This is a genomic window from Microbacterium sp. NPDC087665, assembly GCF_044743285.1.
Taxonomy (GTDB): Bacteria; Actinomycetota; Actinomycetes; order Actinomycetales; family Microbacteriaceae; genus Microbacterium.
The window spans coordinates 55950-169435 of the sequence record NZ_JBIUWD010000002.1 but is presented as its reverse complement, the minus strand read 5'-3'; the positions used below and the strand labels follow the sequence as shown (position 1 = coordinate 169435).

Annotated in this window: 107 protein-coding genes and 1 tRNA gene (2 of these 108 cut by a window edge); 78 read left to right on the top strand and 30 right to left on the bottom strand. The window is 68.1% G+C overall.

Annotated features, from left to right (window positions below; genetic code table 11):
- Window positions 1–233 carry the 3' portion of a phosphotransferase gene (locus ACIOSY_RS04335; RefSeq protein ID WP_400849577.1) on the top strand. The gene continues 1225 nt to the left of window position 1, outside the view, so 233 of the gene's 1458 nt are visible here — the last part of the coding sequence; the start codon falls outside the window, past its left edge; the stop codon is at window positions 231–233.
- A gap of 38 nt (window positions 234–271) precedes the next feature.
- Window positions 272–1540: a hypothetical protein gene (locus tag ACIOSY_RS04330; RefSeq protein WP_400849574.1), complete on the top strand. Its 1269-nt coding sequence runs from the start codon at window positions 272–274 to the stop codon at window positions 1538–1540.
- On the opposite strand, the gene ACIOSY_RS04325 is transcribed toward ACIOSY_RS04330, so the two are convergent.
- The 4 genes from ACIOSY_RS04325 to ACIOSY_RS04310 are packed head-to-tail and all read right to left on the bottom strand — an operon-like array spanning window position 1424 to window position 3561.
- Window positions 1424–1912 carry a hypothetical protein gene (locus tag ACIOSY_RS04325; RefSeq protein WP_400849571.1) on the bottom strand — a complete coding sequence of 163 codons (489 nt, stop codon included), beginning with the start codon at window positions 1910–1912 and terminating at the stop codon, window positions 1424–1426. The genes ACIOSY_RS04330 and ACIOSY_RS04325 overlap by 117 nt on opposite strands.
- On the bottom strand, window positions 1909–2466 hold the full coding sequence (locus ACIOSY_RS04320; protein ID WP_400849568.1) for a hypothetical protein: 558 nt from the start codon (window positions 2464–2466) through the stop codon (window positions 1909–1911). Before ACIOSY_RS04320 ends, ACIOSY_RS04325 begins: the two co-directional genes overlap by 4 nt.
- On the bottom strand, window positions 2463–3131 hold the full coding sequence (locus ACIOSY_RS04315) for a hypothetical protein (protein WP_400849565.1): 669 nt from the start codon (window positions 3129–3131) through the stop codon (window positions 2463–2465). Before ACIOSY_RS04315 ends, ACIOSY_RS04320 begins: the two co-directional genes overlap by 4 nt.
- 37 nt (window positions 3132–3168) lie before the next feature.
- Complete coding sequence (locus tag ACIOSY_RS04310; RefSeq protein WP_400849562.1) at window positions 3169–3561, bottom strand: VOC family protein; 393 nt, start codon at window positions 3559–3561, stop codon at window positions 3169–3171.
- A 93-nt stretch (window positions 3562–3654) separates the two neighbouring features.
- On the opposite strand from ACIOSY_RS04310, the gene ACIOSY_RS04305 reads away from it, so the two are divergent.
- Window positions 3655–6096, top strand: coding sequence for an HAD-IC family P-type ATPase (locus ACIOSY_RS04305; RefSeq protein ID WP_400849559.1), 2442 nt, complete (start codon window positions 3655–3657; stop codon window positions 6094–6096).
- On the opposite strand, the gene ACIOSY_RS04300 is transcribed toward ACIOSY_RS04305, so the two are convergent.
- Entirely contained in the window at window positions 6073–6477 is a 405-nt protein-coding gene (locus ACIOSY_RS04300; RefSeq protein ID WP_400849556.1) for a hypothetical protein, read from the bottom strand. The two genes, ACIOSY_RS04305 and ACIOSY_RS04300, sit on opposite strands and share 24 nt — an antisense overlap.
- A gap of 80 nt (window positions 6478–6557) precedes the next feature.
- Here ACIOSY_RS04300 and ACIOSY_RS04295 point away from each other — a divergent pair, with 80 nt between their 5' ends.
- The gene (locus ACIOSY_RS04295) at window positions 6558–8183 is read left to right on the top strand and encodes a DHA2 family efflux MFS transporter permease subunit (RefSeq protein ID WP_400849553.1); all 1626 of its coding nucleotides are present in this window, start codon (window positions 6558–6560) and stop codon (window positions 8181–8183) included.
- 55 nt (window positions 8184–8238) lie between these two features.
- Window positions 8239–10791 carry an ABC transporter gene (locus tag ACIOSY_RS04290; protein ID WP_400849550.1) on the top strand — a complete coding sequence of 851 codons (2553 nt, stop codon included), beginning with the start codon at window positions 8239–8241 and terminating at the stop codon, window positions 10789–10791.
- Window positions 10792–10852: 61 nt separating this feature from the next.
- Here ACIOSY_RS04290 and ACIOSY_RS04285 read toward each other — a convergent pair.
- Window positions 10853–10925: transfer RNA gene (locus ACIOSY_RS04285), tRNA-Arg, on the bottom strand.
- A 16-nt stretch (window positions 10926–10941) separates the two neighbouring features.
- Complete coding sequence (locus ACIOSY_RS04280; RefSeq protein ID WP_400849547.1) at window positions 10942–11748, bottom strand: SGNH/GDSL hydrolase family protein; 807 nt, start codon at window positions 11746–11748, stop codon at window positions 10942–10944.
- A gap of 70 nt (window positions 11749–11818) precedes the next feature.
- On the opposite strand from ACIOSY_RS04280, the gene argS reads away from it, so the two are divergent.
- The gene (gene argS, locus ACIOSY_RS04275; protein WP_400849544.1) at window positions 11819–13483 is read left to right on the top strand and encodes an arginine--tRNA ligase; all 1665 of its coding nucleotides are present in this window, start codon (window positions 11819–11821) and stop codon (window positions 13481–13483) included.
- Between the two features lie 41 nt (window positions 13484–13524).
- Window positions 13525–14379, top strand: coding sequence for a DUF2993 domain-containing protein (locus ACIOSY_RS04270; RefSeq protein ID WP_400849541.1), 855 nt, complete (start codon window positions 13525–13527; stop codon window positions 14377–14379).
- A 2-nt stretch (window positions 14380–14381) separates the two neighbouring features.
- On the opposite strand, the gene ACIOSY_RS04265 is transcribed toward ACIOSY_RS04270, so the two are convergent.
- On the bottom strand, window positions 14382–15425 hold the full coding sequence (locus ACIOSY_RS04265) for a YihY/virulence factor BrkB family protein (protein WP_400849538.1): 1044 nt from the start codon (window positions 15423–15425) through the stop codon (window positions 14382–14384).
- A 151-nt stretch (window positions 15426–15576) separates the two neighbouring features.
- Here ACIOSY_RS04265 and lysA point away from each other — a divergent pair, with 151 nt between their 5' ends.
- From lysA to ACIOSY_RS04235, 6 genes are all read left to right on the top strand, one after another.
- Window positions 15577–16995 (top strand): diaminopimelate decarboxylase, encoded by a 1419-nt coding sequence (gene lysA, locus ACIOSY_RS04260; protein ID WP_400849535.1) that lies wholly within the window; start codon window positions 15577–15579, stop codon window positions 16993–16995.
- Between the two features lie 21 nt (window positions 16996–17016).
- On the top strand, window positions 17017–18321 hold the full coding sequence (locus ACIOSY_RS04255; protein ID WP_400849532.1) for a homoserine dehydrogenase: 1305 nt from the start codon (window positions 17017–17019) through the stop codon (window positions 18319–18321).
- Window positions 18318–19253: a homoserine kinase gene (gene thrB, locus ACIOSY_RS04250; protein WP_400849529.1), complete on the top strand. Its 936-nt coding sequence runs from the start codon at window positions 18318–18320 to the stop codon at window positions 19251–19253. Before ACIOSY_RS04255 ends, thrB begins: the two co-directional genes overlap by 4 nt.
- A 170-nt stretch (window positions 19254–19423) precedes the next feature.
- Window positions 19424–21334, top strand: coding sequence for a transcription termination factor Rho (gene rho, locus ACIOSY_RS04245; RefSeq protein ID WP_400849526.1), 1911 nt, complete (start codon window positions 19424–19426; stop codon window positions 21332–21334).
- 11 nt (window positions 21335–21345) lie between these two features.
- Window positions 21346–22425 carry a peptide chain release factor 1 gene (gene prfA, locus ACIOSY_RS04240; protein WP_400849523.1) on the top strand — a complete coding sequence of 360 codons (1080 nt, stop codon included), beginning with the start codon at window positions 21346–21348 and terminating at the stop codon, window positions 22423–22425.
- Window positions 22426–22457: 32 nt separating this feature from the next.
- Complete coding sequence (locus ACIOSY_RS04235) at window positions 22458–22865, top strand: hypothetical protein (protein WP_400849520.1); 408 nt, start codon at window positions 22458–22460, stop codon at window positions 22863–22865.
- Between the two features lie 10 nt (window positions 22866–22875).
- Here ACIOSY_RS04235 and epsC read toward each other — a convergent pair whose 3' ends face one another.
- Both epsC and cysK read right to left on the bottom strand, forming a co-directional pair.
- On the bottom strand, window positions 22876–23439 hold the full coding sequence (gene epsC, locus ACIOSY_RS04230; RefSeq protein ID WP_400849517.1) for a serine O-acetyltransferase EpsC: 564 nt from the start codon (window positions 23437–23439) through the stop codon (window positions 22876–22878).
- Between the two features lie 10 nt (window positions 23440–23449).
- Window positions 23450–24388: a cysteine synthase A gene (gene cysK / locus ACIOSY_RS04225; RefSeq protein WP_400849514.1), complete on the bottom strand. Its 939-nt coding sequence runs from the start codon at window positions 24386–24388 to the stop codon at window positions 23450–23452.
- Between the two features lie 98 nt (window positions 24389–24486).
- Between cysK and prmC the strand changes: the two genes are divergently transcribed.
- The 17 genes from prmC to ACIOSY_RS04140 all read left to right on the top strand — a co-directional run bounded on the left by prmC (window position 24487) and on the right by ACIOSY_RS04140 (window position 41457).
- The gene (prmC, locus tag ACIOSY_RS04220; RefSeq protein WP_400849511.1) at window positions 24487–25347 is read left to right on the top strand and encodes a peptide chain release factor N(5)-glutamine methyltransferase; all 861 of its coding nucleotides are present in this window, start codon (window positions 24487–24489) and stop codon (window positions 25345–25347) included.
- A gap of 69 nt (window positions 25348–25416) precedes the next feature.
- Window positions 25417–26130: an L-threonylcarbamoyladenylate synthase gene (locus ACIOSY_RS04215; RefSeq protein WP_400849509.1), complete on the top strand. Its 714-nt coding sequence runs from the start codon at window positions 25417–25419 to the stop codon at window positions 26128–26130.
- Window positions 26127–27296, top strand: a complete 1170-nt coding sequence (locus tag ACIOSY_RS04210) for an MraY family glycosyltransferase (protein ID WP_400849506.1) — start codon at window positions 26127–26129, stop codon at window positions 27294–27296. The genes ACIOSY_RS04215 and ACIOSY_RS04210 overlap by 4 nt, the downstream gene beginning before the upstream one ends.
- Window positions 27296–27826, top strand: coding sequence for a hypothetical protein (locus tag ACIOSY_RS04205; RefSeq protein WP_400849503.1), 531 nt, complete (start codon window positions 27296–27298; stop codon window positions 27824–27826). The genes ACIOSY_RS04210 and ACIOSY_RS04205 overlap by 1 nt, the downstream gene beginning before the upstream one ends.
- A gap of 135 nt (window positions 27827–27961) precedes the next feature.
- A complete protein-coding gene (gene atpB / locus ACIOSY_RS04200) occupies window positions 27962–28744 on the top strand; it encodes a F0F1 ATP synthase subunit A (RefSeq protein WP_400849500.1) in 783 nt (260 codons plus the stop codon).
- A gap of 43 nt (window positions 28745–28787) precedes the next feature.
- Window positions 28788–29024: an ATP synthase F0 subunit C gene (gene atpE / locus ACIOSY_RS04195; RefSeq protein WP_042541851.1), complete on the top strand. Its 237-nt coding sequence runs from the start codon at window positions 28788–28790 to the stop codon at window positions 29022–29024.
- A 27-nt stretch (window positions 29025–29051) separates the two neighbouring features.
- A complete protein-coding gene (locus ACIOSY_RS04190) occupies window positions 29052–29609 on the top strand; it encodes a F0F1 ATP synthase subunit B (RefSeq protein ID WP_400849497.1) in 558 nt (185 codons plus the stop codon).
- Window positions 29609–30397, top strand: coding sequence for a F0F1 ATP synthase subunit delta (locus tag ACIOSY_RS04185; protein ID WP_400849494.1), 789 nt, complete (start codon window positions 29609–29611; stop codon window positions 30395–30397). Before ACIOSY_RS04190 ends, ACIOSY_RS04185 begins: the two co-directional genes overlap by 1 nt.
- Before the next feature lie 47 nt (window positions 30398–30444).
- A complete protein-coding gene (gene atpA, locus ACIOSY_RS04180; protein ID WP_400849491.1) occupies window positions 30445–32085 on the top strand; it encodes a F0F1 ATP synthase subunit alpha in 1641 nt (546 codons plus the stop codon).
- A gap of 20 nt (window positions 32086–32105) precedes the next feature.
- Window positions 32106–33002, top strand: coding sequence for a F0F1 ATP synthase subunit gamma (locus ACIOSY_RS04175; protein WP_400849488.1), 897 nt, complete (start codon window positions 32106–32108; stop codon window positions 33000–33002).
- A gap of 23 nt (window positions 33003–33025) precedes the next feature.
- Window positions 33026–34480: a F0F1 ATP synthase subunit beta gene (gene atpD, locus ACIOSY_RS04170; RefSeq protein WP_400849485.1), complete on the top strand. Its 1455-nt coding sequence runs from the start codon at window positions 33026–33028 to the stop codon at window positions 34478–34480.
- A gap of 2 nt (window positions 34481–34482) precedes the next feature.
- Window positions 34483–34743 carry a F0F1 ATP synthase subunit epsilon gene (locus tag ACIOSY_RS04165; protein WP_400849482.1) on the top strand — a complete coding sequence of 87 codons (261 nt, stop codon included), beginning with the start codon at window positions 34483–34485 and terminating at the stop codon, window positions 34741–34743.
- Between the two features lie 77 nt (window positions 34744–34820).
- Entirely contained in the window at window positions 34821–35576 is a 756-nt protein-coding gene (locus ACIOSY_RS04160; RefSeq protein ID WP_400849479.1) for a YaaA family protein, read from the top strand.
- Between the two features lie 136 nt (window positions 35577–35712).
- Window positions 35713–36537, top strand: a complete 825-nt coding sequence (locus ACIOSY_RS04155) for a large exoprotein (RefSeq protein ID WP_400850909.1) — start codon at window positions 35713–35715, stop codon at window positions 36535–36537.
- 98 nt (window positions 36538–36635) lie between these two features.
- A complete protein-coding gene (locus ACIOSY_RS04150) occupies window positions 36636–37619 on the top strand; it encodes an aldo/keto reductase (RefSeq protein ID WP_400849476.1) in 984 nt (327 codons plus the stop codon).
- A 78-nt stretch (window positions 37620–37697) separates the two neighbouring features.
- Window positions 37698–38501: a PP2C family protein-serine/threonine phosphatase gene (locus ACIOSY_RS04145; protein WP_400849473.1), complete on the top strand. Its 804-nt coding sequence runs from the start codon at window positions 37698–37700 to the stop codon at window positions 38499–38501.
- 136 nt (window positions 38502–38637) lie between these two features.
- Window positions 38638–41457, top strand: a complete 2820-nt coding sequence (locus ACIOSY_RS04140; protein ID WP_400849470.1) for an FtsK/SpoIIIE domain-containing protein — start codon at window positions 38638–38640, stop codon at window positions 41455–41457.
- A gap of 55 nt (window positions 41458–41512) precedes the next feature.
- On the opposite strand, the gene ACIOSY_RS04135 is transcribed toward ACIOSY_RS04140, so the two are convergent.
- A complete protein-coding gene (locus ACIOSY_RS04135) occupies window positions 41513–42508 on the bottom strand; it encodes an asparaginase (RefSeq protein WP_400849467.1) in 996 nt (331 codons plus the stop codon).
- Window positions 42509–42593: 85 nt separating this feature from the next.
- On the opposite strand from ACIOSY_RS04135, the gene ACIOSY_RS04130 reads away from it, so the two are divergent.
- Window positions 42594–43097 carry an OsmC family protein gene (locus ACIOSY_RS04130; protein WP_400849464.1) on the top strand — a complete coding sequence of 168 codons (504 nt, stop codon included), beginning with the start codon at window positions 42594–42596 and terminating at the stop codon, window positions 43095–43097.
- Between the two features lie 12 nt (window positions 43098–43109).
- Here the strand turns inward: ACIOSY_RS04130 and ACIOSY_RS04125 are convergent, their stop codons facing one another.
- Complete coding sequence (locus tag ACIOSY_RS04125) at window positions 43110–43889, bottom strand: lysophospholipid acyltransferase family protein (protein WP_400849461.1); 780 nt, start codon at window positions 43887–43889, stop codon at window positions 43110–43112.
- A 124-nt stretch (window positions 43890–44013) separates the two neighbouring features.
- Between ACIOSY_RS04125 and ACIOSY_RS04120 the strand changes: the two genes are divergently transcribed.
- Together ACIOSY_RS04120 and dxr are read left to right on the top strand one after the other, a co-directional pair.
- Window positions 44014–44997 carry an FKBP-type peptidyl-prolyl cis-trans isomerase gene (locus ACIOSY_RS04120; RefSeq protein WP_400849458.1) on the top strand — a complete coding sequence of 328 codons (984 nt, stop codon included), beginning with the start codon at window positions 44014–44016 and terminating at the stop codon, window positions 44995–44997.
- A 34-nt stretch (window positions 44998–45031) separates the two neighbouring features.
- Window positions 45032–46117: a 1-deoxy-D-xylulose-5-phosphate reductoisomerase gene (gene dxr / locus ACIOSY_RS04115; RefSeq protein WP_400849455.1), complete on the top strand. Its 1086-nt coding sequence runs from the start codon at window positions 45032–45034 to the stop codon at window positions 46115–46117.
- 22 nt (window positions 46118–46139) lie between these two features.
- Here the strand turns inward: dxr and ACIOSY_RS04110 are convergent, their stop codons facing one another.
- Window positions 46140–47762: a Mur ligase family protein gene (locus ACIOSY_RS04110; RefSeq protein ID WP_400849452.1), complete on the bottom strand. Its 1623-nt coding sequence runs from the start codon at window positions 47760–47762 to the stop codon at window positions 46140–46142.
- Between the two features lie 61 nt (window positions 47763–47823).
- Here ACIOSY_RS04110 and ACIOSY_RS04105 point away from each other — a divergent pair, with 61 nt between their 5' ends.
- A complete protein-coding gene (locus ACIOSY_RS04105) occupies window positions 47824–49137 on the top strand; it encodes a M50 family metallopeptidase (protein WP_400849449.1) in 1314 nt (437 codons plus the stop codon).
- Between the two features lie 9 nt (window positions 49138–49146).
- Here the strand turns inward: ACIOSY_RS04105 and ACIOSY_RS04100 are convergent, their stop codons facing one another.
- On the bottom strand, window positions 49147–51030 hold the full coding sequence (locus tag ACIOSY_RS04100) for a chorismate-binding protein (protein ID WP_400849446.1): 1884 nt from the start codon (window positions 51028–51030) through the stop codon (window positions 49147–49149).
- A gap of 229 nt (window positions 51031–51259) precedes the next feature.
- Here ACIOSY_RS04100 and ispG point away from each other — a divergent pair, with 229 nt between their 5' ends.
- Window positions 51260–52411: a flavodoxin-dependent (E)-4-hydroxy-3-methylbut-2-enyl-diphosphate synthase gene (gene ispG, locus ACIOSY_RS04095; protein ID WP_400849443.1), complete on the top strand. Its 1152-nt coding sequence runs from the start codon at window positions 51260–51262 to the stop codon at window positions 52409–52411.
- Between the two features lie 34 nt (window positions 52412–52445).
- On the top strand, window positions 52446–53312 hold the full coding sequence (locus ACIOSY_RS04090) for a hypothetical protein (protein ID WP_400849440.1): 867 nt from the start codon (window positions 52446–52448) through the stop codon (window positions 53310–53312).
- 19 nt (window positions 53313–53331) lie between these two features.
- Here the strand turns inward: ACIOSY_RS04090 and ACIOSY_RS04085 are convergent, their stop codons facing one another.
- Window positions 53332–54747 (bottom strand): RNB domain-containing ribonuclease, encoded by a 1416-nt coding sequence (locus ACIOSY_RS04085; protein WP_400849437.1) that lies wholly within the window; start codon window positions 54745–54747, stop codon window positions 53332–53334.
- A 62-nt stretch (window positions 54748–54809) separates the two neighbouring features.
- Here ACIOSY_RS04085 and ACIOSY_RS04080 point away from each other — a divergent pair, with 62 nt between their 5' ends.
- From ACIOSY_RS04080 to rbfA, 7 genes are all read left to right on the top strand, one after another.
- The gene (locus ACIOSY_RS04080; protein ID WP_400849434.1) at window positions 54810–55580 is read left to right on the top strand and encodes an isocitrate lyase/phosphoenolpyruvate mutase family protein; all 771 of its coding nucleotides are present in this window, start codon (window positions 54810–54812) and stop codon (window positions 55578–55580) included.
- A 59-nt stretch (window positions 55581–55639) separates the two neighbouring features.
- Window positions 55640–57397 carry a proline--tRNA ligase gene (locus ACIOSY_RS04075; protein ID WP_400849431.1) on the top strand — a complete coding sequence of 586 codons (1758 nt, stop codon included), beginning with the start codon at window positions 55640–55642 and terminating at the stop codon, window positions 57395–57397.
- Between the two features lie 102 nt (window positions 57398–57499).
- A complete protein-coding gene (locus ACIOSY_RS04070; RefSeq protein ID WP_400849428.1) occupies window positions 57500–58540 on the top strand; it encodes a TIGR00730 family Rossman fold protein in 1041 nt (346 codons plus the stop codon).
- A 135-nt stretch (window positions 58541–58675) separates the two neighbouring features.
- Window positions 58676–59659, top strand: a complete 984-nt coding sequence (nusA, locus tag ACIOSY_RS04065; protein WP_400849425.1) for a transcription termination factor NusA — start codon at window positions 58676–58678, stop codon at window positions 59657–59659.
- Window positions 59660–59722: 63 nt separating this feature from the next.
- Entirely contained in the window at window positions 59723–59995 is a 273-nt protein-coding gene (locus tag ACIOSY_RS04060; RefSeq protein WP_400849422.1) for a YlxR family protein, read from the top strand.
- A 16-nt stretch (window positions 59996–60011) separates the two neighbouring features.
- On the top strand, window positions 60012–62816 hold the full coding sequence (gene infB / locus ACIOSY_RS04055; RefSeq protein ID WP_400849419.1) for a translation initiation factor IF-2: 2805 nt from the start codon (window positions 60012–60014) through the stop codon (window positions 62814–62816).
- Window positions 62817–62912: 96 nt separating this feature from the next.
- On the top strand, window positions 62913–63347 hold the full coding sequence (rbfA, locus tag ACIOSY_RS04050) for a 30S ribosome-binding factor RbfA (protein WP_400849416.1): 435 nt from the start codon (window positions 62913–62915) through the stop codon (window positions 63345–63347).
- Between the two features lie 91 nt (window positions 63348–63438).
- Here rbfA and ACIOSY_RS04045 read toward each other — a convergent pair whose 3' ends face one another.
- Window positions 63439–63591, bottom strand: a complete 153-nt coding sequence (locus ACIOSY_RS04045) for a hypothetical protein (protein ID WP_400849413.1) — start codon at window positions 63589–63591, stop codon at window positions 63439–63441.
- 18 nt (window positions 63592–63609) lie between these two features.
- Between ACIOSY_RS04045 and ACIOSY_RS04040 the strand changes: the two genes are divergently transcribed.
- On the top strand, window positions 63610–65619 hold the full coding sequence (locus ACIOSY_RS04040; RefSeq protein ID WP_400849410.1) for a LuxR C-terminal-related transcriptional regulator: 2010 nt from the start codon (window positions 63610–63612) through the stop codon (window positions 65617–65619).
- Window positions 65620–65622: 3 nt separating this feature from the next.
- Here ACIOSY_RS04040 and ACIOSY_RS04035 read toward each other — a convergent pair whose 3' ends face one another.
- Window positions 65623–66525 (bottom strand): A/G-specific adenine glycosylase, encoded by a 903-nt coding sequence (locus tag ACIOSY_RS04035; protein WP_400849407.1) that lies wholly within the window; start codon window positions 66523–66525, stop codon window positions 65623–65625.
- Between the two features lie 57 nt (window positions 66526–66582).
- Between ACIOSY_RS04035 and truB the strand changes: the two genes are divergently transcribed.
- From truB to ACIOSY_RS04000, 7 genes are all read left to right on the top strand, one after another.
- Entirely contained in the window at window positions 66583–67476 is an 894-nt protein-coding gene (gene truB / locus ACIOSY_RS04030; protein ID WP_400849404.1) for a tRNA pseudouridine(55) synthase TruB, read from the top strand.
- Window positions 67473–67841: a hypothetical protein gene (locus ACIOSY_RS04025; RefSeq protein WP_400849401.1), complete on the top strand. Its 369-nt coding sequence runs from the start codon at window positions 67473–67475 to the stop codon at window positions 67839–67841. The genes truB and ACIOSY_RS04025 overlap by 4 nt, the downstream gene beginning before the upstream one ends.
- A gap of 56 nt (window positions 67842–67897) precedes the next feature.
- Window positions 67898–68335 (top strand): hypothetical protein, encoded by a 438-nt coding sequence (locus ACIOSY_RS04020; protein ID WP_400849398.1) that lies wholly within the window; start codon window positions 67898–67900, stop codon window positions 68333–68335.
- Window positions 68332–69285, top strand: coding sequence for a bifunctional riboflavin kinase/FAD synthetase (locus ACIOSY_RS04015; protein ID WP_400849395.1), 954 nt, complete (start codon window positions 68332–68334; stop codon window positions 69283–69285). Before ACIOSY_RS04020 ends, ACIOSY_RS04015 begins: the two co-directional genes overlap by 4 nt.
- Before the next feature lie 203 nt (window positions 69286–69488).
- Window positions 69489–71633 carry a DEAD/DEAH box helicase gene (locus ACIOSY_RS04010; RefSeq protein ID WP_400849393.1) on the top strand — a complete coding sequence of 715 codons (2145 nt, stop codon included), beginning with the start codon at window positions 69489–69491 and terminating at the stop codon, window positions 71631–71633.
- A gap of 205 nt (window positions 71634–71838) precedes the next feature.
- Window positions 71839–72867 carry an ATP-dependent 6-phosphofructokinase gene (locus ACIOSY_RS04005; RefSeq protein ID WP_400849390.1) on the top strand — a complete coding sequence of 343 codons (1029 nt, stop codon included), beginning with the start codon at window positions 71839–71841 and terminating at the stop codon, window positions 72865–72867.
- A 97-nt stretch (window positions 72868–72964) separates the two neighbouring features.
- Entirely contained in the window at window positions 72965–73366 is a 402-nt protein-coding gene (locus ACIOSY_RS04000; protein WP_400849387.1) for a DUF3592 domain-containing protein, read from the top strand.
- A gap of 27 nt (window positions 73367–73393) precedes the next feature.
- On the opposite strand, the gene ACIOSY_RS03995 is transcribed toward ACIOSY_RS04000, so the two are convergent.
- Window positions 73394–75490, bottom strand: coding sequence for a S9 family peptidase (locus ACIOSY_RS03995; RefSeq protein ID WP_400849384.1), 2097 nt, complete (start codon window positions 75488–75490; stop codon window positions 73394–73396).
- A 155-nt stretch (window positions 75491–75645) separates the two neighbouring features.
- On the opposite strand from ACIOSY_RS03995, the gene ACIOSY_RS03990 reads away from it, so the two are divergent.
- The 4 genes from ACIOSY_RS03990 to ACIOSY_RS03975 all read left to right on the top strand — a co-directional run bounded on the left by ACIOSY_RS03990 (window position 75646) and on the right by ACIOSY_RS03975 (window position 79798).
- Window positions 75646–76965, top strand: coding sequence for an anion permease (locus ACIOSY_RS03990; protein ID WP_400849381.1), 1320 nt, complete (start codon window positions 75646–75648; stop codon window positions 76963–76965).
- Complete coding sequence (locus ACIOSY_RS03985) at window positions 76962–77297, top strand: peptidase (RefSeq protein ID WP_400849378.1); 336 nt, start codon at window positions 76962–76964, stop codon at window positions 77295–77297. The genes ACIOSY_RS03990 and ACIOSY_RS03985 overlap by 4 nt, the downstream gene beginning before the upstream one ends.
- A gap of 45 nt (window positions 77298–77342) precedes the next feature.
- Entirely contained in the window at window positions 77343–78251 is a 909-nt protein-coding gene (locus ACIOSY_RS03980; protein ID WP_400849375.1) for a phosphodiesterase, read from the top strand.
- A gap of 86 nt (window positions 78252–78337) precedes the next feature.
- Window positions 78338–79798 carry an aspartate ammonia-lyase gene (locus ACIOSY_RS03975; protein ID WP_400849372.1) on the top strand — a complete coding sequence of 487 codons (1461 nt, stop codon included), beginning with the start codon at window positions 78338–78340 and terminating at the stop codon, window positions 79796–79798.
- A 63-nt stretch (window positions 79799–79861) separates the two neighbouring features.
- Here ACIOSY_RS03975 and ACIOSY_RS03970 read toward each other — a convergent pair whose 3' ends face one another.
- Window positions 79862–80731, bottom strand: a complete 870-nt coding sequence (locus tag ACIOSY_RS03970; protein ID WP_400849369.1) for a fumarylacetoacetate hydrolase family protein — start codon at window positions 80729–80731, stop codon at window positions 79862–79864.
- An 88-nt stretch (window positions 80732–80819) separates the two neighbouring features.
- Between ACIOSY_RS03970 and ACIOSY_RS03965 the strand changes: the two genes are divergently transcribed.
- The 3 genes from ACIOSY_RS03965 to ACIOSY_RS03955 all read left to right on the top strand — a co-directional run bounded on the left by ACIOSY_RS03965 (window position 80820) and on the right by ACIOSY_RS03955 (window position 83504).
- Entirely contained in the window at window positions 80820–82205 is a 1386-nt protein-coding gene (locus ACIOSY_RS03965; RefSeq protein WP_400849366.1) for a PrsW family intramembrane metalloprotease, read from the top strand.
- Window positions 82206–82424: 219 nt separating this feature from the next.
- The gene (locus tag ACIOSY_RS03960; protein WP_400849363.1) at window positions 82425–82793 is read left to right on the top strand and encodes an FKBP-type peptidyl-prolyl cis-trans isomerase; all 369 of its coding nucleotides are present in this window, start codon (window positions 82425–82427) and stop codon (window positions 82791–82793) included.
- A 156-nt stretch (window positions 82794–82949) separates the two neighbouring features.
- Window positions 82950–83504, top strand: coding sequence for a YceI family protein (locus tag ACIOSY_RS03955; protein WP_400849360.1), 555 nt, complete (start codon window positions 82950–82952; stop codon window positions 83502–83504).
- A 28-nt stretch (window positions 83505–83532) separates the two neighbouring features.
- Here ACIOSY_RS03955 and ACIOSY_RS03950 read toward each other — a convergent pair whose 3' ends face one another.
- On the bottom strand, window positions 83533–84825 hold the full coding sequence (locus tag ACIOSY_RS03950; protein WP_400849356.1) for an MFS transporter: 1293 nt from the start codon (window positions 84823–84825) through the stop codon (window positions 83533–83535).
- Between the two features lie 190 nt (window positions 84826–85015).
- Between ACIOSY_RS03950 and rpsO the strand changes: the two genes are divergently transcribed.
- From rpsO to ACIOSY_RS03935, 3 genes are all read left to right on the top strand, one after another.
- Window positions 85016–85285, top strand: a complete 270-nt coding sequence (gene rpsO / locus ACIOSY_RS03945; protein WP_045280509.1) for a 30S ribosomal protein S15 — start codon at window positions 85016–85018, stop codon at window positions 85283–85285.
- Between the two features lie 145 nt (window positions 85286–85430).
- The gene (locus tag ACIOSY_RS03940) at window positions 85431–86303 is read left to right on the top strand and encodes a hypothetical protein (protein ID WP_400849352.1); all 873 of its coding nucleotides are present in this window, start codon (window positions 85431–85433) and stop codon (window positions 86301–86303) included.
- The gene (locus ACIOSY_RS03935) at window positions 86296–86625 is read left to right on the top strand and encodes a transcriptional regulator (protein ID WP_400849349.1); all 330 of its coding nucleotides are present in this window, start codon (window positions 86296–86298) and stop codon (window positions 86623–86625) included. The genes ACIOSY_RS03940 and ACIOSY_RS03935 overlap by 8 nt, the downstream gene beginning before the upstream one ends.
- Before the next feature lie 9 nt (window positions 86626–86634).
- Here the strand turns inward: ACIOSY_RS03935 and ACIOSY_RS03930 are convergent, their stop codons facing one another.
- A complete protein-coding gene (locus ACIOSY_RS03930; RefSeq protein ID WP_400849346.1) occupies window positions 86635–87639 on the bottom strand; it encodes an isopenicillin N synthase family dioxygenase in 1005 nt (334 codons plus the stop codon).
- 140 nt (window positions 87640–87779) lie between these two features.
- Between ACIOSY_RS03930 and efeU the strand changes: the two genes are divergently transcribed.
- The 3 genes from efeU to efeB are packed head-to-tail and all read left to right on the top strand — an operon-like array spanning window position 87780 to window position 91305.
- Window positions 87780–88724: an iron uptake transporter permease EfeU gene (gene efeU, locus ACIOSY_RS03925; protein ID WP_400849343.1), complete on the top strand. Its 945-nt coding sequence runs from the start codon at window positions 87780–87782 to the stop codon at window positions 88722–88724.
- Window positions 88721–89953 (top strand): iron uptake system protein EfeO, encoded by a 1233-nt coding sequence (efeO, locus tag ACIOSY_RS03920; protein WP_400849340.1) that lies wholly within the window; start codon window positions 88721–88723, stop codon window positions 89951–89953. The genes efeU and efeO overlap by 4 nt, the downstream gene beginning before the upstream one ends.
- 35 nt (window positions 89954–89988) lie before the next feature.
- A complete protein-coding gene (efeB, locus tag ACIOSY_RS03915; RefSeq protein ID WP_400849337.1) occupies window positions 89989–91305 on the top strand; it encodes an iron uptake transporter deferrochelatase/peroxidase subunit in 1317 nt (438 codons plus the stop codon).
- 27 nt (window positions 91306–91332) lie between these two features.
- Here the strand turns inward: efeB and ACIOSY_RS03910 are convergent, their stop codons facing one another.
- Together ACIOSY_RS03910 and ACIOSY_RS03905 are read right to left on the bottom strand one after the other, a co-directional pair.
- On the bottom strand, window positions 91333–92196 hold the full coding sequence (locus ACIOSY_RS03910; protein ID WP_400849334.1) for a serine hydrolase domain-containing protein: 864 nt from the start codon (window positions 92194–92196) through the stop codon (window positions 91333–91335).
- The gene (locus tag ACIOSY_RS03905) at window positions 92193–93338 is read right to left on the bottom strand and encodes an acyltransferase family protein (RefSeq protein WP_400849331.1); all 1146 of its coding nucleotides are present in this window, start codon (window positions 93336–93338) and stop codon (window positions 92193–92195) included. The genes ACIOSY_RS03910 and ACIOSY_RS03905 overlap by 4 nt, the downstream gene beginning before the upstream one ends.
- 112 nt (window positions 93339–93450) lie before the next feature.
- Between ACIOSY_RS03905 and ACIOSY_RS03900 the strand changes: the two genes are divergently transcribed.
- Genes ACIOSY_RS03900 through ACIOSY_RS03890 form a run of 3 tightly spaced genes read left to right on the top strand, consistent with a single transcriptional unit; the run spans window position 93451 to window position 96730 of the window.
- A complete protein-coding gene (locus tag ACIOSY_RS03900; RefSeq protein ID WP_400849328.1) occupies window positions 93451–94677 on the top strand; it encodes an LLM class flavin-dependent oxidoreductase in 1227 nt (408 codons plus the stop codon).
- A gap of 1 nt (window position 94678) precedes the next feature.
- Window positions 94679–95323, top strand: a complete 645-nt coding sequence (locus tag ACIOSY_RS03895) for an FMN reductase (protein ID WP_400849325.1) — start codon at window positions 94679–94681, stop codon at window positions 95321–95323.
- Between the two features lie 54 nt (window positions 95324–95377).
- Window positions 95378–96730, top strand: a complete 1353-nt coding sequence (locus tag ACIOSY_RS03890; protein WP_400849322.1) for an FAD-binding oxidoreductase — start codon at window positions 95378–95380, stop codon at window positions 96728–96730.
- A 62-nt stretch (window positions 96731–96792) separates the two neighbouring features.
- Here the strand turns inward: ACIOSY_RS03890 and ACIOSY_RS03885 are convergent, their stop codons facing one another.
- Window positions 96793–96969: a DUF5302 domain-containing protein gene (locus ACIOSY_RS03885; RefSeq protein ID WP_400849319.1), complete on the bottom strand. Its 177-nt coding sequence runs from the start codon at window positions 96967–96969 to the stop codon at window positions 96793–96795.
- Window positions 96970–96979: 10 nt separating this feature from the next.
- Window positions 96980–97591 (bottom strand): DedA family protein, encoded by a 612-nt coding sequence (locus ACIOSY_RS03880; protein ID WP_400849316.1) that lies wholly within the window; start codon window positions 97589–97591, stop codon window positions 96980–96982.
- Window positions 97592–97746: 155 nt separating this feature from the next.
- Here ACIOSY_RS03880 and ACIOSY_RS03875 point away from each other — a divergent pair, with 155 nt between their 5' ends.
- The gene (locus tag ACIOSY_RS03875) at window positions 97747–99672 is read left to right on the top strand and encodes a GDSL-type esterase/lipase family protein (RefSeq protein ID WP_400849313.1); all 1926 of its coding nucleotides are present in this window, start codon (window positions 97747–97749) and stop codon (window positions 99670–99672) included.
- 16 nt (window positions 99673–99688) lie between these two features.
- Here ACIOSY_RS03875 and ACIOSY_RS03870 read toward each other — a convergent pair whose 3' ends face one another.
- A complete protein-coding gene (locus tag ACIOSY_RS03870) occupies window positions 99689–100999 on the bottom strand; it encodes a UDP-glucose dehydrogenase family protein (RefSeq protein WP_400849311.1) in 1311 nt (436 codons plus the stop codon).
- A gap of 365 nt (window positions 101000–101364) precedes the next feature.
- On the opposite strand from ACIOSY_RS03870, the gene ACIOSY_RS03865 reads away from it, so the two are divergent.
- The 5 genes from ACIOSY_RS03865 to ACIOSY_RS03845 all read left to right on the top strand — a co-directional run bounded on the left by ACIOSY_RS03865 (window position 101365) and on the right by ACIOSY_RS03845 (window position 106809).
- Window positions 101365–103641, top strand: a complete 2277-nt coding sequence (locus ACIOSY_RS03865) for a polyribonucleotide nucleotidyltransferase (RefSeq protein ID WP_400849308.1) — start codon at window positions 101365–101367, stop codon at window positions 103639–103641.
- A 218-nt stretch (window positions 103642–103859) separates the two neighbouring features.
- Window positions 103860–104885 (top strand): aldo/keto reductase, encoded by a 1026-nt coding sequence (locus ACIOSY_RS03860; RefSeq protein ID WP_400849305.1) that lies wholly within the window; start codon window positions 103860–103862, stop codon window positions 104883–104885.
- 79 nt (window positions 104886–104964) lie between these two features.
- Window positions 104965–105567 (top strand): histidine phosphatase family protein, encoded by a 603-nt coding sequence (locus tag ACIOSY_RS03855; RefSeq protein ID WP_400849302.1) that lies wholly within the window; start codon window positions 104965–104967, stop codon window positions 105565–105567.
- Window positions 105568–105634: 67 nt separating this feature from the next.
- A complete protein-coding gene (dapB, locus tag ACIOSY_RS03850; RefSeq protein WP_400849299.1) occupies window positions 105635–106375 on the top strand; it encodes a 4-hydroxy-tetrahydrodipicolinate reductase in 741 nt (246 codons plus the stop codon).
- Window positions 106372–106809, top strand: a complete 438-nt coding sequence (locus ACIOSY_RS03845; protein ID WP_400849296.1) for a hypothetical protein — start codon at window positions 106372–106374, stop codon at window positions 106807–106809. The genes dapB and ACIOSY_RS03845 overlap by 4 nt, the downstream gene beginning before the upstream one ends.
- 9 nt (window positions 106810–106818) lie before the next feature.
- On the opposite strand, the gene ACIOSY_RS03840 is transcribed toward ACIOSY_RS03845, so the two are convergent.
- The 3 genes from ACIOSY_RS03840 to ACIOSY_RS03830 form a co-directional block, all read right to left on the bottom strand.
- Window positions 106819–107244, bottom strand: a complete 426-nt coding sequence (locus ACIOSY_RS03840) for an OsmC family peroxiredoxin (RefSeq protein ID WP_400849293.1) — start codon at window positions 107242–107244, stop codon at window positions 106819–106821.
- Between the two features lie 83 nt (window positions 107245–107327).
- Entirely contained in the window at window positions 107328–107906 is a 579-nt protein-coding gene (locus ACIOSY_RS03835) for a DUF4395 domain-containing protein (protein WP_400849290.1), read from the bottom strand.
- Window positions 107907–107925: 19 nt separating this feature from the next.
- Entirely contained in the window at window positions 107926–108339 is a 414-nt protein-coding gene (locus tag ACIOSY_RS03830; RefSeq protein WP_400849287.1) for a thioredoxin family protein, read from the bottom strand.
- Between the two features lie 119 nt (window positions 108340–108458).
- Between ACIOSY_RS03830 and ACIOSY_RS03825 the strand changes: the two genes are divergently transcribed.
- From ACIOSY_RS03825 to ACIOSY_RS03815, 3 genes are read left to right on the top strand one after another with little or no spacing between them, the layout of a single operon-like run.
- Entirely contained in the window at window positions 108459–109268 is an 810-nt protein-coding gene (locus ACIOSY_RS03825; RefSeq protein WP_400849284.1) for a thymidylate synthase, read from the top strand.
- Window positions 109265–109741 carry a dihydrofolate reductase gene (locus ACIOSY_RS03820; protein ID WP_400849281.1) on the top strand — a complete coding sequence of 159 codons (477 nt, stop codon included), beginning with the start codon at window positions 109265–109267 and terminating at the stop codon, window positions 109739–109741. Before ACIOSY_RS03825 ends, ACIOSY_RS03820 begins: the two co-directional genes overlap by 4 nt.
- Window positions 109741–110502, top strand: a complete 762-nt coding sequence (locus ACIOSY_RS03815) for an SDR family NAD(P)-dependent oxidoreductase (protein ID WP_400849278.1) — start codon at window positions 109741–109743, stop codon at window positions 110500–110502. The genes ACIOSY_RS03820 and ACIOSY_RS03815 overlap by 1 nt, the downstream gene beginning before the upstream one ends.
- 10 nt (window positions 110503–110512) lie before the next feature.
- On the opposite strand, the gene ACIOSY_RS03810 is transcribed toward ACIOSY_RS03815, so the two are convergent.
- Window positions 110513–111058, bottom strand: coding sequence for an NUDIX domain-containing protein (locus ACIOSY_RS03810; protein ID WP_400849275.1), 546 nt, complete (start codon window positions 111056–111058; stop codon window positions 110513–110515).
- Between the two features lie 136 nt (window positions 111059–111194).
- On the opposite strand from ACIOSY_RS03810, the gene dapA reads away from it, so the two are divergent.
- Entirely contained in the window at window positions 111195–112172 is a 978-nt protein-coding gene (gene dapA / locus ACIOSY_RS03805; RefSeq protein WP_400849272.1) for a 4-hydroxy-tetrahydrodipicolinate synthase, read from the top strand.
- Window positions 112173–112225: 53 nt separating this feature from the next.
- Window positions 112226–113486, top strand: the 5' portion of a protein-coding gene (locus ACIOSY_RS03800; RefSeq protein ID WP_400849268.1) for a ribonuclease J. 416 nt of this gene lie beyond the right edge of the window; 1261 of the gene's 1677 nt are visible here — the first part of the coding sequence; its start codon is at window positions 112226–112228; its stop codon lies off the right edge, out of view.

Genomic DNA, 113486 nt, shown 5'->3' with positions numbered 1-113486 from the left:
GGTCGCAGCGGGCGCGCGGACACTTCCTCGACGCGTACGTCGCGGCTCTCTGCCGCACGGATTCGGCGGGAGCGGATGCCGCGTCACCGGGCGACGAGGAGAGCATCCTCGCCGACAACCGCACCCTGCTCAACGCCTACGCCGCCGACAAGGCGGTGTACGAAGCCGTGTATGAGAAGCGCAACCGGCCGACCTGGGTGGCGATCCCTCTCACGGCCCTCGGAGAGGTCTAGCGCCGCAGGGTCGCGCCCCGAGTCGATACGGTGGGGGTATGGCTCAGGCCCTTCGAACCTTCGGGCGCATCCTCGCCGCCCATTGGCCTGCGCTCGGAGCCTGGTACCTCGGCGGCGAGGCGGTGCACCAGCTGCTCGTGCTGCTCGCAGGATTCGTCGGTGGGCACACCACCCTTGGGGGCCTCCTGCTGCTGCCGCTCGCCGTCGCCGCCCGGCTCGTCTCCTACGTGGCGATGTACCTCAGCGTGCAGCCGTCTCTGCCGCACAGCGCCAGAGACGACGACGGAGGCTACCGGGTGTTCGCCGGCGCGATCCTGGCCGCGATCCTTCCCTTCTTCGCTTTCTATGCCGCCTGGGGAATGCTCGATGCCGACCAGTCGGAGTTCTTCCGGATAGCGAGTGGAATCGCCCTCCGCGATGCGGGCTACGACTACGACCAGCTCGGCGACCGCGGCGGACTCATCTCGGTCGGGGTGCTGCCGGTGGCGGTCCTGGTGATCGCCCTCGTCGTGCGAATCGTGCTGGCGCGACGAGGACAACGGCGATCGGCGGGGACGCTCGCGCTCGCCGCCTACGCCGAGGTCCTCTGGACGTTCATGCTGTTCACCCTCATCGGGCAGTGGTGGGGTGACGCCCGCGTGTGGGTCGCAGACCGGGCGGGCACGGTGTGGCTCGGAGGGATCGCAGACTGGTTCGCGCAATACGTCGTGCCCGTGGCGTTCATCTGGGAGGCGGTGCTGTGGCTGGTGGGGCTGGTCGCCGCCGTGCTGCTGGTCCCCGCCGCGTGGCTCACCGTCGCCGGTGTCATCTACGGCACCGAGTTCGACACCTCGCCGGCTCCCTTCCGGAACGGACGCGCGGCTCTGCGGGGCGCCCTGGGCACCCTGGCCCGCACCCTTCTGCAGCGTCTCGAGAGTCTCTGGGCCGCCGTCGCCCTCGTCTGGCGCGGTGGACCGCTGCTGTTCGGCGTGTTCGCGCTCGCCTACGCCCTGTGGGCCCTGGCGGAGTACTGGGCATCCCGCGGGCTCCTGCTGGCGGTGGGCGGTCACGACTCCCTGTTCTGGGCCGCCTTCCTGCCCCTTCTGCTGCTCGCCGTCGCCGCGATCGCCGAACCCCTGCGCGTCGCGCTCATCGCGACCGCGTTCGACACGGTCATCGGTATTCCGGAGGCGGGACTCGACGCCGCCGACTCAGGGGACGACGACGAATCGGGCGATCACACCATCGGTGTCGGGGACGTCGAAGAGGAAGGGCGCCTCGGCGTCATCGGGGAGCAGGAAGACCGTGAGAATCTCATAGGGCCCTGAGTCCTCGAGGCACGAGCGCTCGCCGGCGTCGTACGGCACGTCGAGATCGGCGCGGGCGTTCTCCCACAGCCGACCTGTCGCCTGTTCCGTGAGCGTGAATACCCCGCACGATGCGGCATCCGTCGCACCCTCGGCCTCGACGCGAACGCTGAGGGTTCGGGATCCCGACGGCGCGTCGAACTCGTCCCAGCGCACAGCGCCGAGCGTGAGCGTCTGCCCGGCGATCGAGGCGCTGCTCTCGACGGTCGTGATGTCCTTCGAGGTGCGATTCGCCATCGGCAGCGCGTCCAGCCACAGGTGCACTCCGACCGCGGCGATCGCGGCGAGGACCAGCGCGAGAAGCGCGACGCGCTGTCGACGCCACCAGGTCATGGCGTCGCCCATTCGGGAGCGATGAGATCGACCTGCGACGTCGCGGGCAGGTCGTCGAGGGGCAGGGTGATCACGATGACGTCATCGAGTAAGGGAGTCGGAGTCGTCGGGCTTAGCCGCAGCTCGGCGGTGCCGTGACGAAGATCGGCGGGCAGCTCGAAGGCCAGGGAGCCGACGAGTGCGGTGCCGACGTGGAGCGGAGTGTGCAGGAGCGAGTCCGATGGTCGCTCGCTCGCCTGGAACACCCGCCCGTCGACGGTGAGGGTCGCCAGGTTGATGGCGGCGCCGGTCTCGGTGTGCGGGGCCGACGCTTCGACGGTGATGACGAGCCAGTTGCCCTCGGCGCTCCAGTCGGAGGCCGGCACCGCGACTTCGTCGGCGAAGGTGGAGTCCTGAACGGCGATGCGGAGGGTGCGGGATGCGAGTTCGTCGTCGGTCGAGCCCCGGATGAGGATGGGATCCGTCAGAGAGTCGTCGGACGGAATCGCGAGCGTGACCACGCCGGCGACCGCGACGAGCGCGATGCCGGAGATCCAGGGGAGCGACCGCCTCATACCGCAGCCGCCAGGTCGACTGTGATCTGCGCGGTCTGCTGCTTTCGCTGCCAGGAGATCGTCGACGACGAGAGGATGACCTGGCCGCCCTGCTCCACGGCATCGAAGACGTCCAGACGGGCTGTGCCGTCGGGGAAGGCATCATCGGGCACCGACCAGGCGATGCGGATCTCGCTGGGAACTCCGGGCTGGAGAACGACCTGCCCCGAGGAGCCGTCGGGCCGCCACGCGCGCGTCGAGAATGCCGACGTCGCTTGCGCCACCTGCAGCATCGGCGCGCGCGCCCTGATCAGCCGAGCCTCGACCCGATCGGCGGCGGAGTCGACGCCGATCGGGTGATCGGTCAGGTTCTCGATCACCACGGTCAGCACCAGGAGAGTCTCGCCCGGCTCGGCCTCGAGGTACTGCTCCTCGACGGCATCCGTCAGCTCGCCGTCGAGTACGGTCACCGCATAGAGCGACGTGCGCGCTTCGGAGCCGACCGCGACCGGCGCGGGCTCGCTCGTCGCGGTGGCCAGCCCGCCGAAACTGACGAACACGGCGACGAGGGCGACGACGGCGGCTGCGACGACCCAGAACGGAACGGCGGCCCGCGACGTCGCGGTGCGCGCCGCATGGGCGGTCGCGCTGCGAGCTCTGTCGCCGGCCCCCCGCATCCCGCTCATGACGTCAGCCTATCGACGGCGGCGGGACCTGCCGGATTCAGCCTGCGGCGAGCACCGAGAGGACGTTGCCGGCGGGATCACGGAACCAGGCGATATCCGGTCCGCGTCCGGGGCCGCCGTGCGCAATGCCCTTGGCATCGGTGCCGAGCTCGTCGTCGTAGATCTTCGTCACGACGCCGCGGGCGTTGAGCTCATCGACCGCTGCGTCGACGTCGTCGACGGGGAAGTTGAGGATCGTGAAACTCGCAGGGGAATGATCGGGTTTCGCGTACACGAGGATCGAACCGCCCTGCGGCAGGCGGATATCGAGGAACCCCATGGCATTGGTCGAGACATCCATGCCGAGCGTGTCGGCATAGAACGTGCGGGCGGCATCGATCGAGTCGACGCTGAATCCGCTGAACGCGTGCGTTGTCTGGAAGGCGGTCATGTTGTCAGCATGCGCTCATGCGGGCGTGCTGTCCAGAGAAGCATGATCCATCCGTCCTGGTGCCGCGAGTCGACGCATCGCTACAGTGAGGCCATGGAGGGCACAGCCGCGGTGCAGAGTGAGAGCGACACGGACACCGACCGGCAGAGCGGGCTCACGGCAGCGCGGGTCGCAGCGCTGACGGCCGCAGGCAAGACGAACGCCTTCGCGGGTGATTCCAGTCGCAGCGCATGGAACATCGTACGAGCGAACGTCTTCACGCTCTTCAACGGCATCGTCGGCGCGTGCTTCCTGGTGCTGCTCCTGCTCGGGCGCTGGCAGGACGCACTCTTCGGTCTCGCGGCCTTCGGGAACGCGATCATCGGATGCTGGCAGGAGTTCCGGGCCAAGGCGTCACTCGATCGACTCGCGCTGCTGAACGCTCCCCGTGCGCGCGTGCGCCGGGACTCGCACGAGATCGAGATCGCGCCCGCCGAGGTCGTGCAGGGAGACATCCTGATCCTCCGCGCGGGAGACCAGGTCACCGCCGACGCGGTCGTGCTCGAACATCGGGCTCTGCAGATCGACGAGTCGATGCTGACCGGGGAGTCGGATGCCGTCGACAAGACCGACGGCGATGAGGCGCTGTCGGGGTCGATCGTGGTGGCAGGGGAGGGCATCGCGCGTGCGACCCGTGTCGGGGCGGACTCCTACGCGAACAAATTCGCCGCCGAGGCCAAGCGGTTCTCGCTCGTCACGTCCGAGCTGCGCACCTCGATCGATCGCGTCCTGAAATGGGTCGGGTGGGGGATCGGACCCATCGGACTGCTGGTGCTCAACGCGCAGATGATGGTGGCCGGCGGGTGGGTGTCGGCCTGGGAGAGCGGCACCTGGACCCAGGCGATCGTCAACACGATCTCGGCGTTGACCGCGATGATCCCGCTGGGGCTCGTGCTGATGACATCGATCGCGTTCGCCGTCGGTGCGGCACGGCTCGCGGCTCGGCAGGTGCTCGTCAACGAACTCCCCGCCGTCGAAGGGCTCGCGCGCGTCGACATCATCTGCCTCGACAAGACGGGAACGCTCACCGAGGGCGAGCTCGCCTATCGCGATCTCGAGCAGCTCGATGCGAACATCGAGGGCTGGCAAAATGCGCTGTCCTGGTTCGGGAACGCGCCGGATGCCAATGCCACGGCGCGCTGCCTGCGGGCTCCCTTCCCCGGCTTAGGGGAGCGCGAAGCATCCGTGTACGTGTCGTTCTCGTCGGCACGCAAGTGGAGCGCGCTGTCGTTCGCCGATCGCGTCGACGAGACGTGGGTGCTGGGCGCCCCCGAGATGGTGCTCGGCGATGTCGCGACGGATGCCGGCACCGAGGTCGGGGAGGCCGTGACGCGTCTCGCAGCCGAGGGGCTGCGCACACTCGTGCTCGCATTCACGGCAGAACCGTATTCGGCGGCCGCCCAGGAGACGGAGTCCCTGCCGACGGGCCTCGTGCCGGTCGCCGTGATCACGTTCAGCGAGAAGGTGCGCGCCGATGCGGCGCAGACGCTGTCGTACTTCCGTGCGCAGGGCGTGGGGGTGCGGGTCATCTCGGGAGACAACCCGCGCACGGTCGCGGCGATCGCCCGGCAGGTGGGGCTCGACGTCGACGAGGGCTACGACGCCCGCCAGCTCCCTGAGGGCGAGGGCGAACTCGGTGACGTGCTCGAATCGCAGACGGTCTTCGGCCGTGTGACCCCCGAGCAGAAGAAGCGGATGGTCGTGGCCCTGCAGGCGCGCGGCCACACCGTCGCTATGACGGGCGACGGCGTGAACGACGCACTCGCGATCAAGACCGCCGACATCGGCATCGCGATGAACTCCGGATCTCCCGCGACGAAGGCAGTGGCGCGCCTCGTACTTCTCGACGGGCAGTTCTCGCACCTGCCGGACGTCGTCGCGGAGGGGCGTCAGGTGATCGCGAACATCGAACGCGTGTCGATGCTCTTCCTCACCAAGACGGTCTACGCGACGACGCTCGCGGTGCTCTTCGGAGTCATGGTGCTGGAGTTCCCCTTCCTTCCCCGGCAGCTGTCGATCACCGACGGGCTCACGATCGGCATCCCCGCGTTCTTCCTCGCCCTGATGCCCAACGTGCAGCGGTACGTCCCGGGGTTCCTACGTCGTTCGCTGACGTTCGCGATCCCGGCCGGCCTGCTGATCGCCATCGCCCTGACGGTCTACACACGCATCGCGATGGAGCTCGAGGTCACCGAGCCGCAGCTGCGCACGGGGTCGACGATCATCCTGGCGATCGTCGGCATCTGGGTGCTCGCCGTGCTCGCACGCCCGCTCAACCGCTTCAAGGTGCTGGTCGTCGGAGCGATGTTCGTCGCCCTCGCGACGCTGTTCACGCTGCCGCTGAGCACCGCGTTCTTCCAGCTCGTCGATCCCGGTGAGGATGCCGCCTACGTGATCGCGGTCATCACGGTGCTCACGATCCTCGCGATCGAGGTCGTGCGGGTCGTGCACCGGCGTGTGCTGGCGCGATGGTCAGCGATCGACGAAGTGGCGTGAGCCGGGCGGCGCCCACAGCGCCACCAGGATCAGGATCTCGAGCACGGCCTGCGTGAACACCGCCCAATCCCAGTCGGTGGTGATCGCCGTGACGGCGTGCAACACGAGCTGCACGCCGAGGTAGATCGTTACCAGCAGGCGGGCGAGCCGACTGCCGCGGCGGATCGCAGCCGCGACCGCGAGGGTGAGCAGTCCGAACAGGATGACGGCCGACCCGATGAGTGACACGACGAGCATGTCTTCGGCATCCACGCGGTAACGGCTGAGCAGCACGACGAGACCGAGGAAGGCGTTCGACAGGCCGCTGAGGACGACCAGGATGCCGACGACGGTGATGACGACGGGGCGCTTGTGCGGCTGGTGCTCGGTCACGGGATCCACGCGCTCACTGTACAAGGGGCGAAACGACCCGGATCGAGAAAAACGAGAAGCCAGGCTAATACCTAGCTAAGCTAGACATCATGGATCGATACCTCCGCTTGCGGTGGGTGGGGCTGGTCTTCATCAGCATCGCCGTCTCCCTGATCATCGTCGACTCGACGATCGTCAACGTCGCGATTCCGGCGATCGTCGACGATCTGGGGATCACCTCGACCGAGGTGCAGTGGGTGCAGGAGGCCTACACGCTGGTCTTCGCCGCCCTTCTGCTGGTTTTCGGGAGCCTCGCGGACCGCTTCGGTCGTCGTCGGCTGATGCTCATCGGAGTCGGTGTGTTCGCGGCGTCGTCGGTTCTCGCCTCGTTCGCGCCAGATGGCGGGATGCTGATCCTCGCGCGCCTCGCGCAGGGCGTGGGCGGCTCGATGATCCTGCCGACCACGCTGTCGATCATCAACGCCACGTTCCGCGGTCGCGAGCGGGGGATCGCCTTCGCCGTGTGGGGATCGACCATCGGAGGAATGGCCGCGGTCGGGCCCCTGCTGGGAGGGTGGCTGACCACGGCGTTCTCGTGGCGGTGGGCGTTCGGCATCAACATCCCGCTCGGCATCATCATCGTCATCGGAGTGCTCCTGACGGTGCGCGAGTCGCGCAGCGAACGCACCGAGGCCATCGACGTCGTCGGGGCCGTGCTCTCGGTGGTCACCATGGGAAGCCTGGTGTTCGGGCTCATCGAGGGGCGCACCTACGGCTGGTGGCTGGTCGACGAGCGTCCGCAGATCGGCGGATGGACGTGGCCGTACGATCTCTCACCGATCCCGTTCGCCTTCGCGCTGGCTCTCGTCTCCCTTGTCGGTTTCATCGTGTGGGGCGTGCACCGCGAACGCGCCGGGCGCTCCACCCTCCTCGCGCTGCGGCTCTTCTCGATCGCGTCGTTCCGCAACGGGAACATCGCAGCCGCCGTGGTCTCGCTGGGGGAGTTCGGCATCATCCTGGCCCTTCCGCTCTGGCTCCAGTTCGTGCTGGGCTTCGACGCGCTGCAGACGGGCCTGCTACTGCTCGCCCTCGCCGGCGGATCGTTCGTCGCCAGTGGCGCGGCGGGCGCCTCGAGCGGCAAGATCGCGCCCGTCTGGATCGTGCGGGTCGGGATCGCGGCGGAGATCGTCGGCGTCGCCGGCATCGGCTTCCTCATCGGACCCGAAGCCTCGTGGGGGCCGCTCATCCCGTTCCTCTTCGTCTACGGGCTGGGTGTGGGACTGGCGACGGCGCAGCTCACCGGCGTCGTGCTCGCCGAGGTGCCCGTCGCCGACAGTGGCGCGGCATCGGGAACCCAGTCCACGTCGAGGCAGCTCGGCGCCGCACTCGGGGTCGCCGTGCTCGGCACCGTGCTTTTCACGAGCACTGCCGGCATCCTGGCCTCCACCCTCGACGACCGCGGTGTCTCCGCCGACCAGCGCGACAAGATCGTGTCGGCGGTGGTCGACAGCGCGGGCGCCGCCATCAGCGGACTCGAGGCGAACCCCGAGACCGCCGACGCGGCCGCCGACGCCAAGGCCGCATTCTCCGACGGCACGCGATACGCCGCATGGACGGCCGCGGGGTTCCTGGCCCTCGGGCTGCTCTCGACGATCTCGCTCGGCGCGTCCGCGCGAGTGCGTACAGACGACGAGACGGCGGGCCCGGAGCCCGACCGCACGTCCGATCGTTCGTGACGCGCCCGCTCGGACGCCCGGCGAAGCCCCAGCAGGCGGAGGATACGCTCGAATGATGCCCGTCACCCCGCACCATGCGACCGACCCCTTCGTCCGCGTTCGCGGCGCGAACGAGAACAATCTCCGGAATGTCGATGTCGACATCCCGAGAGACAGCATCGTCGCGTTCACGGGTGTCTCGGGCTCGGGCAAGTCATCGCTGGCGTTCGGCACCATCTTCACCGAGGCGCAGCGCCGGTACCTCGAGTCGGTCGCGCCGTACGCGCGACGCCTGATCCAGCAGGGGCACGACCCGCACGTCGAGTCGATCTCCGGCCTTCCGCCGGCCGTCGCGCTGCAGCAGCGCCGCGGCGCGCCCAGCGCCCGGTCGAGCGTCGGCACCGTGACCACGCTGTCGAACTCGCTGCGCATGCTCTTCTCCCGGGCGGGGACCTTCCCGGAAGGGTTCACGACACGGCTCGACTCCGATGCGTTCTCGCCCAACACCGTGGCGGGTGCGTGCCCCGAGTGCCACGGAATCGGCGTCTCGCACACCGTCACCGAGGACTCGCTCGTCCCCGACCCCTCGTTGAGCATCCGCGACGGCGCGATCGCCGCCTGGCCGGGAGCGTGGCAGGCCAAGAACCTGCGCGACATCACGATCGCGCTCGGCTACGACGTCGATCGTCCGTGGCGCGATCTCGATCGCGACGACCGGGACTGGCTCCTCTTCACCGACGAACAGCCGGTCGTGCAGATCACCCCGCAACGCGACAGGGTGGCGAAGCCCTACAACGGCATGTTCTGGAGCGCCAAGAAGTACGTCTTCCACACGCTCGCGGACTCGAAGAGCCCGATGATGCGCGCGAAGGTGCTGCAGTTCGTCCGCTCCGGTCGCTGCCCTCTCTGTCATGGCACCGGTCTTCGCCGGGAGGCGCTGGCGGTGACCTTCGCCGGTCGCACGATCGCCGAGCTCAACGCCCTTCCGATGACCGAGCTCGCCGACGTCCTGCGCCCCACGACGCTGCTCACCGACGCCGCACCGGCGCTCCCGACGACCCTCTCGGGTGAGCGCACCGACGTCGCCGTCGCACTCACCACCGACCTGCTGGCGCGCATCACGGTGCTCACCGATCTCGGCCTCGGCTACCTCGGGCTCGGCCGTGTCACGACCACGCTCTCGCCCGGCGAGATGCAGCGCCTGCGACTCGCGACCCAACTGCGATCGGGGCTCTTCGGCGTCGTGTACGTTCTCGACGAACCGTCCGCCGGTCTGCATCCTGCAGACGCGGAGCCGCTGCTGGAGGTCTTGGAGCAGCTCAAGAGTTCGGGCAACTCGGTCTTCGTGGTCGAGCACAACATGGATGTCGTGCGGCACGCCGACTGGATCGTCGATGTCGGACCCGCGGCCGGTGAAGGCGGCGGGCACGTGCTCTACAGCGGCGAGGTGGAGGGGCTCGCATCGGTCGAGGCATCCCTCACGCGTCCGTTCCTGTTCCCCGACCAGCACGCGGCCTCCACGGCCCGCGCGGGGGTGCGCAGCCCGACCGCGTGGCTCGCGGTCGACGGCATCACGGTGCACAACCTCATCGACGTCGATGCCTCCGTTCCGCTGGGCACCTTCGTCGCCGTGACCGGTGTGTCAGGGTCGGGCAAGTCGACGCTCGTGAGCCGGGTGCTGCGCGATGTCGTGCGCGATCACCTGCGCGCGGACGACGGCGACGGCCCCGACGAGGGCGACGAGGATGCCCCGACATCCGGTGACGCGGGGATCGCCGAGGCGACCGTGCCCGGGGCGCACGACGACACCCTCACCGTGGGCCGGGTCACGGGCCTGGAGCACATCGACCGGCTGGTGCGCGTCGACCAGAAGCCGATCGGCCGCACGCCGCGCTCCAACCTCGCGACCTACACCGGCATGTTCGACGCGGTGCGCGCCGCCTTCGCCCGCACCGATCTCGCCCGTGAGCGGGGTTACACCGCCGGGCGCTTCTCGTTCAACGTCGCCGGCGGACGCTGCGAGACCTGCCTGGGTGAGGGGTTCGTGTCGGTCGAGCTGCTGTTCCTTCCGGGGAGTTACGGCCGGTGCCCCACCTGCCACGGAGCGCGCTACAACGCCGAGACGCTCGAGGTCACGTACGAGGGCAAGACGATCGCCGATGTGCTGGCGCTGACCGTGGAGCAGGCGGCCGATTTCCTCGCGTCCGTACCGGCGGCAGCACGCAGCCTGCGCGCACTGCTCGACGTCGGCCTCGGCTACCTGCGTCTCGGTCAACCCGCGACGGAACTGTCGGGTGGCGAAGCGCAGCGCATCAAGCTGGCGACCGAGCTGCAGCGGGTGCAACGCGGCCACACCATGTACCTGCTCGACGAGCCGACGACCGGTCTGCATCCGTCTGATGTGCGGCGTCTGCTGGCACAGCTGCAGGCGCTCGTCGACGCCGGCAACACGGTGGTCGTGGTCGAGCACGAGATGGACGTCGTCGCGGCGGCCGACTGGGTCATCGACCTCGGTCCGTCCGGTGGCGACGCGGGCGGACGGATCGTCGCCGCCGGAACCCCGCACGAGGTCGCTCACGACCCCGCCAGCCGCACAGCCCCGTACCTGGCGGCGCGCCTCGCCCGGTGAGCGTTCGCCCGGCGAAATGAAGAAGGACCGCCCTCTCGGACGGTCCTTCTTCATGTGTGCGTGCCCCCGACTGGAATCGAACCAGCGACCTACGGTACCGGAAACCGGCGCTCTATCCACTGAGCTACGGAGGCGTACCGAACGACGATATCACTGCTCGGGGGTGGTCTCCGACCCGCCGGCCACGGTGACGGGTGCGCCGCGCAGCGCGTCGAGCGCGGCGGCCACGTGCTCGGCGAGGTAGCGGTGGCCCGCGCTGGACGGATGCTTGCGGCCGATCTCGACGTCGATGAGATCGAGGTAGTTCTGCTCGGTGATCCAGTCCTCGGCGATGGGGGAGATGTACCACCATCCGCGCGCCGCTGCGAGCTCCGAGAGGTCGCTGTCGATGCGTGCCGTGCCGGCGCCGACGGGGAGTTCGTGCGGCGCGGGCCCGAGGATCACGATCGTCGCCTCGGGGTACTTCGCCGCCATGGCATCCCATGCGGCGGTCACCGCTTCGCGATAGCCGGCTTCGCCCTGCTCACGGTCGTTGATCGAGCCCTGCACGATGATCAGGTCGGGCGTGATTGTCGGGTCGAGTGCGTCGATGCGCACGCCGAATGCCGGGCCGTCCAGCCCGGGCTTCAGGTAGCCGCTCCCGCGCACGCCGTTCACGATCGTCTCGCCGTCGATCAGATCGGCGAGCAGATAGGCGTAGCCCTCGGTCGGAATCGTGGCGGCCGAACCGTAGGTCCAGGAGTCGCCGAAGACGAGCACGGTGGGGTGCTCGGGCAGGGCGAGCGGCACCGGGGCGACGGCCGCTGCGGGCTCGCCTTCTGCGGCCCCGACGGGGGCGGCGGAGGGGAGCGGGGCCCACGGACGCCACACGCCGAGAACACCGGCGCCGACGGCGAGGACCAGCGCCGCGACGACGCCGGCGAGGCGCAGGCGACGAGGGGCGGATGCTGCGGTCATTGCATGAGGGTAAGTCACAGAGGCCTCTGCGCAAATTCGACACCGCGCAGCGCCGTAAACTGGGACGGCTATGAATCCTGAAACCCTCGCCCACGCCATCCTCTCCGTCCTCGTTCCTCTCGCGGACGAGCGACGCCCGGGCGAGCCCCTCGAGCTCACGGCATCCGACATCGTGCTCGAGCGTCCGCGCAACCGCGACCACGGCGATTGGGCCTCGAACATCGCGATGCGCCTGGCCAAGCCGTTCGGCACCAACCCCCGCGAACTCGCCCAGCAGATCGCCGAGGGCCTCGCCGCCGTCGACGGCATCGCGAGCGCCGAGGTCGCCGGGCCCGGATTCATCAACATCCGTCTCGATGCCGCCGCCGCCGGCGCGCTCGCGAAGACGATCGTCGACGCGGGCGCGGCCTACGGCCGGAACGACACGCAGGCCGGGCGCACGATCAATATCGAGTTCGTGAGCGCCAACCCCACCGGGCCGCTGCACATCGGGCACACCCGCTGGGCGGCACTCGGAGACGCGATCGCTCGCGTGCTCGCCGCGTCCGGCGCACAGGTCGCCCGGGAGTACTACATCAACGATGCCGGTGCGCAGATGGACCGTTTCGCGCTGTCCGTGCTCGCCGCAGCGAAGGGCGAGCCGACGCCCGAGGGCGGGTACGCCGGAAGCTACATCGGCGATCTCGCCGTCCGCGTGCTCGCCGCGCGCCCCGACCTCCTCGAGCTCCCCGCCGACGAGCAGATCGAGGCGGCGCGTGAACTCGCCTACGGCTTCCAGCTCGATGAGCAGAAGCAGTCGCTGTCGAAGTTCAACGTCGACTTCGACGTGTGGTTCTCGGAGCGCACGCTGCACGCGAAGAACGCCGAGGGCATGAGCGTGGTCGACCAGGCCGTCGACCGTCTGCGCGAGCAGGGCCATGTCTTCGACGAAGACGGTGCCGTCTGGGTGCGCACCACCGACTTCGGCGACGACAAGGACCGCGTGATCCGTCGCTCCAACGGCGAGTACACCTACTTCGCCGCCGATGCCGCGTACTACCTCAACAAGGGCGACCGCGGCTTCGAGTACAAGCTCTACCTTCTCGGCGCCGACCACCACGGCTACGTGCACCGCCTCAAGGCGATCGCGGGAGCGGCGGGCGAAGACCCCGAGAAGAACGTCGAGGTGCTCATCGGGCAGCTCGTCTCGGTCGGAGGAGCCCGGCTCAGCAAGCGCGCGGGCAACATCATCGAGATGGACGACCTGCGCGAATGGTTGGGAACGGATGCGCTGCGCTACTCGCTCGAACGCTCGCCGGCCGATTCGCCGCTCGCGCTCGATCCCGAACTGCTGCAGAAGCGCACCAACGACAACCCCGTCTTCTACGTGCAGTACGCCCACGCGCGCACGCACAACGTGAGCCGGAACGCGGCGGACTCCGGCGTCGACCGCTCGGAGTTCGCACCCGAGACGCTGACGCACGAGTCCGAAGGTGCGCTGCTCGGCGCGCTCCAGGAGTTCCCGCGCATCGTCGCCTTCGCCGCCGAGGTGCGCGAGCCGCACCGCGTCGCCCGCTACCTCGAAGAGCTCGCGGGCCTGTACCACCGCTGGTACGACAACTGCCGTGTGATTCCGCAGGGCGACGACCCGATCGAGAGCGTGCACCGCACGCGCCTGTGGCTGAACGATGCCGCGGGGCAGGTGTTCCGCAACGGTCTCGACCTGCTGGGCGTCTCCGCACCGGAGCGTATGTAATCGCACGCGATCCGCTTCCGCCGGTAGGGCAGGATGGCATCATGAGCGACGACAACCACACGCTGCCGTACCCGGACGCCGACTCCGAGCATCCGACGCTCGTGATCCCCGGGGAGTCCGCGAACGACGCGGGAGAGACGACGAGAACCGCGCGTAAGCGGCGGTGGCCGTGGGTGCTGCTCATCGTCGTGGTGATCCTGGCCGGCCTCGTCGTCGCTGCCGAGTTCCTGGCACGCGCGATCCTGCCGGGCGTCGTGCGTTCTCTCGTGATCGAGCAGCTCGATCTGCCCAGCGATCAGCAGCTCGACGTCGAGGCCGAGGGCATCCTGCTGCCGCAGCTCATCGGTGGCACCCTCGACAGCCTGCACCTGAGCACCGACGCCATCACACTGGAAGGAATCACGGGTGCCGTCGATGTGACGGCGAACGGGATTCCGCTGCGCGGGGGAGACCTGGCCGGTGCGGCCGGTACGATCCGCGTCGACCAGGATCAGTTCACGACGCTGCTCGCGACGACCGATCTGCCCGTCGATTCCGTCACGCTCGAAGAGCCCGACGCCACGGTGAGCGGGTCCGTCACGGTGCTCGGCCTCGACGTGCCGATCTCGTTGACGCTCACCCCGGGTGTCGCGGACGGCGATCTCGAACTGACTCCGGTGCGCCTCACGGTCGGCGGTATCGAGATCGATGCCTCCGAGGTCGGCGCGAGTCTCGGGTCGCTCGGGGCGAACCTCACGCAGCCGCAGCGCATCTGCATCGCCGATCAGCTGCCTGCGGGGCTCACGCTCACGGGACTCGCGATCGACGGCACCGAAGCGGTCATCGACATCGACGTCAACGGCGCGATCGTGACCGACCAGTCATTGCTCGAGAAGGGCACCTGCCCCTCTTCCTGACCTCAGGACGCGTCGCGCGCCGCCTTCTGCGCTTCGCGCAGTTCCGTCGTCGCGATCTCGACGTCGATCTCGGCCCGCTGGATCCGTCGCTGCGGGAACGTCGTGGCGCCGTAGCGAGCGCGCACACGGTCGCGTGCTTCCTCTTCACCCGTCACGATGTACGCGCAGGCGATCAGCATGACCTGCGCCGACAGGTTGAGCCAGATCAGCAGTGCCAGGAGTGAGGCGAACGAGGCGAGCAGCGGATTGCTGGTCGCGCCGCCGACGAAGAGCGACGAGAGCTCCTGCAGCACGAGCAGACCGACGCCGCCGAGCAGGGCGCCGCTCCACAGCGAACGCGCGGCGGGACGCACGCCGGAGAGGATGAGGAACACACCGACGATCAGTATGGCGTCGAGGGCGAAGACGACCAGGAGCGACAGGATGCGCACGCTCCACGTCGCCACCGGGGAGTCGGCGGAGAGTCCCACGAGGTCGCTGAACCATTCGACGCCGATGCGCCCGACCACCGTGATCGCGGCGGCGGCGATGAACAGTGCTCCGATTCCGACGGCGAGGGCGAGGTTGCGCAGCAGCACCCAGATGAACAGGATGTCGCTGTGCGCGGTTCCCGCGATCACCCGCACCGCGGTGCGGAGTGAGCCGACGGCGCCGAGCGCCGCGCCGATCAGGGCCACGACGGAGATGATCCCGGCGATCGAGAGCGACACGGGCTCTTTCAGGTCGGCCGGGTCGATCACGCCGTCTTCGCCGATGAGACCGGGGACCACGGACTGCACGGCGTCGATGATCGCGTTCCATGCCTGAGGGTTGCCGGCCAGCCACAGCGCCGCGACCGAGAACCCGAGGAGGACACCGGCGAACACGCTGAACAGCGCGCGATACGTCACGCTGTCGGCGAGCATCGCCCCGCGGCGCTCGCTGTACAGCAGGAACGCGCGCACGGGCTTGCGGATCAGTGCCCAGCGTGTCACGGCAGCGATGGTGCGGGGAATGACCCCGGGCGCGGCGGGGGCAGGGGATTCGGGCTTCGGTGAGGCATCCACGCTCCCACCCTAGGAGGCACCGCGACAACCGGCACAGGGGTTGCGCGGAGGGGCGTCACCATGGCAGTCGAGGCATGCACGGTGCCCTAGAATCGGGGGCAGTCTCGATGTGCGTCTTCCCGCCCGAGTTCCGCTCCACGATTGGTGTTCCTTGCTTCCCGCTGCCGATTCGCTCGCGCCCGAGTGGCTTGCCGTTCCCGACGACGCGAATGATCTCGCGCCCGGTGTCTGGCCCGCCAGCGCCGTCCGCGACGCCGATGGCGCGCTGGTCCTCGCCGGTATCTCCGCCACCGCCCTCGTTCGCACGTACGGCACCCCTCTGCTGGTGCTCGATGAAGACGAGGTGCGCTCGCGTGCACGGGCGTTCCGTCTCTCCTTCGAGCAGGCCGCTTCCGACAACGGCACGACCGCACAGGTGTACTACGCGGGCAAGGCGTTCCTCAGCGCGACGGTGGCCCGGTGGGTCGTCGACGAGGGGCTCCGCGTCGACGTGTGCACCGGGGGAGAGCTCGAAGTGGCCCTCGCCGCAGGTGTCGCTCCGGCGTCGATCGGTTTCCACGGCAACAACAAGTCGACCGCAGAGCTCGAACGAGCGGTCGAGGTCGGTGTCGGCACGATCATCGTCGACAGTGCGATCGAGATCGAGCGGCTCGCGGCGATCACCGCCCGTGTCGATTCCGTGCAGCGCGTGCTCGTGCGGGTCATCAGCGGGGTGCACGCCGAGACCCATGACTTCCTCGCGACCGCTCACGAAGATCAGAAGTTCGGATTCCCGTTCGAGGACGCCGCCATCGCCGTCGCCCGCATCCGCGAGATTTCCGGCCTCGAGTTCGCCGGGCTGCACTGCCACATCGGTTCGCAGATCTTCGGCGTCGCCGGCTTCCGCGAATCCGCGTCGCGGGTGCTCGAGCTGCACGCCGAGCTCCTGGCCGACGGCCCCGTGCCGCAGCTCAACCTCGGTGGGGGCTTCGGCATCGCCTACACCCGCATCGACGACCCGACGCCGATCGAGGTGTTGGCGGGAGAGATCGTCTCGGCAGTTGCAGAAGGATGCGCGGCGCGAGGCATCGCGGTGCCGGCGCTGTCGTTCGAACCCGGCCGTGCGATCGTCGGTACCGCCGGCGTGACTCTCTACGAGGTCGGCACCACGAAGGACGTCACGATCGAGTCCGGTGCGGTGCGCCGATACATCAGCGTCGACGGCGGGATGAGCGACAACGCGCGAACGGCGCTCTACGGCGTTCAGTACTCCGCACGCCTCGCTTCGCGCACCGGCGAGGGCGAGCCGCAGCTCAGCCGCGTCGTGGGCAAGCACTGCGAGTCCGGCGACATCGTCGTCGACCACGAATACCTCCCCGGAGACCTCGTCCCGGGAGACCTGCTGGCCGTCCCGACCACGGGCGCATACTGCGTGTCGCTGTCGAGCAACTACAACCACGTGCCGCGTCCGCCGGTCGTCGCCGTGCGCGACGGTCGATCCCGTGTCATCGTCCGTGGCGAGACCATCGACGATCTGCTGGCCCGAGATGCGGGCATCGACGGGGCGCAGGCCCCCGAGGCATCGAAATGACCCACCCCCGAAGGAGCAACAATGACTGAGTACCGACGACTTCGAGTGGCGCTTCTCGGCGCCGGAGCGGTCGGATCCCAGGTCGCCGACCTCCTGCTGCGCCACGGTGACGAGCTCGCCGACCGCGCAGGTGCGTCGCTCGAGCTCGCGGGCATCGCCGTGCGCGATATCGATGCGCCGCGTGACGTCGATCTGCCGCGTGAACTCTTCACGACCGACGCCGAATCCCTCATCCTCGGCTCCGACATCGTCATCGAGCTGATCGGCGGCATCGAACCCGCCCGCACGAGCATCCTCCAGGCGATCGGGTCCGGCGCCGACGTCGTGACGGCCAACAAGGCGCTTCTCGCCACGCACGGCCCCGAGCTCTTCGAGGCCGCCGACCGTGTCGGAGCATCCGTGCACTACGAGGCCGCCGCTGCCGGTGCGATCCCGATCATCCGCCCCCTGCGTGACTCGCTCGCGGGCGACCGCATCGTGCGCATCATGGGAATCGTCAACGGCACCACCAACTACATCCTCGATCGCATGGACACCGAGGGCGCCGACTTCGGCGATGTCCTCGCCGACGCGCAGCGCCTCGGATACGCCGAAGCCGACCCGACCGCCGACGTCGAAGGCTACGACGCCGCGCAGAAGGCCGCGATCCTCGCGAGCCTGGCCTTCCACACCGCCGTGCCGCTCGACGCGGTCTACCGCGAGGGAATCACGTCGGTCACCGCCTCGATGATCGAAGAGGCGCGCGCCGCCGGCTTCGTGATCAAGCTCCTCGCGGTGTGCGAGCGTCTCGATGTCGACGGCACGGAGTCGATCTCGGTGCGCGTCTATCCGGCGCTCGTGCCCCAATCGCACCCGCTGGCCTCGGTGCACGGAGCCAACAACGCGGTCTTCGTCGAGGCGGAGGCCGCCGGTTCACTGATGTTCTACGGCGCGGGAGCCGGTGGCGTGCAGACCGCCTCCGCGGTGCTCGGCGATGTCGTCTCCGCGGCGCGTCGCCACATCGCCGGCGGCGTCGGCGTGGGCGAGTCCACGCGAGCGAACCTCCCCGTCGTTCCGATCGGTCACGTCACCACCCGCTACCAGGTGACCCTCGAGGTCGCCGACGCCACGGGCGTGCTCGCCACGGTCGCAGGCATCCTCAGCGACGGCGGTGTCTCGGTCGCGACGATCGTGCAGACTGTCGAAGGGGAAGACGAGCGCACCGCACGCCTCATCATCGGTACGCACCGCGCGGCCGAGCAGGCGCTGAGCGCCGCCGTCGCCGCCCTCGCCGACAGCTCCGTCGTCGAGCGCGTGGTGTCGGTGCTGCGCGTGGAAGGCGAATGACGGTGGCACCGGGCCGCACCATCGAGGTCCGGGTCCCGGCGACGAGTGCGAACCTCGGTCCGGGGTTCGACACCCTGGGCCTGGCGCTGAGCATCTACGATTCGCTCGTCGTGACCGAGCTGCCCGCCGGCGAACTCGAGATCGAAGTCTCGGGCTCGGGTGCCGAAGAGATCCCGCGCGACGCGTCGAACCTGATCGTGCGCACCGTCCAGCATGTGTACGCCGATGTGCAGCGCCCGATGCCGGGTCTGCGGATCGTCGCGGAGAACGGCGTTCCCCATGGCCGCGGCCTGGGCTCGTCGGGTGCCGCGGTCGTCGCCGGCGTGCTGATCGCCAAGGGATTGCTCGCCGGAGACGTCGAGATCGGCGACACCGATCTGCTGCGGCTGGCCACCGAGCTCGAGGGGCACCCCGACAACGTCGCCCCCGCACTGTTCGGCGGTCTGACGATCGCGTGGATGGGGGAGCGCGGCGCCCAGCACAAGAAGCTGCTGGTGCATCGCGGCGTCTCGCCCCTCGTGCTGGTTCCGGCGTACACGATGTCGACGTCGCAGGCCCGATCGTTGCAGCCCCCGCAGGTGTCGACGGCGGATGCCGTGTTCAACGTGTCGCGCTCGGCGCTGCTCATCGCCGCGCTCATGCAGAGTCCGGAACTGCTGCTCGACGCGACGGCCGATCGACTGCATCAGGACTACCGTGCGGGCGCCATGCCCGAGACGCAGCACCTGGTGCAGGCTCTGCGCGCGGCCGGATTCGCGGCCGTCGTCTCGGGTGCAGGACCCAGCGTGCTGGTGCTCGCAGACGGGCCGGGAAGCCGCCAGGATGCCGTCGAGCTCGCCGCTCGTGTCACCGACACTCCGTGGGACGCTCTGCTGCTCGCGGTCGATGTGCGTGGTGGTACAGTGGGGGATCGAGCGGAGGGCTCCACGTAACGTCTTCGTGAATCTGGCCCCATTGCAACTCTTGCAAGACCCGCACGTCAATCCCACGGCACAAGTGCCCAAAGGCCGGCTGACGCCGAGCGTCAGCCCGTGCGATCGCGCGCAGCACCCGTTGCGTGCGTGGACCGCTCATATTTCCCGAGACATATAAGGGAGTACTCGTGGAGAACCTCTCCGAGACCCAGAACGATCAGACCGCTTCGGCCGCGACGGCCGATGCACCCACGACGGCGCCGGCACGCAAGCGCGCACCGCGCCGTGCGACCACGGCCACCGCCGCAGCGAAGGCCGAGAAGGCCGCTGCGACGGCCGACGCGGCACCGGCGGCAGACACGGCGAAGGCTCCGGCATCCGCCGCCGCCGACGCCGGAAGCGCCGACGCTGCTGCCGAAGCTGCACCGAAGGCGAAGGCCCCGCGCCGCAGCCGCGCCAAGAAGGCCGACGCCGAGGCTCCTGCCGACGCCCCCGCCGCCGAGGCTCCGGCTGCTCAGGATGCCCCCGCAGCGCCCGCCGAGGCATCGAACGGCCAGTCGGCCGGCGACGCGTCGTCGGAAGCCGCGCCCAAGACCACCGGCCGCGGTCGCCGCACCCCCAAGAAGGCCGCGGCAGACGCCGAGTCCTCCGCGACCGAGTCCGCTCCTGCGGAGTCCGCCCCGGCCGACAACGCTCCCGCAGCCGATTCCTCCGACTCCGCCGACGGTGGGGAAGACCAGGGCGGCCGCAGCCGTAACCGCAACCGCAGCCGCAACCGCGGTCGTGGCCAGAACGGCGGCGCGCCCGAGCAGCAGCAGGCACAGCCCTCCGCCGACGATGAGCAGGGCGGCGGCAACAACCGCAACCGCCAGCGCAACAAGCGTCGCACCACCGGTGCCCCGACCGACGAGTTCGACACCGAGATCGGTGAGGACGACGTGCTGATCCCCGTCGCGGGTATCCTCGACGTGCTCGACAACTACGCGTTCGTGCGCACCACCGGCTACCTCGCCGGACCCAGCGACGTCTACGTCTCGCTCGGCCAGGTCAAGAAGTACAACCTGCGCAAGGGCGACGCGGTCGTCGGCTCGATCAAGCAGCCGCGCGAGGGCGAGCAGCCCGGGCGTCAGAAGTACAACGCGCTCGTGAAGGTCGACTCGATCAACGGCCTGTCGATCGACGACGCGGCCACGCGCGTCGAGTTCGGCAAGCTCACCCCGCTGTACCCGCAGGAGCGTCTGCGCCTCGAGACCGTCCCCGAGAAGCTCACGCAGCGCATCATCGACCTCGTCGCTCCGATCGGAAAGGGCCAGCGCGGTCTCATCGTCGCTCCGCCCAAGGCCGGCAAGACGATCGTCCTGCAGCAGATCGCGAACGCGATCGCGCAGAACAACCCCGAGGTCCACCTCATGGTCGTGCTCGTCGACGAGCGCCCCGAAGAGGTCACCGACATGGAGCGCACCGTGAAGGGCGAGGTCATCGCCTCGACCTTCGACCGCCCCGCCGAAGACCACACCACGGTCGCCGAGCTGGCGATCGAGCGCGCCAAGCGCCTCGTCGAGCTGGGCCGCGATGTCGTCGTGCTGCTCGACTCGATCACGCGCCTCGGCCGTGCGTACAACCTCGCCGCACCGGCATCCGGCCGCGTTCTCAGCGGTGGTGTCGACGCGTCGGCGCTGTACCCGCCCAAGCGCTTCTTCGGTGCCGCCCGCAACATCGAGAACGGTGGGTCGCTCACCATCCTCGCGACGGCGCTCGTCGAGACCGGCTCCAAGATGGACGACGTGATCTTCGAGGAGTTCAAGGGCACCGGCAACAGCGAGCTGCGCCTCTCGCGCGCTCTCGCCGACAAGCGCATCTTCCCGGCCGTCGACGTCAACGCGTCGAGCACGCGTCGCGAAGAGATGCTGATGTCGTCCGATGAAGTGAAGATCACCTGGAAGCTGCGTCGCGCCCTCGCGGGTCTCGACACCCAGCAGGCCCTCGAAGTCGTGCTCGGCAAGCTCAAGGAGACGCACTCCAACGTCGAGTTCCTCGTGCAGATGCAGAAGTCGATCCCCGCGCCGACCTCCAGCGTGCACGACAACAACATCCGCTGAGCGGAGCAGACGTGTTCGAGTCCGTCCAGGCTCTGATCGACGAACACCGCCGGGTGCAGGAGGAACTCTCCGACCCGGCGGTGCACGCCGACGCTGCTCGTGCGAAGCGCGTCAATCGCCGCTACGCCGAGCTGTCGCGGATCGTCGCCGCGTATGACGCCTGGGCGGCCGCAACTGACGATCTCGATGCCGCGCGCGAGTTCGCCCGCGAGGACGAGGCGTTCGCGGCCGAGGTCCCGTCGCTCGAAGAGGGACTGCAGCAGGCGCAGGAGCGGCTGCGGCGCCTGCTCATTCCCCGCGACCCCGACGACGCCCGTGACGTGATCATGGAGATCAAGGCGGGGGAGGGCGGTGCCGAGAGCGCGCTGTTCGCCGCCGACCTCCTTCGCATGTACGTGCAGTACGCCGCGTCGAAGGGCTGGAAGACCGAGCTCCTCGAGCGCACCGAATCCGACCTCGGCGGCTACAAAGACGTCCAGGTTGCGATCAAGGGGTCGTCCACCGACCCTGCGCAGGGCGTCTGGGCGCACCTCAAGTACGAAGGCGGCGTGCACCGCGTGCAGCGGGTGCCCGCCACGGAGTCCCAGGGGCGCATCCACACGTCCACGACCGGGGTCCTCGTGTTCCCCGAGGTCGACGAGCCCGACGAGATCGCGATCAACCAGAACGATCTCAAGATCGACGTGTTCCGCTCGTCCGGTCCCGGGGGGCAGTCGGTGAACACGACGGATTCCGCCGTGCGCATCACCCACGTGCCGACGGGCATCGTGGTCTCGATGCAGAACGAGAAGTCCCAGCTGCAGAACCGCGAAGCGGCGATGCGCGTGCTGCGCGCGCGTCTCCTCGCGAAGCAGCAGGAAGAGCTCGACGCGGCGGCATCGGATGCCCGGCGCTCGCAGATCCGCGGAATGGATCGGTCGGAGCGCATCCGCACCTACAACTTCCCGGAGAACCGCATCGCGGATCACCGCACCGGTTTCAAGGCCTACAACCTCGACCAGGTCATGGACGGCGCATTGGGGCCGATCATCGAGTCCGCCATCGCCACCGACGAAGAGGCGCGTCTCGCCGCGGTCGGTTCGGATTCCTGATCATCGACGACGCTGAGCGCTAGGCTCAGCGCGTGATCACATTCCTCTTCCGCGCCCTCCTCTACATCGTGTCGGCGGGACTCGGCCTGATCGCCGCCGATCTGGCGCTCGACGGCTTCCAGATCGAGTGGTCGAAGTGGTGGGGCTTCGTGATCTGCATCCTCATCTTCACGCTGCTGCAGAGCATCCTGTCGCCATGGATCACCAAGATCGCCGATCGCTACGCCCCGGTCCTTTTGGGCGGCATCGGCATCGTCTCCACCCTGATCGCGTTGATCATCGTGGTGCTCCTGCCCATCGGGGGTCTGCGCATCGTCGACGCCGCCGGGTGGATCCTCGGATCGGTCATCGTCTGGGTGGTCACCGCGCTCGGCTCGGTGCTCCTGCCGATGATCTTCCTCAAGCGTCGCGTCGCTGAGAAGCGCGCACGCCGCGCGTGACGCGGGATCGTCAGATGGAGTAGTCGGGCACGGTGAGCAGTGCTCGCGTGTCTTCACCCGTCGTGCGCAGGCGCGGCTTGGCGGGAACCCCGACGAGAACGCTGTCGGCGGGAGCATCGCGGGTGACCACGGCGTTCGCGCCGACGACCGAGCCACCGCCGATCGTCACCGGTCCGAGGATCTTGGCCCCCGCGCCGACGGCCACGCCGTCGCCGATTGTCGGATGCCGCTTGCCGGAGGCGCGCGAACGGCCCCCGAGCGTGACCCCGTGATAGAGCATCACATCGTCGCCGATCACGGCCGTCTCGCCGATCACCACGCCCATGCCGTGGTCGATGAAGAAGCGGCGGCCGATGCGCGCGCCGGGATGGATCTCGATCCCGGTGAACCAGCGCGCGAGTTGCGAATTCGCCCGCGCGAGGAATCGCAATCGTCGTCGCCACAGTGCATGCGAGAGCCGGTGCGCCCAGATCGCGTGCATCCCCGGGTACAGCAGCGCGACCTCCGCCGCGTTGCGCGCCGCAGGGTCTCGAAGGCGTGCTGCCGCGATGTCCTCGCGCATTCGACCGATCATGGGGTGGGCGTCAGTCCTCGCGGAGATCTTCGAAGAGTGCCGTCGAGAGGTAGCGCTCTCCGGTGTCGGGAAGGATGACGACGATCGTCTTGCCGGCGTTCTCGGGGCGAGCGGCGACCTGCAGCGCTGCCCAGGTGGCGGCACCGCATGACATTCCGACGAGGAGGCCTTCGCGGGCGGCGAGCTCGCGCGCCACGCGGATCGCGTCGTCGAACTCGACCGGGATGACCTCGTCGATGACGTCGCGGTCGAGGATCGCCGGAACGAAGTTGGGTCCGATGCCCTGGATCTTGTGGGGGCCGGGGCGGCCCTCGCTGAGCACGGGGGAGTCCTTGGGCTCGACGGCGATGACCTGCACGTCGGGGTTCGCAGCTTTGAGCGCCTGACCGGTGCCGGTGATGGTCCCGCCGGTGCCGACGCCCGCGACGAAGATGTCGACCTTTCCGTCGGTGTCGCGCAGGATCTCCTGCGCGGTCGTCTCCCGGTGGATCTGAGGGTTGGCCGCATTCTCGAACTGACGGACCCACACCGCACCCGGAGTGTCGGCCACGATCTGCTTCGTGATCTCGATCGCTCCGCTCATGCCCTTGGTCGGGTCGGTGAGGACGATCTCGGCACCGAACGCCTTCAGCAGCACACGGCGCTCCTTCGACATCGAAGCGGGCATCGTGAGGATCACCTTGTAGCCCCGGGCCGCGCCGACCATCGCCAGCGCGATGCCGGTGTTGCCACTGGTGGACTCGACGATCGTTCCGCCCGGCTTCAGCTCGCCGGATGCCTCGGCCGCGTTGATCATCGCGATGCCGATGCGGTCCTTCACGCTCGACGCCGGGTTGTAGAACTCGAGCTTGGCGAGAACCGTGGCGCCGAGACCCTCGGTCACGCGGTTCAGTCGGACGAGCGGCGTGTTGCCGACCGCGGTCGTGATGTCTGTGTGGATCCCGGGCATGGTGAAGCCTTCCTTTGCGGTTCGCTGCGATTCCAGCCTATGGGAGGAGGATACGGCGGGCATCAATGTGACAGCCGTGCGCACTCTACGCTGGAGTGATGCCAGACATCTCCCTCGCCGCCGCGGTGCGCGCAACGGCCCAGCGCCTCGCCGATGCAGGAGTGCCGGACCCGCTGGTCGACGCCGAGCTCCTCGTCGGTCATATCCGGGGGATGCGGCGCGGCGAAGTGCAGGCGGCGGTCGTGCGCGGCGACTCGCTGTCGGAGGCCGATGCGCAGCTGCTGCAGGAGGTGACGACGCGTCGCGAGGCGCGCGAGCCCCTGCAGCACATCACGGGGACGGCGCCCTTCCGTCATCTCGAACTCGCCGTCGGGCCCGGAGTCTTCGTGCCGCGGCCCGAGACCGAGATGGTGGTGCAGCACGCGATCGACGCACTCCTCAATGCGCCGCATGCGCAGCCGATCGGGATCGACCTCGGAACGGGGAGCGGGGCGATCGCCCTCGCGATGGCCACCGAGGTACCGCACTCCCGGGTGTACGCCGCCGAGCTGTCTCCCGATGCCCATGCGTGGGCCGGCAGGAACACGGCGGGCGTCGAGAACCTCACGCTGGTGCTCGCCGACATGGCGGATGCCTTCCCCGAACTCTCCGGCACGGCGGATGTCGTGATCTCCAACCCCCCGTATGTGCCGGACGATGCGATTCCGCGCGACCCGGAAGTGCGGCTGTTCGACCCTGCGATGGCGCTGTACGGCGGTGTCGACGGCCTCGATCTGGTTCGCACGCTCAGCAAGACGGCTCTGCGGCTCCTGCGCCCCGGCGGTCTGCTGGTCATCGAGCACGGTGAGCTCCAGGGGGAGGACATCCGCGGCATCCTCACCGGCGACGGATGGCGAGCGGCGGCGACCCACCGCGACCTCACGTCGCGCGACCGCGCGACCACCGCGCTGCGGCCGTAGCGCGCGCGACCATGGCCGTTCGCGTCTGAAGCGGCGGACGTCGCGGCCCTCACGTAGAATCGATGCGACATGTCCTCCATCTTCGACTGCGGCGACGAGGCGCAGCTGCTCGCCGGTATGCGTCACGCGCGCCAGGCGATCGGCCGCGGTGAACTCATCGTCCTGCCCACAGACACCGTGTACGGCGTCGCCGCCGACGCTTTCTCTCCCGCCGCGGTCCAGCGGCTGCTCGACGCGAAAGGCCGGGGGCGCGACCAGCCGCCTCCCGTGTTGATCGGGAGCAAGGAGACGCTCGCGGCTCTCGCCGAGTCCGTCCCCGAGCCGGTGGAGCGCCTGGTCGATGCGTTCTGGCCCGGAGGTCTGACGATCGTGCTCCCCGCACAGCCGTCCCTCGTATGGGACCTGGGCGAGACCCGCGGCACGGTCGCCGTGCGCATGCCGCAGGGGCGAGTCGCGCTCGAGTTGCTGGCCGAGACCGGCCCGCTCGCCGTGTCGAGCGCGAACCTCACCGGCAAGGCCGCCGCGATCTCGGCCTACGACGCCGAGAAGATGCTCGGCGAGTCCGTCGCGGTCTATCTCGCCGACGGGATGAGCCGCGACGGCGTGGCATCGACGATCGTCGACGCCACCTCGCTCGTCACCCGCGGCGACGGCGCGGAACCGGGCCGCGTTCGCATCCTCCGCGACGGAGCCGTCACGCGCGAGCAACTCCTCGAAGTCCTCGGAGATCTTCTGGAGCCCGCGCCCGAGCCGTCGACCGAACGGCAGGGCGAGGATTCGTGACGCAGTATCTCTTCACGATCCTCCTGACCGCGGCGATCACCTTCGTGCTCACCGGGGCCGTCTGGAAACTGAGCCTGCGGTTCAAGCTCTACCCGAGCATCCGTGATCGTGACGTGCACACCACGCCGACTCCGCGGCTGGGTGGCGTCGCGATCTTCCTCGGCATCGCCACGGTGATGGTCGTCTCGGCGGCCAACCCGTTCTTCCAGACGATCTGGATGCCTCCGCAGACGATGTGGTCGATCCTCGCCGCCGCCTTCCTGATCGCGGTCATCGGTGTGCTCGACGATCTGTGGGACCTCGACTGGATGATCAAGCTGGGCGCGCAGTTCGTCGCGGCCGCGATCCTCACGATCGGGGGCGGGCTCCAGATCCTCTCGCTGCCCTTCGGCGACCTCATCGTCTTCTCGAGCTGGCTGAGCATCACGATCACCATGTTCGCGATCGTCGTCGTCATGAACGCGGTGAACTTCATCGACGGCCTCGACGGTCTCGTCGCCGGCGTCTGCCTCATCGCGAACGGCGTCTTCTTCGCCTACTCCTACATCTTCACGCGCGACTCGGGTGCGTCGAACTACTTCAACCTCTCCACATTCATCGCGGCGGTCCTGATCGGCGCATGCCTCGGATTCCTGCCGTGGAACTGGAGCCCCGCCAAGCTGTTCATGGGTGATTCCGGCGCCCTCGTGCTGGGATTGCTCATGGCGACGTCGGCGATCGCGATCACCGGGCAGATGGATCCGTCCGCGCTCGACCCCGAGCGACTCGGTCGGTCTCAGCTGCTCGGTGCATTCATCCCGATCCTCCTGCCGCTGATGGTGGTGCTCCTTCCGCTGCTCGACTTCGGGCTGGCGGTGCTGCGTCGGATGCACGCCGGAAAGTCGCCGTTCTCCCCGGATCGCAAGCACCTGCACCACCGCATGCTCGACCTCGGGCACCGGGATCGTGATGCGGTTCTGATCTTCTACGCATGGACGACCGTCATCTCGCTCGCCGTGCTGCTGATGTACGTCGGCGCGCGCGAGGACTGGCCGGGGCAGTACATCCCCGGAGTCCTCTTCGGCGTGGTGGGAATCGCCGCGTGCCTCATCGTCACTCTCATACCCTCTCGTCGCGCGAAGCCGCCGGCGCCCGCAGCACCCGACCCGACCTCCGTGGAGTCCTGATGAGCCCGAGCCCCGTTTCCAGCACACCGATCCTTCGCCGAACCCTGATCTGGTCCGGTATCGCGACGGTGGTCCTCGCGATCGTGGCGGGCGTCGTCGGTTACCTCGTCGGACAGGGGGAGGGGCTCATCAGCGGCCTCCTCGGCGTCCTTCTCGCCGTGCTCTTCCTGGCCATCACGGGGATCAGCATCCTGATCGCCAACCGCTGGTACGGAGACCCCCTCTACGTGCAGTTCTTCTTCGCCATCGTGCTGGGCGGATGGCTGCTCAAGCTCGGCGTGTTCATCGTGGTCATGATCGTGCTCAGTGGTCAGCCGTGGATCCATCCGATGGTCTTCTTCCTGTCGATCGTCGCGGGCGTCGTCATGTCGCTCGTGATCGACGTACTCGTTCTCACACGGATGCGCCTTCCGAACGTGAGTGACATCTCCCTCCCGACCGAAATACCGGAGGACCGGGCGCCCGGAGCGCCCACCGTCGCCCCGGAAGACCGCACGGACACGGGCCAGGCGGACTCGCGGGGCCTCTGATTCTGATAGTGTTGGCACGTGCCCGCCGCTCCCTCGCGAGCGCTTGCGCTGTGAAGCACACCGACCATCGTCGCCCCGGTTTTGACCGGTGCCCCGAAGCTGGAGCCCGCGCTGTTCAATCTTGCTGCGACCCTGATGCCACGACTTGCCACTGATGGCGAGTTCCACGGACCTTCGATCGACGAGTTCTTCCCGGAGATCCTCTTCAACGCCTTCGGCGTTCCGGTCCACCGAATCCACCTGGTGCAGTTCATCGCGGTCGTCGCGGTCGTTCTGATCCTCGTCCTCGGCACGCGCCGGATGAAGGTCATCCCCGGGCGGTTCCAGAGCGTCGTCGAGATGGGCCTCGGATTCGTCCGCGGAAACATCGCGCACGACCTGCTCGGACGCAAGGACGGCGACCGCTTCCTCCCGATCCTCACCACGATCTTCTTCATGGTGCTGTTCATGAACATCACGGGAATCATCCCGTTCCTGAACATCGCCGGAACCAGCATCGCGGCCGTGCCGCTGACGCTCGCACTCGTGAGCTACGTCACCTTCATCTACGCGGGTATCAAGAAGAGCCCCGGTGGCTTCTTCAAGAACGCCCTGTTCCCCGCGGGTGTGCCGTGGCCGGTGTACATCATCGTGACCCCGATCGAGTTCCTCTCGACCTTCATCATCCGTCCGGTCACCCTGATGCTCCGACTCCTGATGAACATGGTCGTCGGACACATGCTCCTGGTGCTGTGCTTCGCGGCCACCCAGTTCTTCTTCTTCACCGCAGGTGGCGGCTGGGCCGCTCTCGGTGTCGGAACCCTCGCCTTCGGCGGCGCCTTCACTCTCTTCGAGATTCTGGTCGCCGTTCTCCAGGCATACGTCTTCACCGTCCTCACCGCGGTCTACATTCAGCTCGCGGTCGCAGAAGAGCACTGAGCGGGTCGGCTCCGGCCACCCACCCAACGAAAGGAAAAACCCCGTGGACGCAACTACGGTTCTCGCAGACATCAACGGTCACCTCGCTTCGGTCGGCTACGGCCTCGCAGCGATCGGTCCGGCCATCGGCGTGGGTATCGTCGTCGGCAAGACCATCGAGGGTGTCGCTCGTCAGCCCGAGCTGGCCGGCCGCCTTCAGGTCCTCATGTGGATCGGTATCGCCTTCACCGAGGCGCTTGCATTCGTCGGCATCGCCGTCGGATTCATCCCCTTCCCGTAATCTCTACCGACTTCTGAAGGAGACAGGATGCTGAACGCTCTTGTCACGAACCTCGCGGCAGAGGGTGAGGCGACTCACAACCCGCTGATCCCCGCGTGGTACGACATCATCTGGTCGGGCCTCTGGTTCGTCGTCATTCTCATCGTGGTGTGGAAGGTTGCTCTTCCGAAGTTCACCGCGATGCTCGACGAGCGCTCCGCTGCCATCGAGGGCAACATCGCCAAGGCCGACGAAGCGCAGAAGCAGGCAGAGGCGGCACTCGAGGAGTACACGCGTCAGCTCGCTGAGGCGCGTACCGAAGCCGGAGAGATCCGAGAGGCCGCCCGTGAGGACGGCAAGAAGATCGTCACCGAGGCGAAGGACGCTGCGACCACCGAGGCCGCACGCATCACCACCACCGCGCACGCGCAGATCGAGGCCGAGCGTCAGACCGCTCTCGTCTCGCTCCGCAGCGAGGTCGGCTCGCTGGCCATCGACCTCGCCGGTGGCGTCGTCGGTGAGACGCTGTCCGACGACGCACGTGCAACGGCGGTCGTCGATCGGTTCCTCGCCGACCTCGAAGCATCCGAGAAGGCGGCTCAGTAATGGGCAGCGCGACCACTCAGGCACTCGCGGCATCCACTCAGGCGCTTGCCGCAGCGAAGGACGTCACCCTCGACACCGCCCGGGAGCTCTTCGCTGTCGCGCACGCCGTGGGAGAGTCGTCCCAGCTGAGCGGCGCGCTGGCCGATCCGTCGGCTCCTGCCGCGGCTCGTGAGAACGTCGTGACCGCGGTCTTCGGAGCATTCTCCGCGAGCACGCAGACGGTCGTGAAGGCCGTCGTCGCCGAACGCTGGTCGAACGCGAGCCAGCTCGTCGACGGGATCGAGGAACTCGCGATCCGCGCGGCGGCCATCGCCGACGCCGGTGCCGACATCGAGGGCGAGCTCTTCGGCTTCTCTCGTGTCATCGCGGCCAACGCGGAACTCGAACTCGCTCTCGGCGGTCGTCTGGGCAGCCAGGACGCCAAGGTCACGCTGGTGGAGCGACTGCTCTCCGGCTCGACCAGCGCTCCTGCGGCTCTGATCGTCTCCTCCCTGGTGCGTCAGCCGCGTGATCGGCGGATTCGTCAGCTGCTGAATCGCGCTATGCGTATCGTCTCCGCCCAGCGCAACCGCGTAGTGGCGACGGTCTACAGTGCAACCGAGCTGAACGAAGCGCAGCGGACTCGTCTCAGCGACGCGCTCTCGCAGCGTTACGACGGCCAGGTCGCACTCAACGTGGTCATCGACCCTACGGTCATCGGAGGCCTGCGCGTGCAGATCGCCGATGACGTCATCGACGGCAGCATCTCCGCACGTCTCGCCGATCTTCGCCAGAAGCTCGCGGGCTAACACGACTTCGCGCGGGGAACCGCGCACCCAGATACAAAGGGAAGACAATGGCAGAACTATCGATCAGCCCCGACGTCATCCGTGACGCGCTGAAGGACTTCGCCGCCGCCTACGAGCCCACTGGGGCCGCGGCGACGGAGGTCGGCACCGTCATCGACGCCGCCGATGGCATCGCGCACGTCGAAGGACTGCCCGGTGTCATGGCGAATGAGCTCGTGACCTTCGGCGACGGCACCAAGGGCCTGGCCCTGAGCCTCGACGAGCACCAGATCGGTGTGGTCGTCCTCGGTGACTTCACCGGTGTCGAGGCAGGGCAGGAAGTCACCCGCACGGGTGAGGTCCTCTCCGTCCCCGTCGGTGACGGCTACCTGGGTCGCGTCGTCGACTCGCTCGGAAACCCGATCGACGGACTCGGCGCCATCGCGACCGAGGGAATCCGTGCTCTCGAGCTCCAGGCGCCCGGCGTCATGCAGCGCAAGTCGGTCCACGAGCCCATGCAGACCGGCATCAAGGCGATCGACGCGATGATCCCCGTCGGCCGTGGCCAGCGTCAGCTGATCATCGGTGACCGCCAGACCGGTAAGACGGCGATCGCGATCGACACGATCATCAACCAGAAGGCCAACTGGGACTCGGGCGACGTCAACAAGCAGGTTCGTTGCATCTACGTCGCCATCGGCCAGAAGGGCTCGACCATCGCTTCGGTGAAGGGCGCGCTCGAAGAGGCCGGCGCACTGGAGTACACCACGATCGTGGCGGCTCCCGCATCCGACCCCGCAGGCTTCAAGTACCTCGCCCCCTACACCGGTTCGGCCATCGGCCAGCACTGGATGTACGGCGGCAAGCACGTCCTCATCATCTTCGACGACCTGTCGAAGCAGGCTGAGGCCTACCGCGCCGTGTCGCTCCTCCTGCGCCGCCCGCCGGGCCGCGAGGCATACCCGGGTGACGTCTTCTACCTGCACTCCCGTCTGCTCGAGCGTTGCGCCAAGCTCTCCGACGAGCTCGGTGCCGGTTCGATGACCGGTCTGCCGATCATCGAGACCAAGGCCAACGACGTCTCGGCATACATCCCGACCAACGTGATCTCGATCACCGACGGCCAGATCTTCCTCCAGTCCGACCTCTTCAACGCCAACCAGCGTCCGGCGGTCGACGTGGGTATCTCGGTCTCGCGAGTCGGTGGTGACGCTCAGGTCAAGTCGATCAAGAAGGTTTCCGGAACGCTGAAGCTGGAGCTTGCGCAGTACCGCTCGCTCGAGGCCTTCGCGATGTTCGCTTCCGACCTCGACGCCACGTCCCGTCGTCAGCTCTCCCGCGGCGCGCGTCTGACCGAGCTGCTCAAGCAGCCGCAGTACTCGCCGTACCCCGTCGAGGAGCAGGTCGTCTCGATCTGGGCCGGAACCAAGGGAAAGCTCGACACGATCGAGGTCGAAGACGTGCTGCGCTTCGAGCGCGAACTGCTCGACTACCTGCGTCGCAACACTTCGGTGCTCGACACGCTGCGCGACACCAACGTCCTCGACGACGACACGGTCGCAGAGCTCGAGAAGCACACGGATGCGTTCATCCTGGAGTTCCAGGGTGGCAAGGGGCAGGCCATCGGCGCCCCGGGCCACGAGGAGCACGCCGCCGCTGAGGTGGACGATGTCAACCAGGAGAAGATCGTCAAGGGTCGTCGCGCGTAATCGCGTGAGGTACTGAATTCATGGGCGCTCAACTCAGGGTCTACAAGCAGAAGATCAGTTCTGCTCAGACGACCAAGAAGATCACGAAGGCGATGGAACTCATCGCGGCTTCGCGCATTCAGAAGGCGATGGCACGCGTCAAAGCGTCCACTCCCTTCGCGCGAGCCGTGACGAGGGCCGTGTCCGCCGTCGCGACGCACTCGAATGTCGATCACCCGCTCACCCGCGAGCCCGAGAACATCACCCGCTCCGCGGTCGTGATCTTCTCGTCGGACCGCGGTCTGGCAGGAGCCTTCAACTCGCAGATCCTCCGTGAGGGTCTCGAGGTTGCGGAGCTCCTGCGTGGGCAGGGCAAGGAGCCGGTGTTCTACCTCGTCGGTCGCAAGGCCGTCGGATACTTCCAGTTCCGGCGTCTCGCCGCGGCCGCGGAGTGGACGGGCGACACCGACACGCCGTCGTTCCACACCGCCGAAGAGATCTCGCAGGTGCTGCTCGAATCGTTCTCCCGTGGGGGAGCAGACGGCGGCGTCGATGAGATCACCCTCGTCTTCAACCGTTTCGTCAGCATGATGACGCAGTCGCCGGAGTCCGTCCGTCTGCTTCCGCTGGAGATCGCGGAGGCCGACGAGTCGGAAGCCGGTAGCACCGTCTACCCGCTGTACGAGTTCGAGCCGGATGCCGAGACCGTTCTCGACGCGATCCTGCCGGTGTACATCCAGAGCCGCGTTTTCAACGCGCTTCTGCAGTCCTCTGCGGCCAAGCAGGCGGCGACGCAGAAGGCGATGAAGTCGGCCAGCGACAACGCCGACAAGCTCATCACCGATTACACCCGTCTGCGCAACAACGCGCGCCAGGCGGAGATCACGCAGCAGATCGCCGAGATCGTCGGCGGGGCCGACGCTCTCTCGAGCAAATAGACCATCAGGAAAGAGACGAAGAAATGACCCCCACCGCTACGGCTGACCAGTCGGCGACCGCGGTCGTCGGGCGCGTCGCACGCGTCAACGGTCCGGTTGTCGACATCGAGTTCCCGCACGACTCGATCCCCGACATCTACAACGCGCTGAAGACCACGATCGTCATCGGCGAGGAGTCCACCGAGGTCACGCTCGAGGTCGCTCAGCACCTCGGCGACGACCTGGTGCGCGCCATCGCACTGAAGTCCACCGACGGCATCGTCCGCGGCCAGGAAGTTCGCGACTCCGGTGAGGCCATCTCGGTCCCCGTCGGCGACGTGACCAAGGGCAAGGTGTTCAACGTCATCGGCGAGGTGCTCAACCTCGAGCCCGGCGAGACGTTCGAAGTGACCGAGCGCTGGCCCATCCACCGCAAGGCGCCGAACTTCGACCAGCTGGAGTCCAAGACCCAGATGTTCGAGACCGGCATCAAGTCGATCGACCTCCTCACCCCGTACGTTCTGGGTGGAAAGATCGGTCTGTTCGGTGGAGCGGGTGTCGGCAAGACCGTCCTCATCCAGGAGATGATCCAGCGCGTCGCGCAGGACCACGGTGGTGTGTCGGTGTTCGCCGGTGTCGGTGAGCGCACCCGTGAGGGCAACGACCTCATCCACGAGATGGAAGAGGCGGGTGTCTTCGACAAGACCGCCCTCGTGTTCGGCCAGATGGACGAGCCGCCGGGAACGCGTCTTCGCGTCGCGCTGTCCGCGCTGACGATGGCGGAGTACTTCCGCGACGTGCAGAAGCAGGACGTCCTGCTCTTCATCGACAACATCTTCCGCTTCACGCAGGCCGGTTCCGAGGTCTCCACGCTGCTCGGCCGCATGCCGTCCGCCGTGGGTTACCAGCCGAACCTCGCCGACGAGATGGGCCTCCTCCAGGAGCGCATCACCTCGACGCGTGGTCACTCGATCACCTCGCTGCAGGCGATCTACGTGCCGGCCGATGACTACACCGACCCGGCTCCGGCGACCACCTTCGCCCACCTCGATGCCACTACCGAGCTCTCTCGTGAGATCGCGTCGAAGGGTCTGTACCCGGCCATCGACCCGCTGACCTCGACGTCGCGCATCATGGACCCCCGCTACCTGGGCGAGGACCACTACCGCGTTGCGACCACGGTCAAGCAGATCCTCCAGAAGAACAAGGAACTGCAGGAGATCATCGCCATCCTCGGTGTCGATGAGCTCTCCGAGGAAGACAAGATCGTCGTGTCGCGTGCACGTCGCATCCAGCAGTTCCTCTCGCAGAACACCTACATGGCGAAGAAGTTCACCGGTGTCGAGGGTTCGACGGTTCCGCTCAAGGAGACCATCGAGTCGTTCGATGCGATCACCCGCGGTGACTTCGACCACGTGGCCGAGCAGGCCTTCTTCAACGTCGGTGGTATCAACGACGTCGAAGAGCAGTGGGCGAAGATCCAGAAGGAGAACGGCTGATCATGGCCCTCAATGTCAGCCTCGTCTCCGCGGACGCGGAGGTCTGGTCCGGTGAGGCGAGCCTCGTGATCGCCAAGACCGTCGAGGGTGAGATCGGCTTCATGTCGGGTCACGAGCCCGTGCTGGCGATCCTCGCCGAAGGTCAGGTCCGGATCACTCAGACCGATGGCTCCAAGGTGCTGGCGAATGCACAGGACGGATTCCTCTCCATGGAGGGCAACGTTCTGACCATCGTCGCCGGTAACGCGGCTCTCATCGCCTAAGAGTTCGACTCGATGCGTCCGCCTCGGACCCGTTCACCGGGTTCCGAGGCGGACGCATCTGTATTCAGCGAGGCCCTGTGAAGATCCTGCTCCCGCCCTCTGAGACCAAGCGCCCAGGAGGCGATGGTGCGCCGCTCGAGCTGAGCGCGCTGTCGTTGCCGTCGTTGCACACCCCGCGTACGCAGGTCATCGATGCGCTCGTCGAGCTCGCGGCCGACGAAGAGGTGTCGCGGCGCGTGCTCAAACTGAGTGCGCGTCAGCTGGGAGACATCGAGCACAACAGGATGCTCCGCAGCGCGCCGACCATGCCCGCGATCGACCGCTACACGGGCGTGCTGTTCGACGCACTCGACGCGGCGACGCTGTCGAAACCCTCTCGACGATGGTTGGGGGAGCACGTGTGGATTCACTCCGCCCCTCTCGGGCCGGTGGGAGCGCTCGACGGGATCCCCGCCTATCGTCTCGCTGCGGGGACGTCCCTGCCGAAGCTCGCCGCTCTGCGTCGACACTGGGCCGACGTGACCACGGCGGCGATCGCCGATGCCGCCCCGGAGTTCGTGCTCGATCTGCGCAGCGAGGCGTATGCCGCGCTCGGGCCGATCCCCGCATCCACCGCTTCCGCCTACGTTCGTGTCGTCACGGACGATGCTGCGGGCACGCGTGCCCTCAACCACTTCAACAAGAAGTCCAAGGGCCTGCTCGTGCGAGCCCTCGCGGAGGACCGACCCTGGATCGCCTCCCGGCGGAGCCTGCGGAACTGGGCGACGAAGCGAGGCGTGGTGCTTCGCGACACGGCCGACGCTGACGTCTTGGAGCTCGTCGTCCACGAGTGAGGCATGTCGGTACGCCCGATTGCCGCGTGGGTCGTTGCTGGGAATCTCAGGACACCGCTAGCATGTCCACTGCGGAGCGGTCGCTTCGTACCGGGGGACGAGAGTCGTCTCCCGAGACCAAAGAAATGTGAGTCTCATGGGTTACGACGACTACGGATCGGGCTATATCGGCCTGCTCCTCGCATATGGCTTCTTCATCTTCCTCTTCTCGGTCATCGTCTATGTGGTGTCCGCGCTCTTCTACATGAAGATCTTCCAGAAGGCCGGCGTCCAGGGCGGATGGCGCGCATGGGTTCCGGTCTACAACACGATGGTGTTCTTCAAGCTCGGCGATCTCAGCCCGTGGCTGGTGCTCTACGGCATCGGTGGAACGGTTCTGCTGTCCTGGATCGGCATCGGCGCGCTGTTCTCGCTCGCGATGGCCGTGCTGTCCGTCCTCGCCGCATGGCGGGTCGGTCTCAAGCTGCAGAAGGATGCCGTCTGGGTTGTCCTGTACATCTTCCTGTCGCTCGTCTGGCTCGGCATCAACGCCTTCGACAAGTCGCGGTGGAACACCAACGTCGCTCCGGCCCCGTGGGCCGGTAACGGCTTCCTCGGCGACCGTACGGTCTGGGACGGCGTTCCCTCGCAGCCTTCGGCCGTCGCACCGCAGGCGGGTTACGGAGCTCCTCAGGGCTATGGTGCCCCGCAGCAGGGCTACGCGCCTCCCGCTCCGCAGGGGTACGCACCGCCGGCGCAGCCTGGCTACGCTCCGCCCGCACAGCCTGGCTACGCCCCGCCCGCACAGCCGGGGTACGGCGCTCCGGCAGCGCCCGTGACCGGAGCTCCGGCAACTCCGCCGGTGCCGCCGACCACGCCTCCCACGCCGCCGGCGGCTCCGCCGGCACCGCCGACCGCTCCGCCGGCACCTCCGGCAGCTCCGCCGGTTCCGCCGACGGATCCCACGCAGCCTCCGGCCTGATACTCCTGACGGCAGAGCCCTCGACTTCGGTCGGGGGCTCTGCTGCGTCGTGGGGCGCCGCTGCGCCGCCCCACTGCACCTGGGCTAACGTGGAACGCATGGCCATGTCGCAGCGCCGGGTCGGCGCATCCGGACTCCTCGTATCCGCCACCGGGCTCGGGTGCAACAACTTCGGCAGAGCGGGGACGGCCACCGAGACGCTCGACGGCACCCGTGAGGTGATCGACGCAGCGATCGCGAACGGCATCACACTGTTCGACACCGCAGACATGTACGGGGCCGTCGCCGGTACCAGCGAGACGCTGATGGGCGAGGCCCTTCAGGGTCGCCGTGACAGCGTCGTGCTGGCCACCAAGTTCGGCCACGAGCGCGACATGGGGTACGACTTCCCCGCGGGTCGCGGTTCGCGGAGGTATGTCCGCCGCGCTGTCGAGGAGTCGCTCCGTCGTCTGCAGACCGACTGGATCGACCTCTACCAGCTGCACCTTCCCGACCCCGAGACTCCGATCGCCGAGACGACGGATGCACTCGACGAACTCGTCCGCGAAGGCAAGATCCGCTACTACGGCCACTCGAACTTCGCCGGATGGCAGATCGCGGAGGCCGAGTTCACCTCTGCAGCGCGGTCGTCCGGACGATTCATCTCCGCACAGAACCACTACTCGCTGCTCGCGCGCGCGGCAGAACGCGAAGTTCTGCCCGCTGTCGAACGATACGGGCTGGGATTCTTCCCGTTCTTCCCCCTGCACAACGGTCTCCTCACGGGCAAGTTCACTCGAGAGGGCGGGCCGGACGCGAGTCGCATCATGTCGACGCGTCGTCACGTGTGGGAGAACGCGCCCTGGGACGCGCTCGATGCGTTCGGTGCCTTCTGCGATGATCGCGGGATCACGATGCTGCAGGCCACCTTCGGCTGGCTCCTCGCGCGACCGGCGGTCTCGAGCGTGATCGCCGGCGCTACATCGGCCGCGCAGGTCGAGGCCAACGCCCAGGCGGGCGATGCCTGGAGGCCGGACGAGGGGGATCTGGCAGCGATCGATCAGATGTTCCCGCTTCCGGCTGATCCCGGAGCGCAAGTGTGAGCGCGCGACAGGAGTCGACTACGATGTGTGAGTACCTCGCGGCCGCCCGATCCGCCGTGGGACCATCGGAGGCAGCACGTGGCTGAGACGACAACGACGACGCACAGCGTCACGGTCGCGCAGCGTCCGCTGGTGGTTTCGTGGGCGGGGAAGACCGATCAGGGTCGACGTCGGGACACGAATCAGGATGCGTTCCTCGCGGAGTACCCGTTGTTCATCGTCGCCGACGGCATGGGCGGGCACGCGGGCGGAGAGATCGCCAGCCGGAGCACGGTGGAGCGACTGCAGACGATCGTCACCGACGGTACTGTCGCCCGGCCTCGGATCGAGCGGGCGCTGGAACTCGCGGTCGGAGACATCGCCGACCATCCCGAGACGACGGATGAGGGCACCGGGACCACGCTCACGGGTGTGTTCCTCGAGTTCGAGGGCGACGAGCCGCACTGGGTCTCGTTGAACATCGGAGATTCGCGCGTCTACCTTCTGCGCGATGATCGGCTCGTCCAGGTGACCACCGACCACTCGGTCGTGCAGGAGCTGATCGCAGCCGGCAAGCTCAGTCCGGAAGAGGCCGAGGGACATCCGTACAGCAACGTGATCACCCGTGCCGTCGGGGCGAGCGAACTCACGCCCCCCGACTACCTGACCATCGACCTGCGCGCGGGCGATCGCTTCGTGATCTGCTCTGACGGGCTCACCAAAGAACTCACGGACTACGGCATCCAGCACTTCCTTCGCGAGAATGCCGAACCGGGCCCGGCCGTCGACGCGATGCTGGCGGCGGCTCTGGAGAACGGCGGGCGTGACAACGTCACCATCGTCGTGGTTCAGGTCTCCGACGCGGGCGACTCGTCCTCCACATCTGACGTTTCGGACTCCTAACACCGGGAGCCTGTGGGCAACGCCGATCGCATGACGTCGATGCGATCGTATGGTGGGCATGGACCCGCTGCCGATCGTGCTTCCCGCTACTCCCGCCTCGCCACGTCGCGCTCCATTGCCGTACGTGGCTGCGTGCATGCCCGTTCTCGCCGGAATCGTGCTGTGGATGATCACGGGCTCGCTGTTCACCCTCTGCTTCGCCGCGCTCGGCCCGCTCATGATGCTGGCGTCCTTCGTCGACTCGTCACGAGGGCGCCGTCGTGAGCGACGTCGCCTCGACGAAGAGAACGAGCAGGCGTGGACCACCGCGCAGGGCGAGCTGGAGCGGCTTCAGAATGAGGAGCGACTGCGGCTGCGCACACTCCACCCGGATGCCGCGACGGCGATCGCGCAGACGCCGCTGCGCGGCATTGCCCCGGTCGACGCCGAGACCCTTCTGGTCGTCGGGCGCGGGACGGTGCCGAGCGCGATCCGCACGACCGGCGGCGACGGGGAGCGCGCCCGTGCATTCCAGGAGCGGGGCAGGGCACTCGGCGCCGCGCCGATCCGTGTGCCGATTCGGCGCGGAGTCTGCCTACGAGGGCCTGAGCCGCTCGTCGTGGCCGCTGCGCGGGCGCTCGTGATCCAGATCAGCCTACGGTTCGGACCGAGCCAGGTGGCGTTCGTGGGGGAACGCGGGGAGGAGCGGGGCTTCGGCATGCTGCCGCACGCCGCGCCCGGTCGGCGGAGTGCGTTCCGTATCGGCGTCCAGTCATCCGGTGAACGGATGCCGGAGGTCGACGCGGTGATCTGGCTGTCGGGGGCCGGCGAGGATGTGCCGGAGGGAATCGCCACGGTCATCGATGTGAGCGAGCCCCGGCGGTCCACGGTTCGGACGCCCGACGGCGTCACCGACATCGAAGTCGAGTGCCTCTCCCGCGAGCAGTTCCTCGAGATCGCGCGGGAGTGCGTCGCCGCGGACGATGCGACCGATGTCGTGCCGGACGAGGTCGCCCTGAGCGATCTGTCCCAGTCGTGCGGAGCCGAGGGGCTTCCCGCCACGATCGGACGCGGGGAGCGCGACGACGTCGTCCTCGACATCGTGGCCGACGGTCCGCACGCCATCGTCACGGGAACGACGGGAACGGGGAAGAGCGAACTCCTGGTGACCTGGGTGACGGCCATCGCATCCGCCCACGGACCGGACCGCGTCAACTTCGTGCTCGCAGACTTCAAGGGCGGCACGGCATTCGAGCCGCTCCGCGATCTGCCGCAGGTCGTCGCCGTGATCACCGACCTCGACGAGCACGGCGCGCGCCGCGGCGTCTCCAGCCTCACCGCTGAACTTCGACGCCGCGAAGGAGCGCTGGCCGCATCCCGTGTCCGTGACATCCGCGACACGTCGATGCCCCGCCTGGTCATCGTCGTCGACGAGTTCGCGGCGCTCCTGCAGGAGCATCCCGATCTGGGAGCGGTGTTCACCGATATCGCCGCCCGCGGACGAGCGCTCGGAATGCATCTGATCCTCGGAACGCAGCGCGCGTCCGGCGTGGTCAAGGACGCACTCGCGGCGAACTGTCCGCTTCGCGTCAGCCTGCGGGTCAGCGACGCGGCAGACAGCCGTGCCGTCATCGGCACCGACGCGGCGGCGGAGATCCCCGGGGGAGCGACGGCCCGAGGGCTCTGCCTGGTCCGCCGTCCACAGGACTCCGGTCCCGCAGCCGTCCGTGTCGCGCTCACCACCGCCTCGGATATCCGCGCGCTGAGCGGACACTGGGAGCACGCGTCCGCATCTCCGAGCCCCTGGCTGCCTGCTCTCCCCGACTCGCTCCCCGTGACGGAGCTCAGTATCGGCTCCGAAGCCTCGACCGGGTCGGTCGTCTGGGGGATTCAGGACGACCCCGAGAACCAGGCTCAACCGCCGTTGACCCTGCGCCCCGGTCGTGAGCGGGGAGTCGCCCTCATCGGCGCGCTGGGCTCGGGGCGTACGACCGCTCTGACCACGCTCCGTGCGCAAGTCGCCGATGCGCTGTGGATTCCCCGCGACGCCGAGCAACTGTGGGACATCGTCGAGGCTGTCGCAGCAGGAGGTGCACGCCTGCCGTCGCTGGTGCTCTGCGACGACCTCGACTCACGGATCAGCGAGCTTCCGGCCGAGTACGCCCAGCAGCTCGTGCAGCGATGGGAGCAGATCCTGCGCGCCGAATCGGCCACGACCTTCGTGCTCACCGCGATGCGTTCATCGGGGCCGGTCGGGAGGGTTCTCGACATTCTCCCGCGCCGCGTGCTCTTGCGGGCGGCCAGCAGAGTCGAGCACATCGCGGCCGGGGGAGAGTCCGCCACCTTCGATACGCGTCTTCCACCCGGTCGTGGGTTCACCGGAGGTCGAGCGGTGCAGTTCGCGTGGACCCGCGACGACGCGGATCACGGGGATGTCGCGCAGCCGACCGCGGAGTGGACCGCGTCGGCGAACCTCACCGCCATCGTGACGGCGGGAGCTCCGTCTGTCGTCACCGCGCTGCGCAACGCCCACCCCGAGACCGAAGTGCGCCTCCTCGAGCCCCCGCGTCCCGGTGAACGTCCCGGCGAACGCGAGGCGGGGGAGGCGGGGGAGCGGCGGCCGGGCAGCGCGACGGTGCGGCAGATCATCGTGGGAGACGCGGAGTCGTGGCAGCGGGACTGGTCTCTCTGGCAGCGCGTGCGCGCCGAGGGCGAGGTGTTGATCCGCGCCGAGCGCCCGAGTGACCTCAGACAACTCGGCGGAGTCCGCGAACTCCCGCCCTACGCGCGCCTCCACGCGGGTCGGGTGTGGGCGCTCCGTGGCTCGGAGCAGCCGCGGCGGTTGGTTCTGCCTTCGCTGCTGTCGGCGCCCCGTTCGACGACACGCACAGTCGGCATGCCGAGCGCCGTGACCGCCGCGAGCGGCACGGAGAGACCACTCACCCGCAGGCAACGTCGCGAGGGAGTGCCGTCGTGAGGGAGTGCCGTCGTGAGCGGGAATGAACCCGGAATCCGCGCAGGGTCGACGGGGATCAGAGGCCGGGGGCAGGGCGGACCTCGCCCACCGGCTGCCCACCGCCGAGCACCGAGAGCGAGAGCGCCGCGGTCAGGGCGGTCAGATCGTCCGCTGTGAGCGCACCCGCCCGCGCGAGCAGCGTGGCAGCGACGATGGTCGACGCGCGGGCGCCGCCGTCGAGCATCTTCAGCGCCACGGTCGTGCCGTTGGGGGCCACCATGACCATCACACCTTCCGCGCCGCCCTTGGCGAAGACCCCGAGGGTCTCGATGGCAATGGTGTCGGGCCGTCCGGGGCCCTCGATCGTCCACGGGTGCTCGCGAACGGCGCGCACCAGCGAACCGGCGACGCGGTGCAGTGCGAAGGGCGAGCGGTCGGATGCCGTGCCGATCCGGTGGATCGCACGGGCGAGACCGGTCAGCGTCATGGCGTACACGGGAGCACCGCACCCGTCGATCGCCGTGTGGGCGATCTTCTCACCCGTGAGCCGCTCGATGACCTCTCGGATGTGCGCCTGCAGGGGATGGGTGGGCTCGAGATAGCCGTCGGTCGGCCATCCGGTCGCGACGCACGCGCGGAGCATGGCGGCGTGCTTTCCGGAGCAGTTCATCCGCACGCGCGTGGGCTCACCGTGCTCGCGGACCATCTCATCGCGTGCCGCGGTGTCGCTGGGCCAGGACGGTGGGCAGGCGAGCGAATCCTCGGTGAGCCCGCCCTCGGTGAGCATGTCGCGCACGGCAGCAGCGTGACGCTCGGTCCCGACGTGGCTCGCCGTCGACATCGCCAGGTGTTCGCCGTCGAGAACGGCGCCGGCGGTGATGCATGCGATCGCCTGCAGTGGCTTCAGACTCGATCGAGGCAGGATGAGGGCATCCGCGTTGCCATATCGGGCCACGACCTCGCCGTCCGACGAGAGCACGACCGCGGCTCCGGCATGACGGGATTCGATGAATCCACTCCGCTCGACCACGGCGAGTTCGACGGAATCCTGAACGGTGATTGTCTCCAGCACCCGTCAAGACTATCCCCGGGTCCTCGAGACCTCATGACGACGCTCGTGGCCCGGGAGTGTCGGCGCTCGATGGCACACTGGACGCATGACAGAGAGCACACCGCGAGCGGCACGGGTCCTCGGCGAGCACCACTACGCGCTCACGAGCACCTGGACGGGCAACATCGGCGCCGGCACCACCGGCTACCGGGACTATCGCCGCGACGTGTCCATCACGGTCGACGGCAAGCCGGAGATCCTGGCCTCGGCGGACAAGCCGTTCCGCGGTGATCCCTCGCGGTGGAATCCCGAGGACATGCTTCTCGCCTCGCTCTCGGAATGCCACCTGCTCTCGTACCTGCACGCGTGCGTCACCGCGGGCGTCGTCGTCGTCTCCTACCGCGACGACGCCAAAGGGGTGATGCGTGAGAACGGAAAAGGCGGCGGAGCATTCGTCGAGGTGACACTGCACCCGCAGGTCGTCGTCGCCGAGGCATCCATGATCGATGCGGCAGAGCGAGCCCACGTGCAGGCCAACGAGTGGTGCTTCATCGCGAACTCGGTCAACTTCCCCGTGCGGCACGAGGCCACGATCACGGCGTCGGTCTGAGAGCAGGACGACTCAGCGGCGCTCGTGCGGCAGGGCCTGCTTGATCTTCTCGATCGTGCCCTGCGCGGGCGCCTCGTTGTACGTGCCGGCGAGTTCCTGCCCCGACAGCGCATGGATCGCGGCCATGATCTCGTCGGTGGCCAGCCGCCGTGCGCGGCCGCTGCTTGCCGGCCCATGGGGTGACAGGTCGAGCGGCTCACCGAAACGCACGGTGATGCGCTCTTTCGTCGACGGGATCTTCGCCCCGACGGGCATGACCTTGTCGGTGCCGACGAGACCCACCGGCACGACGGGAGCACCCGTCTGCAACGCCAGGAAAGCCACGCCGGTGCGTCCCTTGTACAGGCGGCCGTCGGTCGAACGCGTGCCTTCGGGGTAGAGCGCGACGGCGAGGCCGTCGTCGAGAAGCTGTCGCTGCAGGTCGAGCGCGTCGAGCGCGGCCTGTCCCGCACCGCGGCGCACGGGGATCGCGCCGATGGACTCGAAGAACGTCTTGCTCGCCCAGCCCTTCAGTCCCGTGCCCTCGAAATAACTCGACTTCGCGAGGAAATGCACCGGTCGCGGCGCCGCGACCGGAATCGCGATCGAATCGATGAACGACAGGTGGTTGCTCGCGAAGATGACCGCACCCGAGCGCGGGACGTTCTCCTTGCCCTCGACGCGGGGACGGTAGATCAGCCGCGCGAGAGGGCTGATGATGCTGCGGCCGAGAGCGTACGCTAAGCCGGCATGACGCGGTTGCGAGGCCTCTGCGGAGGGGGATTCCGGTTCCACGGACGGCTCAGAAGTCATCAGAGCAGGCTACTCCCGGATCTATGCCTCCCGTGGAATGAAGCCACATGTCGGATCTATCAGCGCGAGCAAAGGGGGAATGCGAGAGGATAGAGCGTCCCGCCCGCGATCTTGAGGTCTCACTGTGCGCAAGCGTCCCCTTGTTCTTCTGTCCACCGTCGCTGCGGCGACCCTCCTGCTCGCCGGTTGCTCCGGGGAGTCGGCGCCCGAATCGAGCAGCACGCCGTCGCCCGACACGGCGAGCTCCTGCCTCGCCGATCTCGCATCGGGTGCCGGATCCGATGCTGTGACCGTCGAAGGCACCGATGCCGAAGCGAAGGTCACCGTTCCTGCGGGCACCGAGATCACCGAGCCCGAACGATCGGTCATCGTCGAGGGCGACGGCGACGAGGTTCTCCACGGCGACCTGGTCTCGTTGCGTTACCAGCTCGTCGACGCGACGACGAACGAGGTGCTCAGCAGCTCGGAGCGCGGCCCGGATGGCATCCTCTCGGCCCTGCTCGCCGAGCAGCAGCAGCAGATCTCCGACCCGACCCAGTCGACGGTCTTCACGGTCGCCGCAGAGTGCCTGCCGATCGGTTCGAGCGTCGTGCTCACCCTTCCGGCCTCCCAGGAGGGGCTGAACCCCAGCGTGCTCTACGTGCAGACCATCGAGAAGCTGCCGACGACCGCGTCGGGCACTGACGTCGAACCCGAGGCGGGCATGCCCACCGTCGAGCTCGACGCCGATGGAGCTCCCACCATCACGCTTCCCGATGGTGACGCCCCGACGGAGACGAAGGTCGCCGTCCTCAAGCAGGGCGACGGAGCGACTGTCGCCGAGGGCGACCTCGTGACCGTTCAGTACCGCGGCATCAAGTGGTCGGACGGCGAAGAGTTCGACTCCAGCTGGAGCCGCGGAGCCGCCCCGTCGCAGTTCCCCACCACGGGCGTCGTCACCGGATTCAAGAAGGCGCTCGAGGGGCAGAAGGTCGGATCCCAGGTCATCGTGACGATGCCGCCGTCCGACGCCTACGGCGCGAGCGAGGGCAACGAGCTCCAGAACGAGAGCCTCGTCTTCGTCGTAGACATCCTCGCGACCACCCCGCCGGAGCAGGTCCAGCAGTAGTCCCGGGGCCGAGGGCGTGTCATAGGCTGACCACATGCAGCGCATCATCGTCCTCGGCTCCACCGGTTCCATCGGCACGCAAGCGCTCGACGTGATCCGCGCCAATCCTCGGCGGTTCGAACTCGTCGGTCTGGCCGCCGGTTCGAACGCGGAGATGCTCGCCGAACAGGCAGAGCAGTTCCGCGTCGAGAACACGGCGCTCGGGGCCGCCGAAGCCGAACAGCTGGTGCGCGATGTCGACGCGGACGTGGTCCTCAACGCGATCACTGGGTCGATCGGACTCGGGTCGACGCTGGCAGCCCTGAAGGCGGGACGCACCCTGGCGCTCGCCAACAAGGAATCGCTCATCGTCGGTGGCGAGCTCGTGCTCGCGGCTGCGAAGCCGGGCCAGATCGTGCCCGTCGACTCCGAGCACTCGGCGATCGCGCAGGCACTGCGCAGCGGAACGCACGGCGAGGTGCGGCGGCTGGTCGTGACGGCATCCGGCGGTCCGTTCCGTGGCCGGCGACGCGACGAGCTGGCCGATGTCACGCCGGCCGAGGCGCTCGCGCATCCCACCTGGGATATGGGCCGGATGGTGACGACGAACTCCGCGACGCTCGTCAACAAGGGCCTCGAGGTCATCGAAGCGCACCTGCTGTTCGACATCGCCTACGAGGACATCGATGTCGTCGTGCACCCGCAGTCCATCGTGCACTCCATGGTCGAGTTCATCGACGGCTCGACCATCGCGCAGGCCTCGCCGCCCGACATGCGGCTGCCGATCTCGTTGGGCTTGGACTGGCCGAACCGCGTCGGAGGAGTCGGGCGTCCGCTCGACTGGACGAGAGCGTCGTCATGGACCTTCGAGCCGCTCGACGATCGGGCATTCCCCTCCGTCGCGCTCGCGAAGTCGGTCGGTCGGGCCGGTGCCACGTTCCCCGCGGTCTACAACGCTGCCAACGAGCAGGCGGTCGACGCCTTCCACGAAGGACGCCTGCCGTTCCTCGGCATCGTCGACACGATCGCCCGGGTCGTCGACGCGCACGAGCCGCCGGAGAAGCTCACGGTCGACACATTGGCCGCTGCCGAGCTCTGGGCCCGCGACAAGGCCGATCGACTGATCGCCGCGGCATCCTGATCCGGCTGCTTCCCGTCCCGGCTCAGTCCTCGTCGGGGTAGGGCACGGGCCAGCGGGACTCCGGCACAGGCCAGCCGGCCGCGCGCAGCGCACGACGGGCGAGCTCGCGCGCGGAGTACGGGGTGCGCACGCCGCGGATGTCGCGGTAGTCCTGGTGCCCGGGACCGGCCCACAGGATCGCGTCTCCGTCGCCGACGAGCGACACGGCGGCGACGATAGCGGCCTCGGGCGGCGAGTACTCGTGGATCTCGGCATCGGGTCGTGCCTGGCGCGCCCCGGCGATGAGCGTCGCTCGGATCGACTCCGGGTTCTCGAAGCGCGGGTGGTGGTCGGTGACGACGAGCACGTCGCTGCCCTCGACGGCAGTGCGGGCCATGTCGAAGCGCTTGCTGGCATCACGATCGCCGTCAGCGCCGAAGAGCATGAGAACGCGTCCGGGAGTCACTCGACGCACGGCGGCGAGGGTCTTCTCGAAGGCGTCGGGGGAGTGGCCGAAGTCGACGAACACCGCCGGTCCCCGATCGCCGGAGACGAGCTGGGTGCGGCCGGGCAGATAAGCGCGGATGCCTCCGTCGCGCGACAGCGCCTCGGAGATGCGCTCCCAGGTGTAGCCGCCTTCGAGGAGCATGACGATCGCCAGCGCGGCGTTCGCCGCCATGTGCGGGCCGATGACGGGCACGGTGGTGGTGAGGGTGCCCGCGGGACCCGACATCGTGAAGGTCGTCCCTGCGGCACGTTCGTCGTCGATCGTGACGACCCAGTCGGCCTGCGCCGCGGCCTCGGGGTCTGCGGCGATCAAGGGCGTTCCGACCGTGACGACGGGGATCTCCGCGCGCTGCACGACGATCGCGCCCGACGGCGAGTCGAGGCAGATCACGCTGCGTCGTGCCCGATCCGGGCGGAAGAGGGGCAGTTTCGCCTCGAAGTACTCCTCCATGTCGGCGTAGTCGTCGAGATGGTCGTGGCTGAGATTCGTGAAACCGGCGACGTCGAAGCGGATGCCGTCGACGCGATGGCGCGAGAGCGCCTGAGCGCTGACCTCGACGGCCACGGCTTCGACATGGCGCTCGCGCATGAGAGCGAGCAGGGCATGCATCTCGGATGCCTCAGGAGTGGTGAGGCGCGAGACGATGACTTCGCCGGCGATGTGTCGCTCGGCGGTGGAGGAGAGCCCGGTGACGACTCCGAGCTGATCGAGGATTCCCTCGAGCAGGTGCGAGACGCTCGTCTTGCCGTTCGTGCCGGTCGTCGCGAAGAGCAGGGGGAGCGGGTCTTCCGCACCCGTTCCATACACCCAGGCGCTCAGATCGCCCAGGACCCCGCGAGGGTTCTCGACGACGAGGATCGGCAGGCCCGCGGACCGGGCGATGTCGGCGCCGGCCTCATCGGTGATGATGGCGACGGCACCCTTCTCGGCAGCGGTCGCCGAGAACTCGGCTCCGTGGCGATTGACGCCCTGGATCGCGACGAAGGCCTCGCCGGGACGCAGATCGGCCGTCGCCAGGGTGATGCCGGAGACGGCGACACCCTGCACGTCACCGTGCACGGTGCGGGCGAAACGGGATGCGAGTTCGGACAGCTCACGCCGGGGCGGGTTCGCGGGGCGGAGCACGGGAGGCAGGCTCGGTTGTTGTTCAATCGACATGTCTCTTCCATGATCTCACGCCCCGGGCGGATTCCTAGGCGCGAGGCAGTAGCGTGGGGCCGTGGAAATCCTGCTCTATGCGGGTGGCATCCTGTTCATGCTGGTCGGGCTCGGGCTCTCGATCGGACTGCACGAGATCGGTCACCTCCTGCCTGCCAAGCTCTTCGGCGTACGCGTCGGCCAGTACATGATCGGCTTCGGCCCGCGCATGTGGTCGCGACGCATCGGCGAGACGGAGTACGGATTCAAGCTGCTCCCGCTCGGCGGGTTCATCTCGATGTCGGGCATGTATCCGGCCTCGAAGAATGCGGGTCCGGCGAGGGGGATCTTCCGTTCGCTCGTGCAGGACGCACGATCGGCGAACGACGAGACGATCGCGGCGGGCGAAGAGGATCGCGTGTTCTACAAGCTTCCGGTGTGGAAGCGGGTGATCGTCATGCTCGGCGGTCCGTTCATGAACCTGCTCCTCGCGTTGCTCATCTTCACGGTGCTGGCATCGGGGATCGGCCTGCAGCAGGGCACGACGACGATCGCATCGGTCACCGAGTGCGTTCTGCCCGCAGGATCGACGCAGGACGAATGCGCGGCCGATGACCCGGAGTCGCCCGCTGCCGAGGCGGGTATCAAGCCGGGGGATGTCCTGGTCTCGATCGATGGGACGCCCGTCTCGACGTTCGCCGATGCGACGGCGATCGTGCAGCAGGCGCCGGGCGAGATGCTCGATGTCGTGGTGCGTCGCGACGGGGTGGAGCAGACGCTCGAGATCACCCCGATCTCCGCCGAACGCACCCTCACCGATGCCAGCGGCCGCCCGCTCCTCGACGACGCGGGCGATCCGATCGTCAAGGAAGTGGGCTTCGTCGGCATGGGGGCGCAGATGGGCTACGTGCCCCAGCCTCTGATCGTCGGCCCGGAGATGGCGATCGACAACGTCGGTCGGGTCGCGTCGCTGATCGTCACGCTGCCCGTGCGCCTGTGGGACATCGGAGCATCCCTCGTGACGGGGACCGAACGAGACCCCAATGGCCCGCTCAGCGTGGTCGGGGTCGGTCGCCTCGCGGGCGAGGTGGCCGCGACGGACGCGCCGATTCTCAACCGCTTCGCCGGGCTCCTCAACCTGCTCGGTGCCCTGAACATCGCCCTGTTCGTGTTCAATCTCATTCCGTTGCTCCCGCTGGACGGCGGGCACATCGTCGTGGCGCTCTGGGAGGGCGTGAAGCGGGCCTGGGCGCGGCTGTTCCGTCGTCCGCCACCCGCCCCGGTCGACGCGACCAAGCTCGTGCCGTTGACGGTCGTGGTCGCCGTGCTGTTGATCGGAATGGGCGCACTGCTGCTGCTGGCCGACGTGTTCAATCCGGTCAGCATCCTGCAGTAGCAGGACCGATCAGGCGAGGGCGTCGGCCACCAGGCGCTCGAGAGTGCGGATGCCGTCGCGGGACAGGATCGACTCGAGGTGCCCCTGCACCGACGCGAAGTGCGGTCCGCGGAGCGCATAGACGTCACCCGACGTCGGGTCGGCGGAGACCTCCGCGCGTCCGATCACCGTGGTGCCGGGATCGACTCGTGCGGTGAACGTGTTGTAGAAGCCGATCGACGCGTCCTCACCGAAGACGGGAACGGACTTCTGCAGGCCCTGGTGCGGCGCGTCCAGCGGCGTGAGAGTGATGCCCAGGCGGTCGGCGAGGATCTGGTGGCTCAGGCACACGGCGAGCAGCGGCGAGCCGATGTCGACACGGCGCGCGACCACCTCGCGCATGCGCGCGATGCGAGGGGTCGAGTCGTCGCGCGGGTCTCCGGGGCCGGGGCCGGCGACGACCAGGTCCGCCGCATCCAGGTCGGCGTCGAGCACGTCGCTCCACGCCGCGATACGCACCTCCAACCCGAGGTGACGCAGCTGGTGCGCGAGCATCGTCGTGAAACGGTCCTCGGCATCGACGACCAGGGCCGTGCGTCCCGCGAAGGGTCCGTCGAGATCATCGCCCTGCGGATTGAGCCAGAAATCGGCCAGTCGCGCGTTGCGTGACGAGAGCAGTGCAGAGATCGAGGGATCGTCGGCCAGGGAGACGGATTCGCCCGGAGCATCCGCATCGCTGCGCGCCTCGGCGACGCTGTCGCGGTCGATCGCTCCAATCGCCCCGAGGACTCCGGCCGCCTTGCCGTGCGTCTCGCTCACCTCGCCGTGCGGGTCGGAGTGCCGCACCAGAGTGGCGCCCACCGGCACGCGCACCTCACCGTTCTGCAGATAGACCGTGCGAATGAGGATCGGGGCGTCGAGGTCGTGCCCGCCCTCGGCGTTCGGGGTGAACAGCGCCGCGACGCCGGAGTAGTAGCCGCGCGGCTCACGCTCGTGCCGGCGGATCACGGCGCACGCGTTCTGCATCGGTGATCCGGTGACGGTGGGGGCGAACATGGTCTCGCGGAGGATGTCGCGCGGATCCAGGCGGCTGCGTCCGCGCAGCATGTACTCGGTGTGGGTGAGCCGCGACATCTCCTTGAGATGCGGACCCGTGATCCGGCCTCCGTCCGAGCAGACAGCGCTCATCATCTTCAGCTCTTCGTCGACGACCATGAAGAGCTCTTCGGTCTCCTTGGTCGAGGAGAGGAAGTCGACGAGCGTCTCTTTCGTCGCACCGCCGGCCGGATGCCGGAACGTGCCGGAGATCGGGTTCATCGTGACGATCCCGTCGCGGGCGACGACGTGCGCCTCGGGGCTGGCTCCGACGGCGATGTGGCCGGGCGTGAAGACGGCGAAGGTCCAGTAGGCCCCGCGCTCGTGGGTGAGCAGCGCCCGGAACCAGGTGAGCGCCGCCGTCCGGTCGTCGACGTCGATCTTCGCCGTGAAGTCGCGGCGGATCACGAAGTTCGCCCCCTCGCCTCGACCGATCTCGTCGGCGATGACCTTCTCGACGATGGCGGCATACTCCTCGTCGTCGATGTCGAATCCATCGTCGTGCAGGGGAACGCGGGAGTGCGGCAACGAGGCGACGAGCTCGGACGTGGGAAGGTTCAGGTGCTCATCGACGATCAGGCAACGCAGAGGTGCCCCGTCGTCCTGCGAGACGAAACCCCGCTCGCGCACCTGGCGGTACGGAACCAGGGCGAAGACCTCGCGGGGGATGCCGTCGAGAGTGAGGGGGATGTCCGCGAGCAGGTCGACGTCGGTGACGTCTCCGGTGAGCAGCTCGACGGTGTCGGCGCCGTCGCGCGCGATGAGGACGAAGGAAGCGCTCGGGTCGGCGCTGAGCTCGGCGAGTCGTGAGAGGGTCATCGATGTCTCCTGTGCAGGGATCCGGCTCGGCGCAACGAAAAGACCGCCCCGGAGGCGGTCTGGATTCGTGGGGAACGCGAACACACCGCCTAGAAGGCGGGCCACCAGGTGAAGTTCGCGAGCATGGGGCGAAACTACCACACCGAGAAGCACGTCTCCGGTCGGTGACACCGCACTCGGAGCGCTCGGCATCCAGCCCATGCGCATCCTGGCGGCGTAGGCTTGAGGAGTGCCAGCAGTGAATCTTGGGATGCCGAAGATCCCCGAAGTCCTCGCCCCGCGCCGCAAGTCTCGCCAGATCAAGGTGGGCAAGGTGCTCGTGGGAGGCAATGCCCCCGTCACCGTGCAGTCGATGACGACGACGAAGACCACGGACATCAACGCGACCCTGCAGCAGATCGCAGAGCTCACGGCCTCCGGCTGCGAGATCGTCCGCGTCGCCGTTCCGCATCAGGACGACGCCGACGCGCTGAAGATCATCGCGATGAAGAGCCAGATCCCGGTCATCGCCGACATCCACTTCCAGCCTCGCTACATCTACACGGCCATCGACGCCGGGTGCGGTGCGGTGCGGGTGAACCCGGGAAACATCCGCGAATTCGACGGCAACGTCGGAAAGATCGCGGAGGCGGCCAAAGCCGCCGGAGTATCGCTGCGCATCGGCGTGAACGCCGGATCGCTCGATCGCCGCATCCTCACGAAGTACGGCAAGGCGACCGCCGAGGCCCTCGTCGAGAGCGCCGTCTGGGAAGCATCCCTCTTCGAGGAGCACGACTTCCACGACTTCAAGATCTCGGTCAAGCACAACGACCCGATCGTCATGGTCAAGGCCTACCGCCTGCTCGCCGAGCGCGGCGATTGGCCGCTGCACCTCGGAGTGACCGAGGCGGGCCCCGCGTTCCAGGGCACGATCAAGAGTGCGACCGCCTTCGGCATCCTGCTCGGCGAGGGCATCGGCGACACGATCCGCGTCTCGCTCTCGGCACCGCCCGCCGAAGAGGTCAAGGTCGGCCACCAGATCCTGCAGTCCCTGAATCTTCGCGAGCGCAAGCTCGAGATCGTGTCCTGCCCGTCGTGCGGGCGCGCTCAGGTCGACGTCTACACGCTCGCCGAGAACGTCACCGAGGGTCTCAAAGACATGACCGTGCCGCTGCGCGTCGCCGTGATGGGCTGCGTCGTGAACGGTCCCGGTGAGGCGCGCGAGGCCGACCTCGGCGTGGCTTCCGGCAACGGCAAGGGACAGATCTTCGTCAAGGGCGAGGTCGTCAAGACCGTTCCCGAGGCCGACATCGTCGCGACGCTCATCCAGGAAGCGAACCGGATCGCCGCCGAGATGGGACCGCAGGCACCCGTCGGCACCGCGCAGGTCATCACCGCCTGATCCCTGGCCGCGTGGTCATATCGAGGAGAGATCCATGTCGTCCACCGTCGTGTCGTTCGCAGAGGGCTCGCTCCGCGGAGACAGCACCGTCGTCCGCGTCGAGCCGATCGGCGACGCAGCGGTCGTCGTCGTCGAAGCGACGCCGTTCCACCCGGTCGACCACACCTGGCCGGACCAGCCCGGAGACGCGGGCCTCATCTCGGCCGGCGGCGACAGCGCAGCGGTGTCGGTGTCGGAGGCGGTCATGGCGGCGATCAGCGATGAGGGCGAGTTCGCCGTCGGAGCGGAGATTCCGGTGCGCCGCGGAGCCGACGGGTGGACCTGGCTGGTCGCGCATCGTCTCGAAGGCGCCGCGCCCACGTGGCTCACCCCGGGAGCAGAGGTGCGGCTCGTCGTCGACGATGCCCGCCGTGCGGGGCTCAGCCGTGGGCACACGGCCTGTCACCTCGCCTCGCTGGCGCTCGACCTCGCCGTCGCCGAACTCTGGCGCAAGGATCCGGGGGAGGATGCTCTCGGCACCCCCGACTTCGAAGGACGCGCCAACCAGTCCAGTCGGATCCACGAAGACGGCAGCGTCGACGAGTACCGGCTCGGCAAGAGCCTGCGCAAGGCGGGTTTCGACACGGAGGCGTTCGCCGCGACACTCGCCGATCGTGAGACGCGGATCAACACGCAACTGGCGGCCTGGGTGGCGTCGGCCGCCGAGAGCCGCATCGTCACCGACGGTCCGACCATCGTCGATCGTCGGCGCTGGCATTGCGACCTGCCCGAGGGCGAAGCGGTGATCCTCTGCGGGGGAACGCACGTGGATTCACTCGCCGCGTTCGCTTCGATCACCGTGACGCTCGACCTGAGCGATCCTCAGCTCCTCGTCATGACGACCGCGGTTCCGGCGGCCTGACCGCCCCGTTCGCAACGGATCAGAGGCTGAATTCGACCTCTCCGCGCGAGATGTCCGCGCGCACCACGCGGAGGTGCACGACATCGCCGGGAGCGGCGTCGGCGGGCACGGGGGCGGATGCCGTGACAGCGGGCTCCGCGATCTGAACGGTCGCCCGCTCGCCTCGGAGCTCGACGACCGTCGCCTCGATCGTCGAGCCGACCAGAGGGGTGAGGAGGGCGGCCTCGACGACGTTGACGGTGGCGGCGTTCAGGCGGGACGCGCGCTGGCCGGACTGCTGCATCAGTTCAGGCAGCTCCGCCAGGGACTCGCGCGCCCACGTCGGGGCGGGTTCGCCGTTCGAGAGGGCGAGGCAGATCGCCAGAGTCCACCGATCGACGAGCCGGCGCAGGGGAGCGGTGGCGTGCGCGTAGGGTGCCGCGATCGCCGCCTGAACGGCATCGTCGGGGGCGGAACCGTCGAAGGCCACGTACCCGGCACCGCGGAACAGCGAGGCGGCCGCCTCGAGAACTGGGAGGGTCATCGGATCGGCGCGATCGAGAGCGCGCAGGTACTCCCCGTACTCACCGGACGTCCACGCTCTGCCGAGCGCCTCGGTCTGGTGCCGGAATGCCTCGAACGCCTTCTCGTCCGGGCGCGGCATGGTACGGATGATGCCCACGCCGGCGTCGAGCATGAGGGAGGCCGCCGCCATGCCGGTCATGAGCGACAGCTGGGCGTTCCACTCCTCGACGGGGAGCGGACTGCGACGTTCGATCGCGTACGTGCCGTCTTCGGCACGCACGACCTCTTCATCGGGGAGGTTCAGGCTGGCGCCCCCGCGACGCACCTCCTGCTCGAGTCGCAGGGCGCCGATCTCGGGCAGCAGGGCGAGGAACCCGGCGTCACCGCGATCGACCGCCTTCTGCGCGGTGGCGTAGTCCCCTTGCTCTCGTGACCGGATGAGAGCGCGTTCCAGACGGAAATCATCGACCGCGCCCGCCTCGTCCAGTGCGAACGTCCACACCAGCGCCGGACGATCCACGTCCGCGAGCAGGGAAGCGCGATCCTCACTCAGCACGCGAGGATGAAGGGGGATCGAACCGTCGGCGGCATAGAGCGTCTGGCCGCGGCGTCGAGCCTCCGCATCCACCGCTCCGCCGGGAGTGACGAATCCCGGGACGTCAGCGATCGCGTATCGCACCGTGTATCCGGAACCGCGGCGCTCCAGGTGGAAAGCCTGGTCGAGGTCACGCGCCCCGGCGGGGTCCAGGGTCGCGAAGGGCACGTCGCGCAGGTCGAGGTCCGGTGTCGACGAATGCGAGGTCTCCGCCTCCGCCACGACATCGGCGGGGAACTCGACGGGGACGTCGAGGGCCCCGCGGAGTGCGGCCAGCGCGGACGCCAGCTCGGTCTCGGCGGCGGACGGGGCGACGTGCGATCGGCGCTGAGGCATGCGTCCACACTAAGCGGAGAGCATCGGCCCATTCGTCGGTGGATCGCGTTAGCGTGGAGGGCATGACCACTTCAGCCAAGGCTCAGACCCTCGTCGACCTCTATGACGCGCCCGAGATCCTCCGCGTGGTGAACGTGTGGGACGTCGTCTCCGCACGGGCCGTCGCGAAACTGCCCGAGACCACAGCCATCGCGACTGCGGGGCACGGCATCGCCGCGTCCTTCGGATACGACGACGGCACGATTCCTCGCGATCTGATGCTCGACATGGTCGGCCGCATCGCCGCATCCGTCTCCGTCCCCGTCACCGCCGACCTCGATGACGGATACGACGACGCCGGGGAGACCACCCGTCTGGCGATCGCCGCCGGCGTCGTCGGCGCGAACGTCGAAGACCGGCTCAAGCCGTTCGACGAGTCGGTCGCGGTCATCGAGGCGATCGTCAAGGCCGCAGAAGCCGAGGGCGTGCCCTTCGCGCTGAACGCCCGCACCGATGCCTTCGTCCGTGCCGGCGCTCGCCCCATCGAGGAGAGCATCGCCGATGCGATCCAGCGCGGTCGTGCGTTCCTCGATGCCGGTGCGACCTCTGTCTTCGTCCCGGGCATCCTCGATGCGAACGTCACACGTCGTCTCGTCGAGGGCATCGGAGAGCGCAAGGTCAGCGTGATCGGCCTGCCCGGGGCGCTCACCGCCTCGCAGTACGAGAAGCTCGGCGTCGCGCGCATCTCCTACGGTCCGCTCCCGCAGCGCGCGGCCCTCACGGCCCTTCAGGAGCTGGCGATCAGCCTGTACAAGGGCGGCGTCGTGCCCGACGGCCTGCCCGCGCTAAACTGATCGGTCGCACAGACGCATCCGCCGGAAGACGAGTGTCCACGGGTCAGTAGACTTGGCCCGTGGTCACTCGTCTATCAAAATTCTTCCTTCGTACGCTCCGTGAAGACCCCGCCGAAGCGGAGGTCATCGGTCACAAGCTGCTCATCCGCGCCGGCTACATCCGCCGGCAGGCAGCAGGCATCTTCGCGTGGCTGCCACTGGGGCTCCGCGTCAAGTCGAAGATCGAGACCGTGATCCGCGAGGAGATGGCGAACGCGGGCGCGCAGGAGGTCCATTTCCCGGCACTCATGCCTCGCGAGGCCTATCAGGCCACGGGACGCTGGGACGAGTACGGCGACCTGCTGTTCCGTCTGCAGGACCGCAAGGGCGGCGACTACCTGCTCGCGCCGACGCACGAAGAGGCATTCACCCTGCTCGTCAAGGACCTCTACTCGTCGTACAAGGATCTGCCCCTCGCGCTCTACCAGATCCAGGACAAGTACCGTGACGAGGCGCGCCCCCGCGCGGGCCTCCTCCGCGGCCGCGAGTTCACGATGAAGGACGCCTACTCTTTCGACTCCTCCGACGCGGGCCTGGAGGTCAGCTACCAGGCGCAGCGCGACGCCTACGAGCGCATCTTCCAGCGCCTCGGGCTCGAGTACGTGATCGTCCAGGCGGATGCCGGGGCGATGGGCGGCTCGCGCAGCGAGGAGTTCCTCCACCCGACTCCTGTCGGAGAGGACACCTTCGTGCGGAGCGCCGGCGGATACGCGGCCAATGTCGAGGCGTTCACGACGGCCGTTCCCGAGCCGGTGGCGTTCGACGCCGACGCCTCACCCGTCGTCTTCGATTCGCCGAACACCCCCACGATCGAAACGCTCGTCGCGCACGCGAACACGGTGCTCGAGGGCGAGTACACCGCCGCGCACACGCTCAAGAACGTCGTGCTCGCGCTCACCCACCTCGACGGCACGCGCGAGCTCGTCGTCGTCGGCATCCCGGGCGACCGCGATGTCGACGAGAAGCGTGCAGAGGTGGCCTTCGCGCCCGCAGAGGTCGAGACGGCGACGGCGGAGGACTTCGCGAAGCACCCGCTGCTCGTGAAGGGCTACATCGGGCCCTGGTCGCCCACCGGAGCCATCCTCGGCGAGGAATCCGCGACCGGCATCCGTTACCTCGTAGACCCGCGCATCAGCGAGGGGACGAGCTGGATCACCGGCGCGAACGTCGACGAGAAGCACGCGCACTCGGTGGTGTCCGGCCGTGACTTCGAGGCCGACGGCATCGTCGAGATCGCGAACGTCCGTGCGGGGGATCCCGCGCCGGACGGCTCCGGACCCGTCGAGCTCGCACGCGGCATGGAGATCGGTCATGTCTTCCAGCTCGGCCGCAAGTACGCCGAGGCACTCGGGCTGAAGGTGCTCGATGAGAACGGCAAGCTCGTCACCGTCACGATGGGCTCCTACGGCATCGGCGTGACGCGAATCCTCGCGATCATCGCCGAACTGAACAACGATGCCAAGGGTCTGATCTGGCCGGCATCCGTCGCGCCCTTCGATGTGCAGGTCGTCGCCGCCGGGCGCGATCAGGTGGCCTTCGATGTCGCGCAGGAGCTCTCGACCACGCTCGAGAGTGCCGGGCTCGACGTTCTCTACGACGATCGCCCCAAGGTGTCCCCGGGCGTGAAGTTCGGCGATGCGGAGCTCGTCGGCGTTCCGAAGATCGTCATCGTCGGTCGCGGCGCAGCCGACGGCCAGGTCGAGCTCTGGGACCGCAGTACGGGCGAGCGCGACGCGGTGTCGGTCGCCGAGGCAGTCGAGCGACTCTCGCGACGCTGATCCCGCCCGCGCGACGCCGCGTCCGCCTTCGGGTGGGCGCGGCGTTCTGCTTCCCGGCGTTGCGCCAAGCGCGAGCCACGCGCGGCATGACACGCTGGAGGCATGATCGACGAACCGCTGCCCGAAGGTCTCAGTGCCGAGATCAACGCCGTCCTCGACGAGGCCGGGGTGCTCACCGATCGCCGTCTGGTGATGCGGATGATGCGCACCGCGATCCTGCTCGGCGAGGACGACACCGATCGACTGGACCTCAAGATCGCCTCGGCCGCACTCGCGGAGATGCGCGATGCCTTCCGCCTGTTCGCCCCCTACCGCGGGGTGCGCAAGGTCACGGTGTTCGGATCCGCGCGCACCCTCACCGACGACCCGCTCTATCGGCAGGCGCGAGATGTCGCCGCCGCCCTGGCGTCCGACGGCTGGATGGTCGTGACCGGTGCGGGCCCGGGCATCATGCAGGCTGCCGCGGAAGGAGCGGGACCCGCGCTCTCGCTCGGCGTGTCGATCCGTCTCCCGTTCGAAGAGAAGCCGAACGGTCTCGTCGCAGGTCAAGACCAGGTCGTGGCGATGAAGTACTTCTTCACCCGCAAGCTCATGCTCATCAAGGAGTCGCAGGGCTTCATCTGTCTGCCCGGCGGATTCGGCACCCTCGACGAGATGTTCGAGCTGCTCACGCTCCAGCAGACCGGCAAGGCCGAGCCCATGCCGATCGTGCTGCTCGACGAGACCGGGGGGACGTTCTGGCGGGGCCTGCGGCGCTTCATCGACGAGGACCTCGCGCCGACCGGAGTGATCTCCGAGGGGGACTTCGATCGCGTGGTCATCACGGACTCGGTCGAGGCGGCCCGCGCCGAGATCACCGGCTTCTGGCGCAACTACGACTCGCTGCGGTGGGTGGGCGACACACTGGTGCTCCGCCTCCGGTCGGCGCCCACCGACGACGAGATCGCGGGATTGAACGAGGAGTTCGGCGCGCTGCTCGCCTCCGGGCGGATCGAGCGCACGGCACCCCGGGCACCGGAGGTCGCGGACGCCGATGCGTTGGATCTCCCGAGGCTCGCGCTGCACCTCAACCAACGACAGGTGGGCAATCTCTTCCGTCTGATCGGGGCGATCAACGCCCTTCCGTCCGCGCCCTCCGCCTGATCTGAGGCGCGCCGAAGTCGGGGTGCGTCGGCGGCGGGGCGGCCCGGCGTGGCCGCTCGGGTCGGGCGCACGGTATCGTTATACGGATGTCGCGCGTGTGATTCCGTGCGACGAGAGCTGAATAGAGAGGCCGTCATGGACATCGAACTGAGTCTGCTGCGTGGGATCGAGAAGGAGAAGGGGATTCCCTTCGACGAACTCGTCGCGATCATCGAGCAGGCGATCCTGACCGCCTACTCCAAGCACATCTCCGCCGAGGGCGACATGCCCGAGGGCGTGCGCGTCGACCTCGACCGCAAGAACGGTCACGTCGCGGTGCTCCAGACGGTCCGCGACGACGAGGGTGCCATCATCGGCGAAGAGGATGCGACTCCGAGCGATTTCGGGCGTATCGCCGCATTCGCCGCGAAGCAGGTCATCAGCCAGCGCCTTCGCGACATCGCGGATGAGGCCGTGCTCGGTGAGTTCAAGGGCAAAGAGGGCGACATCGTCGCCGGCGTCATCCAGCAGGGGCCCAACCCGCGCATGATCCACGTCGATCTCGGATCCGTCGAGGCCATCCTCCCACCGGAGGAGCAGGTCCCCGGCGAGGAGTACACGCACGGTTCCCGTCTGCGCGTCTACGTCACCAGCGTCGCGAAGGGTCTCAAGGGGCCGCAGATCACGGTGTCGCGTACGCACCCGGGACTCGTTCGCAAGCTCTTCGCGCTCGAGGTTCCGGAGATCGCTGCGGGTCTCGTCGAGATCGTCTCGCTCGCACGCGAGGCGGGGCATCGCACGAAGATCGCCGTGAAGGCCAATGAGCCGTCGATCAACGCCAAGGGCGCCTGCATCGGCGAGCTCGGTCGCCGCGTGCGGGCCGTGACAGAAGAGCTGGCGGGGGAGAAGATCGATATCGTCGACCACGATCCCGAGCTCGCCGCGTTCGTCGCGAATGCGCTGTCGCCCGCGAAGGTGACGAGCTCGTTCATCCTCGATGCGAACACCAAGGCCGTGCGCGCGCTGGTGCCCGACTACCAGCTGTCCCTCGCCATCGGCAAGGAGGGGCAGAACGCCCGTCTGGCGGCCAAGCTCACCGGCGCGAAGATCGACATCCAGCCCGACAGCGTGCTCGACTGAGCGTCTCCTCGGCGCCCGGAGCGGTCGCTCCGGGTTCGGAGCCCAAGGAATCGCAGGTGTAAGATGGAACCCGTACGAACGTGCGTCGGCTGTCGCATGCGTGCTTCCCGCTCCTCCCTTCTCAGGGTGGTGTCCCAGAACAACACTCTCCTCGTAGATGAGCGTGCGGTTCTGCCGGGACGCGGTGCATGGATCCATCCGACGCAGGAATGCATGGAGGCCGCTCTGCGGCGCCGCGCTTTCGGACGAGCACTCCGTGTGTCCACTGCTGTGGACACGCAGACCATCGAGAAACGGCTGAATGGCTATGGAAACAAAGTGAACGGCTCGAAATGAGACCCGTCCGCGACTAATGGTCTGCCCTGTCTGGGCAGACTGCCCAGACAGGAGAATTGTGGCTGGTAAACCACGCGTACACGAGATCGCCGCCGAACTCGGCGTCGACAGCAAGGTCGCACTTGCAAAACTCAAGGAGCTCGGCGAATTCGTCAAGAGCCCTTCCTCGACCATCGAACCGCCGGTGGCGCGCAAACTGCGCGCGGCGATCGAGGCCGACGGATCGCTGAAGGCTGCCGCAGACGCGGCGCCGGCAGCGAAGCCCGCCGCGGCAAAGCCCGCAGCGGCGAAGCCCGCAGCGAAGTCCGGACCGACCCCGGGTCCGAAGCCCGGTCCGAAGCCGGCTCCCGAGGCTCCGGCCGCGGCAGAGCCCGCCCCGGCCGCTCCGGCGCCCGCCGAGCCTGCGGAGGCTGCTCCGGCCGCATCCGCATCGGATGCTCCGGCTGCCGCACCCGCGTCCGCTGACGGCGGCGCTCCGAAGCCGGGTGCTCCGCGCCCCGGCAACAACCCGTTCTCGTCGGCACAGGGAATGGGCCAGCGTCCCGCTGGTCCCCGCCCCGGCAACAACCCCTTCGCTTCGGCGCAGGGGATGGGCCAGCGCCCGAGCCCGACTCCCGGCAACATCCCCCGTCCGCAGGCGCCGCGTCCCGGTGCACCTCGACCGGGCGCTCCGCGTCCGGGTTCGCCCCGTCCCGGCGCCCCGCGCGGCGGTCAGGGTGGTCGTCCCGGTGCTCCGTTCCAGCAGCGTCCCGGCGGTCCCGGTCGTCCCGGCGGTGCCGGTGGACCCGGTGCCGGTCCCGGCGCACGTCCCGGTGGCGGGTTCGCCGGGCGTCCCGGTGGCGGCGGCGGTCGTGGCCGTGGCCCCGGTGGAGGTACCGCAGGTGCCTTCGGTAAGGGCGGCGGCAAGAGCAAGCAGCGCAAGTCGCGGCGGGCGAAGCGGCAAGAGTTCGAGATGCGGAGCGCCCCGGTCGTCGGTGGCGTCAACGTCACCCGTGGCAACGGGGAGATCATCCGCATGCGACGCGGTGCATCGATCGCCGACTTCGCCGACAAGATCGAGACGCTGACCGGTTACACCGTGCAGCCCGGAACCCTGGTCACGATCCTCTTCAACCTCGGCGAGATGGCCACGGCCACCGAGTCGCTGGATGAGGCGACGTTCGAGGTCCTCGGTGCCGAGCTCGGCTACAAGATCCAGATGGTCTCGCCGGAAGACGAGGACAAGGAGCTCCTGGAGGGCTTCGGTCTCAACCTCGAGCAGGAGCTCGAAGAGGAGAGCGAAGACGACCTCGAGATCCGTCCGCCGGTCGTCACCGTCATGGGTCACGTCGACCACGGTAAGACCCGACTTCTCGACGCGATCCGTCAGACCAACGTCATCGAGGGTGAAGCCGGTGGCATCACCCAGCACATCGGTGCCTACCAGGTCTGGACCGAGCACGAGGGCATCGAGCGAGCGATCACGTTCATCGACACCCCCGGTCACGAGGCCTTCACGGCCATGCGTGCCCGTGGTGCGCAGGTCACCGACCTCGCGATCCTCGTGGTCGCGGCTGACGACGGCATCATGCCGCAGACGGTCGAGGCGTTGAACCACGCCCAGGCGGCGAACGTGCCGATCGTGGTCGCGGTGAACAAGGTCGACAAGCCCGACGCCAACCCGTCGAAGGTGCGCCAGCAGCTCACCGAGTACGGTCTGGTCGCCGAGGAGTTCGGTGGCGATGTCATGTTCGTCGATGTCTCCGCGCGTGCCAACACCGGTATCCAGGACCTCCTCGACGCTGTGCTGCTCACGGCAGACGCTGGTCTCGACCTGACCGCCAACCCGAACAAGGCCGCTCGAGGTGTCGCCATCGAGGCGAAGCTCGACAAGGGTCGCGGTTCGGTCGCGACGGTGCTGATCCAGTCCGGAACTCTCCGGATCGGCGATGCGATCGTGGCCGGTACCGCTTATGGCCGTGTGCGTGCCATGGCGGATGAGAACGGCGACCAGGTCCTCGAGGCCTACCCGTCGCGTCCGGTGCAGGTGCAGGGTCTCAACTCGGTACCGCGTGCCGGTGATGTGTTCCTCGTCACTGAAGAGGACCGTCTGGCCCGTCAGATCGCTGAGAAGCGTGAAGCAGTCGAGCGCAATGCCCAGCTGGCCAAGGCCCGTAAGCGCATCTCGCTCGAGGACTTCACCCGAGCTCTCGAAGAGGGCAAGGTCGAGTCGCTCAACCTCATCATCAAGGGTGACGTCTCCGGTGCCGTCGAGGCGCTCGAGGAGTCGCTGCTCAAGATCGAGGTCGACGATTCCGTCCAGCTGCGCATCATCCACCGCGGTGTGGGTGCGATCACCGAGTCCGACGTCAACCTCGCGACGATCGACAACGCGATCATCGTGGGCTTCAACGTGCGTCCGGACACCAAGGCGCGTGAGCGTGCTCAGCGCGAGGGCGTGGACATCCGGTTCTACTCGGTGATCTACAACGCCATCGACGAGGTCGAGAACTCGCTGAAGGGCATGCTCAAGCCGGAGTACGAAGAGGTCCAGTCGGGCGTCGCAGAGATCCGCGAGGTCTTCCGTTCCTCCAAGTTCGGCAACATCGCCGGTGTCATCGTGCGATCGGGAACGATCACGCGAAACGCCAAGGCTCGCGTCATCCGCGATGGCGTCGTCGTCGGCGATGCCCTCGCCATCGAGTCGCTCCGTCGATTCAAGGACGACGTCACCGAGGTCCGCACGGACTACGAGGCCGGTATCGGTCTCGGCAAGTTCAACGACATCCAGATCGGCGACGAGATCGAGACGATCGAGCTCGTCGAGAAGCCGCGCACCTAAGTCGTAGGCTCAGGAAGTGGATGCCTCGGCCCATCATCGGGGCGAGGCATCCACTTCCTTCGTGGTTTCCCCACTGTGTGACAAGGAGTACAGAAAATGGCTGGAGAACGACAGGCGCGCCTCGCCGACCGGATCCGCGTGATCATCGCCGAGCGTCTCGAGAAGGGGCTGCGCGACCCGCGCCTCGGCTTCGTCACGCTCACCGACGTCCGGGTGAGCGGTGACCTCCAGCACGCGTCCGTCTTCTACACGGTGCTGGGCACGGAGGAGGAGCGCATCGCCAGCGGTGCAGCGCTCGCGTCCGCGACCGGTCTGCTGCGCAGCGAGGTGGGCAAGCAGTTGAGCACCCGTCTCGTTCCGACCCTCGAGTTCATCCCCGACGCGCTGCCGGAGAACGCCGATCACATCGCGGCCCTCCTGCGCGAGGCTCGCGAGCGCGATGCCGAGGTGGCGAAGCTCGCTTCGTCCGCCTCTCACGCGGGCGATGCCGACCCGTACGTGCGTGCGGAAGAAGCCGACGACGAGAAGTAACGCGATCTCACCCTCCGCGACACGCCTCGGAGCGTGAGACGCTCGCGGTTCCTTGCTACCCTCGCCCGGGGCGAAACCAATCTCGCCCCGGTCAAGGGGGTGCGAGGTGCCGGGTTCGGTGGTGTCCGAGGGGACGACGTACGCGTCGTCGACGGTCGAGTTCTTCCTCGGTGACCTCCGCGCCCACGATCTCGGCTGCGCGCCCCATGTGGCGGCGCGACTGATCGTAGATCTGCATGCTCATCTGCGTACGATCCGGGAGATGGCCGCGAGCCTCACACCCGCTCAACGCCAGGGGCTGGAGTCTCTGCCGACGCCGCTGCCCGCCGTGCCGGCGATCCGCGAGGCCTTCGGCGACAGGGAGTTCGCGCCGCGTGACCGCGACCTCCTGCTGGCGATATCCGTGGGGCTGGACGACGACCTCGACTCCCTGCTCGCCTTCGACGGACGTTCTGCCGAGGAGATCGCCGGGGAACCCGTCGGCACCCATCTGAGCCTGCATGCGGGCCGCGTGCGCCTCGTCGATCAGCGTCTGGCGATCTGGCTGTGCCAATCGACCGCACCCCTCGTGGTCGCGAGCGTCCACCGTCGTCTGCACGAGGTGTTCCGTGCACGCGACCAGGGGGCGCGAGCCGACTGGCATCGTGCGCGTGCGTCGTTGAGCGGCGAGGCGGATGCCGCGCCGGAACTCACCCGGATGGCACGCGTGCTGTGTGAGGCCGGAGACGTGGATCGCGCGCTGCTGCTCGCCCGCGAGGCGGTCGCGCACGCGCATGGCACGCAGCTCGACGAGGCGCGAGCGGCCGCGGGTGCCGCCGCGGTCGGCGCCGGGTATGCCGAGGAAGCGGCGGCCCTGCTCGGCGATCTGTTCCCGTATGGCTCGGAGCGCTCTCGCCTACGTGGTCTGGCCGGCCTCCTCGTGACGCAGGCCCACGTGCACGGGGTGGTGCCCGAGCCCGATCCCGCATCGTGCCGACCACGCACCGATGATGCTCGTGCGTGGCGCGCATGGGCCCGTGCAGCGGCGTTGGCGGCCCCGCTCTGCGCGGAGCGAGGAGACCGACGAGGTGCGCGCGCCTGGGTCGACATGCTGCGCGAAGCGTCCACCCGTGTCGGCGCAGACACGACGCTCCGCGACTCGGCGATCGCACTGAGCTGGCTTCTCCTCGGCGAGCGAGACGAGGAGGGTGAGCGAGATGCGGGCCCGGTGTCGGGTGTGCTGCTCCACGCGCTCCGCGCGGCGCTCGGCGGAGACATCGATCGGGGTATCCGTCTGCTCGCCCACGATGCGGCGATGGGAGCGGGTACGGATCCACTGATCGAGGGATTCGAGCGCAGCCCACTGCTGGAGGCGTATCGCGCGGTGCTCCACGTGCTGTTGCTGCTGTGGCGCGGAGACGTCTCTGCCGCACGTGATCGCCTCATCCGGGCTGCCCTGACCGTGCCGATCGCACAGCCCTTCGCGGGGCTCGGTGTCGTGCTGGCCCGCCGACTCGATCTCGCCGTGCTCGGCGAGATCGGCCCGTTCGCGCGCGCGCTCACGGACGCGCTTCCGGCGGGCATCACTGTGGACACCCTGGTGGACCGGGGCATCCAGTCTTTCCTGGCGGGTGACTTCGCGGGCGCTGCAGGCGCGGTGCGTCTGCGGTCCGAGATCGGGGCACCGCAGCCGACACTCGCTGTGCCGGGTCTCGACGAGGTCGCCGTGGCGGCCGATGCGAGAGCGCGGCGCGTTCTGGCGCCTCCGGAGCTCGATCGCGCCGAGAGCCTTCTGCGGCGGATCACCGCGGCCACGGAAGCGAGGTGGCGTGCCGAACACGATGACGTGCGGTCCGAGGCGCGCACGCTGCGATCGCCGTTCGCTCGTGCCCGGGTCGAGTCGATGCTCGGAACCCAGTCGGTGATCCGTGGCGATCTGAACCTGGCGAAGGAGCATCTGGTCACCGCGCAGAGTCTGTTCGAACTGTGCGGCGCGCTCGCCTGGGCGAGATCGGTGGCGGATCGCCTCGCTCGTCTCGACGCGGAGGACGCGCCGACATCGGATGACGCGCTGTCGGTGTGCCGTCGGGCCTGGGCTCAGCGTCTCACTTCTCGAGAGCTCGAGGTCGCGATGCTCGCTGTCGGGGGAGCGAGCAATCGCGACATCGCCGAAGCCCTCATCGTGTCGGTGCGCACCGTGGAAGTGCATCTCGGACGTGTGTTCGTGAAGCTGGGAGCGCGCAATCGTGTCGAGCTCATGGTGCTGGCCCGCCGCACGGGACAGCACCTGTGAGGGTCACCCGGGCAGCGCGATGGAGCCGTCGTGCGCTTCAGCGAGTCCGTCGGAGATGAGCGAGTCGATGGCTCGGTCGCGCTGGAGGGAGTCCGGCCAATCCGGAATCACCTGCTCCAGCGGCACCGGCACGGGTGCCGTCTCCCGAAGCAGCCGCAGCACGGCTCCGCGGGCCTGCCGGTCCGACCCCTCGTAGGCCGCCTGGCGTCGTCGAGTGTCCTCCGTTGCGGGGCGGCCCGCCGCCAGCCAGGCGCAGGAGGCGGCGATCGGGCACTTCTCGCACGACGGCGCGCGGGCGGTGCAGACCGTGGCGCCGAGTTCCATCATCGCGGCGTTGAAACGGGCGGCGTCGTCGTCGGATGCCGGGAGCATCGACTCCATGAGCGCCAGGTCCTTCCGCGACGGCGGTGCGGGCTGTCCCAGGCCCTGGACGGAGCGCGCCAGCACCCTGCGCGTGTTGGTGTCGACGACGGGGTGCCTGTCTCCGTAGGCGAAGACGGCCACGGCGCGCGCCGTGTAGTCACCGATCCCCGAAAGCGCGAGCAGCGCATCGGTCTCGCGGGGCACGATGCCGTCGTACCGGACGGTGACCTCCGTCGCGGCGCGGTGCAGCCAGAGCGCACGCCGCGGGTACCCGAGATTCGCCCACTGCTGCACGACATCGGCCGCCGAGGCCGCAGCGAGTGCGGGGGGAGTGGGCCAGCGCGTCAACCACGCATCGAGGTGCGGGATCACCCGCGTCACCGGCGTCTGCTGCAGCATGAACTCGCTGACGAGCACGCCCCACGCGCCGAACCGTTCGTGGAACTCCGGGCGTCGCCAGGGGAGATCGCGGGCGCTCTGTCGATACCAGCTCAGGAGCGGACGGACGATGTCCTCGGAGGGGATGGGGGCGAACGACGGCACCCCGTCAGCCTAAGCGAGTGTGCCGGTGGGCCGAGCAGCGCCCCGTAGGCTGGAGGGATGGTTTCGCCTGGCATTCTCCTCGTCGACAAACCCATGGGGTTGACCAGTCATGACGTGGTCGCGCGCACGCGCCGCGCGTTCGGCACCCGCAAGGTCGGGCATGCGGGCACGCTCGACCCGATGGCGACGGGGCTGTTGGTCATCGGCATCGAGGGGGCCACCCGACTGCTCACTTACATCGTGGGCGCCGATAAGACGTACGAGGCCACGATCCGACTCGGGGCGAGCACGGGGACCGACGACGCCGAGGGTGAGATCACGGCCAGGGCGGATGCTGCGGCCTGGTCGACGGTGACCGACGAACGGATCGCGGCGGGCATCGCGGCGCTCACGGGCGAGATCTCGCAGGTGCCCAGTTCGGTCTCGGCGATCAAGGTCGACGGCCGTCGCGCCTACGACCGTGTCCGTGCCGGGGAAGAGGTCGTCCTCGCCGCGCGAGACGTGGTCGTGTCCCGGTTCGAGGTCGTCGCGGAACGTCCCGGCGACGGCATCCGCGATCTGGACGTGATCGTCGATTGCTCCTCCGGCACCTACATCCGCTCTCTCGCACGCGATCTGGGAGCGGGGCTGGGAGTCGGGGGACACCTGACGGCCCTGCGACGCACGAGGGTCGGGGCGTTCGGTCTCTCCGATGCCGTCGGTATCGATGCCCTGGAGGGCGCCCCGACGCTCTCGCCGGCCGACGCGTCCGGTCGCATCATGCAGGCGCTCCCCGTCTCGAGCGACGAGGCCAGAGACCTGCGCCACGGCAAGCGTCTGGTCGGTCAGGCTTCACGCGTCTCGGGTGCGTTGGCCGCGGCCATCGACCCGGACGACGTGCTCGTGGGCATCGTCGAGAAGCGGGGGAACGACCTGAAGAGCGCCATGAACATGCCGGTGGTCGCACCATGATCCTGTGGTTCACGATCCTGACGATCGTCGTCTCGGTGGCGGCGGCCGTGTTCTGCCTCGTCGCCGGGTTCGCCGGTCGCCGGCCGAGCGACTACTCGGTCGGCGCGCTCGCGCTGGTCGAGGCTCTGCTGGTCGCCCAGGTCGTCATCGCGATCATCGCGCCCCTCGCGGGCAATCCGCCGACGGGTGATCTGCTCGAGTTCTGGGTGTATCTGGTCTCCGCCGTCCTGCTCCCGATCGGTGCCGTGCTGTGGGCGCTGATGGAGCGCAGCCGGTGGAGCACGGTGATTCTCGGGGTCGCTGCACTGGCGATCGCGGTGATGATGTGGCGCATGAACGTGATCTGGACCGTGCAGATCGCGTAACCGGGCGCCCCACACGGACGTCGGGCCCGTCTGGCGCATCTAGGATGGAATGCGCTATGAGCACCACCGCCCCCACCACCAGGATGACCGGTATCGGTCGCGTTCTCGTGATCGTCTACGCCGTCATGGCGCTTGCGGCGACCGGCCGCAGCTTCGTGCAGATCTTCCGCCGTTTCGATGAGGCGCCGCTCGCCTATTCGCTCTCCGCTCTGGCAGCGGTGGTGTACATCCTCGCAACGCTGGCGCTGGTTCTCGCCCGCCGTCGCGGGTGGTACACGGTCGCCTGGGTGGCGATCGTCTTCGAACTCACCGGCGTGATCGTCGTCGGGCTCCTGAGCATCCTCCTTCCCGCACTCTTCCAGCACGAGACCGTCTGGTCCCTGTTCGGGCGCGGTTACCTCTTCATCCCTCTGGTTCTCCCGCTGTTCGGCATCTGGTGGTTGCGGGCGAACCGCCCCGCAGCAGCGGGCCTCCCGGTCGAGGTCAGCGCGTGATCGTCTTCCGCGATCTCCTCGAAGTGCCGGAGGACTTCGGTCCGAGCGTCATCGCGATCGGCAAGTTCGACGGCGTGCACGCAGGGCATCGCGCGGTCATCGAACAGCTCAAAGCGCGGGCTGCGGAGACCGGGGCGCGAGCCGTCGCGGTCACCTTCGACCGCAATCCCCTCGCCGTTCTGCGGCCGGATCGCTGCCCGGAGAACGTCGTCACCGTCGACCGCAAACTCGAGCTGCTCGGTGAGCTCGGTCTCGATGCCACTCTGCTCCTCACGTTCGACGAGGCCCTCGCGGCGCTGAGCGCAGAGGACTTCGTGAGCGAGATCCTCGTCGGTGCGCTGAAGGTCTCATCCGTCCTCGTCGGTCAGGACTTCCGGTTCGGCCACCGCGGTGCCGGAACGCCGGAACTCCTGCGCGAGCTCGGTCCGCGTCACGGATTCACGGTCGAAGTGGTCGACGACGTCTACCTTCCCGGTTCGTCGCGCCGCGTGTCGTCGACCTGGATCCGCGAACTGCTCATCGAGGGCGATGTCGCCGGCGCCGCACGGGTGCTCGGACGGTACCCCGATGTGCGCGGGGTGGTCGTCCACGGCCTGAAGCGCGGTCGCGAACTCGGTTTTCCGACCGCGAACCTGTCGACGATCGTCGACGCCTTCGTGCCCGCCGACGGGGTGTATGCAGGGTGGCTCGTCGATCACGACAGCGGCATCCGTCATCCGGCGGCGATCTCTGTGGGAACGAACCCCACGTTCGACGACGTGCTGGAGCGCCAGGTCGAGGCGCACGTGGTCGGAGAGACCGGGCTCGACCTGTACGGTCACGACGTGTCGGTCGTCTTCACCGACCATCTGCGCGGAATGGTCGCCTTCGACGGCATCGAAGCGCTGACGGCCCAGATCGCCGCCGACGTCGCCGACGCGGACCGCGTGCTTCGCGCGCAGACCGAGTGACGCGCGATCGATCGACGGTCAACCTGACGTCGTGTCGCGGTGCGATGGCGTAGACTGATCGCAAGTTCCGCCGAAACTCGCGCGTCCTGCGCGCATCGGCGAACGGGTAGATCTACTGTTCGTACGGTCCTGGCTCACGCCACACGCGAACATCGAGAACGCCGAACCCCTGGGGTGTTTCGGCCTTCACGCTCAGGAGGAGCATGCCGACTACGGCAACCGCCGCCACGCGGCGCAAGAAGTCGTCCCGTCGTGATGATGAGGCGCCTCTCATCCCGATCCTCGCGCGCAAGGTGCGCGAGATCGAAGCGAAGTCCCAGAGGGGCAAGCTCGGACCGACGAACCGCGTCAAGTTCCAGGTGATCGCATTCCTCGTCCGCGAGGAGCGCGCACGGGTGAAGGCGGATGCCGAGATCGGCGATCCTGCCCGCGCCGAGCTCCTCAAGCGCCTCGACGGCGTCGCGACGATCCTCGCGAAGACCGCCGCGCGCGACACCTCGCTGATCCAGCTGCTCGAGGCCGACCAGGCCACGTCGCCCGTGGCGAAGCGCATGCGCCGCGATTGGCTGCTGGAATCGGGAGCGGAGCTCGCGCCCGAAGAACTCATCATCGCCGACGCCGCGCCGGTGCAGATCTCGGTCGTCCCCGCGGCCATCGCCGAGCGTCAGGTCACCCCGCCGTCCGTCGAATCCCGGCAGCTCGCGAACCCGTTCCTCGAACCCGATCTCACGCCCCGCCCGTCGACCACTCCGCGTCGTCGCCTCGACGGCTGGGAACTGATGGGCCCGCTCTACAAGGCGTTCGAGAGCGGCGCGGGCGGTTCTGTCGCCACCATGGAGCTGCCTCCCGCACCGGAATACGATCACCTGTCGCCCAAGGGCCTCGAGGTGATGGTGCATCAGTCCCGGTTCCTCGAAGCCGTGCGCAGCGGACACCGCAGCTTCCTCCTCGCCGATGAACCCGGCCTCGGCAAGACCGCCCAGTCGTTGCTCGCCGCATCGGTCGCCGGCGCCTACCCGCTGCTGGCCGTGGTGCCCAACGTCGTGAAGATGAACTGGGCACGCGAGGTCGAGCGGTGGACGCCGCAGCGGCGCGCCACCGTGATCCAGGGTGACGGCGACGACATCGATGCGTTCGCCGACATCTTCATCGTCAACTACGAGATCCTCGATCGCCACCTCTCGTGGCTGGCATCGATCGGGCTCCGGGGAATGGTCGTCGATGAGGCGCACTTCATCAAGAACCTGTCCTCGCAGCGTTCCCAGAACGTGCTCTCGCTCGCATCACGCGTGCGCGAGCGCACGCCCGGCGGAAACCCGCTCATGCTCGCTCTCACGGGAACGCCACTGATCAACGATGTCGAGGACTTCGACGCGATCTGGCGGTTCCTCGGCTGGACCACCGGCGAGAAGCCCGGCCCCGAGCTGATGGAGAAGCTAGATGCGACCGGGTTCACCCCGGCCGATAAAGCCTTCTACCCGGAAGCCCGCGAAGCCGTGATCTCGATGGGCATCGTTCGGCGCAAGAAGAAGGATGTCGCGGCCGACCTGCCCGACAAGCTGATCGCCGATCTGCCCGTGCAGCTGGATGACGAGTTCGGGCGCAGCATCCGCCAGGCCGAGCGAGAGCTCGGGGAGCGGTTGGCAGCACGCTACCGGCGCATCATCGAGGCCCGCGGCGATCGCGGCCTCGCTCCCGGCGAGATCGACGAGGACATCGTGCGTCTCGTGGCGCAGAACGAGCTCGAGGAGTCGAAGGCGGCGGGCACCGGGGGAGACAACGTCTTCACCATGGTCCGGCGCATCGGTCAGGCCAAGGCGCAGCTGGCTGCGGACTATGCGGCTCAGCTGCAGCGTTCGGTGGGCAAGGTCGTCTTCTTCGCGAAGCACATCGACGTGATGGATCGGGCGGAGGCGCACTTCGCCGCCGTCGGCATCCGTTCCGTCTCGATCCGTGGTGATCAGACATCCACTGCGCGCCAGCAGGCGATCGACGACTTCAACAGCGACCCGGACGTCGGGATCGCCGTCTGCTCGCTCACCGCGGCCGGTGTCGGGCTCAACATGCAGGCGGCGTCCAACGTCGTCCTCGCGGAGCTGTCGTGGACGGCCGCCGAGCAGACGCAGGCGATCGACCGCGTGCACCGCATCGGGCAGGACGAGCCGGTCACGGCATGGCGGATCATCGCCGCGCACACCATCGACACCAAGATCGCCGAGCTCATCGACCAGAAGCAGGGTCTTGCGGCGCGCGCACTCGACGGCGAGGCCGTGGAGGAGAGCGCCGGCGAGCCGGTGCAGCTCGGTGCCCTCATGCACCTTCTGCGCCAGGCGCTCGGCGGTTCCTGATCTCGTTAAGAATCGGACTTCTTGAGGGGGATTCGGTGCGTACGCGGGGCGATTTCACCAAGTTTTGAACTTCGCCTCTGAACGGGCGTCAAGATCGAGGGTTTTCTCGTGCCTCGAATGGCGCCTGACCGACGCATGACGCTAGTGTCGATCGCAGGCAGCGTCGCCTTTCCCCCTTTTTCCCGAAACGTCTGAAGGCAGCAGCATGAAGATCGGAATCCTGACGAGCGGTGGCGACTGCCCCGGTCTCAACGCGGTCATCCGCGGAGTCGTGCTCAAGGGCACCACGACGTACGACATCGAGTTCGTGGGCATCCGTGACGGCTGGCGAGGTGTCGTCGACGGCGACTTCTTCCCGCTTACGCGTCACGAGGTCAAGGGGCTCTCGAAGGTCGGCGGAACGATCCTCGGCACGAGCCGCACGAACCCCTACGAGGGTCCGCGGGGCGGTGCGGAGAAGATCGCCAAGACGCTCGCCGCGCACCGCATCGACGGCATCCTCGCGATCGGCGGCGAAGGCACCCTCGCGGCGGCCAACCGTCTCGCCAACGACGGCATCAACGTGATCGGTGTCCCGAAGACGATCGACAACGACCTCCGAGCCACGGACTACTCGTTCGGATTCGACACCGCGGTGAACATCGCGACGGATGCGATGGATCGCCTGCGCACCACCGGCGATTCGCACCAGCGCTGCATGGTGGCCGAGGTCATGGGCCGTCACGTCGGCTGGATCGCTCTGCACGCGGGCATGGCGGCCGGCGCTCACGTCATCTGCATCCCCGAGGTGCCGATGTCCATCGACGAGATCACGGCGCTCGTCAGCAGCGCACACGACCGCGGGCGCGCGCCCCTCGTCGTCGTCTCCGAGGGGTTCACGCTCACCGGCATGGACTCCGCGTACAGCGACAAGGGCCTCGACGCCTTCAACCGACCGCGTCTCGGCGGCATCAGCGAGGTGCTGGCGCCCGAGATCGAGCGCATCACCGGTATCGAGACCCGCTCGACGGTGCTCGGTCACATCCAGCGCGGTGGCTCGCCCTCCGGATTCGACCGTGTCCTCGCGACGCGCCTCGGCCTGCACGCCGCAGACTCTCTGGTGGCGGCGTCCTGGGGCAAGATGGTCTCTCTCCGCGGCACCGACATCGTCGAGGTTCCGTTCGCCGAGGCACTGGGCGAGCTGAACACCGTGCCCCGCAGCCGGTACGACGAAGCCGCCGCACTCTTCGGCTGAGCGCCGAAACGGCACCCGAGTGGCAATCGCTCAGGCAAACAGCGCCGATGCGTCGAATCGGAGAGGCTCGAGGCGCGTCTGGGCGTTGATCCTCGTCATGCTCCTGGTGGGCCCCGCACTGATCGTCATCGGCTCCGTAGTCATGGGGAACGAGGCCGATCTGCGGGCTTCGGGGGGACGCGTGCAGGGCGTGGTCACGGAGGTGAACACCGGTCGCGAGGCATCCGACCGCGACTTCAAGGTTGAATACGAGGTGGACGGCGACCGATACGCGATCTGGGTGGATTGGCTCGTCGACGACGAGCCGACCATCGGCCGGGAAATGACGGTGGTCTACCGCACGTCGAACCCGGGCGACGCGGTGGTGGAGGGCTACGACGGTCCGGGAGTGTCGGTCGTCGGGCTGGGCCTCGTCATGACGGCGGTTCTCAGTTCCGTCGCCGTGGTGATGATCGCGTCGTTCCGCGCTTCGAGACGACGTCCTCGCCCCTTGGCATGACGAGGACGTCCTGTCCCGGACGTGCGGTCAGTCGGCGAGCCCGAGCGTGTCGAGCAGCCAGGCGAGTTCGAATGCCCGCTCGCGCCAGGAGTTGTATCGCCCGCTGACGCCACCGTGTCCAGCGACCATCTCGCACTTCAGCAGGACATCGGATGCTCCGGCCTCCCGCAGGCGTGCGACCCACTTCGCCGGCTCCACGTACAGCACCCGGGTGTCGTTGAGCGAGGTGACGGCGAGAATGCGGGGATAGGTCACGCCATCGCGGACGTTCTCGTACGGTGAGTACGACTTCATGTACGCGTAGACGTCGGGGTCGTGCAACGGGTCGCCCCACTCGTCCCATTCGATGACGGTGAGGGGCAGCGACGGGTCGAGGATGGTCGTCAGCGCGTCGACGAACGGAACCGCCGCCAGCACCCCGCTGAACAGCTCGGGAGCGAGGTTCGCCACGGCACCCATCAGCAGGCCGCCGGCGCTTCCGCCTTCGGCGACGAGGCGATCGGGGGACGTGATTCCCACCGACACCAGATGTTCGGCGCATGCGACGAAGTCGGTGAACGTGTTGCGCTTGTGGAGCAGCTTGCCGTCTTCGTACCACTGCCGCCCCATCTCGCCCCCGCCGCGCACATGGGCGACGGCGAAGATCACGCCACGGTCGAGCTCGGAGAGCCGCGCGACGGAGAAGCCGGGATCGATCGAGTGCTCGTAGGAGCCGTAGCCGTAGAGATGCGCGGGTCGCGCGGTGTCTCCGGGGGACCCGAACTCCTTCTTCCACATCAGGGAGATCGGCACCTGAGTGCCATCGGCTGCGGTGGCCCACGCGCGGCGCTGGTCGTAGTCCGCGGCGTCGTAGCCCCCGAGCACGGTGACCTGCTTGCGCAGCACCAGTTCCCGGGTCGCCAGGTCGAGATCGTAGACCGTGCCCGGCGTGACGAACGAGGTGTAGCCGAGGCGCAGGAACGGCGAATGCCATTCGGGGTTGCCGCTCACCCCCGCCGAGTAGAGCGGCTCGTCGAAGGCGATGTCGTCGACGGCATCCGTGGAGTAGTCCAGCAGGCCGACGCGCTCGAGCCCCTCGGAGCGATACTCGACCGTCGCGAAGTCGCGGAAGGCGTCCACACCCAGCAGCCGTCGACCGGCGCGGTGGGGGAGGATGATCCGTCGCTCGCCCTGCGGGGCGTCGGCGGCGACCGAGACGAGTTCGAAGTCGAGAGCATCCTGGTTGTGCAGGATGAGCAGGCGGTCCTCGCCGTCGACGATCGCATGCTCGAGCGAGTACTCGACGCCCTCCTTCCGGGGCCACACGATCTGCGGCGGCGCCGTGAGGTCGCCGTTCAGGTCGACGAGGTATTCCTCGCTGGTGATGCTCGATCCGACGCCGATGACCAGGTACTTCCTGCTGCGGGTGATGCCCGCACCCAGCCAGAACTTCTCGTCGGGTTCGTGGAAGAGCTGCACGTCGTCGGACACCGCTGTGCCGATGCGGTGCAGCCAGAGAGTGTCCGGGCGCCAGGCATCGTCGCGCGTCGTGTAGAGGATGGACGTGCCGTCGGGGGTGAAGAATGCGCCGCCGGTGTTCGGGATTTCGTCGGCGAGGGTCTCGCCCGTCACGAGATCGCGCACCCGCACGGTGTAGACCTCGTCGCCTTCGAAGTCCGTCGACCACAGCATCATGGTCGCATCGTCGGTGGTGTCGAACGCGCCGAGTGAGAAGAAGTCATGCCCGTCGGCTTCGACGTTGCCGTCGAGCAGCACGATCTCACCGGCGACGGGCGCACCCGGGACGAGCTGCGGGGGAGTCCAGTCATCGGGTGCGGCTGCGGCGCGGCAGTGGATGGCGTACTGGGAGCCCTCCTCGGTGCGGCTGTAGTACCACCAGTCGCCGCGTCGGGTCGGGACGGAGAGATCGGTCTCCTGCACGCGACCCTTGATCTCCTGGAAGAGCGTCTCCCGGAGCGGAGCGAGGTGAGCGGTCGCGGCGTCGGTGTGGGCGTTCTCGGCTTCGAGATGCGCGATGACCTCGGACGATTCCTTCTCGCGGAGCCACTCGTACGGATCGTCGAAGGTGTCGCCGTGATGCGTGCGGAGGGAGGAGCGGCGGGCTGCGGTCGGAGCGTTGGTCACCGCTCCACGCTATCCCAGGTCAAGTTGACCGGCGGGGAGTCGGGTGGGAGGATTCATCGGGGCCGGTTAACGGAAGTCAAACCCACGGTGAACTCTTCGTTCGTCACGTCGATCACGTCGACACCTCCCTCTTCCTCAACGACCGAAAGCGACCGGTGGAAACCGCAGCCCTCATCGTCGTGCTGGTGATCTTGCTGGCACTGTTCTTCGACTTCACGAACGGGTTTCACGACACCGCGAATGCGATGGCCACGCCCATCGCCACGGGTGCACTGAAGCCCAAGACCGCCGTGCTGCTCGCGGCGGTCCTCAATCTCGTCGGGGCCTTCCTCTCGACAGAGGTCTCCAAGACCGTCTCGCACGGCATCATCCACGAAGAGGGCATCCAAGCCGAGGTCTTCCTGCCCATGATCTTCGCGGGCCTCATCGGCGCCATCACGTGGAACATGCTCACGTGGCTCCTCGGCCTTCCCTCCAGCTCTTCGCACGCCCTGTTCGGCGGCCTCATCGGTGCCACCCTCGTGGGCGTCGGCGTGCAGGGCATCGACTTCGGGATGGTTCTGTCGAAGATCATCCTGCCGGCGCTGATCGCTCCGATCACGGCCGGGATCATCGCCTTCGTCGCGACGAAGGTGGCGTACTCGATCACCCGTCGCTACGACGGCAAGCCCGACGGTCGCGATGGATTCCGCTGGGGCCAGATCTTCACGTCGTCGCTCGTCGCGCTCGCGCACGGCACCAACGACGCGCAGAAGACGATGGGTGTGATCACGCTCGCGCTGATCACGGTGGGCTGGCAGAACTCCGAGCAGGCGGATCCTTACCTCTGGGTCATCATCGCCTGTGCGGTCACGATCGCCCTGGGTACCTACCTCGGCGGATGGCGCATCATCCGGACGCTCGGCAAGGGCCTCACCGACGTGAAGCCGGCGCAGGGCTTCTCGGCGGAGAGTGCGACCGCCGCGACGATCCTCGCCTCCAGCGCCTTCGGCTTCGCACTCTCGACCACGCAGGTCGCGTCCGGGTCGGTGATCGGCTCCGGTCTCGGTCGCCGCGGCTCGACGGTGCGGTGGCGCACAGCCGGTCGGATCGCGATCGGCTGGCTGCTCACGCTGCCCGCGGCCGGCGCTGTCGGTGCGGTTGCGGCTCTCATCGCCCTGTGGCTGGGCGGGTGGGGTATCGCCATCGATGCGATTCTCGCGCTCATCGTGATCGTGGCGCTCTTCCTGCGTTCGCGGCGCGACGCGGTCACCCCGGCCAACGCCATGAGCGATGTCGCAGAATCGGGGCTCGCGATCGATCTGCCCGACACCCCGCCGCTGACCCGCCGTCAGCAGAAGGCCGCTCAGGCCAGGGCCGAAGCGAAGGCCCGTCAGCAGGCGAAGGCAGACGCCAAGGAGCGTGCGAAGGCCGACGCCAAAGCTCGGGCGAAGACCGCGACCGATCCGAAGACGAAGAAGGGGAAGAGCGAATGAACGTCTCCATCGACTGGAGCGCCTTCCTGCTCGTATTCGTCGCGGCGCTCGTCGGCGCGGTCGCCATCGTCACCTTCTACTCGGTGGGCCTTCGCCTGCTGGTGCGCAGCGGTCACGCGCCCGTCGTGAGTCCGGCGGAGTTCACCGACGCGATCACGGTGATCACCGAGAAAGATCTCCGGCGCGCCGAGAAGCAGGCGGCGAAGGCTGCGAGGAAGAGTCCCCTCACCGATGCGCAGAGACGCCTCGCGCTCGTCGGTGCGTACGCCTGCTTCGCCCTGTGCGCGGCGGCCGTCGTGGCGGGGATCCTCATCATCGTCGTCGGACACTGACGCCTCCGACCGGGTGGTGTCGCGGGGTCGACGTAGGCTGGTGCCATGCCTGGGCCCTATGTGTTCGGTCGGCATCAGCCGGCGTCGCACACGATCATCCATGTCAGCGATCCGCACTTCCTCGCGGAGGGCGCCCGCCTCGGCGGACGGTACGACGTGGAGACGACCTTCGCGCGCACGCTCGATGCGATCCGTGCGGTGCATCCGTCGCCCGCGGCGATCGTGATCACGGGAGACCTGACCGACCTCGGTGAACCCGATGCCTATCGGCGGCTCCGCGCTGCCGTCGAGCCCGTGGCCGACGAACTCGGTGCCCCGATCGTCTGGGTGGCGGGCAATCACGACGAGCGTCCCGCGTTGCGCGCCGGGTTGCTCGACGCACCGCCGACGGAAGAGCCGGTCACGGGCGTCTGGGATCTCGACGGTCTGCGCCTCGTCGCCCTCGACACATCGGTTCCCGGATGGCATCACGGCGACCTCGACGGGGCGCAGCTGGCCTGGCTCGAGAGCGTACTGGCGACGCCCGCTCCGCACGGCACGCTGCTCGCCATGCATCATCCGCCGCTGCCGAGCCACCTGCCGCTCTTCGACATCCTCGAGCTCCGCCATCAGGATGAGCTGGCTGCGGTGATCCGAGGGAGCGACGTGCGCGGCATCCTCGCGGGGCACCTGCACTACTCCGCAGCCGGCACGTTCGCCGGCGTACCCGTGAGTGTCTCGTCCGCGACCTGTTACACGATGAATGTCGCGCGGCCCGCCGCGGAGGTGAACGGCATGGACGCCGCACAGGCGTTCCAGCTGGTGCATGTGTATCCCCAGAGCATCACGCACACGGTGGTTCCCGTGACGGATGCACCGACCGGCGAGTACTTCTCGGAGGACTGGCTGGAGACGATGGCGCGGCTGAGTCCCCAGGAGCGTCTCGAGGCCTTCTCCCGGAAGCCGACGCGCTGACACGACCAGGAGCCGTGCAAGGGGGCGGGCGTAGACTGGATGCATCCCCCACCTCTCTCACCCGCCACGACCCACAAGGATGTGACATGGCTTCTGCCGCGCCAGCCCTCACCCGCACAGAGACCGACTCCCTCGGGAGCATGGAAGTGCCGATCGACGCATACTGGGGCATCCACACAGCCCGCGCCGACGAGAACTTCCCGATCACGAAGCGCCCGATCTCGGTGTACCCCGACCTCGTGCGCGCGCTCGCGATGGTCAAGCAGGCCAGCGCCCGCGCCAACCGCGAGATCGGTGTGCTCGACCCGGACCGAGCCGACCTCATCGACCGCGCGGCGCAGCGCGTGATCGACGGCGAGTTCCACGATCAGTTCACCGTGGGCGTGATCCAGGGCGGTGCCGGTACATCGACGAACATGAACGCGAACGAGGTCATCACCAACATCGCGCTCGAGATGGCCGGCCGCGAGAAGGGCGACTACGCCTTCCTCTCTCCGATCGACCACACAAACCGCAGCCAGTCGACGAACGATGTCTACCCGACCGCTGTCAAGATCGGTCTCTCGCTGACCCTGCAGTCGCTCCTCGAGGAGCTCGATCTGCTGCGCCGGTCGTTCCTCGGAAAGTCGCGCGAGTTCCACGACGTTCTCAAGGTGGGGCGCACGCAGCTGCAGGATGCCGTGCCGATGACGCTCGGTCAGGAGTTCCACGGCTTCGCCACGACCCTCGGCGAGGATCACAGCCGTCTTACCGAGAACGCCTCGCTGATGTTCGAGATCAACATGGGCGCCACCGCGATCGGCACCGGCATCACGACGCACGCCGACTACGCGCCGGCCGTCCTCCGGCACCTGCGCGAGATCACCGGTCTCGACCTGGAGACGGCGACCGACCTGGTCGAGTCGACCAGCGACACCGGATCGTTCATGTCGTTCTCGTCGTCGCTCAAGCGCAACGCCATCAAGCTGTCGAAGATCTGCAACGATCTGCGCCTGCTGTCGTCGGGCCCGCAGGCCGGATTCGGCGAGATCAATCTTCCTGCGCGTCAGGCCGGGTCGAGCATCATGCCCGGCAAGGTGAACCCCGTGATCCCCGAGGTCGTCAACCAGGTCGCCTTCGCGGTCGTGGGCGCCGACATGACGGTGACGATGGCGGTCGAGGCCGGCCAGCTGCAGCTGAACGCCTTCGAGCCGGTGATCGCTCACTCGATCTTCCAGTCGATCACCTGGATGCGTCAGGCGATGTGGACCCTGCGCGTCAACTGCGTCGACGGCATCACCGCCAACCGCGATCGCCTGGTCACCATGGTCGGCGCGTCGGTCGGCGTGATCACGGCCTTGACGCCGTTCATCGGCTACGCGGCCGCGGCCGCCCTCGCGAAGACGGCGCTCCTGACCAACCGCAACGTCGCCGATCTGGTCGTCGAGGCCGGACTCATGTCTCGCGACGAGGTCACGAAGCAGCTGTCGCCGGCTCGCCTTTCCGGCCTCGAGGCCGTGACGGCTGCGATCCCGATCATCGCGACGGACGATCTGATCGAGATCTGATCGAACGACGAAGGGGCGGATGCATCAGCATCCGCCCCTTCGTCGTTCCTGCGGGCTCGCGGTCTACTCCAGAATCCGGCAGTGCGTCGTGAGCTCTCCGATGCCGTCGATGCCCACCGTCACGGTCGAACGATCGCGGAGGAAGATCTGCGGGTCGCGTGAATAGCCCGCTCCGCCGGGGCTGCCGGTCGAGATCAGCGTTCCGGGCAGCAGGGTGAGCGACTGGGAGAGATGCGCGATCAGCGTGGCGACCGAGCGGACCATCTGGCCCGTCGATGCATCCTGCACGGTGTGCCCATCGACGATGGTCCAGATGTGCAGATCCTGAGGATCGGGGATCTCATCGGCCGTGACGGCGAACGGACCGGTCGGAGTGAACCCGTCGAATGATTTGCAGCGTGACCACTGCGCCTCGGAGAACTGGATGTTCCGGGCCGTGATGTCGTTCACCACGGTGTATCCCCAGACGTGGGAGAGCGCATCCTGCGCACTGACGTTCTTGGCCGGGGTGCCGATCAGCACGCCGAGCTCGGCCTCGTAGTCGACGGCCTCGCTGAGCGCGCGCGGCCATGATGTCGTCTGCTCATGTCCGGTGAGCGAGTTGGGCCACAGCGTGAAGACGGTGGGAGCCGCGTCGGTCTTCAGACCCAGTTCGCTCGAGTGCGCCGCGTAGTTGAGACCGACGGCGAGAACGGCCGGGGAAGTGAGCACGGCGGAATCGAACGACCATTCGCCGAGCGGATGCCGCGGTGCCGAGCCCGATGCGAGCGCGGAGCGGAGGGCGGTGAGCACCTCGTCACCGCGTTCGATGAGCTGCTGCAGGGTCGCAGGAGCATCGGGGAGGAGATCAGAGACGAGGATGGCGTCGGCGTCTTCCACTACGGCGAGAACTGCAGAAGGGGAATCCGGACGGCGCAGATGAGCGAACCGCATGCATCTACGGTACCGGGTGGTGCGACCGACGGCCGGCGATGCGGGCGATGTCGCAGCGGGCGGCCCGCAGGCCCATATGCTGTGGGCTATGAGTTTCGGAGGCCCGTCCCAGCCGCAGCAGCCCTCGCCCTACACGCCGCCGCCGCCTCAGCAGCCCGCCCAGCAGCCGGCCGCGCCGCAGTATGCGCCTCCTCCCCAGCAGCCGGCCGCGCCGCAGTACGCGCCTCCTCCTCAACAGCAGCCGCCGCAGCAGTATGCGCCGCAGCAGTACGCCCAGTCGCGATACACGCCGACGCATTTCTCGCAGCAGCCGACGTATGCCTCTGCGCTCGCGCAGCCGACCCCGTACACCCCGCCGGCGCCGACCGCGCCATCTCCCGCCGAGGCGCTCCCGGCGCTTCCCGTTCCTACGAAGAAGGGCCGGAGCATCTCGCTGTGGTTCTTCGGGTTCCTCGGGTTCGTGATGCTCGCGCTCATCGGGTACTTCGGGTGGGCGCTCGGGCCAGCGGCCTCCGTGATCGGATTGCTGCTCGCGCTCATCCCGCTGGCGATCGTGTTCCTCGGTGTGCGGTTGATCGACCGTTGGGAGCCGGAACCGAAGAGCCTGGTGATCTTCGCGATCCTCTGGGGTGCGATTGCTGCGGTGGGGCTGACCCTCCTCGTCGACCTCGGGCTGACGTTCGCGTTCGGGTTCCGAGACGACGCGGTGTCGGCCGTCCTGCAGGCGCCGATCGTCGAGGAGTTCTGGAAGGGCCTCGGCGTCTTCGTGGTGTTCCTGGTGGCGCGCCGAGCCTTCGACGGTCCGGTCGACGGCGTCGTCTACGGTGCGCTGGTCGGTGCCGGGTTCGCCTTCACGGAGAACATCCAGTACTTCGCGATCAGTCTCATCGAGGGCGGCAGCGGCCAGCTCACCGTCACGTTCGTGGTCCGTGCGCTGCTCTCTCCGTTCGCGCATGCGATGTTCACCGCTCTGACCGGTTTCGCCATCGGACTCGCGGCGCGTCGTCACGCCTCCGCCGGTGCGGCGTTCGGCATCGGCCTTCTGGGCCTTCTGGGCGCGATCCTCCTGCACGCGCTGTGGAACGGCTCGGCCACATTCGCCGACTTCTTCGCGCTGTACTTCACCCTGCAGGTTCCGCTGTTCGTCGGTTTCATCATCGGCATCATCGCCCTGAAGAAGGAAGAGGCGCGGCTCACGAAGGCGCGGCTCGGGGACTACGCGGCGGCGGGATGGTTCACGCCCGAAGAGGTGACGATGCTCGCGACGCCGGCGGGACGCAAGGTCGGGATGGCATGGGCGGCGCGGCTGCGCGGCGACCGGCGTCCGCTCATGCGGGAGTTCATCAAGGACGCCACGACCCTCGCCTCGGTCCGTCAGCGTGCGATCACCGGTCGGGACCCGCTCGCCTCCGAGGACGAGCGTGCGCTGCTGATCCGCACGCGGGCGACGCGCGCCGCGCTGCTGGCGTACTGACGGTCGTCCGGACAAAGACTCAGCGCTCGGGGCTGCGGCGATGCCTGCATGTCTCCCGAGCGCTGAGTTGGTCTGTAAACAGGGTGCACCCGCTCTCGGGGGCTGTCAAGAGTGTTTTGCGAGCGGTTCGAGACCGATCACGGGCGCGAGGCGAAGTGTTCGCTGTGAGCAGGTGCGTTCGCGTTGACCTCCGCGCCGCGGCTCCGGTTGGATGGATCCATGACTGATCGTACGAAGCCTGAGTTCGACGCCCCCTCCGGCCCTGCCCCCGCAGAGCTGGTCATCCGCGACATCATCGAAGGTGACGGCACCGAGGCGAAGCCCGGCGACACCGTGACCGTGCACTACGCCGGTGTCGAGTTCGAGTCCGGTGAGGAATTCGATTCCTCCTGGGGTCGTGGTGAGACCATCCAGTTCCCGCTGCGCGGCCTGATCCAGGGATGGCAGGACGGCATCCCCGGCATGAAGGTCGGCGGGCGCCGCGAGCTCGTGATTCCTCCGCACCTGGCCTACGGCCCGGCCGGTGGCGGTCACTTCCTCTCCGGCAAGTCGCTGATCTTCATCATCGACCTCGTCGCCGTCGGCTGAACCGACACCACTCAGAAGACGCTCTTCCCCATCGGGGGAAGAGCGTCTTCTGCATCCACGCGAACAATTTCTTATTCATAGGAATAGATCTGTAGCGTGGGTGGTTCTTACCCCTGTCGCCGCACAGGCGGCCCCCGTTCCTAAGGAGATCCCCACATGACCACGATCGATGTTCCCGGCTACCGCGCCGGCACCTGGGTGCTCGACCCCTCGCACAGCGAGGTCACCTTCAGCGTCCGCCACATGATGATCTCGAAGGTGCGCGGCTCCTTCGGCGTCAAGAGCGCCACGTTCATCGCTCCGGAGAACCCGCTCGAGGCTCGTGTCGAGGCGAGCGTCGACGTCACCTCGATCGACACCAACGACGAGGGCCGCGACGGTCACCTGCGTTCGGCGGACTTCTTCGACACCGAGACCTACCCGACGATGGAGTTCGTTTCGACCGGCGCTCGCGTCGACGGCGACGACTTCTACATCGACGGTGATCTGACGATCCGCGGCATCACCAAGCCGGTGAGCTTCGAGTTCGACTTCGGTGGCTTCGGTGACGACCCCTACGGCAACTACAAGGCCGGTGCCTCGGCGAAGACGGTCATCAACCGCGAGGACTTCGGCCTCACGTGGAACGCCGCACTCGAGACCGGTGGCGTGCTCGTCGGCAAGGACGTCACGATCAACCTCGACCTGCAGGGTGCGCTTCAGCAGGGCTGATCTCCGCATCGCGCGAACCCCGGGCCCTTCAGGGCTCGGGGTTCTCTGCGTCGTAGCCCCGGAATCGCGGGCTGCGTCGTGCCAGGAACGCGACCAGGGCGATGACGAGCAGGCCTCCCAGCAGTGGCGGGAACCAGAGGGCCGTGAAGGTCGACAGTGTTCCCGCATAGAGAGCGCCGACGCGCGGGCCGCCCGCGACGACGACGATGAAGACGCCCTGCAGACGTCCGCGCATCGAGTCCGGAACGGCCGCCTGCATCATCGTGTTGCGGTAGATCGAGCTGACGTTGTCGGCCGCGCCCGAGAATGCGAGGAAGGTGCAGGCCGCGATGATCAGTCCGATGTTCGGCGCATGCTCGGTGGCGGGGGAGGCGAAGGCGCCGATGAGCAGGACCAGGCCGAACCCGAGGATCGAGGCTCCGTACGCCTCCACGGCGCGTTCGATCCCGCGGCCGTGCCAGCGGTACTGCACGACTCGACCGGAGAGCAGGCTCGACGCGAAGGTGCCGACGGCGACGGCGGCGGTGAGGATGCCGGTGGTTAGGGCTCCTCCGCCGAGGAGGATCGTTCCCAGCGCGGGAAAGAGAACGAGAGGCTGCCCGAACGTCATCGCGATGATGTCGAGGATGTACTGCATCCGGATGTTGCTCGCGCGCTGCAGGAAGCGCCATCCATCGACGAGCGAGGCCAGGCCGGCGCGCACGATATCGCCCTCCGGGCGCAGGCTCGGCAGAGTCCAGAGTCCCAGGAACATCGACAGCATCAGGACGACGTCGATCGTGTACGTCCACCCGTAGCCGGTCAGCGCCACCAGGAGACCGGCCAGTGCCGGGCCGGCCATCACGGTGAGTCCCATCGAGATGCCGTTCAGAGCGGATGCCGCCGCGAGTTTGTCTCGGGGGATCAGACGCGGCACGATGGCGGTCCGTGTCGCCATCCCCACCGAGTTCGCGGCGGAGATGATCATGCTCAGCACGTACAACCACCAGATCGTCTCCCCGCCCGTCCACGTGAGCGCGGCCAGGAGCGCGGTCGCCGCGAAGGTGACGGAGGCTGCGATGAGGGCCACGCGGCGGCGATCGAATGCGTCGGCGAGCATCCCGCCGTACAGGCCGGCCAGGATCATGGGCACGAGTCCTGCGACGGCGATCATCGACACCGCGAACGTGCTGGCGGTGAGCTCGAACACGTGCAGCATCACGGTGACGATCGTGAGCTGTCCGCCGATGCCGGCGAGGGCCGATCCGATCCACATGCGGGCGAAGGCGGGGCTCGCCTTGAGAGGAGAGAGGTCGATGAAGTGTCCGCGGGTATCGCTCATCCCAGGGTCTGACTCTGTTGCACGTCTCGAGCGTATCGGAGCGTGTGGGAGCGGGATCCGTGGAGACGGGTCATGCGGGCGCCCGAGGGCTGATAGACTCTAAAGGTTGCCGTTTGATCGGCCGCGGATAAAGAGAGCCCTCGCATCAGGCGTCGGGCGCCGCGCAACAAGCTGAAAGGGGATCCCATCTATGCCACTCGAGTCTGACGCCAAGAAGGCGATCATGGAAGAGTACGCGACGCACCCCGGTGACACCGGATCCCCCGAGGTGCAGGTTGCAATGCTGACGCAGCGCATCAAGGACCTCACCGAACATCTCAAGGAGCACAAGCACGACCACCACTCGCGTCGTGGTCTGTTCCTCATGGTGGGTCAGCGCCGTCGTCTGCTCGGCTACCTCCAGGACATCGACATCGCGCGTTACCGCTCGTTGATCGAACGTCTCGGACTTCGCCGCTGAGCGACTCCGCGTTCTATCGCGCAAAACATTCTTGAGAAGGCCGTCCCAGGTGTGGGGCGGCCTTCTGCTTTGCCCGGCGGGCAACCATCTTGCTTTCCTGGTGGAAAGTATGTAACTTTCCTTGTGGAAAGTGGAGGTGATCCTCATGGATCAGAAGTCGGTTCCCGGACAGGGCGCACTCGTTCCCCCGAGCGCGGACATCGCCCGGCAGTATCTCGATGAGGCGCAGGCCGTCACGGCGCGACGGGAGCGCGCGGTCGACCGTCGCGCCCTCGCCTGGTTGCAGATCGTCAACGCCCTGGCCACAGCGGTCTACCTCGTCGCGTTCGCGCTCATCATGCAACGCGACGACTCGGCCGCGTCACAGGTGCTGCTGTTCGCCTTCCTGATGTGGGTTCAGCTCGCGAGCGGGATGGCGCAGCGCAGCGGCATGCAGTGGCGGATGAGTCGCTCGCGCTGGCCGGTCATCGTCGGTGGGGGATTGGTGGTCGTCGCTGCCCTGGTCCTCTTCGGATTCGTGATCTGGGATCACGATCTCCCCGCGTTCGTCACCTTCATCCCCGGAGCGCTCGTCATGGTGGGTCTCGGCGGATACGGCATCGTCCAGCTCATCCGTGCGTCGGGAGATCCGCGACAGCCGCGCGCGCGGCGTGCACTGATGCCCCGGAGCCTGCGAGCGGGAACGATCCTCGTGGGCGGCGCGATCGGCATCCTGACGTTGCTCGGCGGAGCACCCGAGGGAGTGCTCAAGAGCGTTCTCCTGCTTCTCATCGCGCTGATGATTCTCGTCTGGATCATCGCCGGCCGTTCCGACCTCGGGCTCCCGGGCATCGGCGCCGCCTGGCGGTGGCCGCACATCACGGCGTTCGCGATCTCGGCATCCGCCCTCGTCGTCCTCACCGTGTTCGGTCCGGAGACCAGCGCCGGCCATCTGCTCGTGAGCGCGATCGCCGGCTTCGCCGTGATCGTGCTCTTCGTCGCCGTTTCGTTCCTCCCCGGGCGTGATCTCCGTGAGTGAGCCGTCTGCGACGCCGCACCCGCGGATCCGGCTCGACGACAACTTCGCTTCCCCCATCCGGTTCTCGCTCATGGCGTCGCTCGGCGACGGCATCGAGCTGGACTTCGCCGCGCTGCGCGAGATCCTCCAGTGCGCGGACTCCCCGCTCAGCAAGGCGATCACGCACCTGCAGGCTGGGGGATACGTCGTGGCGCGCAAGGCGAGCCTCGGGAGTCGGCCCCGTACGTGGGTGCGCTCGACTCGACTCGGTCGGGACGCGTTCGAGGGTCACCTGCAGGCTCTTCGCGAGATCGTCGCGCTCGGCGGGCAGAACTCGCTCTGACGGCGCTCGTCAGGCCGAGGCGTCCACCAGATCCGCGTGGTGGATCGCCGCGACGTCGGGGTGGGCGCGCAGGCGCGACTTCAGGGCGTTCTCGCCGTAGAGCGCATGGATCGGGTTGCTCGGGTCCTCGGTGACGCCCGTGGCCTCGGTGGCCAGATCCGCCGGCAGCTCGATCAGCGGCAGACGCTTGTCGAGGGCGGGGTTGAAGAAGAACGGGATCGAGATCCGCTCGTTCGGAGCCTTCGGGGAGACGACGCGGTGATTCGTCGCCTTGAGGTAACCGCCCGTGGCGTACTCGAGGAGCTCGCCGATGTTGACGACGAACGCACCGGGAACCGGGGGAGCGTCGACCCATTCGCCCGCGCGCTCGACCTGGAGTCCGCCCTTGCCGGGCTCGACCCAGAGCAGGGTGAGCACGCCGGAGTCCTTGTGCGCACCCACGCCCTGCTGGGGCTCGGGTTCGTGCGTGCCGGGGTACCGGACGATCTTGATGAGGGTCGACGGCTCGCCGAAGTGCTCATCGAAGTAGCTCTGATCTGCGCCGAGAGCCTCGGCCCAGGCGCGGAGGAGTCGCCGGGCGACGTCGGACAGCGTGGCGTGCCACTCGCTGACGATCTCCTGCAGTTCCGGCTGCGCCGTGGGCCACAGGTTCGGACCGACGAGGCGGTTGAACGCCGGGCCTCCGTCGATCGCGTCGCGTTCGGGCCCGATGTCGATCTGCTCGCGCCAATCGACCTTGCCCTGCGTGCGCTCGCCACCGATGCGCGTGTAACCCCGGAAGTGCGGGCTGTTCACGTTCTCGATCGCGAGCTTGTCTTCTTCGGGCAGCGCGAAGAAGTCGAGTGCGGCCTGGTGGAGGCGCGCTTCGAGCTCGGGGGAGATGCCGGTGCCGGTGAGGTAGAAGAAGCCGACATCGTGGGTCGCCGCGCGCAGATCATCGCGGAAGCGCGCTGCGGCATCGGGGCCCTCATCGAGCTGGGAGAGGTCGAGGATCGGGAGCGAGAGTTCAGCCATGACCCGAGAGTACGTCGCCCGCCGGAGAGGAGGGGCGTGTGTTGCGTCGGGTTACCGCTCACGCAGGACGGTCCGGCGGTGCTAAAGTCTCGGAGGTAAGGAATGCCTTACCTCAGTTCCTCCCAGAGAGTTTCCATTCCGTGCTCGCCACCTTCCTCATCGGCCTTCGTGAGGGCCTCGAAGCCGCGCTCGTCGTCGGCATCCTCGTCGCCTATCTCGGCCGCCTCGGTCGCCGAGATGTGCTGCCCCGGCTGTGGGTGGGCATCGGACTGGCCATCGCGCTCGCCCTGGGCATCGGAGCGGTCCTCACCTTCGGCGCCTACTCGCTCACCTTCGAGGCGCAGGAACTGATCGGTGGAAGCCTGTCGCTCCTCGCCGTCGCCATGGTGACCTGGATGATCTTCTGGATGCAGCGGGCCGGGCGCACGATGAAGGCCACGCTCGAGGGCGGCATCGATCGCGCGCTCACCGAGGGCGGGTTGTGGGCGCTCATCGCGATCGGATTCGTCTCGGTGGCGCGCGAAGGTATCGAGACCACGCTCCTGCTCTGGTCGATGGTGCAGTCCTTCGGCGACGCGCCCTCGGCGTTGCTCGGCGCGCTCCTCGGCCTCGCTGCGGCGGTCGTCATCGGCTGGTTCATCGCGCGCGGCGCCGTGCGGCTGGACCTGCGCCGCTTCTTCGCGTGGACCGGGGGATTCCTCGTGATCGTCGCAGCGGGAGTGCTCGCCTACGCCCTCATGGATCTGCAGGAGGCCGGCGCGCTCCCGGGGCCGTTCACGGCAGCGGCGCCCATCGATGCGGTGACCGGCGCCGTCGCGATCGGTTGGCAGGCATTCCCGTTCGGATGGGCGTTCGACGTGACTTCGGCGATCGCTCCGGACAGCGCGTGGGCGGCGATCCTCCAGGCGACCATCGGATTCATGCCGCGCATGACCTGGCTGCAGGTCACCGCGTGGGTCGTCTACATCGTCGTCGTCGGCTTCCTCTTCGTGCGGGGTCTGCGCTCGCGCCGCCCCGCGAAGCCGGTCGATTCGACGCCTCCGACCGCACTGATTTCCTCACCCACACAACAAGGAGCAGCATGACCACCTCCCATCGGATCCTGGGCGCCATGGCGGCCACCGGCGTCGCAGCGCTCGTCCTGACCGGATGCGTCGCGAAGAGCGACGTCGCCGCAGGCGCGGCCTTCGACGTCTCCTCGACCGACAGTGACTGCGTCGTCTCGGGCGGCACCGCCGAGAGCGGCACCCTCACGTTCGAGGTCACCAACAACAGCGGTCAGGTCTCGGAGTTCTACCTCCTGGCCGACGACGGTCTGCGGATCGTCGGCGAGGTCGAGAACATCGCGCCTGCCGCATCCCGCACGCTCACCGTCGTCGCGCAGCCCGGCGACTACTTCACCCTCTGCAAGCCCGGAATGATCGGCGAAGGCGTCGGCAAGGCGGCCTTCACCGTGACGGGCGATCGTGTCACGGTCGACGGTCCCGACGCCGAGCAGAAGCAGCAGGCGGTCGATCTCTACGCCGCGTTCGTGAACGACCAGGTCGGCCAGCTCGTCCCCGCGGTCGAGGAGTTCGTCGCGGCCTACGAGTCCGGCGACGACGAGACCGCACGCGCGCTCTTCCCCCTGGCTCGCGCCTACTACGAGCGCATCGAGCCGGTTGCGGAGGCGCTCGGCGATCTCGACCCGCGCATCGATTACCGCGAGGTCGACGCCGTCGCCGAGGAGCTCGACTGGACCGGCTTCCACCGCATCGAGAAGGACCTCTGGGTCCCCGCGCAGGATGCGCTCAACGCCGACGGCGAGACCCCTGCGTGGCAGGACTGGGCGCCGTCGACCCCCGAGGAGCGCGCCGACTTCGGCGACCTGCTGCTCGCCGACGTGCAGGAGCTGTACGACTACGTGCACTCCGACGACTTCACCACGTCGCTCGACGACCAGGGCATCGGCGGCATCTCGAACGGCGCGATCGCCCTGCTCGACGAGGTCGCGACCGGAAAGATCTCGGGCGAGGAGGACTGGTGGTCCGGAACCGACCTCTACGACTTCGCCGCCAACGTCGAAGGATCGAAGATGGCGTTCTCGCTCGTGAAGGACTTCGCTGAAGCCCAGGGCGACGATGGGGCGGCTCTCGTCTCCGAGATCGAGGCCGGTTACACCGCCCTCGAGGAGTCGCTCGCCGCGCACGGCTCGCTGACCGACGGCTTCGTCGGATACTCCGAGCTGACCGACGCCGACAAGCGCGAGTTCACCGACCTCATCAACGCACTCGCCGAGCCGCTCTCGCAGCTCACCGGCACCGTGCTCGAGTGAACGCATTCATACGCTGAAAAGGTACGATCACGCACGTGAATGAATCAGGAACGGATGCCGCGCCCGACGCCTCGCCCGAGGGTGGGCGTGGGGCCGCGGCATCCGCTCCGACCGGTCTCAGCCGGCGCGGCCTGCTGGGGCTGGCCATCGGTGGTGGCGTCGCGGGTCTCGCGGTCGGGGCCGGTGCCGGTCTCGCCGGCGGCGTCGCGCTCGGACGAGCACGCGCGACCGAAGACGCCCGCACCGCATACGACTTCTTCGGTGGACACCAGGCGGGAATCACGACGCCGGTGCAGGAGCATCTGCACTTCGCCTCGTTCGACATGATGCCGCGCACCGACCGCGACGATCTCATCTCGCTGCTCCAGGACTGGACGTATGCGTCCGCCCGGATGACGCAGGGGCTCGACGTCAGCGCGACCGGCGCCGTCGGCGGGTCTGCCGAAGAGCCGCCGGACGACACCGGCGAGGCCCAGGGCCTGTCGGCCGCGGGACTCACGATCACGTTCGGATTCGGCCCGGGGCTGTTCGAGAACGAAGACGGCGATCGCTATGGCATCTCCGCGCAGCGCCCCGCGGATCTGGAGCGACTGCCCGCGTTCCTCGGGGATGATCTCGATCCCGAGGCCTCGCACGGCGACCTGTGCATCCAGGCGTGCGCCGACGACCCGCAGGTCGCCGTGCACGCGATCCGCAATCTCAGCCGCATCGCATTCGGGCGCGCGCGTCTGCGCTGGTCGCAGCTCGGATTCGGCAAGACGTCGCGGACGACCGCCGCGCAGGCGACCCCCCGCAACCTCTTCGGCTTCAAGGACGGCACCGCGAACATCCTCGCCGACGACACGGCGGCGCTCGACGAGCATGTGTGGGTCGGAGCATCCGATGAGCCGTCGTGGATGACCGGGGGGTCGTATCTCGTGGCGCGGAAGATCGCGATGCTGATCGAGACGTGGGATCGGGTGCGGCTCTCCGAGCAGGACACGATCATCGGTCGCGACAAGGGCGAGGGGGCGCCGCTCTCCGGCGGCACCGAATTGACGCGCCCCGACTTCGCAGGGAGCGCAATCGACGAGAACTCGCACGTGCGTCTCGCGCATCCGGAGCAGAACGACGGTATCCGAATCCTTCGACGTGGATACAACTACGTCGACGGGAACAACGCGCTCGGGCGACTGGACGCAGGGCTCTTCTTCCTGTCGTACCAGCGGGATCCGGCGCAGTTCATCACGCTGCAGAAGCGTCTGTCGACGGACCGGCTGAACGAGTACATCCGGCACGTCGGCTCGGGGATCTGGGCGATCCCGCCCGGAGCGAGCGCCGGGTCGTACATCGGTGCCGACCTGTTCGCCTGAGCCAGACAGGGCGCAGGAACGTGCGGCTCAGTCTTCGAGCATCCTCACGGCCGATGCGGCGATCGCGTCGGCGCCGAGGTGGTCGTCGGCCGTGATCGTCACCACCGCGTCGCCGACGAAGATGAGCAGTTGCCCGTAGGCGCCATGCAGCCTCCACCCGGATCCGGGTCCGCCCCACCCGGCGAGGGCATAGCGGTCGTACCCGGGGTTCTCTCCCGCGACCACCCAGTGCGCGTGCATCCCGTCGACCACCTCTGCCGAGACCAGCTGCTGCCCGTCCCACGCGCCGCGGTCGCGGATGAGGTGCCCGATGCGGGCGAGCTCGGCGGTGCTCAACCGGAGCCCTCCGCCGGCGACGATCCACCCGTTCGGGCAGCGCTCCCACTCGGCGTCGTGGATTCCGAGCGGCGCGAACAGCCGCGGATCGAGGTAGTCGACGATGTCGCCCACGACCGAGGCGAGCACCCGCATCGCCGTGTAGGTGCTGGCGTTCGAGTACTGGAAGACGCGTCCTCGGGAGGGGCGGCCGAGGAATTCACGGGCGAGATCGGGCCAGTCCGTCATCATCGTCTCGGACCAGGCGAGATCGATGCCGCTCGACATCGTCAGCAGATGGCGGAGCGTGACCTGGTCGACTCCCGCGCCGAGAGGGACGTCCGGCAGGTAGTGCGAAACCGGCGCATCGAAGGAGACGAGTCCTTCGTCAGCGGCGATACCGGCAGCCAGGACGCAGACTCCCTTCGCGGCGGAGTGGATGTCGCGGCGTACATCGGGAGCCCAGAGATGCTCCGCCGTGTCGGCGCCGATGCGCACATGCAGGCCATGTGCCACGAAGCCCGTGGCCTCGACCTCTCGAACGAGGAGATCGCGGACGGTCTGAGCTCGGGTCACGACTTCAGGCTATCGCGCGGTCGACGCGAGCCGGTCGGGTCGTTCCGACGTCCTTCACGGGAGGCCAGCGCGGGGTCGATGAACAGCCATTTCGGCCGGGGCTCCACGAGCGGGCGGAACAGCCAGCGCACGGGCTTCGTCGCCAGGGCGAGGGCGATGAGCACCGAGAGCACCGTCACGAGCGGCAACCAGATCCAGGTCGGATCAAGGCCGCGCAGAACTCCGGACTCCCGGAACGGGTAGAGCACGAAGGAGTGCAGCAGGAAGACGTACATCGTGTACTGGCCGAACGTCGTCCACCAGTAGGTGCCGCGGGGGATCAGCGCGAAGAAGGCCGCGCACAGCAGCACGGCGAAGCACATCAGGGCGATGCGGATGCCGCCGGCCCACCACTGCTCGCCGCCCAGGTCGGCGTAGGAGTCCTCGTAGAAGAGCCAGTGGCGCAGGTCTACCTCCTGCCAGAGCGGAAGCCAGTTCCACGCCGCCCACCCGGTCGCACCGAGCACGGCGAGGGCCGACACCCGTACCCACCACGGGCGGAAGTCCAAGAGGCGGAACCGCGCGACGATGTCGTGCTCGCGCAGCCACCACCCGAGGGTGAAGAAGGGGAGCAGCCCGAGGGTTCGCGAGAGCGAGAAGGTGCTGTCGATGTTCGGGAGGTATCCGACGCCGATGGAGATCGCGATCGTCCAGAGCAGCGGCCAGCGCAGGAGGGCGAGGTAGGGGAGGACCAGGCGGAAGATGCCGAGGGCGAGGAGGAACCAGAGCGTCCACGACGGCTGGGTGAGGTTCGGGTTCGCCTGCCCCTCGACGAGCCATTTGGTGAGGGTCCAGAGGACTTCGAAGATGACGTAGGGCAGGAGGATGTCGGTGATGACGCGCGCCATCTGCGTCTTCGTGGGTGAGCCCGACTTCGAGAAGTATCCCGAGATGATCGCGAACGCGGGCATGTGGAAGGCGTAGAGGGCGAGATAGAACGCGAAGGCGATGTCGGAGTCGTAGATGAGGCGTTGGATCGCGTGGCCGAGCACGACCAGCACGATGCAGGCGTAGCGCGCGTTGTCCCAGAACGGGACGCGTCGACGGGGACGGGCGGTCGACCCCGTCGCGGGGGCCGAGGGGGTCGCTCCGGCGGTGCTCATCCTCCGAGGCTACCGCCGGGAATAAAGTTGGAGCGATCGTGTTGACTCATATATATTCAAGTGAATAGAAACGGATGCCGAGTCATCCGCTTCGGAGAAAGACGGAGCAATCATGAGTGAGCAGTCAGGGTCGCAGGCGATGCAGTTCGGCATCATGTCTGTCAGCGACATCACGCGGGACCCCACCACCGGGGTCACGCCGAGCGAGCAGGAGCGCATCAAGGCGACCCTCGCGATCGCCACGCACGCCGAGGAAGTGGGACTCGACGTCTTCGCCATCGGAGAGCACCACAACCCGCCGTTCTGGTCGTCCAGCCCCACGACGTTCCTCGCGGCGCTCGCTGCCCGGACCGAGCGCCTCATCGTCTCGACCTCGACGACGCTGATCACCACGAACGACCCGGTGCGCATCGCCGAGGAGTACGCGATGCTGCAGCACGTCTCCGACGGCCGCATGGACCTCATGCTCGGCCGCGGCAACACCGGGCCCGTGTACCCCTGGTTCGGTCAGGACATCCGTCAGGGTCTGCCGCTCGCGATCGAGAACTACGCGCTGCTGCACAAGCTGTGGCGTGAAGACGTCGTCGACTGGGAGGGCAAGTTCCGCACGCCTCTTCAGGGCTTCACCTCGACCCCGCGCCCGCTCGACGGCATCGCGCCGTTCGTCTGGCACGGATCGATCCGCACGCCGGAGATCGCCGAGCAGGCCGCTTACTACGGCGACGGCTTCTTCGCGAACAACATCTTCTGGCCGAAGGAGCATTACCAGCGCCTGATCGAGCTCTACCGCCAGCGCTACGCCCACTACGGGCACGGCACCCCGGAGCAGGCGATCGTCGGCCTCGGCGGTCAGGTGTTCATGGCGGCCAAGTCGCAGGACGCGGTGAACCAGTTCCGCCCGTACTTCGACAACGCCCCGGTCTACGGTCACGGGCCGAGCATGGAGGACTTCACCGAGATGACCCCGCTCACGGTGGGATCGCCGCAGCAGGTCATCGACCGGTACGCCGGGATGCGCGAGCACTACGGTGACTACCAGCGCCAGCTCTTCCTGATCGACCACGCCGGACTTCCGTTGAAGACGGTGCTCGAGCAGCTCGACATCCTCGGGTCCGAGGTGGTTCCCGTGCTCCGCAAGGAGCTCGCGAAGAACCGACCGGCCAGCGTTCCGGATGCTCCCACCCACGCCGCACGCGTGCAGGCCGAGTTCGGCGACGGTCCGACGCGTCAGGCCCGCCCGGGCGCCAACCGGGGCGACAACCTGACCGGGGACTCGCCCTACCAGGACACCCCTGCACCCGCGGGTGCGGCGTTCGGGCTCAGCCGGAAGGATGCCTGAGATGACCACGCGTCGTATCGCCGTCGTCGCCGCAGGGTTGTCGAACCCGTCGTCGACCCGCATGCTCGCCGACCGTCTGGCGGCCGAGACGGTCAAGGCGCTCGCCGAGCGCGACATCCAGGCGAGCGTCGACGTGATCGAGCTGCGCGACTACGCGCACGACATCACCAACAACCTGCTCACGGGGTTCGCCCCGCCCGCGCTCGAGACGGCGATCAACACGGTGGTGTCGGCTGACGCCCTCATCGCCGTGACGCCGATCTTCTCGACGAGCTATTCCGGGCTGTTCAAGTCGTTCATCGATGTGCTCGACCCGGATGCCCTCACGGGGAAGCCGGTGCTCATCGGCGCCAACGCCGGAACGGCCCGCCACTCGCTGGCGATCGACTACGCGATCCGTCCGCTCTTCGCCTATCTGCACGCCGACGCGGTCTCGACGGGAGTCTTCGCCGCGTCGAGCGACTGGGGCGGAGCGGGCGACGATGTGGCTCCCCTCGCGAAGCGCGTCGAGAAGGGCGCGCGCGAGCTGGCCGATGTGATCGCACGACGAGAGGCCGCCGTGGCGAGCGACCCGTTCGACCCCGCCACGTACCTCGGCGAGGGCAAGTCCTTCGGACACATGCTCGGAGGCCTCGCGGGCGAGTGATCGCGCAGGCATGACGCCATCGACAATGTCCGAGAGGCATCGTACGGTGGCGTCATGTCTGCATCCGAAGCTCTGGCTGTGCTCCGTCGGTCTTTCGACGGGTCGTTGATCCTTCCCGGCGATGACGGTTTCGAAGACGCGCGAAAGCCGTGGAATCTCTCGATCGAGCAGCAACCTGCCGCCGTCGCGAGCCCGGCGCATCTCGATGATCTCCGGCATGTGCTGAGTGCCGCGCGGGATGCCGGGCTCCGGGTTGCCGTGCAGCCCAGCGGCCACGGAGCCGATGGAGACCTCGAGGGTGCCGTTCTCGTGCGCATGGACCGCTTCGACGATCTCGAAGTCGACCACGACGCGCATGTCGTCCGCGTGGGCGCCGGGGTGCGTTGGGGGCGCGTCGTCGATGCCCTCGAGGGCAGCGGGTGGGCGGCCCCGTCCGGGTCGAGCCCGGTCGTGAGCGTGGCGGGCTACACCCTCGGCGGCGGGCACTCCTGGCTGAGCAGGACGGCCGGACTCGGCTCCGACAACCTGCGGGCGGCCTGGGTGCTGCGCACCGATGGGATTCACGAGCGGATCGACGACGACAGCGACCCCGAAGCGATGTGGGCTCTGAGGGGCGCGGGTGGCATCGTCGGCATCGTCACGGCGCTCGAGATCGATCTCGTGCCCGCGGCCGAGCTGTGGGGCGCCTCCCTGATGTTCGACGCCGCAGATACGGCGGCCGCCATCGGCGCGGTCCGCGATCTCGCCGCATCCGCCCCGCCGACGCTCAACGTCTTCATGAACTCGATGCGCATGCCCGATGCTCCGCAGCTTCCCGCCGCGATCCGCGGCAAGAGCTTCTTCACGGTGCAGGCTCTGTCGACGGCCGGCGATGCCGGGGTCCATCTCGCCGGTGTGCGCCGAGCAGGCGCGCTGCGCGGTGAGTCAGCGGGGCCGACCTCGCCGGCCACGTTGGTCGCGCAGTCGACCGAACCCACCGAACCCACGGCGGGGCGTGGCGCGTCCATGGCCCTCGGCACTCTCGACGATGCGGCGATCGAGGCGGTGGCCGAGTTCCGTCAGCGGCCCGAGCAATGGCCGATCATCGGTATCGAGTTCCGCATGCTCGGAGGCGCGCTCGACACCCCGAGACGCGCGGGCTTCGCGAGTCTCGAATCGGCCGGCTGGTTGGTGTACGCATTGGCGCCCCTATTCCCCGGCGTCCCGGCCGCCGCGGGCGACGCCAGTCTCGACGGATTCCGGAAGGTGCTGGCCCCCGGTGCGGTGCACAGAACAGTCCCGACGTTCCTCAGCCCCGGGCAGGCTCTCGATCTCGCGGGCTCCGCCCAAGATCTCGCTCGCCTGCGTGCGACGAGAAGGCGATGCGATCCCGAGGGAGTTCTGCACGAAGGACGCCTGCCGCGGTGATCCGACCCGGGAAGAGATGAGGAATGCGGGAGCCGATGATCATCGACTCCCGCATCCGGTGGTCAACCGCTCTTGCGTCGGAACTCGCGCCGCGTCTGCGGGGCGGCGGCACCGTGCACGGCGGAGTCGCCGTCCATGTGCGACTCGCCCTGTCGGTGCTGCGCGTTCTTCTTCTCGAGCGCTTCCTTGAACTTGCGCTTCATGTCCTCAGAGGAGGAGGCGCCTTCTTCGGTGCTCATGCTCGCCAGCCTAGGGCACGGGCGGTTCCTCGGCGAGGCCTCGGCGCATCCGGCGCGTGATGTGGTCGATCACGAGACCGAATCCGATGGCCACGACGACGGAGACCGGAACGGCGACGAGCGGGCCTCCGGGGAGGATCGCAGCGATGGCGGCTCCCACCGACGCCTGATACAGCGCCCATCCGGTCGCGGCTGCGACGACCAGCGCGAGGTAGCGGGGAGCCGACACCCGGGAAGCCCCCGCGACGAGGTTGATGGCCAGTCGTGCGAAAGGAATGAAGCGCGCGGTGAACAGCACTGTCGCAAGGCCCCCGTCGAGTCGGCGCCGGGCCCACGTGAGAGCGCTCTGCACCCGTGGCGTGCGCATCCATCGCCAGCGATCCGTGCCGACCAGCCGCCCGAGCACGAAGCACGCGATGTCGCCCGCAGCGGCGGACGCAGACGCGCAGACGATCACCCCCCACAGGGGCGGAGACCCCGACGAGACGGATGCGGCTCCCAACGCGGTCACGGCGATCTCGCCCGGGATCACGACGAGGAAGGCATCGCCGAAGACGAGGATGCTCATCAGAACCAGGGCCCAGGGTCCGGCGAGCAGATCACTGAGGATGTCGGAGGGCACGGGTTCAACTGTGGAGGTCGGCGGTGAACGGCGACTGAAGTCCGGATAGCCGGTGACGGGCTTTCGTGCATCCGGTGAACATCTGGTGCCAGATGGCGAATCTGCGATCTCGACCTCGAATACCTCGTCATCCTGGGGATGTGAGAGTCGCGATCGTGACCGAGTCCTTCCTGCCGCACATGAACGGCGTCACCGGATCTGTCCTGCAGATCCTGCGCCACCTCGAGCGCACCGGGCACGAAGCCCACGTGATCGCTCCCCACGCCAAGGGCATGCCGCTCGAGGTGAGCGGCGCGCGCGTGGAGTCGATACCGAGCCTCGCACTGCCCGGGTACCGCACCGTACGCGTCGGAACATCTCCGGCGCATCGGATCGCGGCCTCCCTGCATCGCTTCCGCCCCGACGTCGTGCACCTGGCATCGCCGTTCGCGTTGGGCTGGCGCGGGGCGCTCGCCGCGGAACGTCTGAGTGTCGCCTCGGTCGCGGCGTACCAGACCGATGTCGCCGCCTATGCCGAGCGCTACCGGGTGCCCGCGACGACGGGCATCGCCCAGGCCCACATCGCCCGCCTCCACCGACGGGCGACGCTGACGCTCGCACCGTCGTCGGAATCCGCGCAGCAGCTCGAACGGCTCGGAGTGGACCGCTTGCGACGCTGGGGGCGCGGCGTGGATGCCGAGCGCTTCCACCCGCAACAGCGAGACCAGAGTCTGCGCACACAGTGGGAGACCGACGTGGTGATCGGGTACGTCGGCAGGCTCGCGCCCGAGAAGCAGGTCGAGGACCTGGCCGTGCTGCAGTCCATCCCGGGCGCGCGGCTCGTGATCGTCGGTGATGGCCCGAGCAGAGCCCGTCTGGAGACCCTGCTCCCGCACGCGCTGTTCCTCGGACACCTGAGCGGCGATGCGCTCGCCGCGGCGACGGCATCCTTCGACATCTTCGTCCACCCGGGCGAGAGCGAGACCTTCGGTCAGACCCTGCAGGAGGCGCACGCGAGCGGTGTCCCGGTCGTCGCCACCGGCCGCGGAGGACCACTCGACCTCGTGCGGATGGGCATCGACGGCTGGCTCTACCGGCCGGGAGACCTCGACGACCTGCGGATGCGCGTCGCCGACCTCGCCGGAGATGCCCGCAAGCGCCGCGCCTTCGGCCGTGCAGGGCACGAGGCGGTCCAGGCGCGCTCGTGGGAGAGCGTCTGCGATCAGCTTCTCGGGCACTTCGACGAGGCACGCGCACTGCACGCCGTCGACACCAGCCTTCGCGCTCGCCGCAGTATGCGCCCAGAGCTCCCCGTACCCCGCACGCCCACCCGATGGCAGCGGTACTTGGCACTCGGAGACTCCCTCACCGAGGGACTGTGCGACCCGGCGCCCGACGGTGCCCTCCGTGGATGGGCCGACCGTCTCGCCCTGCTGCTCGCGGCGCGCGGGGGACTGCACTACGCGAATCTCGCGATCCGCTCCAAGCGTGTGTCCGACGTCTGCGGCACCCAACTGGAACGCGCCCTGCAGCTACGCCCCGATCTCGTGTCGATCCTGGTCGGTGCCAACGACCTGGTGAAGCGACGCGTCGACATCCCCGCGCTCGCCGCGTCGCTCGAAGGAGCGGTGCGGCAGCTGAGGGAATCCGGCGTCACGGTCGTCCTCGTGACTCCGTTCCTCCCCGGGCGTCGGGCGGCGAATATCTACACCGCGCGTTTCTCGGCATTCGCGACCGCCCTCGCCGGCGTCGCCGCACGCACGGGCGCGATCCTGATCGACACGGATCTCACCCCTGCTCTGCGAGAGCGCGAGCACTGGGGGGAGGATCTCGTGCACCTCAGCAGCAGCGGCCACCGTCTTCTCGCCTATCGGGCGGGCGAGGTGCTCGGAGTGCCGCATGCCGACGCGCTCGGCGCGCTCGACGCGGCGATGCACGAGGAGACCCGGATCGGCACCGGTCAGTGGTGGTCGCAGCACGCCCTGCCGTGGGTCTGGCGGCGTCTGCACGGTCGCACGGCCGGGGACGGCCGTGTCGCCAAGCACGACGACTACGTGTACCTCGGGCGGTCCACGGTCGATCAGCGCCAGCCCGTGGTGTGAGGCGCCGTTCCGGGGGTCAGCGCCGGCCCATCCCGCGATAGTTCCACCCGGCTGCGCGCCATGCTGCGGCGTCCAGGCAGTTGCGCCCGTCGATGATGATCCGGTTGCGCACGAGCCCGCCGGCGTGAGCGGGGGAGAGATCGCGGCGGTACTCGTCCCACTCGGTCACCACGACCACGGCGTCGGCGTCGCGCAGGGCGTCGTCGCGATCGCGGGCGTAGCCGAGCTGCGGATGCACGGCGGCAGCGTTGTCGATGGCCGCGGGATCCGTGACGATCACATCCGCACCGAGGCCGCGGAGCCGAACGGCCACGTCGAGGGCCGGAGAGTCGCGGATGTCGTCGCTGAACGGCTTGAAGGCGGCGCCGAGCACCGCGATGCGCCGCCCGAACACGCGGCCGTCGAGCGCATCGATCACCAGCTGCACGGCACGATCCCTGCGGCGCAGATTGATGGCGTCGACCTCGCGCAGGAAGACGACCGACTCGCCGCGGCCCAACTCCTCGGCGCGAGCGGCGAAGGCGCGGATGTCCTTGGGGAGACAGCCTCCGCCGAATCCGATGCCCGATCCGAGGTACCGACGACCGATCCGGGTGTCGTGGCCGAGCGCGTCGGCCAGCAGAGTGACGTCGGCGCCCGCTGCGTCGGCGATCTCGGCCATCGCGTTGATGAAGGAGATCTTCGTGGCGAGGAAGGCGTTGGCCGCGCCCTTGACCAGCTCCGCGGTCGCGAGATCGGTGACCAGGAACGGCGTTCCGGCATCGATGGCCGACGAGTAAGACGCGCGGATCGTTTCGACCGCCGCGGCGCCGTCGGTGGTGTCGGGCACCCCGACGACGATCCGGTCGGGGGTGAGCGTGTCGTGCACGGCCCAGCCCTCGCGCAGGAACTCCGGGTTCCAGACGACGGTCGCGCCCGTCGGGTCGATGCGACGAGCGATCGCCGCTGCGGTGCCGACGGGCACGGTGGACTTGCCGGCGAGCACGTCCCCGGGGCGCAGGTGGGGGAGCAGGGCGTCGACGGCGGCGTCCACGTACCGCAGATCCGCGGCGTGCCCGCCCTGCACCTGGGGCGTCCCGACGGCGAGGAAATGGACGTCGGCGCCGCCGGCATCCGCCATCCGGCTCGTGAAGCGTAGGCGGCCGGCATCGATTCCCTGCCGCAGGAGCTCGCCGAGCTGCGGTTCGAAGAAGGGCGCATCCCCGCGTTGCAGCATCGCGACCTTCGCTTCGTCGACATCGATGCCGATGACGTCGTGTCCGATCGAGGCCATCGCTGCGGCGTGCACGGCACCGAGGTACCCGCAGCCGATCACTGACATGCGCATGGTTCTCACCTCACCCGATGCCCGCCACGTGCCGGGAGCCGAGAGGTGAACGCCCCGTGGCCGGTTCATGACCGTTGGACGCGGAGCCGGATCACGCGGTATTTCAGGGTGTCGCTGGTAGAGTTGGTGCGGCTGTCTTCTAAGAAGCCGCACAATTTCATATCGACTCATGGAGCGATCGGCGGAGAAGCTGGTCCCCTGTGGTGGGTTCCTCGGCGCGATGTCGGGTGGCTTTCTACTGGTGGCCAGCGCAGGCGATGTTCGCGACACTGCTCGTGCGCCCGATATCCGGCCGTTCCGCTCCTTCATGAATGCGCTCGCGCGTCACACGGATTCGCGAGTCTAAACAAAGAAGGAGAGACCTCTTGGAAGGTCCTGAAATCACCGCCACCGAGGCCGTTCTCGACAACGGCCGCTTCGGCACCCGCACCATCCGCTTCGAGACCGGCCGCCTCGCGCAGCAGGCTCAGGGCGCAGTCGCCGCGTACCTCGACGGCGAGACCATGCTCCTCTCGGCCACCAGCGCCGGCAAGCACCCGCGTGAAGGCTTCGACTTCTTCCCGCTGACCGTCGACGTCGAAGAGCGTTCGTACGCTGCCGGCAAGATCCCCGGCTCGTTCTTCCGCCGTGAAGGTCGCCCCTCCACCGAGGCGATCCTCGTCTGCCGTCTGATCGACCGCCCCCTGCGTCCGTCGTTCGTCGACGGTCTGCGCAACGAGGTCCAGGTCGTCATCACGGTCCTCTCGATCGCACCCGGCGAGTTCTACGACGCCCTCGCGATCAACGCGGCCTCCGCGTCGACGCAGATCTCCGGTCTGCCGTTCTCGGGCCCCGTCGCCGGTGTGCGCCTCGCGTTCATCCCCGGCCAGGGCGAGCACGCCGACCAGTGGGTCGCGTTCCCGACCGCCGCGCAGGTCAGCGAGGCCGTGTTCGACCTGATCGTCGCCGGTCGCGTCGTCACCAAGTCTGACGGCAGCGAAGACGTCGCGATCATGATGGTCGAGGCTGAAGCCACCGAGGGCAGCTGGAACCTGATCAAGGCCGGCGCCACCAAGCCCGACGAGACCGTCGTCGCGCAGGGGCTCGAAGCGGCGAAGCCGTTCATCGCCCAGCTCGTCAAGGCTCAGGCAGAACTCGCCGCCACGTCGTCGAAGGAGCCGGGTGTCTACCCGGTCTTCCCGCCGTACACCAGCGAGGTCTACGACTTCGTCGCCGGCCGCTCGTACGACGACCTCGTGGGCGTCTACCAGATCGCCGACAAGCAGGAGCGTCAGAACGCCGACGACGCGATCAAGGATCGCGTCAAGGCCGAGCTCATCGCGGCGACCGAAGCGGGCGAGCTGCCCGCCGCGGCTCCGCTGGAGTTCTCCGCCGCGTACAAGTCGGTCACGAAGAAGATCGTCCGCGGTCGCATCCTCACCGAGAGCGTGCGCATCGACGGTCGTGGACTGGCGGACATCCGTCCGCTCGACGCCGAGGTGCAGGTCATCCCGCGCGTGCACGGTTCCGCGATCTTCCAGCGCGGCGAGACCCAGATCCTGGGTGTCACCACGCTGAACATGCTCAAGATGGAGCAGCAGATCGACTCGCTGTCGCCCACCACGAGCAAGCGCTACATGCACCACTACAACTTCCCGCCCTACTCGACCGGTGAGACCGGCCGCGTCGGTTCGCCGAAGCGTCGCGAGATCGGGCACGGCTTCCTCGCCGAGCGCGCGCTCGTGCCGGTGCTGCCGAGCCGCGAGGAGTTCCCCTACGCGATCCGCCAGGTGTCTGAGGCTCTCAGCTCCAACGGTTCGACGTCGATGGGATCGGTCTGCGCCTCGACACTCTCGCTGCTCAACGCGGGTGTGCCGCTGCGCGCCGCCGTCGCCGGTATCGCCATGGGCCTCGTCTCCGACGAGGTCAACGGTGAGACCCGTTACGCTGCTCTGACCGACATCCTCGGTGCAGAAGATGCGCTCGGCGACATGGACTTCAAGGTCGCCGGTACCAGCGAGTTCGTCACGGCCATCCAGCTCGACACGAAGCTCGACGGAATCCCGACCTCGGTTCTCGCTGGTGCGCTGACGCAGGCGCGCGACGCGCGTCTGACGATCCTCAACGTCCTGAACTCGGCGATCGACGCTCCTGACGAGATGGCGCCCACCGCGCCGCGCGTCATCAGCGTGCAGATCCCGGTCGACAAGATCGGCGAGCTGATCGGCCCGAAGGGCAAGACGATCAACGCGATCCAGGACGAGACCGGTGCTCAGATCTCCATCGAGGAGGACGGCACCGTCTACATCGGCGCGACCGACGGCCCGTCGGCCGAGGCCGCCCGCGCCCAGGTCAACGCGATCGCGAACCCGACCAACCCGGAGATCGGCGAGCAGTTCCTCGGTACGGTCGTGAAGATCGCCACCTTCGGTGCGTTCATCTCGCTGCTGCCCGGTAAGGACGGCCTGCTGCACGTCACCGAGGTGCGCAAACTCGCCGGTGGCAAGCGCGTCGAGAACGTCGACGACGTCCTCTCGGTCGGCCAGAAGATCCTCGTGAAGATCACGAAGATCGACGACCGCGGCAAGCTGTCGCTCGAGCCCGTCATCGACGAGGCTCCTGCGGCGGATGCTGCCCCGGCCGAGGAGGCCGCAGCCGAGTAATCGGCTTCTCCGAAGTCGAGGGTCCGGTGTCATCCCTGCGGATGGCATCGGGCCCTCGCCTTTTTCCCGTGATCAAACCGTTACGGGAAGTTTCCCCGCCGTTCCGCGGATTGGTCAGAGCATTCGTCGGAGTCGCTTACTCTCGAAGTACGCACCGGGGGGTGCAATCACAGCAGGTACGAAGGTCGGCACGCACCGATTGACGTGGGGGTGAGGATATGCGGTTGTTCAGCGTAGGCGCGGGAGCACCGGACGAGCGCGCCCAGGACGGCGCGGAACATCCTTCCGCCCCGATCCCGATCGTTGGTCCCGGCATCGGCGAGTCCATTCGCGTGCCCTTGGGCGAGACCGGCTTCGATACCTTCCCGCTCATGCTCGGTGCGGCCGAGTTCGGCTGGAACGTTGACCTCGAGACCAGCCACGGCATCCTCGACCGCTACGTCGAGTTCGGCGGCAACGCGGTCCACACCGCCGACGGCTTCTCCGGTGGGCGCAGCGAGCACATCATCGGCCAGTGGCTGCGGTCTCGCGGCCTCCGCGACGGCATCGTGCTCAGCGCGCGCATCGGCGCCCACGCCGACAACCCCGGGCTCGGATCGGTGAACCTCGTCCGTGCCGTCGAAGGCTCTCTCACGCGACTCGGCGCAGAGCGCATCGATGTGCTCTACCTCGATGCCACGCTCGACGGCACTACCAATCTCGAAGACACTCTCGCCACCGTGGAGTGGCTCGTCGACGCGGGCAAGATCGGCGCACTCGGCGCCTTCGGCTTCGCGCCGGAACGCCTCGTCGAGGCTCGTATCCTCGCTTCGGCGGGCTACCCGCGCATCGAAGTGATCGATACGCCGTACAACCTCGTCCGTCGACAGCCCTTCGAGGGCGATCTCCGCCTGGTCGCGGGGGCACAGGGGCTGGCGGTCACACCGTCGCACGCACTCGAGCACGGTTTCCTCTCCGGCCGCCATCGCAACAAGGCGCTCGCGTCGCGCGGTGTGCGCGGCGAGCAGCTGCGGGGGCATCTGAACCGTCGGGGCATCCGAATCCTGCGCGCGCTCGATCAGGTCGCCGAAGAGCTGAGCGTCCCGGTCGCGGCCGTTTCCATCGCCTGGTTGCTCGCCCAGCGCACCATCGCGGCTCCGATCGTCAACGCCTTCGCCGCCGACCACGTCGACGAGCTCATGCAGGGCGCCGGGGTGGCGCTGTCGCGCACGCAGCTCGCCGAGCTGGCACGTGCCGGTAGCTGAGCGTCTTCACACGACTGTCATACGGGTGGCATAGGGTGGATGAAAGCCCGGCAGACGCTGGCAATGAAGCGAGCGAGTTGTGACGCACTACATCTATCTGGTCAGACACGGTGAACATCAGGATGCCGAGCACGGCCTCACCGACGGCCCCCTGTCGCCTCGAGGCCAGCGGCAGGCCGAACTGATCGCAGACCGGCTGTCCGGCCTGCCGCTCGACGCCGTCTGGCATTCGCCGTTGCTGCGAGCCAACGAGACGGCACGGGCCATCGCAGGCCGGCTTCCCTCGGTCGATCCGGAACCCACGGCACTCCTCTTCGACTGCGTGCCCACAGGGATGACCGAAGAGACCCCGGCCGCATTCGAACCCTTCTTCGGCTCGGTCTCGGAGGCGGAGATTGAGGCCGGAGGCGCGCAGATGTACGACGCGGTCAACGAGTTCCTCGTGCGCAAGACCGGTGATGTGCACGAGGTGCTCATCACGCACAACTTCGTGATCTCGTGGTTCGTGCGCGAGGTGCTGGGTGCACCCGAGTGGCGCTGGATGACTCTCAACCAGGCGCATTGCGGTCTGACCGTGATCGCTCAGAAGCAGGGACGCCCCTGGACGCTGCTGACCCACAACGACACCGGCCACCTGCCTGTCGAGCTGCGCACCGGCATCCCCGACGCGATCCCGGTCTGAGGCGAGAACACCGCCCGTCCCGCGCGCCCGTGACGGTGTGCGCGGGTGCGCTCAATAGACTGGACAGATGACCACGCAGGTAGCACTCGTCGGTGGGACCGGCAAGCTCGGAGCGATCATCCATGGGGTGATCAGTGAGCTCGACGGTTTCGAAGTCGGCCGGGTCCTCACGTCCTCGGGCGATCTCGCCGAACTGGACGGTGCCGACCTCGTCGTCGATGCATCCACGCCCCAGGTCAGCATCGATGTCGTGCGGTCGGCCGTCGAGCGCGGCGTCAACGTGCTCGTCGCGACCTCGGGATGGTCGGCGGAGCGCATCGCGCTGATCCGCCCGCTCGTCGATGCTGCGGGTACGGGCGCGGTCTTCATCCCGAACTTCTCGCTCGGCTCCGTCCTGGGGTCCGCGCTGGCCGCTCTCGCGGCCCCGTTCTTCGATTCGGCGGAGATCGTCGAGGCGCACCGCGAGACGAAGATCGATTCGCCCAGCGGCACCGCCGTCCGAACGGCCGAGCTGATCGCCGCTGCGCGTTCCGAGCGCGGCCCGGTGAGTGCGCCTCACGCGGATCAGCGCGCACGCGGACAGCAGGTCGGGAGCATCCCGATCCATTCGCTGCGTCGCCCCGGAGTGATCGCGAAGCAGGAGGTCATCCTCGCGGGACCGGGGGAGTCGCTCACGTTCACTCACGACACGGTCGAGCCCGCGCTCGCGTACGCGCCCGGCATTCGTCTGGCCGTTCCGTTCGCGCGCGATGCGTCGGGCGTCGTGGTCGGCCTCGAGAACATGATCGATATCGGCATCCGCTCATGATGTCGCGCATCGGCGTGGGCGTGATGGGGCTCTGCCTCGCGCTCTACATCGTGGTGGTCGGACAGCGCGCGGTGCTGATGCTCACGACCGGTGAGCCGATCGCGATCGCGTTGGGCGTCGCCCTGATCGTCATGCCTCTCATCGGCGCCTGGGCGCTCGTCAAAGAGACGCAGTTCGGTTTCGCGGCAGATCGACTCGGGCGAGAGCTCGATGCCGAGGGCGGGATGCCGGTCGCCGAAACCGAACTCACGCCGAGCGGTCGCATCGCGCGTTCCGACGCCGATCCGTTGATCCAGCGGTACGCGGCCGAAGCCGCGGAGCTGCCAGCCGATTGGCGTGCGCGCTTCCGGCTCGGAGTGGTGCAGGATGCTGCGGGGCGGCGCAAGGATGCCCGTGCGAGCATCCGAGAGGCGATCCGCCTCTCACGCAGCTGAGCCGACGTCTCAGGCGAGCGTCGCCTCCAGGGTGATCTCGATGCCGGACAACGCCTGAGAGACCGGGCATCCGGACTTCGCGCCGTTCGCGATCTCCTGGAAGGCTTCGGGCGAGAGGCCGGGAACGACCGCGTTCACGTTCAGGTGGCTTCCCGTGATCCCGACCCCGGGCTTGAACGTGACGGATGCACTCGCATCGATGCGCTCCGGCGGGGTGCCGTTCTCGCCGAGGGCGTGCGCGAGGGCCATGCTGAAGCACGAGGCATGCGCGGCGGCGATGAGCTCTTCGGGCGTCGTGGTGGTGCTGCTTCCCTCGCTGCGCGCCTTCCAATCGATGGGGAAGGTGCCGAGGTTCGACGAGGAGAACGCGACGGTTCCCGACCCGTCGGCGAGGGATCCGGTCCAGGTGGTGGCTGCTTCGCTGGTGACGGGCATGATTCCTCCGGTTCTCGCGCTGCAGAGCAGCAGCGACGCGTCATCGCCAGCCTAGCGACCGGGTCGGCGCGGGGAAACCGCGTTCAGACCGCGGGGCGCGTGCGTCCGAACAGCCCGGCACGCTGCAGCAGCAGGTAGAGCTGGCAGCCGAGGCAGAGGCCGATGGCGGCGTTCAGGAATGCGGCGATGAACGCCGCGGCCGTCGCGATCGGAAGAGCCCAGGGAACGCCGGCCAGATGCAGGATGAGGCCGATGCTCACGACGAAGAGGCCGACGCCCTGGGCGAAGCGCGGCGGACGGGGGTCTTCGAGCTCGGTCGGCGGCGCCAGTCGCGGGCGGATGGCGCGGCGGAAGAGAACGCCCCACGGCGCCGTCGCCGGTGCCACGACGCTCCAGACGAACAGCAGCGCGATGACCAGAGTGAGCAGGAATGCCGGATCGAGGGCGCGCTGTGCGAGCGAGCTCGACGCGATCGCCCATCCGGTCGGTGCGAACGTGGCATCGGCGAGGGGCTGGTAGGCGAACCATCCGAACGATGCGTCGTCGGCGCGCGCGGTGGACAGCCCGACGAGGCCGAGGAACGTCGCGACGAGGAGCAGCACGGCGGTGATCGTCGCGGCGAAGCGCGGACCGCGCGGGTCGATGCCTGCAGGAGTTGACATGTGGTGTCCTGTCCGCGCCTCAGAAGGCGGCGAGTGCTTCGGTGAGGGCGTGCCGCTGCGGCACGCCGTGGAACCGTGCGCGCACCGCGCCGGTGTCATCGACGACGAAGGTCGTGGGCGTCTGGAGCACCCTGTAGCGTGCCGACAGATCGGGGCGATGCGTGAGATCGACCTCGACGTGACGGAGACCGCCGTCATCCGCCGCGTAGCCGCTGAGCATCCGCCGCACCTGCGGGCAGCGGGCGCACATCTCCGTGCTGAACTGCACGAGCGTCGCGCGCGACCCCCACTCGGCGGCCGGTGCATCGAGCGGATCGAACTGCAGCGCACCGCCCGTGCGTCGGCGGCCGTCGCGACGTCGCACGACCAGCCCGATGATCACCGTGAGCGCGAGGAGCGCGGCGATGATCCCGAGGGCGAGGAGGGGCGACATGAATCGAGGATATTCCGCCCTTGAAGCGTCGAGGGCGGATATGTCGGAGCGTGACGAATGCGGATCGCGCGGCTCGGGCATCCGCCCGTCGCGCGACGCGGCGCGGTATCGTGGGGGGCATGAGCGAAGCCGTCCCGACGCCGTACGAAGACCTGCTCCGCGACGTTCTCGAAAGCGGTACGCACAAGTCCGATCGCACCGGCACCGGCACCACGAGCGTCTTCGGGCGCCAGATCCGATTCGACCTGGCCGAGGGCTTCCCGCTGATCACGACGAAGCGCGTGCATTTCAAGTCGATCGCCTACGAACTGCTCTGGTTCCTGCGCGGAGACTCGAACGTGCGCTGGTTGCAGGACAACGGCGTCACGATCTGGGACGAGTGGGCGGATGAGTCCGGTGAGCTCGGCCCCGTGTACGGGGTGCAGTGGCGTTCGTGGCCGGCTCCCGATGGGCAGAGCATCGACCAGCTGTCGGACGTGATCGAGCAGATTCGTCGTTCCCCGGACTCGCGGCGGCTGATCGTCTCGGCTTGGAACCCCGCCGACATCCCCGACATGGCCCTCGCCCCGTGCCACGCACTGTTCCAGTTCTACGTCGCCGACGGAAAGCTCTCGTGCCAGCTGTACCAGCGCAGCGCCGACTTGTTCCTCGGCGTGCCGTTCAACATCGCCTCGTACGCGCTCCTGACCATGATGGTCGCCCAGCAGGTCGGGCTCGAGCCCGGCGACTTCGTATGGACGGGCGGCGACTGCCACATCTACGACAACCACATCGAGCAGGTGACCGAGCAGCTTTCGCGCGATCCGTTCCCGTACCCGACGCTGCGCATCGCTCGCCGGCCGGAGTCGATCTCCGAGTACCGGTACGAGGACTTCGTCGTGGAGGACTATCAGCATCACGCGCCCATTCGCGCGGCGGTGGCGGTATGACCTGGGTCGGCCTGATCTGGGCCGAGGCGGCGGGTGGGGTCATCGGTGCCGAGGGCGGCATGCCCTGGCACGTGCCCGAAGATCTCGCGCACTTCAAGGAGGTCACGCTCGGCTCGCCCGTCGTGATGGGCCGCAAGACCTGGGACTCCTTGCCCGAACGGTTCCGCCCGCTCGCCGGTCGCGAGAACATCGTGATCACGCGGCAGCAGGACTGGTCGGCCGACGGCGCCCGTCGAGCTGCCACCGTGGCCGACGCCGTGCGCGGTCAGGACCGCGTCTGGATCATCGGTGGCGCGGAGATCTTCCGACAGGTGATCGGCGATGCCGATCGGCTCGAGGTCACCGAACTCGATCTTGAGGTCGACGGCGACGCCTACGCTCCCTCGACGGCGGGCTGGCGACTCGTCGACGAGGGGGCGTGGCAGACTTCGCGCTCCGGCATCCGCTATCGCTTCCTCGGGTACGAGCGCTGATGCCCACCGCACTGATCACGGGCGCGAGTGCCGGGCTCGGCACGGAGTTCGCCCGCCAGCTCGCCCGCCGGGGGGCTGATCTGATTCTCGTCGCCCGCACGGCGGACGCTCTCGAGTCGCTCGCGGCCGACCTCCGCGGCGAGTTCGGTGTCGCCGTCGAGGTGCTCATCGCCGATCTCGCCACCGACGACGGTGTCGAACGCGTCGCGGATCGTCTCCGCGATGCGTCCGATCCGGTGGACCTTCTCGTGAACAATGCGGGTTTCGGTCTGTCGTTGCGCTTCGCCGACAACGACATCGACGACGAGGTGCGTCATCTGCGCCTGCACGTCGAGGCGTCGATGCGCCTGATGCATGCTGCCCTGCAGACGATGCGCGGGCGCGGCGGACGCATCATCAACGTGGCATCCGTCGCCGGGTTCATCTCGCGCTCCACGTACTCGGCGTGCAAGGGATGGCTCATCCAGTTCAGCCGCTGGGCGAACGGGGAGTATGCACGTGACGGCGTGAGCGTCACCGCTCTCTGTCCCGGTTTCACCCACACCAGCTTCCACGAGCGGATGGGACTCGCTCCCGGGAACGAGGGAGTGCCGGCGATCATGTGGCTCGACGCGCCCCTGGTCGTCCGCGAGGGCTTGCGAGACGCGGCACGTGGCAAGGCCGTATCGATCCCGTCTCTGCGCTACAAGGCGCTCGTGGCGCTGGCCAGTGTGCTCCCGAGCTCGCTGACGTCGGGTGTCGCGCGGCGGGGCCGGATCTGACGGACCGCGGTCAGCGGAAGCGACCGAGCCGGATTCCCGCGTAGGTGATCGCGGCGATCGTCTCCCCGTCTGTGATGCGCCCGTCGGAGATCATCCGGAGGATGTCTGCGAAGGGGATCCAGGTGACGGCGTCGATGCCCTCTTCCGCCTGCGCGTCGGACGTGGCGGGCGACCCCGTGGCGCGGATGCCGCGGGCGAGGAAGACGTTCTCCGCGGCGTCTGCGATGCCGTTGAGCGCGTGCATCGTTCCCAGCGCGGTCCATTCGGATGCCTCGTACCCGGTCTCCTCGCGGAGCTCGCGCTGTGCGGCGGTGAGGGCGGGCTCGCCGTCGCTGCCGCCGGCGGGGACCTCGACCGAGGGGCCCGTGGTGTAGCGGTCGAGGGTCACCAGGCACACGCGCTCCTGGTCGTCGAGCGCGACGACGAAGACCGCAGGATGCCGCATCGTCACGACTCCGTAGATGCCGTCGCCGCCGGGGCCGGTGATCGAGTCTTCGCGCACCTCGATCCACGGGTTCGTGTAGACGATGTCGGAGCCGTGCGTCACCCATGCCATGCGACGAGCCTATGTCGAGGGTGGCTTCCCAGGATCGCCCGATGAGCTGGCTCCTCCGCACGGAGCACGACGCGCAGCGGCGTCATCGGGGCGGCGGCGTCTGCATGAGCCGGAGCCGAGACGATACGCTGGTGGCATGACGCACTCGGGTAACCCATTCGGACAGGTTCTCGTCGCGCTCGTCACTCCGATGACGGCCGACGGTGAAGTCGACTGGCCCGCCGTCGAGAAGCACATCGATGACGTCATCACCGCGGGTGCGGACGGAATCGTCGTGACGGGAACGACCGGCGAGACCTCGACCCTGACGGACCCCGAGAAGCTGAAGCTCGTAGAGGTGGGCAAGTCCGTCTCCGCCGGCCGCGCCAAGATCATCACGGGCGGTGGCTCGAACGAGACTGCGCATGCGATCGAGCTCTACAAGGCCAGCGAGAAGGCCGGTGCCGACGGCATCATGATCGTCACGCCGTACTACAACAAGCCCACGCAGGCGGGCATCCTCACGCACTTCCGGCTCGTCGCCGATGCCACCGACCTCCCCGTGATCCTGTACGACATCCCGGGCCGTACCGGGGTGCCGATCAAGTACGAGACGATCCTCCGGCTCGCGAAGCATCCGAACATCCTCGCCGTGAAGGACGCCAAGGGCGACTTCTCCGAGGTGAGCCGCGTGCTCAATCAGACCGACCTCATGTACTTCTCCGGCGACGACGCCAACGTGCTCCCGCATCTCGCGATCGGTGCGACCGGACTCATCGGCGTGACGGCAAACATCACCGCGACCCCTTACCGCACGATCGTCGACGCGGTGAACCGAGGCGACCTCGCGACGGCGACCGCCGAGCACCAGAGGCTCGAGCCGCTCGTGCGGGCGGTCATGACGCACGTTCCGGGAACCGTCGCGGCGAAGTACATCCTCCACGGACTGGGTCGCATCTCCAGCCCGCGCGTGCGGCTTCCGCTCGTCGGTCCGGAGGAGTGGGAAGCAGCCCTCATCGAAGATGAGCTCGATCTCGTGAACGGCGTCCCGGGCGCCGATTTCTCCAACTTCCGCCCCGACCGCAATGCGGCCGCCGGTGGTGCCCTGCCGAAGGTGCACGGCACGACGCGCTGACCCGCGTCGCCATGAACGAACGGACGCGCACAGTGTCCGACTGAGGAGACAGCATGTCCATTCCCCTTGCAGAACCCGCGTCACTCGAACAGGGAACGCTGCGCGTCACCCCCATCGGAGGACTCGGCGAAATCGGTCGCAACATGACCATGTTCGAGTACGACGGCAAGATCCTGATCGTCGACTGCGGCGTGCTCTTCCCCGAGGAGCACCAGCCCGGCGTCGACCTGATCCTGCCGGACTTCGAACCGATCCGCGATCGACTCGACGACATCGTCGGGGTCGTGCTCACCCACGGTCACGAAGATCACATCGGTGCCGTTCCCTACCTGCTCCGTCTGAAGGGCGACATCCCCCTGATCGGCTCCGGACTCACCCTCGCGCTCGTCGAGGCGAAGCTCAAGGAGCACCGCATCAAGGCCTTCACGCTGACGGTGAAGGAAGGACAGCACGAGAAGGTCGGCCCGTTCGATCTCGAGTTCGTGGCCGTCAACCACTCGATCCCGGATGCTCTCGCCGTCGCGATCCGCACGCCTGCGGGCCTCGTGCTCGCGACCGGCGACTTCAAGATGGACCAGCTTCCTCTCGACGGTCGCATCACCGACCTGCGCGCGTTCGCCCGCCTCGGTGAAGAGGGCGTCGATCTGTTCCTCGTCGATTCGACGAACGCCGATGTGCCGGGCTTCACGCCGACCGAGCGCTCGATCGGTCCCGTGCTCGACCAGGTGATCGGCAAGGCGCCCCGTCGAGTGATCGTCGCCAGCTTCTCGAGCCACGTGCACCGCGTGCAGCAGGTCATCGATGCCGCTGCCGCTCACGGACGGCGGGTCGCTTTCCTGGGGCGCAGCATGGTGCGCAACATGACGATCGCCGAGCAGCTGGGTTACCTGAAGGTCCCGGCCGGAGTCCTCATCGACTTCAAGAAGGCCCGCGATCTCCCCGACGAGCAGATCGTCTACATGTCGACGGGTTCCCAGGGCGAGCCCATGGCCGTGCTCAGCCGCATGGCGAACATGGACCACGCGATCGAGGTGAGCGAGGGCGACACCGTCATCCTCGCGTCGAGCCTGATTCCGGGCAATGAGAACGCCGTGTACCGGGTGATCGACGGGCTCACGAAGCTGGGAGCCAATGTCGTGCACAAGGCGAACGCCCGCGTGCACGTGTCGGGCCACGCCGCCGCCGGCGAGCTGATCTACTGCTACAACATCCTCACGCCGAAGAATGTTCTTCCCGTGCACGGCGAGTACCGTCACCTCATCGCGAACGCGAAGCTCGCGCAGGAGACGGGAATCCCCGAGGAGCGCACGATCA

Bases quoted from the DNA above. Each gene is read 5' to 3' on its own strand.
- ACIOSY_RS04330 (WP_400849574.1), top strand. From the start codon at position 272: ATGGCTCAGGCCCTTCGAACCTTCGGGCGCATCCTCGCCGCCCATTGG.
- ACIOSY_RS04325 (WP_400849571.1), bottom strand. From the start codon at position 1,912: ATGACCTGGTGGCGTCGACAGCGCGTCGCGCTTCTCGCGCTGGTCCTC.
- ACIOSY_RS04320 (WP_400849568.1), bottom strand. From the start codon at position 2,466: ATGAGGCGGTCGCTCCCCTGGATCTCCGGCATCGCGCTCGTCGCGGTC.
- ACIOSY_RS04315 (WP_400849565.1), bottom strand. From the start codon at position 3,131: ATGAGCGGGATGCGGGGGGCCGGCGACAGAGCTCGCAGCGCGACCGCC.
- ACIOSY_RS04310 (WP_400849562.1), bottom strand. From the start codon at position 3,561: ATGACCGCCTTCCAGACAACGCACGCGTTCAGCGGATTCAGCGTCGAC.
- ACIOSY_RS04305 (WP_400849559.1), top strand. From the start codon at position 3,655: ATGGAGGGCACAGCCGCGGTGCAGAGTGAGAGCGACACGGACACCGAC.
- ACIOSY_RS04295 (WP_400849553.1), top strand. From the start codon at position 6,558: ATGGATCGATACCTCCGCTTGCGGTGGGTGGGGCTGGTCTTCATCAGC.
- ACIOSY_RS04290 (WP_400849550.1), top strand. From the start codon at position 8,239: ATGCCCGTCACCCCGCACCATGCGACCGACCCCTTCGTCCGCGTTCGC.
- ACIOSY_RS04280 (WP_400849547.1), bottom strand. From the start codon at position 11,748: ATGACCGCAGCATCCGCCCCTCGTCGCCTGCGCCTCGCCGGCGTCGTC.
- argS (WP_400849544.1), top strand. From the start codon at position 11,819: ATGAATCCTGAAACCCTCGCCCACGCCATCCTCTCCGTCCTCGTTCCT.
- ACIOSY_RS04270 (WP_400849541.1), top strand. From the start codon at position 13,525: ATGAGCGACGACAACCACACGCTGCCGTACCCGGACGCCGACTCCGAG.
- ACIOSY_RS04255 (WP_400849532.1), top strand. From the start codon at position 17,017: ATGACTGAGTACCGACGACTTCGAGTGGCGCTTCTCGGCGCCGGAGCG.
- thrB (WP_400849529.1), top strand. From the start codon at position 18,318: ATGACGGTGGCACCGGGCCGCACCATCGAGGTCCGGGTCCCGGCGACG.
- epsC (WP_400849517.1), bottom strand. From the start codon at position 23,439: ATGATCGGTCGAATGCGCGAGGACATCGCGGCAGCACGCCTTCGAGAC.
- cysK (WP_400849514.1), bottom strand. From the start codon at position 24,388: ATGCCCGGGATCCACACAGACATCACGACCGCGGTCGGCAACACGCCG.
- prmC (WP_400849511.1), top strand. From the start codon at position 24,487: ATGCCAGACATCTCCCTCGCCGCCGCGGTGCGCGCAACGGCCCAGCGC.
- ACIOSY_RS04215 (WP_400849509.1), top strand. From the start codon at position 25,417: ATGTCCTCCATCTTCGACTGCGGCGACGAGGCGCAGCTGCTCGCCGGT.
- ACIOSY_RS04205 (WP_400849503.1), top strand. From the start codon at position 27,296: ATGAGCCCGAGCCCCGTTTCCAGCACACCGATCCTTCGCCGAACCCTG.
- atpB (WP_400849500.1), top strand. From the start codon at position 27,962: ATGCCACGACTTGCCACTGATGGCGAGTTCCACGGACCTTCGATCGAC.
- ACIOSY_RS04190 (WP_400849497.1), top strand. From the start codon at position 29,052: ATGCTGAACGCTCTTGTCACGAACCTCGCGGCAGAGGGTGAGGCGACT.
- ACIOSY_RS04185 (WP_400849494.1), top strand. From the start codon at position 29,609: ATGGGCAGCGCGACCACTCAGGCACTCGCGGCATCCACTCAGGCGCTT.
- atpA (WP_400849491.1), top strand. From the start codon at position 30,445: ATGGCAGAACTATCGATCAGCCCCGACGTCATCCGTGACGCGCTGAAG.
- ACIOSY_RS04175 (WP_400849488.1), top strand. From the start codon at position 32,106: ATGGGCGCTCAACTCAGGGTCTACAAGCAGAAGATCAGTTCTGCTCAG.
- atpD (WP_400849485.1), top strand. From the start codon at position 33,026: ATGACCCCCACCGCTACGGCTGACCAGTCGGCGACCGCGGTCGTCGGG.
- ACIOSY_RS04165 (WP_400849482.1), top strand. From the start codon at position 34,483: ATGGCCCTCAATGTCAGCCTCGTCTCCGCGGACGCGGAGGTCTGGTCC.
- ACIOSY_RS04155 (WP_400850909.1), top strand. From the start codon at position 35,713: ATGGGTTACGACGACTACGGATCGGGCTATATCGGCCTGCTCCTCGCA.
- ACIOSY_RS04150 (WP_400849476.1), top strand. From the start codon at position 36,636: ATGGCCATGTCGCAGCGCCGGGTCGGCGCATCCGGACTCCTCGTATCC.
- ACIOSY_RS04140 (WP_400849470.1), top strand. From the start codon at position 38,638: ATGCCCGTTCTCGCCGGAATCGTGCTGTGGATGATCACGGGCTCGCTG.
- ACIOSY_RS04130 (WP_400849464.1), top strand. From the start codon at position 42,594: ATGACAGAGAGCACACCGCGAGCGGCACGGGTCCTCGGCGAGCACCAC.
- ACIOSY_RS04125 (WP_400849461.1), bottom strand. From the start codon at position 43,889: ATGACTTCTGAGCCGTCCGTGGAACCGGAATCCCCCTCCGCAGAGGCC.
- dxr (WP_400849455.1), top strand. From the start codon at position 45,032: ATGCAGCGCATCATCGTCCTCGGCTCCACCGGTTCCATCGGCACGCAA.
- ACIOSY_RS04110 (WP_400849452.1), bottom strand. From the start codon at position 47,762: ATGTCGATTGAACAACAACCGAGCCTGCCTCCCGTGCTCCGCCCCGCG.
- ACIOSY_RS04100 (WP_400849446.1), bottom strand. From the start codon at position 51,030: ATGACCCTCTCACGACTCGCCGAGCTCAGCGCCGACCCGAGCGCTTCC.
- ACIOSY_RS04090 (WP_400849440.1), top strand. From the start codon at position 52,446: ATGTCGTCCACCGTCGTGTCGTTCGCAGAGGGCTCGCTCCGCGGAGAC.
- ACIOSY_RS04085 (WP_400849437.1), bottom strand. From the start codon at position 54,747: ATGCCTCAGCGCCGATCGCACGTCGCCCCGTCCGCCGCCGAGACCGAG.
- ACIOSY_RS04080 (WP_400849434.1), top strand. From the start codon at position 54,810: ATGACCACTTCAGCCAAGGCTCAGACCCTCGTCGACCTCTATGACGCG.
- ACIOSY_RS04070 (WP_400849428.1), top strand. From the start codon at position 57,500: ATGATCGACGAACCGCTGCCCGAAGGTCTCAGTGCCGAGATCAACGCC.
- nusA (WP_400849425.1), top strand. From the start codon at position 58,676: ATGGACATCGAACTGAGTCTGCTGCGTGGGATCGAGAAGGAGAAGGGG.
- ACIOSY_RS04060 (WP_400849422.1), top strand. From the start codon at position 59,723: ATGGAACCCGTACGAACGTGCGTCGGCTGTCGCATGCGTGCTTCCCGC.
- infB (WP_400849419.1), top strand. From the start codon at position 60,012: ATGGTCTGCCCTGTCTGGGCAGACTGCCCAGACAGGAGAATTGTGGCT.
- rbfA (WP_400849416.1), top strand. From the start codon at position 62,913: ATGGCTGGAGAACGACAGGCGCGCCTCGCCGACCGGATCCGCGTGATC.
- ACIOSY_RS04045 (WP_400849413.1), bottom strand. From the start codon at position 63,591: ATGAGCATGCAGATCTACGATCAGTCGCGCCGCCACATGGGGCGCGCA.
- ACIOSY_RS04040 (WP_400849410.1), top strand. From the start codon at position 63,610: ATGGCCGCGAGCCTCACACCCGCTCAACGCCAGGGGCTGGAGTCTCTG.
- truB (WP_400849404.1), top strand. From the start codon at position 66,583: ATGGTTTCGCCTGGCATTCTCCTCGTCGACAAACCCATGGGGTTGACC.
- ACIOSY_RS04025 (WP_400849401.1), top strand. From the start codon at position 67,473: ATGATCCTGTGGTTCACGATCCTGACGATCGTCGTCTCGGTGGCGGCG.
- ACIOSY_RS04020 (WP_400849398.1), top strand. From the start codon at position 67,898: ATGAGCACCACCGCCCCCACCACCAGGATGACCGGTATCGGTCGCGTT.
- ACIOSY_RS04010 (WP_400849393.1), top strand. From the start codon at position 69,489: ATGCCGACTACGGCAACCGCCGCCACGCGGCGCAAGAAGTCGTCCCGT.
- ACIOSY_RS04005 (WP_400849390.1), top strand. From the start codon at position 71,839: ATGAAGATCGGAATCCTGACGAGCGGTGGCGACTGCCCCGGTCTCAAC.
- ACIOSY_RS04000 (WP_400849387.1), top strand. From the start codon at position 72,965: ATGCTCCTGGTGGGCCCCGCACTGATCGTCATCGGCTCCGTAGTCATG.
- ACIOSY_RS03985 (WP_400849378.1), top strand. From the start codon at position 76,962: ATGAACGTCTCCATCGACTGGAGCGCCTTCCTGCTCGTATTCGTCGCG.
- ACIOSY_RS03980 (WP_400849375.1), top strand. From the start codon at position 77,343: ATGCCTGGGCCCTATGTGTTCGGTCGGCATCAGCCGGCGTCGCACACG.
- ACIOSY_RS03975 (WP_400849372.1), top strand. From the start codon at position 78,338: ATGGCTTCTGCCGCGCCAGCCCTCACCCGCACAGAGACCGACTCCCTC.
- ACIOSY_RS03970 (WP_400849369.1), bottom strand. From the start codon at position 80,731: ATGCGGTTCGCTCATCTGCGCCGTCCGGATTCCCCTTCTGCAGTTCTC.
- ACIOSY_RS03965 (WP_400849366.1), top strand. From the start codon at position 80,820: ATGAGTTTCGGAGGCCCGTCCCAGCCGCAGCAGCCCTCGCCCTACACG.
- ACIOSY_RS03960 (WP_400849363.1), top strand. From the start codon at position 82,425: ATGACTGATCGTACGAAGCCTGAGTTCGACGCCCCCTCCGGCCCTGCC.
- ACIOSY_RS03955 (WP_400849360.1), top strand. From the start codon at position 82,950: ATGACCACGATCGATGTTCCCGGCTACCGCGCCGGCACCTGGGTGCTC.
- ACIOSY_RS03950 (WP_400849356.1), bottom strand. From the start codon at position 84,825: ATGAGCGATACCCGCGGACACTTCATCGACCTCTCTCCTCTCAAGGCG.
- rpsO (WP_045280509.1), top strand. From the start codon at position 85,016: ATGCCACTCGAGTCTGACGCCAAGAAGGCGATCATGGAAGAGTACGCG.
- ACIOSY_RS03940 (WP_400849352.1), top strand. From the start codon at position 85,431: ATGGATCAGAAGTCGGTTCCCGGACAGGGCGCACTCGTTCCCCCGAGC.
- ACIOSY_RS03930 (WP_400849346.1), bottom strand. From the start codon at position 87,639: ATGGCTGAACTCTCGCTCCCGATCCTCGACCTCTCCCAGCTCGATGAG.
- efeO (WP_400849340.1), top strand. From the start codon at position 88,721: ATGACCACCTCCCATCGGATCCTGGGCGCCATGGCGGCCACCGGCGTC.
- ACIOSY_RS03905 (WP_400849331.1), bottom strand. From the start codon at position 93,338: ATGAGCACCGCCGGAGCGACCCCCTCGGCCCCCGCGACGGGGTCGACC.
- ACIOSY_RS03900 (WP_400849328.1), top strand. From the start codon at position 93,451: ATGAGTGAGCAGTCAGGGTCGCAGGCGATGCAGTTCGGCATCATGTCT.
- ACIOSY_RS03895 (WP_400849325.1), top strand. From the start codon at position 94,679: ATGACCACGCGTCGTATCGCCGTCGTCGCCGCAGGGTTGTCGAACCCG.
- ACIOSY_RS03890 (WP_400849322.1), top strand. From the start codon at position 95,378: ATGTCTGCATCCGAAGCTCTGGCTGTGCTCCGTCGGTCTTTCGACGGG.
- ACIOSY_RS03885 (WP_400849319.1), bottom strand. From the start codon at position 96,969: ATGAGCACCGAAGAAGGCGCCTCCTCCTCTGAGGACATGAAGCGCAAG.
- ACIOSY_RS03870 (WP_400849311.1), bottom strand. From the start codon at position 100,999: ATGCGCATGTCAGTGATCGGCTGCGGGTACCTCGGTGCCGTGCACGCC.
- ACIOSY_RS03860 (WP_400849305.1), top strand. From the start codon at position 103,860: ATGCGGTTGTTCAGCGTAGGCGCGGGAGCACCGGACGAGCGCGCCCAG.
- dapB (WP_400849299.1), top strand. From the start codon at position 105,635: ATGACCACGCAGGTAGCACTCGTCGGTGGGACCGGCAAGCTCGGAGCG.
- ACIOSY_RS03845 (WP_400849296.1), top strand. From the start codon at position 106,372: ATGATGTCGCGCATCGGCGTGGGCGTGATGGGGCTCTGCCTCGCGCTC.
- ACIOSY_RS03840 (WP_400849293.1), bottom strand. From the start codon at position 107,244: ATGCCCGTCACCAGCGAAGCAGCCACCACCTGGACCGGATCCCTCGCC.
- ACIOSY_RS03835 (WP_400849290.1), bottom strand. From the start codon at position 107,906: ATGTCAACTCCTGCAGGCATCGACCCGCGCGGTCCGCGCTTCGCCGCG.
- ACIOSY_RS03830 (WP_400849287.1), bottom strand. From the start codon at position 108,339: ATGTCGCCCCTCCTCGCCCTCGGGATCATCGCCGCGCTCCTCGCGCTC.
- ACIOSY_RS03825 (WP_400849284.1), top strand. From the start codon at position 108,459: ATGAGCGAAGCCGTCCCGACGCCGTACGAAGACCTGCTCCGCGACGTT.
- ACIOSY_RS03820 (WP_400849281.1), top strand. From the start codon at position 109,265: ATGACCTGGGTCGGCCTGATCTGGGCCGAGGCGGCGGGTGGGGTCATC.
- ACIOSY_RS03815 (WP_400849278.1), top strand. From the start codon at position 109,741: ATGCCCACCGCACTGATCACGGGCGCGAGTGCCGGGCTCGGCACGGAG.
- ACIOSY_RS03810 (WP_400849275.1), bottom strand. From the start codon at position 111,058: ATGGCATGGGTGACGCACGGCTCCGACATCGTCTACACGAACCCGTGG.
- dapA (WP_400849272.1), top strand. From the start codon at position 111,195: ATGACGCACTCGGGTAACCCATTCGGACAGGTTCTCGTCGCGCTCGTC.